General features: G+C 48.1%; 110 protein-coding genes (2 of these 110 cut by a window edge). 51 read left to right on the top strand and 59 right to left on the bottom strand.

Annotated features, from left to right (window positions below; genetic code table 11):
• A protein-coding gene (locus M2387_RS17085) for a hypothetical protein (protein WP_259051102.1) crosses the window boundary here: on the top strand, window positions 1-3,688 show its 3' portion. Its footprint begins 629 nt before the window's first position; 3,688 of the gene's 4,317 nt are visible here — the last part of the coding sequence; the start codon falls outside the window, past its left edge; it ends in the stop codon at window positions 3,686-3,688.
• A gap of 109 nt (window positions 3,689-3,797) precedes the next feature.
• Here the strand turns inward: M2387_RS17085 and trpS are convergent, their stop codons facing one another.
• The 12 genes from trpS to M2387_RS17025 all read right to left on the bottom strand — a co-directional run bounded on the left by trpS (window position 3,798) and on the right by M2387_RS17025 (window position 13,752).
• The gene (gene trpS, locus M2387_RS17080) at window positions 3,798-4,805 is read right to left on the bottom strand and encodes a tryptophan--tRNA ligase (protein WP_259051100.1); all 1,008 of its coding nucleotides are present in this window, start codon (window positions 4,803-4,805) and stop codon (window positions 3,798-3,800) included.
• Window positions 4,798-5,511 (bottom strand): phosphoglycolate phosphatase, encoded by a 714-nt coding sequence (locus M2387_RS17075; protein WP_259051098.1) that lies wholly within the window; start codon window positions 5,509-5,511, stop codon window positions 4,798-4,800. The genes trpS and M2387_RS17075 overlap by 8 nt, the downstream gene beginning before the upstream one ends.
• Window positions 5,504-6,181, bottom strand: a complete 678-nt coding sequence (rpe, locus tag M2387_RS17070) for a ribulose-phosphate 3-epimerase (RefSeq protein ID WP_259051097.1) — start codon at window positions 6,179-6,181, stop codon at window positions 5,504-5,506. Before rpe ends, M2387_RS17075 begins: the two co-directional genes overlap by 8 nt.
• Window positions 6,182-6,226: 45 nt before the next feature.
• Window positions 6,227-7,051, bottom strand: coding sequence for an adenine-specific DNA-methyltransferase (gene dam / locus M2387_RS17065; protein ID WP_259051096.1), 825 nt, complete (start codon window positions 7,049-7,051; stop codon window positions 6,227-6,229).
• A gap of 62 nt (window positions 7,052-7,113) precedes the next feature.
• The gene (damX, locus tag M2387_RS17060; RefSeq protein ID WP_259051095.1) at window positions 7,114-8,334 is read right to left on the bottom strand and encodes a cell division protein DamX; all 1,221 of its coding nucleotides are present in this window, start codon (window positions 8,332-8,334) and stop codon (window positions 7,114-7,116) included.
• A 72-nt stretch (window positions 8,335-8,406) separates the two neighbouring features.
• A complete protein-coding gene (gene aroB / locus M2387_RS17055) occupies window positions 8,407-9,495 on the bottom strand; it encodes a 3-dehydroquinate synthase (RefSeq protein WP_259051094.1) in 1,089 nt (362 codons plus the stop codon).
• Window positions 9,496-9,552: 57 nt separating this feature from the next.
• Window positions 9,553-10,074: a shikimate kinase AroK gene (gene aroK, locus M2387_RS17050; RefSeq protein ID WP_259051093.1), complete on the bottom strand. Its 522-nt coding sequence runs from the start codon at window positions 10,072-10,074 to the stop codon at window positions 9,553-9,555.
• Window positions 10,075-10,384: 310 nt separating this feature from the next.
• Entirely contained in the window at window positions 10,385-11,623 is a 1,239-nt protein-coding gene (pilQ, locus tag M2387_RS17045; RefSeq protein ID WP_259051092.1) for a type IV pilus secretin PilQ, read from the bottom strand.
• Complete coding sequence (locus M2387_RS17040) at window positions 11,538-11,954, bottom strand: DUF2531 family protein (RefSeq protein ID WP_259051091.1); 417 nt, start codon at window positions 11,952-11,954, stop codon at window positions 11,538-11,540. Before M2387_RS17040 ends, pilQ begins: the two co-directional genes overlap by 86 nt.
• Window positions 11,941-12,414, bottom strand: coding sequence for a HofO family protein (locus tag M2387_RS17035; protein WP_259051089.1), 474 nt, complete (start codon window positions 12,412-12,414; stop codon window positions 11,941-11,943). The genes M2387_RS17040 and M2387_RS17035 overlap by 14 nt, the downstream gene beginning before the upstream one ends.
• Window positions 12,401-12,937, bottom strand: a complete 537-nt coding sequence (locus M2387_RS17030; protein WP_259051088.1) for a PilN domain-containing protein — start codon at window positions 12,935-12,937, stop codon at window positions 12,401-12,403. The genes M2387_RS17035 and M2387_RS17030 overlap by 14 nt, the downstream gene beginning before the upstream one ends.
• Window positions 12,934-13,752, bottom strand: a complete 819-nt coding sequence (locus M2387_RS17025) for a type IV pilus biogenesis protein PilM (protein ID WP_259051087.1) — start codon at window positions 13,750-13,752, stop codon at window positions 12,934-12,936. Before M2387_RS17025 ends, M2387_RS17030 begins: the two co-directional genes overlap by 4 nt.
• 435 nt (window positions 13,753-14,187) lie before the next feature.
• Between M2387_RS17025 and mrcA the strand changes: the two genes are divergently transcribed.
• The gene (gene mrcA, locus M2387_RS17020) at window positions 14,188-16,734 is read left to right on the top strand and encodes a peptidoglycan glycosyltransferase/peptidoglycan DD-transpeptidase MrcA (protein WP_259051086.1); all 2,547 of its coding nucleotides are present in this window, start codon (window positions 14,188-14,190) and stop codon (window positions 16,732-16,734) included.
• A gap of 42 nt (window positions 16,735-16,776) precedes the next feature.
• Here the strand turns inward: mrcA and nudE are convergent, their stop codons facing one another.
• Window positions 16,777-17,337 (bottom strand): ADP compounds hydrolase NudE, encoded by a 561-nt coding sequence (gene nudE, locus M2387_RS17015; RefSeq protein WP_259051085.1) that lies wholly within the window; start codon window positions 17,335-17,337, stop codon window positions 16,777-16,779.
• A 346-nt stretch (window positions 17,338-17,683) separates the two neighbouring features.
• On the opposite strand from nudE, the gene M2387_RS17010 reads away from it, so the two are divergent.
• The 5 genes from M2387_RS17010 to pckA all read left to right on the top strand — a co-directional run bounded on the left by M2387_RS17010 (window position 17,684) and on the right by pckA (window position 23,779).
• On the top strand, window positions 17,684-19,819 hold the full coding sequence (locus M2387_RS17010) for an intracellular growth attenuator family protein (RefSeq protein WP_259051157.1): 2,136 nt from the start codon (window positions 17,684-17,686) through the stop codon (window positions 19,817-19,819).
• A gap of 63 nt (window positions 19,820-19,882) precedes the next feature.
• On the top strand, window positions 19,883-20,563 hold the full coding sequence (gene yrfG / locus M2387_RS17005; RefSeq protein ID WP_259051084.1) for a GMP/IMP nucleotidase: 681 nt from the start codon (window positions 19,883-19,885) through the stop codon (window positions 20,561-20,563).
• Complete coding sequence (gene hslR, locus M2387_RS17000; protein ID WP_259051083.1) at window positions 20,563-20,964, top strand: ribosome-associated heat shock protein Hsp15; 402 nt, start codon at window positions 20,563-20,565, stop codon at window positions 20,962-20,964. The genes yrfG and hslR overlap by 1 nt, the downstream gene beginning before the upstream one ends.
• A 26-nt stretch (window positions 20,965-20,990) precedes the next feature.
• On the top strand, window positions 20,991-21,869 hold the full coding sequence (hslO, locus tag M2387_RS16995; RefSeq protein WP_259051156.1) for an Hsp33 family molecular chaperone HslO: 879 nt from the start codon (window positions 20,991-20,993) through the stop codon (window positions 21,867-21,869).
• Window positions 21,870-22,159: 290 nt separating this feature from the next.
• Window positions 22,160-23,779, top strand: coding sequence for a phosphoenolpyruvate carboxykinase (ATP) (gene pckA, locus M2387_RS16990; protein WP_259051082.1), 1,620 nt, complete (start codon window positions 22,160-22,162; stop codon window positions 23,777-23,779).
• 71 nt (window positions 23,780-23,850) lie between these two features.
• On the opposite strand, the gene envZ is transcribed toward pckA, so the two are convergent.
• Window positions 23,851-25,230, bottom strand: coding sequence for a two-component system sensor histidine kinase EnvZ (gene envZ / locus M2387_RS16985; protein WP_259051081.1), 1,380 nt, complete (start codon window positions 25,228-25,230; stop codon window positions 23,851-23,853).
• Window positions 25,227-25,946: an osmolarity response regulator transcription factor OmpR gene (gene ompR, locus M2387_RS16980; RefSeq protein WP_259051079.1), complete on the bottom strand. Its 720-nt coding sequence runs from the start codon at window positions 25,944-25,946 to the stop codon at window positions 25,227-25,229. Before ompR ends, envZ begins: the two co-directional genes overlap by 4 nt.
• A 236-nt stretch (window positions 25,947-26,182) precedes the next feature.
• On the opposite strand from ompR, the gene greB reads away from it, so the two are divergent.
• From greB to hdeB, 7 genes are all read left to right on the top strand, one after another.
• Complete coding sequence (gene greB, locus M2387_RS16975; RefSeq protein WP_259051078.1) at window positions 26,183-26,668, top strand: transcription elongation factor GreB; 486 nt, start codon at window positions 26,183-26,185, stop codon at window positions 26,666-26,668.
• Window positions 26,669-26,760: 92 nt separating this feature from the next.
• Entirely contained in the window at window positions 26,761-29,091 is a 2,331-nt protein-coding gene (locus M2387_RS16970; protein WP_259051076.1) for a Tex family protein, read from the top strand.
• Between the two features lie 502 nt (window positions 29,092-29,593).
• On the top strand, window positions 29,594-29,818 hold the full coding sequence (feoA, locus tag M2387_RS16965) for a ferrous iron transporter A (protein ID WP_259051074.1): 225 nt from the start codon (window positions 29,594-29,596) through the stop codon (window positions 29,816-29,818).
• Between the two features lie 32 nt (window positions 29,819-29,850).
• Window positions 29,851-32,169, top strand: coding sequence for a Fe(2+) transporter permease subunit FeoB (gene feoB, locus M2387_RS16960; protein ID WP_259051073.1), 2,319 nt, complete (start codon window positions 29,851-29,853; stop codon window positions 32,167-32,169).
• An 11-nt stretch (window positions 32,170-32,180) separates the two neighbouring features.
• Window positions 32,181-32,420 carry a [Fe-S]-dependent transcriptional repressor FeoC gene (gene feoC / locus M2387_RS16955; RefSeq protein ID WP_259051072.1) on the top strand — a complete coding sequence of 80 codons (240 nt, stop codon included), beginning with the start codon at window positions 32,181-32,183 and terminating at the stop codon, window positions 32,418-32,420.
• 331 nt (window positions 32,421-32,751) lie between these two features.
• Window positions 32,752-33,066, top strand: a complete 315-nt coding sequence (locus M2387_RS16950) for an HdeA/HdeB family chaperone (protein WP_259051071.1) — start codon at window positions 32,752-32,754, stop codon at window positions 33,064-33,066.
• 14 nt (window positions 33,067-33,080) lie between these two features.
• Window positions 33,081-33,398 (top strand): acid-activated periplasmic chaperone HdeB, encoded by a 318-nt coding sequence (hdeB, locus tag M2387_RS16945; RefSeq protein WP_259051070.1) that lies wholly within the window; start codon window positions 33,081-33,083, stop codon window positions 33,396-33,398.
• Between the two features lie 53 nt (window positions 33,399-33,451).
• Here hdeB and bioH read toward each other — a convergent pair whose 3' ends face one another.
• Window positions 33,452-34,246, bottom strand: a complete 795-nt coding sequence (gene bioH / locus M2387_RS16940) for a pimeloyl-ACP methyl ester esterase BioH (RefSeq protein ID WP_259051155.1) — start codon at window positions 34,244-34,246, stop codon at window positions 33,452-33,454.
• Window positions 34,247-34,283: 37 nt separating this feature from the next.
• On the opposite strand from bioH, the gene gntX reads away from it, so the two are divergent.
• Complete coding sequence (gntX, locus tag M2387_RS16935; RefSeq protein ID WP_259051069.1) at window positions 34,284-34,967, top strand: DNA utilization protein GntX; 684 nt, start codon at window positions 34,284-34,286, stop codon at window positions 34,965-34,967.
• Between the two features lie 58 nt (window positions 34,968-35,025).
• A complete protein-coding gene (gene nfuA, locus M2387_RS16930; RefSeq protein WP_259051068.1) occupies window positions 35,026-35,601 on the top strand; it encodes a Fe-S biogenesis protein NfuA in 576 nt (191 codons plus the stop codon).
• A gap of 61 nt (window positions 35,602-35,662) precedes the next feature.
• On the opposite strand, the gene glpD is transcribed toward nfuA, so the two are convergent.
• Window positions 35,663-37,177, bottom strand: a complete 1,515-nt coding sequence (gene glpD / locus M2387_RS16925) for a glycerol-3-phosphate dehydrogenase (protein ID WP_259051065.1) — start codon at window positions 37,175-37,177, stop codon at window positions 35,663-35,665.
• 279 nt (window positions 37,178-37,456) lie between these two features.
• Between glpD and glpE the strand changes: the two genes are divergently transcribed.
• Genes glpE through M2387_RS16910 form a run of 3 tightly spaced genes read left to right on the top strand, consistent with a single transcriptional unit; the run spans window position 37,457 to window position 39,440 of the window.
• Window positions 37,457-37,783, top strand: a complete 327-nt coding sequence (glpE, locus tag M2387_RS16920; protein ID WP_259051062.1) for a thiosulfate sulfurtransferase GlpE — start codon at window positions 37,457-37,459, stop codon at window positions 37,781-37,783.
• 53 nt (window positions 37,784-37,836) lie between these two features.
• On the top strand, window positions 37,837-38,658 hold the full coding sequence (gene glpG / locus M2387_RS16915) for a rhomboid family intramembrane serine protease GlpG (protein ID WP_259051060.1): 822 nt from the start codon (window positions 37,837-37,839) through the stop codon (window positions 38,656-38,658).
• Between the two features lie 17 nt (window positions 38,659-38,675).
• A complete protein-coding gene (locus M2387_RS16910) occupies window positions 38,676-39,440 on the top strand; it encodes a DeoR/GlpR family transcriptional regulator (protein ID WP_259051058.1) in 765 nt (254 codons plus the stop codon).
• A 38-nt stretch (window positions 39,441-39,478) separates the two neighbouring features.
• Here M2387_RS16910 and glgP read toward each other — a convergent pair whose 3' ends face one another.
• The 6 genes from glgP to asd form a co-directional block, all read right to left on the bottom strand.
• Entirely contained in the window at window positions 39,479-41,926 is a 2,448-nt protein-coding gene (gene glgP, locus M2387_RS16905; protein ID WP_259051057.1) for a glycogen phosphorylase, read from the bottom strand.
• Between the two features lie 26 nt (window positions 41,927-41,952).
• Window positions 41,953-43,386, bottom strand: a complete 1,434-nt coding sequence (gene glgA, locus M2387_RS16900) for a glycogen synthase GlgA (RefSeq protein WP_259051056.1) — start codon at window positions 43,384-43,386, stop codon at window positions 41,953-41,955.
• Window positions 43,387-43,461: 75 nt separating this feature from the next.
• Window positions 43,462-44,745, bottom strand: a complete 1,284-nt coding sequence (gene glgC / locus M2387_RS16895) for a glucose-1-phosphate adenylyltransferase (protein WP_259051055.1) — start codon at window positions 44,743-44,745, stop codon at window positions 43,462-43,464.
• A gap of 14 nt (window positions 44,746-44,759) precedes the next feature.
• The gene (gene glgX, locus M2387_RS16890; protein ID WP_259051054.1) at window positions 44,760-46,742 is read right to left on the bottom strand and encodes a glycogen debranching protein GlgX; all 1,983 of its coding nucleotides are present in this window, start codon (window positions 46,740-46,742) and stop codon (window positions 44,760-44,762) included.
• On the bottom strand, window positions 46,739-48,925 hold the full coding sequence (gene glgB, locus M2387_RS16885) for a 1,4-alpha-glucan branching enzyme (RefSeq protein ID WP_259051053.1): 2,187 nt from the start codon (window positions 48,923-48,925) through the stop codon (window positions 46,739-46,741). Before glgB ends, glgX begins: the two co-directional genes overlap by 4 nt.
• Window positions 48,926-49,412: 487 nt before the next feature.
• Complete coding sequence (gene asd / locus M2387_RS16880; protein WP_259051052.1) at window positions 49,413-50,519, bottom strand: aspartate-semialdehyde dehydrogenase; 1,107 nt, start codon at window positions 50,517-50,519, stop codon at window positions 49,413-49,415.
• Window positions 50,520-50,682: 163 nt separating this feature from the next.
• Here asd and M2387_RS16875 point away from each other — a divergent pair, with 163 nt between their 5' ends.
• The 3 genes from M2387_RS16875 (at window position 50,683) to M2387_RS16865 (ending at window position 51,931) form a co-directional block, all read left to right on the top strand.
• Window positions 50,683-51,276, top strand: coding sequence for a YhgN family NAAT transporter (locus M2387_RS16875; protein ID WP_259051051.1), 594 nt, complete (start codon window positions 50,683-50,685; stop codon window positions 51,274-51,276).
• A gap of 78 nt (window positions 51,277-51,354) precedes the next feature.
• A complete protein-coding gene (locus M2387_RS16870; RefSeq protein WP_259051049.1) occupies window positions 51,355-51,648 on the top strand; it encodes a BrnT family toxin in 294 nt (97 codons plus the stop codon).
• The gene (locus tag M2387_RS16865; protein ID WP_259051048.1) at window positions 51,629-51,931 is read left to right on the top strand and encodes a BrnA antitoxin family protein; all 303 of its coding nucleotides are present in this window, start codon (window positions 51,629-51,631) and stop codon (window positions 51,929-51,931) included. Before M2387_RS16870 ends, M2387_RS16865 begins: the two co-directional genes overlap by 20 nt.
• A 2-nt stretch (window positions 51,932-51,933) precedes the next feature.
• Here the strand turns inward: M2387_RS16865 and M2387_RS16860 are convergent, their stop codons facing one another.
• Window positions 51,934-52,797 (bottom strand): LysR family transcriptional regulator, encoded by an 864-nt coding sequence (locus M2387_RS16860; RefSeq protein ID WP_259051047.1) that lies wholly within the window; start codon window positions 52,795-52,797, stop codon window positions 51,934-51,936.
• Window positions 52,798-52,893: 96 nt separating this feature from the next.
• Here M2387_RS16860 and M2387_RS16855 point away from each other — a divergent pair, with 96 nt between their 5' ends.
• Window positions 52,894-53,907, top strand: coding sequence for a nitrilase family protein (locus tag M2387_RS16855; protein ID WP_259051046.1), 1,014 nt, complete (start codon window positions 52,894-52,896; stop codon window positions 53,905-53,907).
• 102 nt (window positions 53,908-54,009) lie between these two features.
• On the opposite strand, the gene M2387_RS16850 is transcribed toward M2387_RS16855, so the two are convergent.
• From M2387_RS16850 to celB, 5 genes are read right to left on the bottom strand one after another with little or no spacing between them, the layout of a single operon-like run.
• Window positions 54,010-54,324, bottom strand: coding sequence for a PTS lactose/cellobiose transporter subunit IIA (locus tag M2387_RS16850; protein ID WP_259051045.1), 315 nt, complete (start codon window positions 54,322-54,324; stop codon window positions 54,010-54,012).
• Between the two features lies 1 nt (window position 54,325).
• Window positions 54,326-54,637 (bottom strand): PTS sugar transporter subunit IIB, encoded by a 312-nt coding sequence (locus M2387_RS16845; RefSeq protein WP_259051044.1) that lies wholly within the window; start codon window positions 54,635-54,637, stop codon window positions 54,326-54,328.
• A gap of 1 nt (window position 54,638) precedes the next feature.
• On the bottom strand, window positions 54,639-56,111 hold the full coding sequence (locus M2387_RS16840) for a M17 family metallopeptidase (protein ID WP_259051043.1): 1,473 nt from the start codon (window positions 56,109-56,111) through the stop codon (window positions 54,639-54,641).
• The gene (locus M2387_RS16835; protein WP_259051042.1) at window positions 56,104-57,069 is read right to left on the bottom strand and encodes a N(4)-(beta-N-acetylglucosaminyl)-L-asparaginase; all 966 of its coding nucleotides are present in this window, start codon (window positions 57,067-57,069) and stop codon (window positions 56,104-56,106) included. Before M2387_RS16835 ends, M2387_RS16840 begins: the two co-directional genes overlap by 8 nt.
• Before the next feature lie 35 nt (window positions 57,070-57,104).
• Window positions 57,105-58,385 (bottom strand): PTS cellobiose transporter subunit IIC, encoded by a 1,281-nt coding sequence (gene celB, locus M2387_RS16830; protein WP_259051041.1) that lies wholly within the window; start codon window positions 58,383-58,385, stop codon window positions 57,105-57,107.
• Window positions 58,386-58,562: 177 nt separating this feature from the next.
• Here celB and M2387_RS16825 point away from each other — a divergent pair, with 177 nt between their 5' ends.
• Window positions 58,563-59,444: a hypothetical protein gene (locus tag M2387_RS16825; protein WP_259051039.1), complete on the top strand. Its 882-nt coding sequence runs from the start codon at window positions 58,563-58,565 to the stop codon at window positions 59,442-59,444.
• A 37-nt stretch (window positions 59,445-59,481) separates the two neighbouring features.
• Here the strand turns inward: M2387_RS16825 and gntK are convergent, their stop codons facing one another.
• The 4 genes from gntK to M2387_RS16805 all read right to left on the bottom strand — a co-directional run bounded on the left by gntK (window position 59,482) and on the right by M2387_RS16805 (window position 63,080).
• Window positions 59,482-60,012 carry a gluconokinase gene (gene gntK, locus M2387_RS16820; protein ID WP_259051037.1) on the bottom strand — a complete coding sequence of 177 codons (531 nt, stop codon included), beginning with the start codon at window positions 60,010-60,012 and terminating at the stop codon, window positions 59,482-59,484.
• A gap of 129 nt (window positions 60,013-60,141) precedes the next feature.
• Window positions 60,142-61,137, bottom strand: a complete 996-nt coding sequence (gene gntR / locus M2387_RS16815) for a gluconate operon transcriptional repressor GntR (RefSeq protein ID WP_259051036.1) — start codon at window positions 61,135-61,137, stop codon at window positions 60,142-60,144.
• A 93-nt stretch (window positions 61,138-61,230) separates the two neighbouring features.
• On the bottom strand, window positions 61,231-61,926 hold the full coding sequence (locus tag M2387_RS16810) for a pirin family protein (RefSeq protein WP_259051035.1): 696 nt from the start codon (window positions 61,924-61,926) through the stop codon (window positions 61,231-61,233).
• Between the two features lie 116 nt (window positions 61,927-62,042).
• Window positions 62,043-63,080, bottom strand: a complete 1,038-nt coding sequence (locus M2387_RS16805) for an oxidoreductase (protein WP_259051034.1) — start codon at window positions 63,078-63,080, stop codon at window positions 62,043-62,045.
• A gap of 353 nt (window positions 63,081-63,433) precedes the next feature.
• Between M2387_RS16805 and M2387_RS16800 the strand changes: the two genes are divergently transcribed.
• Complete coding sequence (locus M2387_RS16800) at window positions 63,434-63,931, top strand: GNAT family N-acetyltransferase (RefSeq protein ID WP_259051033.1); 498 nt, start codon at window positions 63,434-63,436, stop codon at window positions 63,929-63,931.
• A 40-nt stretch (window positions 63,932-63,971) separates the two neighbouring features.
• Complete coding sequence (locus tag M2387_RS16795; protein WP_259051032.1) at window positions 63,972-64,286, top strand: DUF2756 domain-containing protein; 315 nt, start codon at window positions 63,972-63,974, stop codon at window positions 64,284-64,286.
• Between the two features lie 45 nt (window positions 64,287-64,331).
• On the opposite strand, the gene ugpQ is transcribed toward M2387_RS16795, so the two are convergent.
• The 10 genes from ugpQ to livK all read right to left on the bottom strand — a co-directional run bounded on the left by ugpQ (window position 64,332) and on the right by livK (window position 74,550).
• Window positions 64,332-65,090: a glycerophosphodiester phosphodiesterase gene (gene ugpQ, locus M2387_RS16790; RefSeq protein ID WP_259051031.1), complete on the bottom strand. Its 759-nt coding sequence runs from the start codon at window positions 65,088-65,090 to the stop codon at window positions 64,332-64,334.
• A complete protein-coding gene (locus M2387_RS16785) occupies window positions 65,087-66,157 on the bottom strand; it encodes a sn-glycerol-3-phosphate import ATP-binding protein UgpC (protein WP_259051029.1) in 1,071 nt (356 codons plus the stop codon). Before M2387_RS16785 ends, ugpQ begins: the two co-directional genes overlap by 4 nt.
• Window positions 66,158-66,160: 3 nt before the next feature.
• On the bottom strand, window positions 66,161-67,006 hold the full coding sequence (gene ugpE / locus M2387_RS16780; protein ID WP_259051027.1) for a sn-glycerol-3-phosphate ABC transporter permease UgpE: 846 nt from the start codon (window positions 67,004-67,006) through the stop codon (window positions 66,161-66,163).
• Window positions 67,003-67,890, bottom strand: coding sequence for a sn-glycerol-3-phosphate ABC transporter permease UgpA (gene ugpA / locus M2387_RS16775; RefSeq protein ID WP_259051026.1), 888 nt, complete (start codon window positions 67,888-67,890; stop codon window positions 67,003-67,005). The genes ugpE and ugpA overlap by 4 nt, the downstream gene beginning before the upstream one ends.
• Before the next feature lie 133 nt (window positions 67,891-68,023).
• The gene (gene ugpB / locus M2387_RS16770) at window positions 68,024-69,340 is read right to left on the bottom strand and encodes a sn-glycerol-3-phosphate ABC transporter substrate-binding protein UgpB (RefSeq protein WP_259051025.1); all 1,317 of its coding nucleotides are present in this window, start codon (window positions 69,338-69,340) and stop codon (window positions 68,024-68,026) included.
• A 347-nt stretch (window positions 69,341-69,687) separates the two neighbouring features.
• Window positions 69,688-70,401 (bottom strand): high-affinity branched-chain amino acid ABC transporter ATP-binding protein LivF, encoded by a 714-nt coding sequence (gene livF / locus M2387_RS16765; protein ID WP_259051024.1) that lies wholly within the window; start codon window positions 70,399-70,401, stop codon window positions 69,688-69,690.
• Between the two features lie 14 nt (window positions 70,402-70,415).
• Window positions 70,416-71,183: a high-affinity branched-chain amino acid ABC transporter ATP-binding protein LivG gene (gene livG / locus M2387_RS16760; protein ID WP_259051023.1), complete on the bottom strand. Its 768-nt coding sequence runs from the start codon at window positions 71,181-71,183 to the stop codon at window positions 70,416-70,418.
• Window positions 71,180-72,457 carry a high-affinity branched-chain amino acid ABC transporter permease LivM gene (locus M2387_RS16755; RefSeq protein ID WP_259051022.1) on the bottom strand — a complete coding sequence of 426 codons (1,278 nt, stop codon included), beginning with the start codon at window positions 72,455-72,457 and terminating at the stop codon, window positions 71,180-71,182. Before M2387_RS16755 ends, livG begins: the two co-directional genes overlap by 4 nt.
• Window positions 72,454-73,380: a high-affinity branched-chain amino acid ABC transporter permease LivH gene (gene livH / locus M2387_RS16750; RefSeq protein ID WP_259051021.1), complete on the bottom strand. Its 927-nt coding sequence runs from the start codon at window positions 73,378-73,380 to the stop codon at window positions 72,454-72,456. Before livH ends, M2387_RS16755 begins: the two co-directional genes overlap by 4 nt.
• A 60-nt stretch (window positions 73,381-73,440) precedes the next feature.
• Window positions 73,441-74,550 carry a high-affinity branched-chain amino acid ABC transporter substrate-binding protein LivK gene (gene livK / locus M2387_RS16745; protein ID WP_259051020.1) on the bottom strand — a complete coding sequence of 370 codons (1,110 nt, stop codon included), beginning with the start codon at window positions 74,548-74,550 and terminating at the stop codon, window positions 73,441-73,443.
• Between the two features lie 396 nt (window positions 74,551-74,946).
• Between livK and panM the strand changes: the two genes are divergently transcribed.
• Window positions 74,947-75,327 (top strand): aspartate 1-decarboxylase autocleavage activator PanM, encoded by a 381-nt coding sequence (panM, locus tag M2387_RS16740; RefSeq protein ID WP_259051019.1) that lies wholly within the window; start codon window positions 74,947-74,949, stop codon window positions 75,325-75,327.
• Between the two features lie 63 nt (window positions 75,328-75,390).
• Here the strand turns inward: panM and M2387_RS16735 are convergent, their stop codons facing one another.
• Complete coding sequence (locus tag M2387_RS16735) at window positions 75,391-76,596, bottom strand: MFS transporter (protein ID WP_259051018.1); 1,206 nt, start codon at window positions 76,594-76,596, stop codon at window positions 75,391-75,393.
• Between the two features lie 200 nt (window positions 76,597-76,796).
• Here M2387_RS16735 and M2387_RS16730 point away from each other — a divergent pair, with 200 nt between their 5' ends.
• Complete coding sequence (locus tag M2387_RS16730; protein WP_259051017.1) at window positions 76,797-77,396, top strand: TetR/AcrR family transcriptional regulator; 600 nt, start codon at window positions 76,797-76,799, stop codon at window positions 77,394-77,396.
• A 107-nt stretch (window positions 77,397-77,503) separates the two neighbouring features.
• Here M2387_RS16730 and M2387_RS16725 read toward each other — a convergent pair whose 3' ends face one another.
• The gene (locus M2387_RS16725) at window positions 77,504-78,607 is read right to left on the bottom strand and encodes a branched-chain amino acid ABC transporter substrate-binding protein (RefSeq protein WP_259051016.1); all 1,104 of its coding nucleotides are present in this window, start codon (window positions 78,605-78,607) and stop codon (window positions 77,504-77,506) included.
• Between the two features lie 357 nt (window positions 78,608-78,964).
• Here M2387_RS16725 and M2387_RS16720 point away from each other — a divergent pair, with 357 nt between their 5' ends.
• Window positions 78,965-79,432 (top strand): hypothetical protein, encoded by a 468-nt coding sequence (locus M2387_RS16720; RefSeq protein ID WP_259051015.1) that lies wholly within the window; start codon window positions 78,965-78,967, stop codon window positions 79,430-79,432.
• A 34-nt stretch (window positions 79,433-79,466) separates the two neighbouring features.
• On the opposite strand, the gene M2387_RS16715 is transcribed toward M2387_RS16720, so the two are convergent.
• The 5 genes from M2387_RS16715 to ftsY all read right to left on the bottom strand — a co-directional run bounded on the left by M2387_RS16715 (window position 79,467) and on the right by ftsY (window position 84,906).
• Window positions 79,467-80,270: an MBL fold metallo-hydrolase gene (locus M2387_RS16715; protein WP_259051014.1), complete on the bottom strand. Its 804-nt coding sequence runs from the start codon at window positions 80,268-80,270 to the stop codon at window positions 79,467-79,469.
• Between the two features lie 82 nt (window positions 80,271-80,352).
• The gene (gene rpoH, locus M2387_RS16710; RefSeq protein ID WP_259051013.1) at window positions 80,353-81,207 is read right to left on the bottom strand and encodes an RNA polymerase sigma factor RpoH; all 855 of its coding nucleotides are present in this window, start codon (window positions 81,205-81,207) and stop codon (window positions 80,353-80,355) included.
• Between the two features lie 219 nt (window positions 81,208-81,426).
• Entirely contained in the window at window positions 81,427-82,482 is a 1,056-nt protein-coding gene (gene ftsX, locus M2387_RS16705; RefSeq protein ID WP_259051012.1) for a permease-like cell division protein FtsX, read from the bottom strand.
• The gene (ftsE, locus tag M2387_RS16700) at window positions 82,475-83,140 is read right to left on the bottom strand and encodes a cell division ATP-binding protein FtsE (protein ID WP_259051010.1); all 666 of its coding nucleotides are present in this window, start codon (window positions 83,138-83,140) and stop codon (window positions 82,475-82,477) included. Before ftsE ends, ftsX begins: the two co-directional genes overlap by 8 nt.
• Before the next feature lie 2 nt (window positions 83,141-83,142).
• On the bottom strand, window positions 83,143-84,906 hold the full coding sequence (gene ftsY / locus M2387_RS16695) for a signal recognition particle-docking protein FtsY (protein ID WP_259051008.1): 1,764 nt from the start codon (window positions 84,904-84,906) through the stop codon (window positions 83,143-83,145).
• Window positions 84,907-85,094: 188 nt separating this feature from the next.
• Between ftsY and rsmD the strand changes: the two genes are divergently transcribed.
• The 4 genes from rsmD to zntA all read left to right on the top strand — a co-directional run bounded on the left by rsmD (window position 85,095) and on the right by zntA (window position 89,006).
• Window positions 85,095-85,682 (top strand): 16S rRNA (guanine(966)-N(2))-methyltransferase, encoded by a 588-nt coding sequence (gene rsmD, locus M2387_RS16690; protein ID WP_259051006.1) that lies wholly within the window; start codon window positions 85,095-85,097, stop codon window positions 85,680-85,682.
• The gene (locus M2387_RS16685; RefSeq protein ID WP_259051154.1) at window positions 85,682-85,957 is read left to right on the top strand and encodes a DUF1145 family protein; all 276 of its coding nucleotides are present in this window, start codon (window positions 85,682-85,684) and stop codon (window positions 85,955-85,957) included. The genes rsmD and M2387_RS16685 overlap by 1 nt, the downstream gene beginning before the upstream one ends.
• A gap of 103 nt (window positions 85,958-86,060) precedes the next feature.
• Window positions 86,061-86,687 carry a lysoplasmalogenase gene (locus M2387_RS16680; protein WP_259051004.1) on the top strand — a complete coding sequence of 209 codons (627 nt, stop codon included), beginning with the start codon at window positions 86,061-86,063 and terminating at the stop codon, window positions 86,685-86,687.
• 102 nt (window positions 86,688-86,789) lie between these two features.
• Complete coding sequence (gene zntA / locus M2387_RS16675) at window positions 86,790-89,006, top strand: Zn(II)/Cd(II)/Pb(II) translocating P-type ATPase ZntA (protein ID WP_259051003.1); 2,217 nt, start codon at window positions 86,790-86,792, stop codon at window positions 89,004-89,006.
• Window positions 89,007-89,036: 30 nt separating this feature from the next.
• Here the strand turns inward: zntA and tusA are convergent, their stop codons facing one another.
• Window positions 89,037-89,285: a sulfurtransferase TusA gene (gene tusA / locus M2387_RS16670; protein WP_259051002.1), complete on the bottom strand. Its 249-nt coding sequence runs from the start codon at window positions 89,283-89,285 to the stop codon at window positions 89,037-89,039.
• A 202-nt stretch (window positions 89,286-89,487) separates the two neighbouring features.
• Between tusA and M2387_RS16665 the strand changes: the two genes are divergently transcribed.
• Window positions 89,488-90,153: a 7-cyano-7-deazaguanine/7-aminomethyl-7-deazaguanine transporter gene (locus M2387_RS16665; RefSeq protein ID WP_259051001.1), complete on the top strand. Its 666-nt coding sequence runs from the start codon at window positions 89,488-89,490 to the stop codon at window positions 90,151-90,153.
• Between the two features lie 72 nt (window positions 90,154-90,225).
• Window positions 90,226-90,783, top strand: a complete 558-nt coding sequence (locus M2387_RS16660) for a DcrB family lipoprotein (RefSeq protein ID WP_259051000.1) — start codon at window positions 90,226-90,228, stop codon at window positions 90,781-90,783.
• A 66-nt stretch (window positions 90,784-90,849) separates the two neighbouring features.
• Here M2387_RS16660 and M2387_RS16655 read toward each other — a convergent pair whose 3' ends face one another.
• Window positions 90,850-91,023: a DUF1127 domain-containing protein gene (locus M2387_RS16655; RefSeq protein WP_259050999.1), complete on the bottom strand. Its 174-nt coding sequence runs from the start codon at window positions 91,021-91,023 to the stop codon at window positions 90,850-90,852.
• A gap of 174 nt (window positions 91,024-91,197) precedes the next feature.
• Here M2387_RS16655 and M2387_RS16650 point away from each other — a divergent pair, with 174 nt between their 5' ends.
• The 4 genes from M2387_RS16650 (at window position 91,198) to M2387_RS16635 (ending at window position 95,127) form a co-directional block, all read left to right on the top strand.
• Window positions 91,198-92,616 (top strand): aminotransferase-like domain-containing protein, encoded by a 1,419-nt coding sequence (locus tag M2387_RS16650; protein WP_259050998.1) that lies wholly within the window; start codon window positions 91,198-91,200, stop codon window positions 92,614-92,616.
• Between the two features lie 326 nt (window positions 92,617-92,942).
• A complete protein-coding gene (locus tag M2387_RS16645; RefSeq protein ID WP_259050997.1) occupies window positions 92,943-93,575 on the top strand; it encodes a CDGSH iron-sulfur domain-containing protein in 633 nt (210 codons plus the stop codon).
• A gap of 165 nt (window positions 93,576-93,740) precedes the next feature.
• On the top strand, window positions 93,741-93,950 hold the full coding sequence (locus M2387_RS16640) for a YdgH/BhsA/McbA family protein (protein ID WP_259050996.1): 210 nt from the start codon (window positions 93,741-93,743) through the stop codon (window positions 93,948-93,950).
• Between the two features lie 283 nt (window positions 93,951-94,233).
• Window positions 94,234-95,127 (top strand): Kdo hydroxylase family protein, encoded by an 894-nt coding sequence (locus M2387_RS16635; protein WP_259050995.1) that lies wholly within the window; start codon window positions 94,234-94,236, stop codon window positions 95,125-95,127.
• A gap of 39 nt (window positions 95,128-95,166) precedes the next feature.
• On the opposite strand, the gene M2387_RS16630 is transcribed toward M2387_RS16635, so the two are convergent.
• Window positions 95,167-96,345, bottom strand: a complete 1,179-nt coding sequence (locus tag M2387_RS16630) for an aminotransferase class I/II-fold pyridoxal phosphate-dependent enzyme (protein ID WP_259050993.1) — start codon at window positions 96,343-96,345, stop codon at window positions 95,167-95,169.
• Between the two features lie 268 nt (window positions 96,346-96,613).
• Between M2387_RS16630 and M2387_RS16625 the strand changes: the two genes are divergently transcribed.
• The 7 genes from M2387_RS16625 to M2387_RS16595 all read left to right on the top strand — a co-directional run bounded on the left by M2387_RS16625 (window position 96,614) and on the right by M2387_RS16595 (window position 102,408).
• Window positions 96,614-97,534, top strand: a complete 921-nt coding sequence (locus M2387_RS16625; RefSeq protein ID WP_259051153.1) for an Rpn family recombination-promoting nuclease/putative transposase — start codon at window positions 96,614-96,616, stop codon at window positions 97,532-97,534.
• Window positions 97,535-97,615: 81 nt separating this feature from the next.
• Window positions 97,616-97,897 (top strand): RpnC/YadD family protein, encoded by a 282-nt coding sequence (locus M2387_RS16620; protein ID WP_259050991.1) that lies wholly within the window; start codon window positions 97,616-97,618, stop codon window positions 97,895-97,897.
• Between the two features lie 425 nt (window positions 97,898-98,322).
• A complete protein-coding gene (locus tag M2387_RS16615) occupies window positions 98,323-99,135 on the top strand; it encodes a MetQ/NlpA family ABC transporter substrate-binding protein (RefSeq protein ID WP_259050989.1) in 813 nt (270 codons plus the stop codon).
• 8 nt (window positions 99,136-99,143) lie between these two features.
• Window positions 99,144-100,157 (top strand): methionine ABC transporter ATP-binding protein, encoded by a 1,014-nt coding sequence (locus M2387_RS16610; protein WP_259051152.1) that lies wholly within the window; start codon window positions 99,144-99,146, stop codon window positions 100,155-100,157.
• Window positions 100,150-100,818 carry a methionine ABC transporter permease gene (locus M2387_RS16605; RefSeq protein WP_259050987.1) on the top strand — a complete coding sequence of 223 codons (669 nt, stop codon included), beginning with the start codon at window positions 100,150-100,152 and terminating at the stop codon, window positions 100,816-100,818. Before M2387_RS16610 ends, M2387_RS16605 begins: the two co-directional genes overlap by 8 nt.
• A 15-nt stretch (window positions 100,819-100,833) precedes the next feature.
• Entirely contained in the window at window positions 100,834-101,295 is a 462-nt protein-coding gene (locus M2387_RS16600) for an S-ribosylhomocysteine lyase (protein ID WP_259050985.1), read from the top strand.
• Between the two features lie 27 nt (window positions 101,296-101,322).
• Window positions 101,323-102,408 (top strand): iron-containing alcohol dehydrogenase family protein, encoded by a 1,086-nt coding sequence (locus M2387_RS16595; protein ID WP_259050984.1) that lies wholly within the window; start codon window positions 101,323-101,325, stop codon window positions 102,406-102,408.
• Here M2387_RS16595 and M2387_RS16590 read toward each other — a convergent pair.
• Window positions 102,377-103,288: a LysR family transcriptional regulator gene (locus M2387_RS16590; protein ID WP_259050983.1), complete on the bottom strand. Its 912-nt coding sequence runs from the start codon at window positions 103,286-103,288 to the stop codon at window positions 102,377-102,379. The two genes, M2387_RS16595 and M2387_RS16590, sit on opposite strands and share 32 nt — an antisense overlap.
• Window positions 103,289-103,391: 103 nt before the next feature.
• Between M2387_RS16590 and M2387_RS16585 the strand changes: the two genes are divergently transcribed.
• Both M2387_RS16585 and M2387_RS16580 read left to right on the top strand, forming a co-directional pair.
• Window positions 103,392-104,375 (top strand): aldo/keto reductase, encoded by a 984-nt coding sequence (locus M2387_RS16585; protein WP_259050982.1) that lies wholly within the window; start codon window positions 103,392-103,394, stop codon window positions 104,373-104,375.
• Window positions 104,372-105,574: an MFS transporter gene (locus M2387_RS16580; protein ID WP_259050981.1), complete on the top strand. Its 1,203-nt coding sequence runs from the start codon at window positions 104,372-104,374 to the stop codon at window positions 105,572-105,574. Before M2387_RS16585 ends, M2387_RS16580 begins: the two co-directional genes overlap by 4 nt.
• On the opposite strand, the gene xylR is transcribed toward M2387_RS16580, so the two are convergent.
• The 4 genes from xylR to xylF all read right to left on the bottom strand — a co-directional run bounded on the left by xylR (window position 105,566) and on the right by xylF (window position 110,606).
• Complete coding sequence (xylR, locus tag M2387_RS16575; protein WP_259050980.1) at window positions 105,566-106,744, bottom strand: D-xylose utilization transcriptional activator XylR; 1,179 nt, start codon at window positions 106,742-106,744, stop codon at window positions 105,566-105,568. The two genes, M2387_RS16580 and xylR, sit on opposite strands and share 9 nt — an antisense overlap.
• A 69-nt stretch (window positions 106,745-106,813) precedes the next feature.
• Window positions 106,814-107,983, bottom strand: coding sequence for a xylose ABC transporter permease XylH (xylH, locus tag M2387_RS16570; protein ID WP_259050979.1), 1,170 nt, complete (start codon window positions 107,981-107,983; stop codon window positions 106,814-106,816).
• Entirely contained in the window at window positions 107,970-109,502 is a 1,533-nt protein-coding gene (locus tag M2387_RS16565) for a xylose ABC transporter ATP-binding protein (protein WP_259050978.1), read from the bottom strand. Before M2387_RS16565 ends, xylH begins: the two co-directional genes overlap by 14 nt.
• A 108-nt stretch (window positions 109,503-109,610) precedes the next feature.
• Complete coding sequence (gene xylF, locus M2387_RS16560; RefSeq protein ID WP_259050977.1) at window positions 109,611-110,606, bottom strand: D-xylose ABC transporter substrate-binding protein; 996 nt, start codon at window positions 110,604-110,606, stop codon at window positions 109,611-109,613.
• Window positions 110,607-110,966: 360 nt separating this feature from the next.
• On the opposite strand from xylF, the gene xylA reads away from it, so the two are divergent.
• On the top strand, window positions 110,967-112,289 hold the full coding sequence (gene xylA / locus M2387_RS16555; RefSeq protein WP_259050976.1) for a xylose isomerase: 1,323 nt from the start codon (window positions 110,967-110,969) through the stop codon (window positions 112,287-112,289).
• Window positions 112,290-112,353: 64 nt separating this feature from the next.
• Window positions 112,354-113,808 carry a xylulokinase gene (gene xylB, locus M2387_RS16550; RefSeq protein WP_259050974.1) on the top strand — a complete coding sequence of 485 codons (1,455 nt, stop codon included), beginning with the start codon at window positions 112,354-112,356 and terminating at the stop codon, window positions 113,806-113,808.
• A gap of 36 nt (window positions 113,809-113,844) precedes the next feature.
• Here xylB and mntP read toward each other — a convergent pair whose 3' ends face one another.
• Window positions 113,845-114,417 carry a manganese efflux pump MntP gene (gene mntP, locus M2387_RS16545; RefSeq protein WP_259050972.1) on the bottom strand — a complete coding sequence of 191 codons (573 nt, stop codon included), beginning with the start codon at window positions 114,415-114,417 and terminating at the stop codon, window positions 113,845-113,847.
• A 405-nt stretch (window positions 114,418-114,822) separates the two neighbouring features.
• Here mntP and M2387_RS16540 point away from each other — a divergent pair, with 405 nt between their 5' ends.
• Window positions 114,823-115,343: the 5' end (the start) of an oligosaccharide MFS transporter gene (locus tag M2387_RS16540; protein ID WP_259050970.1), read on the top strand. 712 nt of this gene lie beyond the right edge of the window; only the first 521 of its 1,233 coding nucleotides appear in the window; its start codon is at window positions 114,823-114,825; its stop codon lies beyond the right edge, outside the window.

Here is a 115,343-nt window from a genome sequence, read left to right as displayed (position 1 = left end):
GGAATACTTAAGCATTAAAGAAATATCTAATTCAGAATACAAAAAAGAGTTGGAAATAATAAGTAAGCTCTCTGTTCCTGATTTCGAAAATTTAATTTATGATAAACCCAAAGATCAAAAATCACGGCTAACTCGTGAGCTCAGTACCAGCTATGATTTTATCGACCATATACCAAACTATATTTTAGAAATCATACAAGATAGATATCTCGACTGGCGATTTCGCAACGAGATTGATATTATTTTCAGGATTGCAGAAACGTCTTTCGATGTAAATAAGTCTCGTTCTAAAAATGAAAAAAATATAAATCTCCTGCTGAAATTTATACAACTGACCTATTATTTCCTCGATAAAAACAAAAAAGATCACCTAAACAACAGTTCATATAAATTAGCTAAAATAGTCTTAGAAAGACTATGTACCATAGTCAGCCATATTAATGATAACATCGAAGAAACGAGAAGTTATATTGATGTAAAAAATATATTTCTTTTCATTGAAATGAATCTGTGTAAAAGAAAAAAAGATAAATATCATCATGGTACAAACAAGGTGAACATATCCTCAGCAGAGGGTTTTTCCCCTTTTGTCCACTATATTCGTGATAAGAAAATATACATACCAAAAAAGAAAAATAATAAAATCAATGAAGAACATCATTTTGATGATGTTCAAATAGTACCGATGACTGAATGTTATAAAGAACGGGAAAACTTAAATTCCTCAAGTATTTTAAGAGTTATAAGTAAAGCTTTGATAAATCCTATTACCTGTGTCATTGATGAAGGAATGATTCTTTTTCAGTACAAATATTTAGGAGAGGGATGCAAGGATAATAGCGAGCTTATTAAAACATTAAAAGAAATAGAATTTAAATTAAGTGAGATATCATCATTGCACCCTCAAATTGCTTACGTTACAAATCTAGCTCATTCATATTCAAGTATATTTGATATAATAGCTGACGCTATAGATAATAAAAATATTTCAGCAGACAAAATTGAAAAGCTAACAGATTCATCACTTTCACTTTTGAACATATTAGTCTCATCTGCACTCCAGTCACACAGTGAAATGTCAGAATCTGAAATAAACTCACTGACAAAACCTATTTCATTTAGTAAAAATGAACTTTATATACGCACAAAAAACCCAGATAAACTTATTGAAACCAGACAACAATACAATCACTTTGTTGATGTAAAAAATGGCAATTTTTTATTTTTTGAGAAAACAAAAGGATGGATTGAAAATAAAGACATCCGTTTTAATTACATGGTAAAAAATACCATGAGCCTTGCAAGTAAAAAATGGAAAAACACAAAAAATTTATCTTTTATTATAAATAAATCATCTGATTTTTATCAGGATGCTATTTTAGTCAATGAGGGTAAATCATCTTATGTTCTAATGAATGAAAAATTCAATCCCGTAAAAGAAATCCAATATAACGATCATGATTACAGGTATATGGTAGGCGATCACTTGGGTGAATATACTATTCCAATTATCTATAAAGGAGGTCGATGGTACCCTGAAGATAAGACATCATTAGCTGTTAGCGACAGTGTTATAGATTTAGTTCATGAACCAGCCATAAAAAACAAACTCTCCAGTTCACAGATTAAAAATAGCAATGTCAGTCCATTAACCTTAGGAAGACAAACACAACTCGATATTAATAATAACAAATATTTAAAGATCGATAACGAATACTATTTACTAAAAATGGATGACTCAGCTTCCTATTACATTGAAGGGTCACGAGGTATTCTCCCTTTAACAAAAAAAGAAGGGAAATACACTATAAGAACCAGGGACTCAGATGGCATTATTGGCATGAGTAGAGAAAAGATAGTAAATAACGTGCCCGGTCTCACCGATAAAGAGATTTTTTTTGATGAAACTGTACTTGTTGAACTAAAAAAAAGTAACTTATTAAAAATGAATTTATTAAGAACCGGTCATTATCCAGAAAAAATAAGCAATTTCAATATGATGGGGATTTCTCACTCAAAAAATATTGATGGTGCCCTTTCCCTCAGAGATGTTGATTATTTTAATATTAATGGTTTCCTTATCAAAGTAAAGTCTCATGGTGATGATACCTATACATTACATATTGATGATGAAAATGTTTTTCCACCAGTATTGATCTATAGGAATGTCCAAAGTAATACTTACTATTTAAAAAAAAATGAAGATAGTTATAACCAAGTTTATAAAACCAAGGAAATGGGCTGTTCGGTAAAGAGACAAATATTTCCATTGTGTGGTGCAAAATATTATGAAACTGCAGAGCTGGCCTCCCTACTTAAAACAAATAAAGATCATGGGGTTCACATCAAAGACGCTAAAGAAAAAATGGATAATGTAGAAAATATTGCAGGGTTATACCGGAAAAAAGATACTGGAGAATTTTTCTATTCCTATAATAAAGATATTTTCTTTCACGTAGCTCTGGAGAATAAAATGTTACCAGACATCATTCCAAAATTTTTTTCTATCTATGCTAAAAAAAACACGGGGGGAATTGATCCTTACGCTTTGATTACCCCCGTATGTATCGTAAAAAAATTTGGAACCAAAGAAATAGTCATGAGTACACAAATGGAAGCAAACAGAATTATTCTTGGTGTAAGTACAGAAACGTCGAACAAAATACTCACATGGAATAGAAAAAACTTTCATGGCCGAAAATTAGATAAGGGTTTTTTAGAAAGACTACCATATTTATTATCTCAAAATAAACGAACTCAAGAAATAAATAATATTTTAAAAGGACAAGGAAAAAAAACAGTTACTCCTCTTGCAGTAGTAGATAGCCTTATGAGAAATAAAATAAAATTAATCTCTCCACAGGATGACTGGGTTAAATTATTAAGCCTCGATGAAGTATCAAAAAATGAGCATTTAAAAACAGTCTCTGAAATAGGAAACGAAGCATTTTTAAACGTGCTCACTATGTTAAATAAAGCAAAAGGACAAACAAAGGAATCTATATTTAATTTTTGCATTAAAAAATTAAATATATTAGATGTGAATGCACAGGAGTTATTTTATTCCGGATTAGTAAAACGGATGGATCATATTAGTACTATTCTAAATGAAAATGACACTAGTAATATTATTTTTATTATTCGTGATCCATCCGGAACTAAGCCCTCAGTAGCACCTAAAGCCGATCTTACCCTTCTTGGATTTACTGTACCTGCTGATCCTTTGGACAGAATAGTTATCAACATGCTTATTATACCCGAGAAATATAATTCTGCTTCAGATGCAGGAAATACTGTACCAGGATTTATGCGACGCTCTATGTATGTTAATAATATAGGTGATACTATGCTCCATGAAGCAGTGCATGCTACTGGTGAAACAAAAGAATTAGTCTATATAGATTCAAAAATATCAGGGCATATGCCGCGGATCGCCAAAACCATTGATCATTTAGTCGATGTGATAGGCGCAGATAAAATGATTAAAGGATTTCCGGAACTCAGTAAGTTATATTTTTCAAGCAATTCCGTGTACCATGATGTCAATCTTGAAGATATACTTCTCCCCGATAATCTCCATAAAATTTTTCTCATAGATAATAGTTACAAAGCACTTATACTTCTAAATTCACCTGACCTGTTCACAGCTATAATTAGGGATATATCGGAAATAACCTCTGGTGCATAACATATGCGAGTTTTCAGAGACGAAAAAGTAGCTTAAAGTATGATGGGTATAACACCATAAAAATGCCTGCTGCTATAGTAATAGCAGCAGGCATAATGGTAATGACAGCTTATAAAGGCTTGGCTACAAAACCAATCGCTTCATACACTTTAGCCAGCGTTTCACTGGCACGCTGATGGGCTTTTTCAGCCCCTTCTTTCATCACCTGCTGTAAAAATGCTTCGTCATTACGGTAACGATGGTAGCGTTCCTGAAGTTCAGTCAGCATGCCAGATACGGCTTCAGCGACTTCACCTTTCAGATGACCATACATTTTGCCTTCGAACTCAGTTTCAAGCTGGGCAATCGACTTACCTGTTACCGCAGACAGAATATCCAGCAAATTGGAAACGCCGGCTTTATTAACAACATCGTAGCGCACTACAGGTGGCTCTTCGGAGTCAGTAACCGCACGTTTAATCTTCTTCACTACCGCTTTCGGATCTTCGAGCAATCCGATGACATTGTTGCGGTTATCATCTGATTTAGACATTTTCTTGGTCGGCTCAAGCAACGACATCACGCGTGCACCAGACTTAGGAATAAAAGGCTCAGGGATTTTAAAAACTTCACCGTACAGGGCGTTAAAACGACTGGCGATGTCACGGCTTAGCTCAAGGTGTTGCTTCTGGTCTTCACCGACCGGAACCTGAGTAGTCTGGTACAGTAAGATATCTGCGGCCATCAGTACCGGATAATCAAAAAGTCCGGCATTGATATTCTCAGCATAACGGGAAGATTTATCTTTAAACTGTGTCATACGGCTTAATTCACCAAAATAGGTGTAGCAGTTAAGCGCCCATCCGAGTTGTGCATGCTCGGCTACGTGTGACTGTACAAAGATAGTGCTTTTTTTTGGGTCAATGCCGCATGCCAGATATAAAGCCAGTGTATCCAGCGTCGCTTTGCGCAGCGCTACCGGGTCCTGACGCACGGTGATGGCATGTTGGTCAACAATGCAGTAAATGCAGTGGTAATCATCCTGCATGTTCACCCATTGACGCAGCGCACCCATATAGTTACCAATGGTTAATTCACCTGAAGGCTGTGCGCCACTAAAAACGATGGGCTTACTCATGTTCTGCTTCCTGATTAACTTGATGGGGTAGCCCAAGTAAGGGCAATAAATCACTGAAACTATCAAAGACAACGTCTGGGTTGCTCAGGTCGATAGCTTCACCATAGTTATAACCGTAAGTCAGGCCTACGCTCAAACATCCCGCAGCTTGTGCTGCCTGGATATCATTACGAGAATCGCCGACAAACAGTAATTCGTCTGCGTTTAACTTCATCGCATTCATGGTATTAAACAATGCTTCGGGATGTGGTTTCTTCTGTTTAACATCATCCCCACCAATAATGACCTGGAAGTCATCTGCAATGCCAAAACTTTCAAGCAAAGGCATGACAAAAGGTGTGGGTTTATTGGTCACAACGCCAAGCGTGAGTCCTTTTTCTTTGAGTGCAGACAACGTTGTCAGTACTTCCGGAAATAAAAAACTCCCTTCTTTCACGGTCTCAGCGTAAAAACGATCGAATAACTTCCGCGCCATGGTTAGCTGGCCAAGAGAAGGTTGCTCGTCTTTAAGAGCCCATGTCAGCGCGCGCTGAATGAGAATATCAGCACCATTACCTATCCAGGTGATGACACGTTCTTCACCCGCGGCAGGTAATTCCATGGCATATAACGTCATGTCTATTGCCTGACTCAGCCCCAGGGATGAGTCAACCAGGGTACCGTCTAAATCAAAGGCGATACCACGAATGTTTTTAAACTTACCCATGACCGACCTTAGATAATTCAGCACGCATCTCATCAACCACCGTTTTATAGTCTGGCTGACCAAAAATGGCCGATCCGGCAACGAACATATCCGCGCCTGCTTCAGCAATCGCACGAATATTTTCAGCTTTCACACCGCCATCGACTTCCAGACGGATGTCATAGCCAGATTCATCAATGCGTTTACGCGCCTGACGCAGCTTTTCAAGAGTATGAGGAATAAATGACTGCCCACCGAATCCCGGATTAACAGACATAAGTAAAATGACATCCAGTTTATCCATCACATTATCCAGCCAGGAAAGTGAAGTGGCAGGGTTGATAACCAGGCCTGCTTTACAGCCGTGCTCTTTAATGAGCTGCAGTGTACGGTCAACATGCTCAGAGGCTTCTGGATGAAAAGTGATGTAACTGGCACCCGCAGCAGCAAAATCAGGGATAATTCTGTCTACAGGCTTAACCATCAGGTGAACATCGATAGGAGCCGTAATGCCGTAGTCACGCAGAGCCTTTAATACCATAGGCCCCATGGTGAGGTTCGGAACGTAATGGTTATCCATGACATCATAATGAACAATATCTCCACCCGCAGCCAAGGCTTTAGCCGTATCCTCACCCAAACGGGCGAAGTCGGCAGAGAGGATTGAGGGGGCAATCAAAAACTGTTTCATCCGCTTCTCCAGTGCAATTCATCTTTCAGTGGCGGACGAAACGGTTCAGGCATCTTTAGAACGATAAAGCGCCAGAAGTTCATCCACCTTATTACGGGTACTACCGTTTCTGCTGATATTTCGTCTGACTTGCAGCTTATGAAACTCGGTAGCGTTGTGATACCACTGTCGTGTCAATACAGTATCGTGGTTAGAAATTAAAACAGGTATCTGCTGCTGGTATAACGCTTCTGCCAGTTCGGCTAAGTGTTGCTGTTGTACAGCATTGAAACTGGCGGTGTGATAAGCGGTAAAGTTTGCCGTTGCAGACAGGGGCGCATAGGGAGGATCACAATAGACTACAGACCCTGCTGCCACATTCGCCATGCTGACATCATAAGACTGACAAACAAAGTGGGCTTTTTTTGCATGCTCGGCAAAAAAATAGAGTTCTTCTTCCGGAAAATAGGGTTTTCTGTAACGTCCAAACGGGACATTAAACTCACCGCGTAAATTATAGCGACAGAGACCATTGTAACAATGCCGGTTCAGATACAAAAACAGTACTGCACGACGGAATGGATCAGTGCTCTGATTAAATTCAGTTCTGAAAGCATAATAGGCCGTTTCTTCATTGTTCTGCTGACAAAACATCAAGCGCGTTTCGCGAACATACTCGTCCGCACGCTGCTTAACAATCGTGTAGAGACCAATGAGATCGCTATTGATATCGGCAAGAAGGTAGTGTTGATAATCGGTGTTCAGAAAGACTGAACCTGCACCCGCAAAGGGTTCAATGAGACAATCACCTTCAGGAAGGTGTTTTTTAATATCGTCGAGCAGGGGGTATTTCCCCCCTGCCCATTTAAGAAAAGCGCGATTCTTTTTCATGCTGCCTTACTATTACACCTTCTCCAGCTGTGGAAAGGTTCCGACAGCGACTGCGCTTGTTACTACTTAATCTCTGACTGCACCTGACGAATCGGCTTGGTCCAAGGTTTATTACTCTGAACACCAGCAGGTAAGCTCGATACTGCACGTTCTGCCTCAGCTTTGCTGGCATAGATGCCACTGACCATAACATACCACGGCTGACCATTACGTGAGGTTTGATACACTATATAGTTTTGCAAATTCTCTTTCTTCGCCCAGGCATTCAGATTTGCCGAGTTTGAAGAGGCATTCAGCTGCAGGGTATAACTGCTGCTTGGTGCATTTTTTATCGCCTGGGTGTTGCCCTGAGTGGCTGGCGATGCTGCAGGCTTAGTTTGAGCCTGTGTTGCCGGAGCTTGCGCTACTGGTGCTTTAGCGACTGGGGCTTTGGCCGCAGGAGCTTGAACTACTGGAGCTGGTTGTACTGGCGTTGTTCTCGCCGGAGTCGTAGCCGCTGGCTCTGTACGCCTGGCTGGCGCAGGTTTGCTTTCTGTGCGTGTTGCAGCCTGACGTGTCGGTGCTTTTTGCACTGGCTCAATCACCGCAGTTTTACGCTCAGGACGAGATTCTGTGGTTTTACTTCCCGGAACAGAAGCAACCGTTGCGGGTTCCATCGGTAACGTTGAACGCGTAACGGCATTTTCAATCTGACTTTGTTGCTGGGTCAGAGAATTACCTAAATCACCCTGCAACTCAATACGCTGCTGACCTTCAGGCTGAGGAATATTCTGGGCCTGAGTCGGTGTGGATGAAATTGGCGGAATCGAAAAATCCTGAGACTGAGAAACGACAGCGGGCGCTTCTGACGTCGGGCTGTTGTTTCCATCTGCTCCGGATAAATCGATGCTTTTTTCTGTGCCAGAGGGCTGCCCGGCAGTATCAGTGCTGGTTGATGGTGCTTTCAATGCTGAGCCAATACCAAAAATAAGTAACAGTAAAACTAAAATACCTGTGCCCATCATCAGATACTGACGCGTGACCGGTGTTTTCTGTCTTGCTGCTTTTTTACGTCCACGCGAGGGGCGAGCATCTGCTGCCATTTCCTCATCTGCTGCATACGTGTCTTCATCTTCTTCACGTACACGCTTCGATTTCGATACCCGACGATCGTCCATATCAATATTGATATCATCAACATTAAGCTGCGGTTCGTTATCAAAGGCATCTTGTTTACGGGAACGCCCAGACTGCCGATCGTCAGGATCAGGGATCAGATCGTCTTCTGGTTTAAACTTATCCATTTACCACCCCACTAACAGGCTTATGCCAGAGTTAGCACATCGCCCAAAATTTAATATCGCACAGGTTAGCCACTAACCGTGCTGACAATCAGTAATCGCAGACAGAACAACGTCATGTGGTACACCACCACGGACTTCACTGACGCCAATTGCTAATGGCAGAATCAGACGTAACTCACCCGCCAGAACTTTTTTGTCACGCATCATATGGGGCATATACGCGTCAACTGACATCTCTTTTGGCCCGTTGACTGGCAGACCAGCACGCTGCAACAAGACAATAATACGCTGAACATCTGCTTCGCTAAACTGGCCCAGACGCTGCGCTGTACGCGCTGCCATAACCATACCCGCTGACACAGCCTCGCCATGCAGCCAGTTGCCATAGCCCATTTCAGTTTCTATGGCATGACCAAAAGTATGGCCCAGATTCAGTAAAGCACGTACGCCACCTTCACGCTCATCAGCCGCAACAACCTCAGCTTTAAGCTCACAACAACGGCGAATACAGTAAGCGAGGGTCTCGCTGTCCAGCTTTAACAGGGCGTCGAGATTATCTTCCAGCCACTGGAAGAATTCGCCGTCCAGAATAACGCCATACTTGATGACTTCAGCCAGGCCAGAGGCAAACTCACGTTCAGGTAGTGTGGAAAGACAGTCTATATCCACAATAACTGACGCTGGCTGATAAAAAGCGCCAATCATATTTTTCCCGAGCGGGTGATTGACAGCCGTTTTTCCACCTACCGAAGAGTCTACTTGTGAAAGTAAGGTAGTAGGAACCTGAATAAACCGCACGCCGCGTTGATAACATGCCGCGGCGAAGCCGGTTAAATCTCCAATGACACCACCACCAAGCGCAATCAGTGTCGTGTCACGGCCGTGCGGTTTTTCCAGTAAAGCGGTAAAGACGGTATCCATGACCGCGAGGCTCTTAAACTGTTCGCCATCAGGGAGGATAACAGTGTCAACTTTTACGCCTGCCTGCTCCAGGAGACCGCGTACTTTTTCAAGATACACAGGGGCCAGAGTCTCATTGGTCACAAGCATACTCTGGTCACCAGCTTTCAGCGGCCAAAAGGACGCCGGGTCATTAAATAACCCAGCAGCAATCGTAATAGGGTAACTACGTTCCCCAAGAGTGACTGTCAACCTCTCCATCGTGCGGAGCCTACCTTAATAACATTGCCCGCGGGCATATTGTTTCTCAAGCCAGAACTAGTTGCTTTCCAGCATATGAATAATCTGGTTAGCAACAACTTTGGCGCTTTGATCGTCGGTGCGAATGGTCACATCGGCAATCTCTTCGTACAGTGGATTGCGCTCCTCCGCCAATGCTTCAAGCACTTCGCGAGGCGGTGTAGCAACTTGAAGCAGCGGACGTTTTTTATCGCGCTGAGTACGGGCTAGTTGCTTCTCAATAGTGGTTTCAAGATACACCACTACGCCTCTTGCTGAAAGACGGTTACGGGTTTCACGGGACTTAACAGACCCACCCCCAGTCGCCAGCACGATGCCTTGCTTTTCTGTAAGTTCGTTGATGATTTTTTCTTCGCGATCGCGGAAGCCTTCTTCACCTTCAACGTCGAATACCCAGCCGACATCAGCTCCGGTACGTTTTTCGATTTCTTGATCAGAATCGAAAAATTCCATATTGAGCTGCTGAGCTAACTGACGCCCAATAGTGCTTTTGCCGGCACCCATAGGCCCAACCAGAAAGATATTGCGTTTCTCTGCCATTTTTTTGGTATTACTAAGACTATTCGTTGATGATAAACCCGCCCGGTATTCACCAGGTGCAGCGGGACATGAACTGAAACCTCATAAGCGTGAGTCGAGAATCAGACTAAAAATTATCTCAACACTCAAGGCTGTTTGGCAACTGAATAAATCATTCATTTCCATAAGATGGCAAAACGAACGCTTTTATCAGCTGCAGAATATCATTACCCGGTTTCTTGAAACGGTACACCTTGTAAGCTAATTCCTCTCTTACGTCAAACATCTGGACATCGATTCAGAGAAAAATCCGTAAATCTGAGAGAATATTTTACGGTTTGTGCAGTAATTTAGGTGTAATAAACACCACTAACTCCTGTCGCTGACTTTTCTTATCATCTTGCTGAAATAATCGGCCTAGCAGGGGGATATCACTGAGCAAAGGGACATTTCGGGAGCCAGCACGCTGTTGCTGCTGGAAAATCCCACCTAATGCCAGAGTTTCACCATCCCGTACTTCGACCTGAGTTTCTATTTCTTGCTTATCGATAGCCAGGGCTTCCCCTTCCGCATGCTGGATACTTCTCCCCGGCATATTCTGGGTGATACGTAGCTTTAAGCGGATATTACCATGCGCATTGATAATAGGTGTAACTTCCATCCCTAACACCGCTTCTTTAAATGCAATCGAGCTGGCACTATTTGTCCCGCCGGATACTTGATAGGGAATTTCTGTCCCTTGTTTAATGCTCGCTGGCTGCTGATGAGCCACCAGCAGACGAGGGCTGGCAATAATATGTAGTCGCTGCTGTTGTTCCAGGGCAGAGAGCTCAAGTTCAAGCATCTGACCGCCAATTCGGCCGATATTGAACCCCACGGAGGCGACACTAGCCGCCAGATTACTGGTGACAGAAGAGGGCCGATACACATGGCTGCTATCGCTGTTTTTGGTTGTCCACTTTACGCCAAGCTCACGCAATGCTTCCTGATTGATGGTAACTATGTGCGCCGATAGCTCAATTTGACCCATCGGAATATCCATATCAACCATCCATTGGGCAATTTGCTGCTGTGCCTGCTTGTGGTCTCGTACTACCAGGCGATTAGCGCGCGTATCCACAGTGATATGACCTCGAGGTCCCAGCAGTTTGTCACCATTTTGCTTAAGTGCTGTTGCAAGTTCAGTCACATCGGCATAGCGCGGGGCATAAACTTTTTGTATTAACGGCCGCGCCTCGAGCTGCTGTTTACGGGCGACTTCTTGTTGTTCCTGCTGACGAGCAACACTCTCCTTTCCCTCAACCTGGATTATATTGCCGGTTTTTGAGGAAGAGAGATGAGCCAGTTTCAGTACCAGGGAAAAAGCCTGTTCCCAGGGAACATCGACTAAATGTAGCGACAGCTTGCCCTCGACGCCAGGGGCAATAACGAGATTGTGCTGTTGCTGCTCCGCAATAGCTTGCAAGATTTGAGTAACGGGAGCCTCATCTACTATCAGAGTGACTCGATGATTTGCCTTGGCGATGAGCGGCAGGAATAACAGTAGTACGATGATGACTTTCCTTGTCATTTTTTTCTCCTGGTAAATACCAGTGATAATGCGCTCCGTCGCATATTTCAGTGAGTGAAACACTTATCCTGTACCGGCTGATAGCGATTACCGTTACCCCAGCTATCAAAACAGAGCCCGGAGTCACTCTTAACGGCTGTTGCTGTGGGTTCACCAGTAAGGCAAGGCTACGTGAGGATGAAGTTATCACGCCTTGTAACCGCCAGCCGTCAAGTTGCTGAAGAGCTGCGTCACACCGTGATAATGGCATCATAAAAGGGTTACGAACGCTGGCATGTGAATCCAGTGATAGCATCATTCCCAGAGTGAGGATCCAGCTACTTATTTTCATAGCTGAACTCCAGGGTCAGAGCCACAATCATTGGGTCTTTGGTACCCACGATCGTAAATGATGTCAGGTTCATACCTTGATAGTACGAAATATGCCGGAATAACCAGGGGACTTTTTCCCAGTCAAGCAGGAGTTCAAGTGTCGCCTGCTGCTCGCCCGGTTGCCAGCTAATAAGCCGACCGCCTGATTTCCTGAGGGTTTCAATAACAGAAAATACCGGTGCGACGACCATAGGTGTGAATATTTCCGTGGCAGGTACAGGTAAGACACTGACTCTTTGTTTCAAGGTAACAATATCTTGCTCAAGCTGTAGACTCCGCAGCCGGGCATAATGAGACTGTTGTTGATAGTCTGCCTGTAGCAAATAGCCACAAAATAGCCCGGCCAGCATCAAGCCAGACAGGGTTATGACAAAATACCGGCGACGCGTGTCGGTCAGGAGTTGTTCAAGGTAAGGCAAGTCCCCCTCCCGTATCTTCCATGATAAATATATATCCCAATCCCTGATCGCCCTGATAGCTGACTGGGCCCGCTTTAATATGGAATGCACCTGGCAATTGCTTTAGCAGAGTTTCAATTTTCTCAAGGGAATCTATCTCAGAGGTATTACCTTCCAGCGTCAGCATACTCGACTGCCAGCTAATAGTTCGTAACCAACTGTTTTCTGGTAATTTACGGGCTAAATCAGTCAGTATTTCTTCCCAGCGAGAAACTCGACTCTGCTGTTCACTGCCTCGATATTGCCGTACTTCTTGTAACGGCTCAGTCTGCTGCTGTAAAACCTCCTGTAACTTGTGCCGTTGGTTTTCCAGCTCACTGCCCTGCTTTTGTAATACTTCCACCTGCTGATGAAGTAAGATCCATCCGCCCCAAAAACTACTCATCAGCAGTGCTATCACAGAGACCAAAATACTGATACGACAGCGTCGCTGTCGCTGCCGCTGTGCATGACGCCAGGGTAATAAATTGAGCAATACTGTCATCTGTGAGTTCCTCCTAATGCCAGTCCCAAAGCGATGGTGTAGCGCCCTTTTGTTTGCGGAAGTGGAGGATACAGCCGGGTGAGTAACCGCCAGACATCAAGTGCTTGTACTGCGAGAGACGCATTATTTCCGGGACAGGCAGTGCTAAAAGCGATATTTTCAGGTTCGCTTTTCAGCCATCGACAAAGTGCGGGCAAATCTGAACATTGCTGCTTATCCTGCCGGCCTGAAGCGACAGGATGATTGCAGGATGCCCATAACCAATAATCAGACTCTTCATGAACCCGGTACTGGCAGGTCTGCGGATTACATTTCTCAGGTAGTGCATAAAGAACCTTGTCGCCAGGCGTCACTGTATCCGGATATAACTGCAGTGATGCAAGACTGGTAAGAAGATTATTAAGATCACTCTGCCGGGAAGCTGTAACCTTCAGCACATCACTTTGTTCAAGATAGTCGTAGCAGAGCTGTGAGGCAGGTAGCTGCAATTGCTTAGCTGCGGTATAGGCGACATAGTTCTCACGTACGGCTGCGCTAAGGTTTTTATCCGGGATCGGAATGCTTTGTTGAAAGGTAAGCTCAGTGGGAAAACTCACGCTCAGCCGAAAGCGGCGTGGCAGCTGTTTACGCCAGCCGTCCAGAACCTCGAGTAATACAGCAGGTTGAGATAAAATATTATCGATAAAAACCACTGACGGGAACGGTAAATTCCACCACTGCCGTAGTTGCCAGCCCTGTCGGTGCTTTTGTACGGCAACAGCGCGTACCCCTTCCGTTTGTATATCTAAACCAATTTTCCAGCCAGAAAATATCATGCTTAGACCTCCTTGTTCTGTCACATGTTGATAGGCAATGACCCCAAATCATTCGAGTGCCTGAAATTTGTGAAAGCGACGCCCAGGCAACTTGAAGTATCACGGGTATACCCAAAATAATTCGAGTTGCCTGTAGGCACCGAGTACAGCCCATCGATGAGCATAGATAAACTATGTGATTCGATGGGCTGGATGAAGGTAACGCCCAGGCAACTTGAAGTATGACGGGTATACCCAAAACAATTCGAGTTGCCTGTAGGCGCCGAGTCCAGCCCGTCGATGAGCATAGATAAACTATGTGATTCGATGGGCTGGATGAAGGCAACACCCAGGCAACTTGAAGTGTGACGGGTATATCAAAGCGTCTGGCTTGTCTTTATACTACCGGGCTGGTGTTTATAAACTACCCAATTGAAACCGAATGAGAGTCTTAAGGTGAAGTTCGTAAAGTATTTATTCATCCTTGCAATCTGTTGCATACTTCTTGGTGTGGCCTCGCTATACGGCTTATACAGATATATTGAGCCGCAGTTGCCTGACGTTGCGACATTAAAAGATGTACGCTTGCAGACCCCCATGCAGGTTTACAGTGCTGACGGGGAGCTTATCGCCCAGTATGGCGAGAAACGTCGTATTCCTCTGACACTGGATCAAATTCCTCCGGTGATGATCCATGCTTTCGTTGCGACCGAAGATAGCCGTTTCTACGAACATCATGGGGTTGACCCTATAGGTATTTTCCGTGCAGCAAGCGTTGCCCTGTTCTCCGGCCATGCTTCTCAGGGTGCCAGTACCATTACCCAACAGCTTGCGCGTAACTTTTTCCTGAGTCCGGAAAAAACGCTAATGCGTAAAATCAAAGAGGTCTTCCTCGCGATACGCATTGAGCAGTTGCTGACAAAAGATGAAATTCTTAACCTGTATCTGAATAAGATCTATCTCGGTTATCGCGCCTATGGTGTTGGAGCTGCTGCTCAGGTTTACTTCGGTAAAACCGTTAATGAGCTGACGCTGAACGAAATTGCGATGATCGCAGGGCTGCCTAAAGCGCCTTCTACGTTTAACCCGATTTACTCACTCGAGCGCGCCACTGCACGTCGTAACGTCGTGCTATCACGGATGCTCAGTGAAGGCTATATCACCAACGCACAGTATGATGAAGCGCGTAATCAGCCAATCGAAGCCTATTATCATACGCCGGAAATTGCATTCTCAGCCCCTTACCTCTCAGAGTTAGTCCGTCAGGATATGCTGAATCGCTATGGCGAAAATGCTTACGAGGATGGCTATAAGGTTTACACCACCATCAGTCGCAATATCCAGCTCGGTGCTGAACAGGCTCTGCGCAATAACGTTATTGCCTATGATATGCGTCATGGTTATCGCGGGCCTTCACAGGTGTTATGGAAAGCCGGAGAAAGTGCCTGGGATACACCACAGATCCTCAGTACGCTGAAAAAAATATCGGGTTATGGTCCTTTCCTGCCTGCCGTCGTCACCAGCGCCAGTGCCACTGAGGCAAGTGCTGTGATGGCTAATGGCCAAAGCGTGACCCTCCCGATGGAAGGTATGCGCTGGGCACGTTCTTATCGCTCCGATACCGCACAAGGCCCTACACCGCGCAGCGTCAGCGATGTCGTTAAGGCCGGTCAGCAGATTTGGATACGTCAGGTAAATAACATCTGGTGGTTAGGGCAGCTACCTGACGTCAACTCAGCGTTAGTCTCGCTGAATCCGAAAGACGGTGCGGTCCTGGCGTTAGTGGGTGGGTTTGACTTTAATCTGAGTAAATTCAACCGTGCAACACAAGCGCTACGTCAGTTGGGTTCCAATATTAAGCCATTCCTGTATACCGCAGCGATGGATAAAGGTTTGACCCTGGCCAGTATCCTCAATGATGTTCCTATTTCACGCTGGGATGCTGGCGCAGGTTCTGACTGGCGTCCGAAAAACTCACCTGCTGAGTATTCCGGCCCTATCCGTCTGCGTCAGGGCCTGGGACAGTCGAAAAACGTGGTCATGGTTCGTGCCATGCGCGCCATGGGTGTCGACTATGCTGCCAATTACTTGCAACGGTTCGGTTTCCCGGAAAAGAATATTTCCCGTACCGAATCGCTGGCTCTGGGAGCTGCTGAATTTACACCATTACAGGTAGCACGAGGTTACTCTGTGATGGCGAATGGTGGCTTCCTGGTGACGCCATATTATCTGTCCAAAATTGTTAATGATAATGGCCAGACGGTATTTGAAGTCCAGCCCAAAGTCGCCTGTCCGGAATGTGACCTTCCTGTTATTTATGGCGATATTCCAAAATCAGACATGCTGAATAATCCGAGCGTTGAGGATGTCGCGACATCTCAGACAGCACAAAATATTCCGGTGCCAACACCAGAGCTGCAACAAGCGACCACGGATAAATCAGTCCTTGAATCTGAATATGCCCCGCATGTGGTTAGTACTCCACTGGCATTTCTGATTAAAAGTGCCCTGAACAGTAATGTCTATGGCGAGCCTGGCTGGCAGGGTACCGGCTGGCGTGCGGGCCGTGATTTGAAACGTCGTGATATTGGCGGTAAAACCGGTACCACTAACAGCTCTAAAGATGCCTGGTTCTCAGGTTTTGGTCCCGGCGTTGTCACCTCGGTCTGGATAGGTTTTGACGATCATCGTCGTGACTTGGGTCGTACCAGCGCATCCGGAGTGATTAAAGATCAGATTTCAGGCTATGAAGGTGGCGCGAAAAGTGCTCAGCCTGCCTGGGATGAATTTATGAAACTTGCTCTGGAAGGAGTGCCGGAAGAACCATTGACTCCGCCACCAGGCGTCGTCACAGTCAATATTGACCGCGCTACGGGTCAGTTATCTAACGGTGGAAGTAGTCGGGACGAATACTTTGTTGAAGGCACTCAGCCGACACACAAAGCGATAAGTGAAGCCGGGACGACGATTATGGATAATGGTGAAGAACGCGAATTATTCTGAGTCAGAGACATCAAGGGGCTTAGCCCCTTGATGTTTTATAAACTATAAACGTCCCCGCTCTTTTAACCATTCCCGCAGCAGAAACAGAGCGCTGACATTCCGCGCTTCAGTGAAGTCCTGTTCATTAAGCAACGCCATCAGATTGGCGAGCGGCCAGCGAACTTGTGGAAGCTCTTCAGGTTCATCCCCTTCAAGGGACTCTTCATATAAGCCTTCAGCAATCACAATGTTCATTTTGCTTGAGAAGTAAGAAGGTGCCATACCCAGCCGGGTAATAAAAGTCAGCTCGCTGGCTCCAAAACCCACTTCTTCTTTCAGCTCGCGGTTTGCGGCGTCAATAACAGATTCGCCTTCATCGATAAGCCCCTTAGGAAAACCGAGTTCATAGGACTCAGTGCCAACGGCATACTCACGAATCAGAATAATATGGTCATCAACAATCGGAACAATCAAAACTGCTTCCCGGGAACTCGGCTTCATGCGTTCATAAACCCGACGCACACCATTACTGAACTCCAGATCTACCGTTTCAATAGTAAATAGCCGCGAACGCGCCACAGTTTCTACATGTAAAATTGTCGGTTTTTTTAGTATTTTTGTCATGTGACTGGAGTTAAACAGTGGGACAGTTAAGTGATTGTGCGATATGCCATGCCCTCTGCGCAACGCACATATTTATTATTTACATTCTGAGCGTTAACTCTGAATGCCAGCTCATAGTACAGCAGCATGTGAGTTTCACAATGTCAAGATTGTGATAAGTAAATAGGATTTAACTTATGTTTAATTCGATGTCAGTTTGCTAGCATGATGCTAATTTAGGCGAATTGTCAAAAAGCAATTTAAGAAAAAAGACTCATCCGCCGATAACAACATAATAAAATTCAACATTATAAGAGGTAAAGTTTGCTGACCTTGATGGATAAAACGATCGTTTGATGAGTAAATGATGAGTATCCCATTACTTCTATTACTGGCGATGCTGACATGCTTCCTGATTGCTGGGGGAGTGATATGGCACACCCTGAGAAGACGCGTTTATGTTCAGCGTGATCCTTCGTTTACCGGAGCGAAAACACGCAAGCTCACTCAGGAAGAACTTGCCACAATTGAAAATTATCTTGAGTTATCCTCACGCACTCAAGACATGATAACGCCTTCAGGGGCCAGCGCTCCACCATCACAGCTGAAACTTAGCAGTAAGAGTCATACGGTTATTTCTCTCACCCATGCAATTACACGTTATGGTTTTTCTGTTGACGATACCAATCAGTGGCGCTTTTATCTGGACTCAACAGAAGTGCATCTGCCCCTGCTTTGGGAACAATATATTACCAATGACAATGATGTTGAGCTGATACTCACCGATACCTTGCCATTGGTTATCGCCCTCAATGGTCATACCTTACAAAATTACAGCCAGGAAACATCCCAGGATATCGCGCCGGATCGCTCCAGTCCGCAGGCCTTTATGCTCCGGGAAGAGAGCGAGCCCATTGAGTTGCTCGCCATACGTCAGGAAACCCCTGAAGAACATGCTTTGAATGCCTCCCGGCAAGTACCAGAGGCTATCCTGATTTGTATTGCCTTTTTTATTCTGGTGCTCAGTGTTCTCGGACCATCAATACTTATGCCGTGGCTGGTTGGCAGTGCTCTGCTACTCATCGCAGCCAGTTTGCTGAGTATTTATTCTTCTGCCACAACGCTTCAGTTACGTGAGATACATAGTTTACGTGGCATCCCCAAGCGCTGGGGACTCTTTGGCGAGTCTAATAATGACCAGATAAATAATATTTCATTAGGCATTATCGACCTCGTCTATCCCGCATACTGGCAACCTTATATCACCCAGGACTTGGGACAAAAAACCGATATTGATATCTATCTGGGGGGCCATGTTGTACGCCAGGGAGCCTTCCTTTCGCTTCATGAGGAAGTACGGTTATTCCCACTGCAGCGCTGGCTGCGGCCGCTAATTATCGCTTGTGGTTCACTCATTACGCTATTGATGATGGTGATGTGGGTACCGCTCGAAATGCCGTTAAAAATCAGCACATCCTGGTTTAGTGGTGCTAAAACAGTAGAAGTATCCAGCCTCGGTGAATTAAATAAATATGCGCTTCACGTCGGGGATACTCTAAAAGTCAGTGGTATCGGTGCCTGCCATATTAATACTCCGGACGGATATTCTGCTCATCAGAATCCGTCTTATCTTCCTTTTGACTGTTCAAAAATCAGGTGGAAATCGGCAGATCCTCAACTATTAGTTGATTCAAAGATGACTCAACAAGCGCTGGCACTGACCGAAGTCGTGAAAGCGCAGATTAGCCCATCAAGTACAAAAGAGAATCATAACCGGGTTAATCCACAGCTGGAAGCGGCTATCCAGAAATCAGATATGGTACTTCTGAATAATTTTTCTGGCATTGTCGAAAACACTCAAGCCTTATGCCTGGCTGAGGGGGACTGTCTCCGGCTGAAAAATGCGCTTATCAACCTGGGTAATACGAAAGACTGGAATACTCTGGTGAAACGAGCAGAAGCTGGCAAACTCGTCGGCGTAAATGTGGTATTACGTCCAGTCAGTGCCGAGTCATTAAATAACCTGGTTATCACCTCCACGGCTCCCTTCTTTGTCCGCGATATCATTCGTGCTGCGCAAACACTGAATGCTCCAATTTCAGGAGGTTATGTGATTATCAATGATGATGGAAGGGATCTGACTATTCATGCGCTGCCACAGAACTCTTTGTATGACTACCCAGCCCAGGAGCAATGGGCTGAGTTTATGAGCCTGGCGAAGACTCTGTCGCAAATTCCTTTTGTAGCTAAAGGCGTGATCACCAGTATTCATACCGACACCAATGGCACCCAACACGTTGTTTTACAAAGCATCAGTGATACCAACAGTCACTGGCGTTATATCATTATTTCACTCTTACTGTTGTCGATGCTGATCTGTTATGCAGTGAGTAGTGTTATTGCTATTAACCGCTATCGCCGTGACCGAAGACGTCTGGGCAAGATCCAACGCTACTATGATCGCTGCTTAAAATCTTCGGCGCCATTACGCCTGGGACGCTGATCCCTGTTACTTCGTTAATTTGTGCTACCTTGGTTCTCTCTTTTTTCATCGAGTCACTTATTTATGCTTACTGATATTGCCTGGCAGGAGGTTGATACCCTACTGCTTGATATGGATGGCACTCTGCTGGATTTATCCTTTGACAGCCACTTCTGGCAACATCGAGTTCCTGAAACACTCAGTGCGCAGCGTAATATTTCACTGGCGGATGCCCATCAGCTAATTGAGCGCGAATATCATGATGTACAGCAGACATTGGACTGGTACTGCCTGGATTACTGGGCTGACCGTTTGAAACTGGATATTTATGCCATGATGGATGAACAAGGGCCAAAAGCCGCTCTGCGTGACGACACGCTGCCATTTTTAAAGGCTCTTAAGGCAAAGGGTAAGCGTTGTATTCTGCTGACTAACGCCCATCCTTATAACCTGGCGGTTAAGCTAAAATATACCAACCTGGAACCACACCTTGATTTATTACTTTCAACCCATACATTTGGTTATCCGAAAGAAGACCAACGGTTATGGCAGGCTGTGGTTGAACATACCGGGCTGGATGCCAGCAGAACGCTATTTATTGATGATTCAGAAGCGATTCTTGATGCTGCGAAAACCTTTGGCATCCGTTACTGCCTGGGGGTAAGTAATCCTGATTCTCATCGTGAGGAACAGGTTTTTCAACGGCATCCCGCAGTCAGTGACTATCATGATTTAATTCCTGCACTTAAGAACCAGGAGGCGTAGTGAAAGAAAAAACGGCCGCAGGTATTCGTCTGGATAAATGGCTCTGGGCTGCCCGAATCTATAAAACTCGCGCTCTGGCTCGAGAAATGGTCGAAGGTGGGAAAGTCCATTATAACGGCCAGCATACTAAGCCAGGTAAACTGGTTGAGCTACAGGCCGTATTAACACTACGCCAGGGAAACGATCAGCGAACGATTAAGGTTCTGGCCATAACCGATCAGCGCCGCCCGGCATCAGAGGCGACTCAGCTGTATGAGGAAACGCCAGAAAGCATCGAAAAACGGGAAAAAATAGCGCTTGCGCGCAAAATGAATGCCCTGACAATGCCGCACCCGGATCGCCGTCCCGATAAAAAAGAGCGCCGTGATTTAATGAAATTTAAACACAGTGGCAATACCTAATTCCTCCATCCCTAAGAGAGATGATGATGACTCAACACGACCAATTACATCGCTACCTGTTTGAAAATCACGCTGTTCGCGGCGAACTGGTAACAGTGTCTGATACCTGGCAACGGATTATGGAGAATCACGATTATCCGCAGCCGGTTAAAAATATTCTTGGTGAACTGCTGGTTGCGACCAGCCTGCTCACCGCAACCCTGAAATTTGATGGTGATATTACTGTTCAGTTGCAGGGTGATGGCCCGATGACTCTGGCAGTGATTAATGGCAACAATAAGCAACAAATGCGTGGCGTTGCTCGCGTACAAGGTGATGTCGCTGATGATGCTTCACTAAAAGATCTTATCGGCAATGGTTATCTGGTTATTACCATTTCCCCGCAGGAAGGTGAACGTTATCAAGGCGTCGTTGGTTTAGAAGGCGATACTCTGGCAGCCTGCCTGGAAGATTATTTTATGCGTTCCGAGCAGCTACCTACCCGTCTGTTTATCCGTACCGGATCGGTGGATGGTAAAGCCGCAGCCGGAGGTATGCTATTGCAGGTGTTACCTGCTCAGGATGCTCAGATTGATGACTTTAACCACCTTGCGACATTAACCGACACTATCAAGGCGGAAGAGTTACTGACACTTCCTGCTAACGATGTCCTGTGGCGGCTGTACCATGAAGAAGAAGTGACGCTTTATGATCCGCAAAGTGTCGTCTTCACCTGTAGCTGCTCACGCGAACGCTGCGCTGCCGCTATCAGAACGCTACCAGACGAGGAAATTGATAATATTCTGGCAGAGGATAGCGAGATTGATATGAACTGTGATTACTGTGGTAGTCACTATGTATTTGATGCAATGGATATTACTGCTATTCGCAATAACGCCTCAGCAGCAGACTCGCAGATTCATTAATCCCCTCTTGTTTAACCGCTTGCTACTGTGCAAGCGGTTAAACTGTGTCATGACTCGATCCAGCTCTCAATAAACCACTCAGTGATTACACCGCGTTTCATTCTGTTTACCATGCATTAACCCTGCTAATCATTCTAAATATCAGCATCGAAAACTGATCTAAATCATTTTTACAGTTTTTTTTACTGCATAATTTTTATGACGTCTAAAATCTATGATGATCATCGCGGCTATACCTCACAAGTATCCCTACAATATGAATCAGAATCGATTAGCTAAGGAGAAGGACAATGCGAGCGAACAAGGTAACCCCGCAGGATCTCAAGGCTTACGGCATTAGTGACGTTATCGAAATTCTTTATAATCCCGATTATGAAACACTACACCGTGAAGAACTCAATCCCGAACTACAAGGTTTTGAACGTGGCCGAGAGACCACGTCAGGTGCAATCGCGGTAGATACCGGCATTTTTACCGGACGATCGCCGAAGGATAAATATATTGTCCGCGATGATACAACCCGCGACACCTTATGGTGGGCGGATAAAGGTAAAGGCAAAAACGATAATAAGCCTCTCTCATCAGAAACTTGGGCACATCTGAAAGGCCTGGTCGCTCAGGAGCTATCAGGTAAGCGTTTATTTATTATTGATGCTTTCTGTGGCGCCAATAGCGATACCCGTCTTGCCGTGCGTTTTATTACCGAAGTGGCCTGGCAGGCTCATTTCGTTAAGAACATGTTTATTCGTCCCACAGATGAAGAGCTACTGACCTTTACACCTGATTTTGTGGTGCTAAACGGAGCTAAATGTACTAATCCGGACTGGAAAGAACAGGGACTTAACTCAGAGAACTTCGTTGCCTTTAATCTCACTGAACGGATGCAGCTTATCGGCGGCACCTGGTATGGCGGCGAGATGAAAAAAGGGATGTTCTCTATCATGAACTACCTGTTACCGCTCAAAGGTATCGCAGCAATGCACTGCTCAGCCAACGTCGGTGAACAAGAAGATGTCGCCGTCTTCTTTGGGCTGTCAGGAACCGGTAAAACAACGTTATCGACCGATCCTAAACGTCGTCTGATTGGCGATGATGAACATGGCTGGGACGATGACGGGGTCTTTAATTTTGAAGGCGGATGTTACGCCAAAACCATTCATCTGTGCGAAGAGGCTGAACCGGATATCTACCATGCCATTCGCCGGGATGCTTTGCTGGAAAACGTCGTGGTACGGGATGATGGTTCCGTCGACTTTGATGATGCCTCAAAAACAGAAAATACCCGTGTCTCTTACCCTATCTATCATATCGATAATATCGTTAAACCGATTTCAAAAGCCGGACACGCGACTAAGGTTATCTTCCTGACGGCAGATGCCTTCGGTGTACTTCCGCCGGTTTCCAGGCTGACTCCGGAACAGACCCAGTATCATTTCCTGTCAGGATTTACGGCAAAATTAGCCGGTACTGAACGGGGTATAACTGAACCCACACCGACTTTTTCAGCTTGTTTTGGCGCAGCGTTCCTAACTCTGCACCCAACGCAGTATGCGGATGTTTTGGTTAAGCGAATGCAGGCCGCCGGAGCCGAGGCCTATTTAGTGAATACCGGCTGGAACGGAACAGGAAAACGGATTTCTATTAAGAACACCCGGGCTATTATTGATGCCATTCTTGACGGTTCTCTGGATGAGGCACCAACAAAACAATTGCCAATATTTAATCTCGCGATTCCTGTTGAACTGGCTGGGGTTGATAGCGATATTCTCGATCCGCGCAAAACTTATAGCTCCCCTGAGTTATGGCAGGATAAAGCGGCTCAACTGGCGAGATTATTTATCGAGAATTTTGATAAATATACCGATACTCCGGCAGGCGCGGCGCTGGTAAAAGTGGGCCCGGAAATCTGACTTTCAGATAAACAAGTGCATTAAAGATTAAGGGTTTATGTATAACATAAACCCTTTTTTGAGACTAAATATCAGGAAGGTGTGCGAGATTCGCTTTTAGCACTTCCCCCGGCAGGTGGGGCAAGTGTACTCACAGGTAAAGGCAGATAGGCCCGTATACGCAACCCTCCACGCTCACTTTTCCCCAGCTCCAGCTGGCCATGATGATTGTCGATAATACGCTGTACAATCGCCAGACCCAGCCCGGTACCGCTAGTACTGCGTGCGCTATCGCCACGAACAAAAGGCTGGAACAAATGTTCAAGCTGGTCCGGTTCGATACCCGGGCCATCATCGTCAACCTGTAACCAGGCGCGGTTCAGTTCACAACCACTACTGACCTTAATCCAGCCATTACCATAGCGGGCAGCATTAACCACCATATTGGCTACCGCACGCTTGATAGAGAGCGGGTTGATATTGATACGCAGCTCGCCCGGTTGCAGGCAAGTTTCGATTTCACGCTCATAACCACTTTCAGCCGCCACGACTTCGCCTAACACACTGTTCAGGTCGGTCATTTCCAGTATCGTTTCCTGACCGGTGCGTAAGTAGTCAATAAACTGCTCAATAATGGCGTTACATTCTTCGATATCTTTATTGATTGATTCAGCAAGATAACCGTCTTCCTGACCCATCATTTCCGTCGCCAGACGAATACGGGTCAGTGGTGTGCGCAGGTCATGACTAACCCCCGCCATCAATAATGTTCTGTCATCAGCCAGTTGTTTTACCCCTGCCGCCATATGGTTAAAAGCCCGGGTGACCGAGCGCACCTCGGAGGCGCCATATTCACGTAATGGAGGAGGAATAATACCTTTACCGACTTTCAATGCAGCATGTTCAAGATCGACCAAGGGTCGGTTCTGAATACGAATAAAGAGCCAGGCCCCGCCGATAGCCAGTAGCATAATTGCCAGCGTATAGCGGAACAGGGGAGAGAAATCACCCTGATGAATCTCCGTCAGGGGAACACGAACCCAGATATTGGGTGACAACCAGGTTTTCAGCCAGACGACGGGAGAGCTCTTGTTGACCTCCACCCGAACTTCCGTCGGCCCACCCAGCTGCTGAGCCATTTGCTGGCTCAGAAACTCATAATGCTGCGCCCAACGCAGGCCAGCGTCTTCCGCCGCCTCGTTGGAATAAAGCGAAATACCGAGTTCACGATAAATCTCACGACGAAATGCCGGGGGCACAACCAGCTGTGTCCCATCCTCAAGCTGTAGCTTGTCAGTCATGAGCATACGTACTTCGTAAGCCAGCACTTTATTGAACTGTTGAAGGCTCGGCAAAATAGCAAAGTTCAACACCACAAGATAAGTGGTCACCAGGCTGACAAACAGCAGAGTGACAATCAGCAGCAAAGTACGAGCAAATGAGCTTCGTGGCGAGAAGCGAACTCTTATCATGCTTTAGCGCCGTCCGGCACAAAGACGTAACCCAGACCCCAGACGGTCTGAATGTAACGTGGATGGGCAGGATCCTCTTCTACCATGCGACGCAGGCGAGAAATTTGCACATCGATAGAACGTTCCATTGCAGAATACTCACGTCCACGTGCCAGATTCATCAGTTTATCTCTGGAGAGTGGCTCACGTGGGTGGGTGACGAGTGCTTTTAAAACGGCAAACTCACCGCTGGTCAGTGGCATAGGCTCATCTTCACGAAACATTTCGCGGGTACCAAGATTCAGCTTAAATTTACCGAAGGAGATAACGGCTTCTTCTTGCGAAGGCGCACCCGGTAATTCGTTCGCCTGACGGCGCAATACTGCGCGGATACGGGCTAACAGCTCACGTGGGTTAAAAGGTTTAGGAATATAATCATCCGCACCGATTTCCAGGCCCACGATACGGTCAACCTCTTCCCCTTTCGCCGTCACCATAATGATAGGCATTGGATTACTCTGACTGCGCAAACGGCGGCAGATGGACAAGCCATCTTCGCCAGGCAACATCAGATCCAGTACCATCAAGTGGAATGACTCGCGAGTCAACAAACGATCCATCTGCTCTGCGTTCGCAACGCTGCGAACCTGGAAGCCTTGCTCCGTGAGATAACGTTCCAGCAGGGCACGCAGTCGCATGTCGTCATCCACAACCAGAATTTTATAATTCTCTTGCATCTTAATACTCCCAAAGGCTAGAACTGTTGAGTGCGTATTCTTAAAAAACTACGTTCATACGACCAGTCAAATCTGGTATATATTCTAGTCGAAATTGTTACAAAGCATATTTAACAATCATTTATCCGTGTGATAGTGCGCAATTTTGACACTTAATTGTCTCTCCCTGTCATTGCATTCCCTTAGCTGTATCGGTTTAAATCACCATATAGGTTTCTTCATTGCAAGGCGAAAAGATGAAAACGCCCCTTATTACCCGTGAAGGTTACGATAAGCTCAAACAAGAGCTGGACTATTTGTGGCGTATTGACCGCCCTGAAGTCACAAAAAAAGTGACTTGGGCAGCAAGCCTTGGCGATCGTAGCGAAAATGCTGATTATCAATACAATAAAAAGCGCCTGCGGGAAATAGACCGCCGAGTGCGTTACCTCACTAAATGCCTTGAACAACTCAAAATCGTTGATTACTCCCCTCAGCAGGAAGGCAAAATCTTCTTTGGCGCCTGGGTCGAAATTGAAAACGACGACGGTAATACGCTGAGTTTTCGCATTGTCGGCTACGATGAGATATTTGGGCGCAGAGACTACATTTCAATAGATTCTCCCATGGCACGTGCACTATTGAAAAAAGAGTGTGGTGACGTGGCGACCGTTCAGACCCCTGCCGGTGAGGCCACCTGGTACGTGAATGACATCCGCTACCTAAAATCAGACGTAGTCTGAATCTTGATACAACAGGGAGAGTTGCTGGAAATTATTGCTATCAGTCCGTATAACTGTCCCTGAATTTTCCGCCCAGGAGTAGATTAAATACCATGATGAATGATTCACTTTGCCGCATTATTGCGGATGAGCTGCGGGCCAGAAACGAACAGGTAGAAGCTGCAGTTCGTTTGCTGGATGAAGGAAATACCGTACCTTTTATCGCTCGCTATCGTAAAGAAGTCACCGGTGGACTGGATGACACCCAATTGCGTCAACTGGAAACCCGTCTGGGCTACTTACGGGAACTGGAAGACCGGCGTAAAGTGATTCTTAAGTCGATTGATGAGCAAGGGAAACTCAGTGAATCACTGGCAAACGCTATCAACAGCACCTTGAGCAAAACGGAACTCGAAGACCTTTACCTGCCCTTCAAACCAAAGCGTCGTACACGCGGACAAATAGCGATTGAAGCCGGGCTGGAACCCTTAGCAGACCTGCTCTGGAATGATGCCTCGCGTTCCCCGGAACAAGAAGCAGCCCAGTATGTGGATGCTGATAAAGGTATTGCTGATACCAAAGCCGCACTGGATGGCGCACGCTATATTCTGATGGAGCGTTTTGCTGAAGATGCTGCCTTGCTGGCAAAAGTACGTGATTATTTATGGAAACAAGCTCACTTCGTCTCCGTAGTCGTCTCAGGCAAAGAAGAGGAAGGCGCAAAGTTCCGTGACTACTTTAATCACCATGAGCCGGTCTCAACCGTTCCCTCCCACCGCGCACTCGCTATGTTTCGTGGCCGTAACGAAAATATACTCCAGCTGTCACTCAATGCCGACCCGCAGTTTGATGAACCACCTCGTGAGAGCTATTGCGAACAACTGATTATCGACCACCTCAAATTACGCTTAAATAACGCCCCGGCAGATAGCTGGCGTCGTGCCGTAGTGAGCTGGACCTGGCGCATTAAAATCCTGATGCATCTTGAAACCGAGTTAATGGGTACGGTGCGCGAACGCGCTGAAGAAGAAGCGATTAACGTTTTCGCACGTAACCTCAGTGATTTACTGATGGCCGCCCCCGCTGGTCTGCGTGCAACTATGGGACTCGATCCTGGCCTGCGTACCGGGGTCAAAGTTGCCGTGGTCGATGCCACAGGTAAACTGGTCGCCACCGATACTATCTATCCTCATACCGGTCAGACGGCTAAAGCGGCGGCGGCCGTTGCCGCATTATGTGAAAAGCACCGTGTAGAATTAGTGGCGATTGGTAACGGAACCGCATCAAGGGAAACAGAGCGTTTCTTCATTGAAGTACAACAGCAGTATCCTGCCATTAGCGGCGCTCAGAAAGTTATCGTCAGTGAAGCGGGTGCATCGGTCTATTCAGCATCAGAACTGGCTGCGCTGGAGTTTCCGGACCTGGACGTTTCGATACGTGGCGCCGTGTCGATTGCCCGTCGTCTGCAAGACCCCCTGGCTGAGCTGGTGAAAATCGATCCGAAATCTATTGGTGTCGGCCAGTATCAGCATGACGTCAGCCAGAGTCAGCTTGCTAAAAAACTCGACGCGGTAGTGGAAGACTGCGTAAACGCCGTCGGCGTTGATCTCAACACCGCTTCAGTTCCTCTGCTGACCCGTGTTGCCGGTCTGACCCGTATGATGGCGCAGAATATTGTGACCTGGCGTGATGAAAATGGTCAGTTCCGTAACCGTCAGCAACTGCTAAAGGTCAGCCGCCTGGGGCCTAAGGCTTTTGAACAGTGTGCGGGCTTCCTGCGTATCAATCACGGAGATAACGCTCTGGATGCGTCAACCGTTCACCCGGAAGCCTATCCGATTGTCGAGCGTATCCTGGCCGCGACTAACCAGGCATTACAGGACTTGATGGGCAATGGCAGTGCGCTGCGGGATTTAAAAGCCAGTCAATTCACCGATGAGCGATTTGGCTTACCAACAGTGACTGATATTATCAAAGAGCTGGAAAAACCGGGTCGCGATCCACGTCCGGAATTTAAAACTGCTCAGTTCGCCGAAGGAATAGAAACCCTCAACGATCTGTTACCGGGAATGGTTCTCGAGGGTGCTGTCACCAACGTCACCAACTTTGGTGCCTTTGTTGATATTGGCGTGCATCAGGACGGACTGGTACATATCTCTTCACTGGCAGACAAGTTTGTCGACGATCCACATAAAGTAGTCAAAGCAGGAGATATCGTTAAAGTCAAAGTGATGGAGGTTGACTTACAACGGAAACGTATCGCTTTGACTATGCGCCTTGATGAGCAGCCAGGTGAGAGTAACAGCCGCCGCTCTTCAGGCCCGAGTGGTCGTGAGCAGAAAAAACCGGCAGCAGCGCCAAGGGGACGCAGTAATACCTCTTCCTCTGCTGGCAACAGTGCTATGGGCGATGCTCTGAGCGCTGCTTTCGGTAAAAAACGCTAAAGTATCCCGCTCCGTCGGCCATCAGGCTGACGGAGCTCCATTCGTAACAACCGCCCTATTTAGTCTCCCTATTATTTCTACCCGCCAGAACCTTTTCTGATAAAAAAACTATTTTTAATACTTCGCGTAGCAGTTATTTTATTTTTGTCACTTCAAAAGTGAAAATAATTAACAGTCAGAAAACAACTTTTTTCATAGCATCAACAACTCGAAATAAAAAAACCATTTTTATATCGGAGTAGCGTAATTTGATATTCATCAAAAAATAATAAGAGTATGAAAAACATCTAAAATTAAAGGTGTAAACGTGAGACAACAAATAAATAAGTAATATTTAACGGACTATTAAAAAAAATATTGCTGATACGAACTATAATAATTATCATTATTAAAGTTGCTTCTCCTTTCCTTCTGACAGATGAATACGCTTTCACGGCGCGATAGAATTCGTCCCTGAATAGGGTTTCTTCACTAAAGAGCATGGCTCTAAGTAGGTCCTCCTATGAAACTGTTACCCAATAGTGCATGGAAAATTACTGGTTTTTCGCGTGAAATTAGCCCGGCCTACCGACAAAAATTATTGTCTCTTGGCATGCTGCCAGGATCGTCTTTTCAGGTAGTACGCGTCGCGCCTTTAGGTGACCCGATACATATCGAAACTCGCCGTATCAGCCTGGTATTACGCCAAAAAGATCTCGCCTTATTGAATCTTGAAGCGCTCTGCTAAAAACCTATTTTTTGATTTGTATCGCAGGTCACATGAATACATTAACTGTTGGTTTAATTGGTAACCCGAACTCGGGTAAAACTACGCTGTTTAACCAGCTCACGGGCTCACGCCAGCGAGTCGGTAACTGGGCAGGAGTCACCGTTGAGCGCAAAGAAGGGCATTTTTCAACGGCTGAGCACCTGGTCACACTGGTCGACTTACCCGGAACCTACTCGCTGACCACCATTTCAGCACAAACCTCGCTCGATGAACAAATTGCCTGCCACTATATCCTCGGCGGTGAAGCTGATGTGTTTATCAACGTTGTCGATGCCTCAAACCTTGAGCGTAACCTCTACCTGACATTACAGCTGCTTGAGCTCGGTCTGCCCTGCGTCGTTGCGCTGAACATGCTTGATATTGCTGAAAAACAAGCGATTACGATCGATATTGAAGCGCTATCTGCCCGTCTTGGTTGCCCGGTTATTCCAATGGTTTCAACCAAAGGCAGCGGAATCGATGCCCTGAAACAGGCGATTGATAAAAAGCTACCGAATCAACAGCCCCATCATGTTCATTACCCTGAAGTACTGTTAACCGAAGCGAGTCTGCTTGCTGGCAGCATGTCTGGTGATATCCCAGAGCACCGTCGTCGCTGGCTGGCCTTACAAATGCTGGAAGGAGATATCTATAGCCACTCTTATGCCGGTAATAGTGAGCAGCAGCTGGCTGAGTCACACCAGCGTGTGAGCGAGACGCTTGATGACCCGGCGCTGATTATTGCCGATGCTCGCTACCAGGCGATTGCCACGCTCTGTGAAGCCGTCAGTAATACTCTTACCGCCAAGCCTAATCATCTGACAGTGATGATGGATAAGATCGTACTTAACCGTTACCTGGGTCTGCCAATATTTTTATTGGTGATGTACTTAATGTTCATCCTGGCTATTAATATCGGTGGTGCTTTACAGCCAATTTTTGATGCAGGTTCAGTTGCCATTTTTATCAATGGTATTCAATGGATTGGCTATACTCTTGGATTCCCGGAATGGTTAACAGTGTTCCTGGCTCAAGGTCTGGGCGGTGGGATCAACACCATACTGCCACTGGTGCCACAAATCGGCATGATGTACCTGTTTCTCTCTTTCCTTGAGGACTCAGGCTATATGGCGCGCGCTGCCTTCGTAATGGATCGCCTGATGCAAGCGCTGGGGCTGCCGGGTAAATCCTTTGTGCCACTGATTGTCGGTTTTGGCTGTAATGTGCCTTCAGTGATGGGTGCCCGTACACTCGATGCACCGCGTGAACGTATCATGACTATCATGATGGCACCCTTTATGTCCTGTGGTGCTCGTCTGGCTATCTTTGCCGTGTTCTCTGCCGCTTTCTTTGGTCAGAAAGGTGCGCTGGTGGTCTTTTCACTCTATATTCTGGGTATTGTGATGGCCATTCTTACCGGTCTGTTACTCAAATATACGATTATGCGTGGGGAAGCCTCACCCTTTGTGATGGAGCTACCGGTCTATCATGTTCCGCATTTAAAAAGTCTGTTATTACAAACCTGGCAGCGTCTGAAAGGTTTTATCTTACGTGCAGGGAAAATCATCATCCTGGTCAGTATCTTTATTGGCGCACTCAATAGCTTTTCGTTTAATGGCCAGGCGGTGGATAATATCAACCAGTCTGCTCTCGCTTCAGTCAGTAAGACCTTAACCCCACTGCTCAATCCGATTGGCGTCAAAGATGATAACTGGCAGGCGACCGTTGGTCTGTTTACCGGCGCAATGGCGAAAGAGGTTGTTGTCGGAACGCTGAATACGCTCTATACCGCTGAAAATATCCAGAACGATGATTTCGACCCTGAGGCCTTCAATTTACTGGATGAGCTGGAAGGTGCAGTCGCTGAAACCTGGGATAGTCTGAAAGATACCTTCAGTCTGAGTGTATTCGCGAACCCTATCGAAGCCAGTAAAGGTGACGGTGAGATGGCAGGTGGAGCAATGGGTACCATGAGCACCAAGTTTGGCAGCGATGCCGCCGCCTACAGTTACCTGATCTTTGTCCTGCTCTATATCCCTTGCATCTCCGTGATGGGAGCCATTGCGCGTGAGTCGAGCCGGGGCTGGATGATGTTCTCTGCCCTCTGGGGACTGAACCTCGCCTACTCTTTGTCTACGCTTTACTATCAGGCCGCCACGTTCAGCGAACACCCACGTTACAGCCTTATCTGCATTCTGGCCGTAGTCCTGTTTAACATTGTGCTGATCTATGGTCTGCGTCGTGCTCGTAGCCGCGTTGATATTTCACTACAACCAACAGGTAAGCTGCCCGAATCATGCTGCGCTAAACGTTCTGGTGATTGTCATTAAGGAGAAAACGGATGGCAACTTTAGTCGATATTCGTAATACCCTGGCACTGCAAGGCCGCCTTGAAGCCAGCCAGCTCAGTCACCAACTTACCATGCCACTGCCGATGGTGATGGCGATGCTGATGCGTCTGGAAGATATGGGCAAAGCAAAGCGTATTACCGAAGATGCTAATAGCTGTCTGAGCGGTAGCTGCAAGGGTTGCCCTGAGGGGCAAAATTGCAGTAAAGAGTTATGGACCCTGCGCCAGTAATAGATGAAAAAGCTGAGTTTAACGTCCGTTAAACTCAGCTAATCCATATGACATAAGATATAAAACCCGCAAATTAATAACCCACCTAATCATTATTAATCTTGAGTAAAACCTCACTCCACAAAGATGCAGAGCCCCTCTTTTGAAGGGCATCAAAATAACGCTCTGCCGACCAGAGTTAATAAATTTAAACGGTTCATCACTTCCCGGGCATTTAATTATGCTGTCAAACCGGGATATTTTTTAGCAGCTCGGTTTAAACCAGCTAAAATAGGAATATTCGCGTATTTTACGAAAGTAGCACCCTGGCATCACGGAAATGGAGATCATAATGAAGATAATATTTGGGGCGATGATGGCGGCAATCCTGCTAAGCTCCCCACTGGTTCAAGCAGAACCTGCCAATAAAGTTATCGGCGGCTGGACCTGTGAAGACTTTGTTGCGCTTCAAGAGTCTTCCCGCCCGGTCGCGGTCGGTTACGCTAGCGCACTTACATCTAAAGATAAGTCTGGTCAGACTGTACTAAATGTTAAAGATATCGAAACGCTGACACCCGAAATCTACCAGGCCTGCTCAAAAAAACCTCAGCATAGCTTCATCGAGGTCGTTTCGCAGGAATGGGACAAATTTAAACAACATCTTTAAACGGGATATATACGATGAAAAAACTTTCAGGTAGCAAAATTTCAGCCTTGCTGGGTGGACTAACTTTCCTGGCGCTGTCCAACTCAAGTGCGGCATTTGCAGCAGATAAAGTGACTCCAGAAGATATGACTTGTCTGGAGTTTATCAACTTGGATCCTCAGGCAATGCTGCCGGTCGCCTTCTGGATGCAGCATCAAGAAACGATTTATAAGGGCGGCGATACCGTTTCTCTGACAGAAACCGATACCACCAGCATTCCTCAGTTACTTGAACTCTGTAAGAAAAACCCGCAAGAGAAGCTCTACAGCTTTAAAGGTAAATTAGCTAAATAGATCTGACTTGCGGTGTGATGAGGTCGCGACGGTATATCGCGGCCTCAATACTGTTATTTTTCGTATGCGACCTGAAGACTCTCACCCAAACTCACCAGTAGCTGACAAAAAATTTCCGTATGCGAGATAAAAGGTGCATGAGCCGCTTTCGGTACAATATGCGAGACACTATCTGGCCACTGCTCATCCAGTAATTCGACAATTTTACGCGGCACCAGACCATCCAGTTGCCCGTAAATCCGCCAGTGTGGCATTTCCAGAGTGGCTAATGGATCCCGTAAGTCGGTAGTTTTCAGGATCTGCAGCCCGCCATTCAGCACTTCAATACTTGGTATCGGCTGCTCCAGTACCACTGACCTCAGTAAACGTGCATCCTGCCGGGCATGTTCTGTCCCTAAGGTTTGCAGCGCGAGGAACCGCTCTACTGTTTTCTGAAAATCAACGCTGAGCATATGCTGAAACCCGGAAAGGACATCGGGTTTAATACCCGGCCAGGTTTCTTTTGCAGTAAAGCAAGGTGAAGATGACACGCTAACTAAGGCCTGTACTCGCTCAGGGTGCGTCAAGGCTATCTGCCCTGCCACTAACCCACCCAGACTCCAGCCCAGCCAGATAGCGTGCTCAGGAGCCTCAGGGGCAGCAAGAACTTGCTCTGCCATCTGTTCCAGACTGAGCTCACCAAACCCATGGCTGCGACCATAACCCGGCAGATCAACTCTATGGAGGCGAAAGTGCGTACTGAGTTCCGGGATAATGTTATGCCAGACTTCAGCATTCAGGCCCCAGCCGTGTAACAGCACAAGATCAATCTTTCCTTCACCTTCAGTCTGCCACCACAGCGTACTCATCATTTATTGTCTCAGTTTGATTATCATGGAAGATATTATGCTAACAATCCCGGGCCGCTGCTGGCTATGTCATTTATTCCTTGCCAGCCCTTCATGGGGGTTTTGTTCGCGCTGTAGCGCCATATTCCCTCCTCCATTGTCTGTCTGCCCCCAGTGCGGGCTACCGGCATTAAGTGAGCGTTTATCTTGTGGACGTTGCCTGTTACAACCTCCCGACTGGGACAGGTTAATTTATGTGGCGGATTATCAGCCACCGTTACGCGGTTTGATTCACGATTTAAAATTTAACGCCACCCCCGCTCTGGCACCGGCCCTGGCCCGTCTGCTCCTACTGAGTATTTTACATGCCAGGCGTGAACATCAGCTCAGGCTACCCGACATAGTACTGAGCGTTCCGCTACATCATCGTCGCATACTCTGGAGGGGCTATAACCAAAGCGCACTTATTGCTACATCCCTCTCCCGCTGGTTGGGCTGTCGCTACGAACACCAGGCTGTACGCCGTATACAGGCCCGATCTGCACAGCATCAGTTGAGCGCAAAACAACGTCAATCGAATCTGAAAGGCGCGTTCAGAGTTGAAATCCCCGTCACGGGTCTCCATATCGCTTTAGTGGATGATGTCGTGACGACGGGTAACACTGTTGCAGAGATAGCCCGCTTACTCAAAAAGCAGGGCGCGGCGACTGTCCAGGTATGGTGCCTGTGTCGAACCTTGTAGACCCTCGATGATGGGCGTATTATGACCGACTGTAATAGTCAACTATTGAGCAATCGCTATGATCCGTATTTCCGATGCTGCACAATCCCACTTTGCCAAATTACTGGCAAATCAGGAAGAAGGTACGCAAATTCGCGTATTTGTCATTAATCCTGGCACCCCGAGCGCGGAGTGTGGTGTGTCTTATTGCCCGCCGGATGCGGTTGAAGCGAGCGACACTGCATTACCGTTTGAACAATTAACCGCTTACGTGGATGAACTGAGCGCACCTTATCTTGATGATGCTGAAATTGATTTTGTGACCGACCAGCTGGGTTCACAACTGACGCTGAAAGCGCCCAATGCCAAGATGCGTAAAGTGGCTGACGATGCCTCGCTGATAGAGCGCGTCGAATATACTCTTCAGGCAACCATCAACCCACAGCTGGCAGGTCACGGTGGTAAAGTGACTTTGATGGAAATCACTGATGACGGCCTTGCTATTTTACAATTTGGTGGCGGCTGTAACGGCTGTTCAATGGTCGATGTGACCCTGAAAGAAGGGATCGAAAAGCAGCTGCTGAATGAGTTCCCTGAACTGAAAGGCGTACGTGACTTAACAGAGCACCAGCGCGGCGAGCACTCCTACTACTAGGTTGTGCTGATATATTGAGGGAGCGAACGGATGTTCGCTCCTTGTATTTTACTTATCTGAACTATTTAATACCCTGGCCCCATACTGCTTTCTGAGTCAGGTATTGATTTATCCACTGCTCGATGCGGATCTGCTGTTGTTTGTGTAACCGCATGCCCAGTTTAGTCCTGCGCCAGATAGCATCTTCCGCACAACGAACCCATTCGTGGTCAACTAAATAACGCAATTCTGCTTCGTACAATCCACGACCAAAATATTCGCCCAGTCTGGCCGCATGGTTAGCATTTCCCAGTATCTGCTCGCTTTTGGTTCCGTAAGTGTGTGCCAGACGGTAAGCCAGAGACTCGCTGATCCAGTCATAGCGGCGACGCAGAACCGTGACGTAGTCATCACAGGAACAACCCATATCCCCACCTGGTAAACGACTCGTTTTCGTCCAGGCTGCACCGCTTTCAGGATAATATTGATGCAGTTTATCCAGCGCATGTTCTGCCAGTTTACGATAGGTAGTCAGCTTACCGCCAAACACCGACAGTAAAGGAGCCTTGCCATTATCATCCTGAATATCCAGGGTGTAATCGCGCGTCACGTTCTGCAGTGAGTCTGACTCATCGTCACACAGAGGACGTACCCCTGAATAAGTCCAGACGATATTCTTTTCACTCAGCTGCTTTTTAAAATTAGCATTGTAAACCTGGAGTAAATAGTCAATTTCAGACTGATCAATAGTGACGACCTGCGGATCACCGTGGTATTCCACATCAGTGGTACCAATAATGGAAAAATCATTCAGCCACGGAATGACAAATACGATTCGTTTATCTTCGTTCTGCAGAATATAGGCCTGCTTCTGCCGATGAACACGCGGAACAACAATGTGGCTGCCTTTAGTCAGGCGAATGTTGTAAGGCGATTTCAGACCTAAGCCTTCATCGAAAAAGCTTTTTACCCAAGGGCCGGCAGCATTGACCAGCCCTTTTGCGTGCCAGCGGAACTGTTCGCCGCTATCAACATCTTCCGCTTCAACCACCCAGTGTCCGTCTTCACGCCAGGCTTTGGTCACACGAGTACGGGTTTTTACTTCTCCGCCTTTTTGTATCACCATTTGCGCATTCGCCAGTACCAGGCGAGCATCATCAACCCAGCAATCCGAATATTCGAAACCGCGTGTTATTTCAGGTATCAAAACTGAATCCTGACCAAAGCGCACATCTTTAGAACCAGCAAGACTCTGGCGTTTACCTAAATTATCGTAGAGATAAAGACCAATACGAATCATCCACGCCGGGCGAAGGTGTGGCCGATGGGGCAGGCGGAAGCGCATCGGGAAAGCAAGATGGGGGGCCATGTTTAACAGCACTTCACGCTCAGCAAGTGCTTCTTTTACCAGACGAAACTTATAATGCTCCAGGTAGCGTAAACCACCATGAATCAGCTTAGAACTAGCAGATGAAGTGGCACAAGCTAAATCATTTTTTTCCAGCATTAACACGGAGAGCCCACGACCAGCAGCATCTGCTGCTATCCCTGCACCGTTAATCCCCCCGCCAATGACAATAAGATCTTTTATTTCCATGCCGCCCCCAAATCTTTCGATAAGAACCATAAACACTCAATATCGCTCATAATAGCAATACTGAACGAACTTAGATAATGAAAAATATTCTGTGTGAGATCGATGGCACAATGACGATAATACCAGCATGTAAAAGCGTTATGCCTTAATATAGCCGTCATAGGTCAGGCTACAGGAGACTGGATTTTCCCAGTCACTGACGAGAGTCGGATCCCGGGTTCCTGCAACTGGAAATGTTGGGACTAAGCCTGTTATTCACTTTTTATTTATGAGCTTACTATGGATCAATTTGAATGTATTAGTCTGGAAAACGCGCACCAGAAGTTGCAGCACAAACAGGCTGTATTAGTCGATATTCGTGACCCACAAAGCTTTGCGCTCGGCCATACTCCCGGGGCATATCACCTTACCAATGACACCCTGGTTGAGTTTATGCAGCAGAACGAATTTGATGTACCGGTGATGGTGATGTGTTACCACGGTAATAGCAGCAAAGGTGCTGCCCAGTATTTGCTGCAACAAGGCTATGAACAAGTGTATAGCATTGATGGTGGGTTTGATGGCTGGCATCGTCAATTTCCGGCAGAAGTCGACAGCCATGTTTAATACTCCCGGCTATAGCGTCTAATCGTTATGCTGCCTACTCAGGCTACACACTCATGATAATGATCACCTCATTCGCTAATCCGCGTATCGCGCAGGCTTTTGTCGACTATATAGCAACTCAAGGTATTACACTGACTATTCAGCAGCATACACAAACCGATATCTGGCTGGCTGACGTGAGTAAAGAGCTACAAGTCCGTGAACAATTAAAACAGTTTCTGGCTAATCCAGCCGACCCGCGCTATCAGGCTGCAAGCTGGAGTACCGGGCAAAGTAACGTAGGTTTTAGCTATAAGCGTTATCCTTTTTTCGCCACTCTGATTTCACGAGCAGGCCCGTTCACCCTGCTAGTTATGGCGGCTTGTGCAATACTGTTTGTCGTTATCAGTCTTACCGGCTACCAGTCGCTGCTATATGCACTCGGCTGGCCGATTACCCCTGAACAGCATTATCAAGTCTGGCGTTATTTCAGCCATTCTTTACTTCAGTTCTCCGCACTACAACTGGTATTTAACTTGTTATGGTGGTGGTACCTGGGCGGCGCTCTGGAGAAATGTCTGGGGACCGGGAAACTCATTACCCTGACGCTTATCGCTTCCCTGCTCAGTGGCTTTATGCAAACCGCCTTTGCCGGCCCACTGTTTGGTGGTCTGTCGGGTACAGTATTTGCACTGATGGGCTATGTCTGGTTACGCGGGCAAAGAGAACCTGAGGGCGGTCTGCAAATGCAGCGCGGGTTACTGATATTCGCGGTTATTTGGTTAGTGATAGAATATTTTACTCAGTCCGTTGTATTACCAGCACACCTGACCGGTTTCCTGGTCGGACTGGCAATGGCACTGGGTGACACCCTGAATTTGCGAAAACGAAAATAACAACGACGGAGTTGATTGTGAAGCAAACACAACGTCATGACGCGATTATTGAACGGGTGAAACAGCAAGGTTATGTCAGTACCGAAGAACTGGTAGAACAATTTGCCGTTAGCCCACAAACCATTCGCCGTGACCTGAATGATTTAGCCAATCAGAATATGATTTTGCGCCATCATGGTGGCGCAGCCCTGGCTTTGCCTTCGAGTTCAGTTAATACGCCCTGGCATGACAGAAAAGCCACACAAACAGCTGAGAAGGCGCGCATTGCTCAGTGTGTCGCCAGTCATATTCCCGATGGCGCTACCTTATTTATTGATATAGGTACCACGCCAGAAGCGGTTGCCCATGCTCTGCTGGGCCACAATAACCTGCGCATTGTTACCAACAATATGAATGTGGCGACAACCCTGATGGTCAAGGAGGATTTCCGAATCATTCTTGCTGGAGGGGAATTACGGAGTCGTGACGGCGGGATTATTGGCGAAGCGACGCTCGACTTTATCTCTCAGTTTCGCCTCGATTTCGGCATTCTGGGGATCAGCGGTATCGACAGCGACGGCTCACTGCTCGAGTTCGATTATCATGAGGTTCGTACTAAGCGCGCTATTATTGAAAATTCACGCAGTGTTCTTCTGGTGGTGGATCACTCGAAGTTTGGTCGTAATGCGATGGTGAATCTTGGCAGTATCAATCTGGTTGATGCCATTTACACTGATGCAATGCCACCCGCGGATATTATGCAGGTCATCAAAGATAATAATATTCAGCTGGAACTGTGCTGATGGTTCACCCTCCCGTTACCGGGAGGGTGAACAAGTGACTATAATTTCACAGGTTTGATATGCCAGATATCATCGGCATATTCCTGAATCGTTCTGTCCGATGAGAAATAGCCCATATTAGCAATATTGTTCAAGGCACGCGTCGTCCAGACCTCAGGCTGTTTATAAAGCTTATCAACTTCCTCCTGACATTCAATATAGCTCCGGTAATCCGCCAGAACCTGATAGTGATCGCCGAAGTTAATCAGTGAGTCCACCAGATCACGATAGCGTCCTGGTTCATCAGGGCTAAAGGTTCCGGTCGCGATTTGCGTAAGTACCTGACGCAATTCTTCATCCTGTTCGTAGTATTCACGCGGGTTATACCCTTGACGGCGCAGCTCATCAACTTCATCGGAAGTGTGACCAAAGATAAAGATATTCTCTTCCCCAACATGTTCACGGATCTCGATATTTGCCCCATCCAGGGTCCCGATAGTCAGGGCACCGTTTACAGCAAATTTCATATTACTGGTGCCCGATGCTTCGGTACCCGCCAGTGAGATCTGTTCAGACAGGTCAGCGGCTGGAATGATAAGCTGCGCCAGACTCACACTGTAGTTAGGAATAAAGACCACTTTCAACTTATCTTTGACCTGCGGATCGTTATTCACGATAGTCGCCACATCATTGATTAAATGAATGATATGTTTCGCCATATAGTAGGCAGAGGCGGCTTTACCGGCAAAAATATTGACGCGTGGAGTCCAGTCCGCACCTGGGTCGGCCTTAATGCGGTTATAGCGAGTGATGATATGCAACACATTCATCAGCTGCCGCTTGTACTCATGAATACGCTTGATTTGAACATCAAACATCGCTTTTGGATTCACGATGACATCCAGGTTTTGAGCAATGTAAATTGCAAGCCGCTTTTTATTCTCTAACTTGGCTTTTCTGACATCCTCATGTAATTGCGGGAAGTCGATATACTCCTTCAGTCCACTGAGTAAGTTGAGATCGGTCCGCCAGTTATGACCGATAGTTTTATCCAGTACTGAGGAAAGTGAAGGGTTAGCTAATGCCAGCCAGCGACGAGGCGTAATACCATTGGTCTTATTGCAAAAACGGTTCGGGAAAATTTTGTGGAAATCCGCAAATAATGACTGAACCATCAGGTTCGAGTGGAGTGCCGAGACACCATTCACTTTATGGCTGGCCACTACCGCTAACCATGCCATACGCACCCGACGCTCACTACCTTCCTCGATAATAGAGGTACGGCGCAGTAGCTCATTGTCCTCAGGGAACTGGCTCTGTACATTTTTCAGGAAGTAATCGTTAATTTCGAAGATTATCTGCAAGTGACGCGGGAGAATTCTGCCCAGCATATCAACAGGCCAGGTTTCCAGCGCTTCAGCCATCAATGTATGGTTGGTATAGGAGAAGACCTGACAGACTGTCTCAAACGCATCCTGCCACTTAAACTTATGCTCATCGATAAGCAGTCGCATCAGTTCAGGAATCGATAACACCGGATGGGTATCGTTAAGGTGGATAGCGATTTTATCTGCCAGATTATCAAAGGTTTTATGTAGAGCATAATGACGGGATAAAATATCCTGAACCGTCGCAGAGACCAGGAAGTATTCCTGACGTAACCGTAGCTCACGCCCGGAGTGGGTTGAGTCATCGGGATAAAGTACCCGGGAGACGTTTTCGGAGTGGTTTTTGTCTTCAACTGCCGCAAAGTAATCGCCCTGGTTAAATTTGCCCAGATTAATCTCTTTACTAGCCTGGGCACTCCACAGACGAAGCGTATTGGTGGCATCAGTGTCATAACCCGGAACGATTTGGTCGTAGGCAACAGCCAGGATCTCTTCTGTTTCCAGCCATTTTACACGCGCGCCTTCCAATTGCAGGCGGCCGCCAAAACGAACAGCATAGCGTGTACTGTATCGCTTGAACTCCCAGGGAGCACCATACTCCAGCCAGTAGTCCGGAGACTCTTTCTGACGACCATCAACAATGCTTTGTTTAAACATGCCGTAGTCATAGCGAATACCGTAGCCTCGTGCTGGCAGTCCAAGGGTCGCCAGTGAATCCAGGAAACACGCCGCCAGGCGGCCCAGACCACCATTGCCTAAACCGGGATCGTTTTCTTCGTCGATAAGCTCTTCAAGCGAAAGTCCCATCTCTTCGAGGGCACTATTCACTTCGTCATAAATCCCTAGCGATAACAGGGCATTTGATAGTGAACGACCAATCAGGAACTCCATCGACAGGTAGTAAACCTGACGTACTTCTTGTGACAGTTCAGCTCGGGTCGATTTCAGTAAACGTTCAACCAGTCGGTCACGTACTGCATATAAGGTTGCATTCAGCCATTCATGTTTGTTGGCAATAGCCGGATCTTTTCCCAGCATGAACATCAATTTATAGGCAATTGAATGCTTCAATGCCTCACTGTTTGAGGCCGGTGGAGAAAAAGTTAAGCGAGGATTCATTATGACGATTCCTGTTAGGTGTACACCTACATTAGACGTTGATAAAGGCCGCGATAAGACCGCGCTGCAACTTGCCAGCTAAAATCCATGCTCATGGCCTGGCGCTGGACAAAACGCCATAGCGCCGGGCGAGACCACAGAACGAAAGCACGTCGAATTGCACACATTAAAGAGTTCACATCGCTGTCCGGGAAGACAAACCCGGTGGCAGTCCCTTCTGAAAGATTTTCCAGCGAAGTATCAAAAACAGTATCAGCCAGCCCGCCAGTATGACGAACCAGCGGTAAGGTGCCGTATTTCAGGCCATAGAGTTGAGTGAGCCCGCAAGGCTCAAAACGGCTGGGCACCAGAATCACATCAGCACCAGCAATAAGACGGTGGGAAAATGCTTCATGGTAGCCAATCTGCACTCCAACCTGTTGTGGGTATTGCGCAGCCGCGGCCAGGAACCCTTCCTGTAACACGGCATCACCCGCTCCCAGTAGTGCCAGTTGCCCGCCTTTTGCGAGTATATCTGGCAAAGCCTCCAGCAGTAAATCCAGCCCTTTTTGTGGCGTTAAACGGCTGACAACAGTAAACAATAACGCTTTAGGATTAACCGTCAGTCCCATAGAAATCTGAAGCTGTCGTTTGTTTTCTGCTTTCCCAGCTAATTTTTCATGGTCATAGCTGGCAGGCAGTAATTCATCAGCAGCGGGATTCCATATTTTATCATCGACCCCATTGAGAATACCGGATAGCCGCCCCTCGGCCTGACGCTGACGTAACAGCCCTTCCATACCATAAGCAAAATTAGGATCGGTGATTTCACGCGCATAAGTCGGACTAACAGCGGTGATATGCGAGGCGTAATAGAGCCCGGCTTTTAAGAAGGATATCTGGCCATAGAATTCCAGCCCATTAATATCAAAAAAGGATGCAGGCAGCTCAATATCACGCATATGGTGTGCATAATAAAGCCCCTGGTACGCCAGGTTATGTACCGTAAACACCGACTTCGCTGGGCGTCCACGCACTTCCAGATAGGCAGGCGTTAATCCTGCATGCCAGTCATGAGAATGGACGACCTCAGGTCGCCAGTAAGGATCGAGCCCGCAAGCCATTTCCGCACCGACCCAGCCCAATAGCGCAAAACGTATTACGTTGTCGGAATAAGCGTACTGATTCTCGTCATGATAGGGACTGCCCGGACGCGAATAAAGATGCGGGGCGTCTATCAGGTAAACACCTATCCCATTGAAATATCCGTAAAGCAAACGGATATGACCCGCAAAGGTGTCTCGCTGGGCAACAACTTGCTTGTCACGCACTCCAGCAAGAATATCCGGAAAAGCAGGCAGTAATATGCGGACATCACAACCATCGGCGATTTGTGCTGCTGGCAATGCACCCAGTACATCTGCCAGCCCCCCTGTTTTGAGCAGTGGGTACATTTCGGAACTAACATGTAAGACCTGCATTCTCACTCCAGTATTCATCGCTATGTTGTTGGCTTCCCTGCCATCTGACAAAAACGGCATCTCGCTGATAGCGTGTTAATCCTTAAGCCGTCTCAGCATCTCACGAGTAATCAGTACAATGCCCTCTTCTGAACGATAGAAACGCTGGGCATCCTCGACCGCATTTTCTCCGACCACCATTCCCTCAGGAATAACACAGGCCCGGTCGATAATGCAGCGACGCAAACGGCAAGAACGGCCGATCACCACATCAGGTAATAAAATTGAGCTATCAATATTACAAAATGAGTTCACGCGAACACGCGAGAACAGTATTGACTGTGCAACCACTGAGCCAGAGATAATACAGCCCCCTGCTACCAGGGAGTTCAGCGTCATGCCGTGACTGCCTGAACGGTCCTGAACAAATTTAGCCGGTGGCAAAGATTCACTGTAGGTGCGGATCGGCCACTCCTGGTCATACATATCCAGCTCTGGCGTCACCGAGGCGAGGTCAAGATTGGCTTTCCAGTAAGCTTCAAGCGTTCCGACATCACGCCAGTAAGGTTCCGCATTTTGATCTGACTGAACGCAAGAGAGAGTAAAGGAATGCGCGTAGGCCTCACCAGACTGGGTTACTTTAGGGATAATATCTTTACCGAAATCATGGCTGGAGTTTTCATCGAGGTCATCCTCTTCAAGGAGCTTAAAGAGGTAATCGGCATCGAAGACATAAATCCCCATACTGGCGAGCGACTTGGTCTCATCACCAGGCATCGTCGGTGGATGTTCAGGTTTTTCAACAAAATCGATAATTTTCGAGGTTTCATCGACGGCCATAACCCCAAGCGCTGAGGCTTCTTCAACCGGCACCGGAATACAAGCAACCGAGCAGCGCGCACCTTTTTCGACATGGTCAAGCAGCATGCGGGAGTAATCTTGTTTGTAGACATGATCGCCTGCCAGAATGACAATATACTTTGCCGAATAGCGACGAATGACGTCCAGATTCTGAGTCACCGCATCTGCGGTGCCGCGATACCAGTTTTCACCGCCTACACGCTGCTGCGCAGGCAGCAAGTCGACAAACTCATTCATCTCTTCACTAAAGAAGGACCAGGCGCGCTGGATATGTTTAACCAGGGTGTGGGACTGATACTGGGTAATGACCCCAATACGTCGGATACCCGAGTTAAGGCAGTTGGAGAGTGCAAAATCGATAATACGGAACTTGCCGCCAAAGTGGACGGCGGGTTTAGCGCGCGTGGTAGTCAGGTCTTTAAGCCTGGTTCCTCGGCCACCAGCCAGAATTAATGCAACAGACTGAATTGGCAGCTGGCGCGCCAACATTAACGGGTCCTTTTTCTCAAATCTTACCATGATCTTTTCTCCTTTCATGACCGTTGCAATACACATACGCCCTGTGCAGGACACTGCCATGAAGTCATTACAGCCCGATTATCTTTTCCAGCAAATGGAGAGACGGCATACCACTCCCCCTCAGCCAGGGTCATATCCGCAACATCATCCGTCGCGTTAATAAGCAAAAGCCACCGAGACGATAACTGGATTTGTAAACAACGCATCCCGCTATTCCACTCATCAATGGCTAAAGGTTGTCCTGCGTGATTAAGCCAGCGCACTTGCCCGTCACCTTCATCCCACCACTGGTTATCAGCAAGTGCCGCCACCTCTTTGCGAAGATGAATCAGTGCCGCAGTAAAATCTGTTAATCCACCGTCGTCTGCCGTCCAGTCCAGCCAGGTCAGTTCATTATTCTGGCAATAAGCATTGTTATTACCTTGCTGGCTATGGCCTCGTTCATCACCGGCTAATAGCATGGGTGTGCCCTGAGACAGTAACAGGGTGGTCAGTAATGCCTGGATACTACGCAGACGTCTGTCATCAATGGTTTTGTCGGCATCCAGACCTTCTGTACCGTGGTTATAACTATAGTTGTTGCCGCTTCCATCACGGTTATTCTCACCGTTAGCGTGATTATGTTTTTGGTCGAAGCTCACACAATCACGTAAAGTGAACCCATCATGTGCAGTAATGAGATTGATTGTGTTGGAAGGGTGTTTATCGCCACGCCGATAGAGATCGCTTGAGCCAGCAAAACGACGAGCGAACTCACCGCAAGAAAGATTATGCTGTAACCAAAAGCGTCTCATTTCGTCACGATAATGGTCATTCCACTCAGCGAAATGAGACGGGAAATTACCTACCTGATAACCACCAGGTCCGATATCCCAAGGCTCAGCAATACATTTGATTGCTGCCAGGCAAGGGTCGTTTTTAATCGCTTCAAATAGCGGGGCATCGGGGCGAAATTCGGGCGTCCGTCCTAATACCGTCGCAAGGTCAAAACGAAAACCATCGACATGAAAACTCTCAACCCAGTAACGCAAGCAGTCGATGACCTGGGCCATAACAGCCGGATGACTTAAATTGAGCGTATTGCCACAGCCCGTCCAATTCTGGTAATCGCCATTGTCCATTAACCAGTAGTAGCTGCGGTTATCAATGCCACGGAATGACAGGGTCGGGCCTTCGTGGTCCAGCTCAGCACTGTGGTTAAACACCACGTCGAGGAGCACTTCAATACCCGCTTTATGTAAGGCTTTAATCGCTCCACGCAGTTCATTCGCAGCGAGATCAGAATTACCCCCGACAGAATAGGAAGCCGAGGCGGCATAAAAAGCACGTGGATTGTAGCCCCAGTAGTTTTGCAGCCCCAGGGTTGCCAGACGAGGCTCAGTGACAAAATCAGCCACGGGCATCAACTCGATAGCCGTAATACCCAGACGTTTAAAATAGGCAATCATTACCGGGTGGCCGAGCGCGGCATAAGTTCCACGTAAGGCTTCAGGAATATCAGGATGAAGGTTAGTCAGTCCTCGAACATGGGCTTCATAGATAACCGTCTTACCCCATGGGGTCGCAGGATGTTTATCATCCTGCCAGTCAAAATTCTCTTCAACCACAACTGACTTGGCCATCCAGAGCGCACTATCCTGCGGATCAGGACTTTCACCGTCGTCATGGAAAGAAGGATGATTTTCAACACCCCCCACCACCTGACGAGTGCAAGGATCCAGCAGCAACTTGGCAGGATTAAAGCGTTCACCACGGGCTAATGACCAAGGGCCATATACGCGATAGCCGTAGCGCTGACCTGGTGTGATATCTGGCAAATAACCATGCCAGATATCACCGCTACGTGCGGTCAAACAATAGCGCTGCTCATTGCCTTCGCTGTCAAATAAACATAACTCAACCTTTTCAGCCCCGGCAGAAAACAAGGTAAAGTTCACCCCCTTGCCATCATAAGAGGAGCCGTAAGGTGCGGAGTTACCGTCTGAAAGCACTGTCATTGCGCCTCCCGAACCAGCCAGATAGTAGACAGCGGCGGTAAGGTCAGACTTAAAGAGTGATTGCGAGAGTGGCTGGCTATTTCGTCACTTTCAATAATGCCTTGATTGCCGCTATTACTGCCCTGGTAATACATCGAGTCAGTGTTCAGTATTTCGCGCCAGCGTCCCGGTAGGTTGATCCCAAAACGATATTGATTACGAGGAACTGGAGTAAAATTACTGGCAACAATGACTTCATTACCTTTTGAATCGCGACGTACAAAAATAAACACTGAGTTCGCGAAATCATCCACGACCAGCCACTCAAAACCGGCCTCGTTGAAATCCAGCTCATACATCGGAGCATGGTCGCGATAGCAATGATTAAGGTCACGTACCAGACGCTGAACCCCGTTATGCCAGTTATCATCGCCTTCAAGTAAGTGCCAGTCCAGGCTAGCGTCGTGGTTCCATTCGCGCCCCTGGGCAAACTCATTACCCATAAACAGTAATTTTTTTCCGGGAAATGCCCACATCCAGCCATAGTAAGCACGTAAATTGGCAAATTTCTGCCAGGCATCACCCGGCATACGATCGAGAATCGATTTTTTACCGTGCACCACTTCATCATGTGACAGAGGCAGGACAAAATTTTCGGTGCCGTTATACAGCATGCCGAAAGTCATGTTGTTGTGATGATGCTGGCGATAAATCGGATCCAGTTTCATATAGTCAAGGGTGTCGTGCATCCAGCCCAGGTTCCATTTAAACCAGAAACCGAGACCGCCTGTGCTCGGTGGTCGGGAGACACCAGGGAAATCAGTCGACTCTTCCGCCATCGTTACGGCACCCGGCGCTTGCTCGCCAATCACCCGGTTGGTGGTACGTAAAAACTCAATCGCTTCGAGATTTTCGCGGCCACCAAACTCATTAGGCACCCACTCACCTTCTTTACGGCTGTAGTCGCGATAAATCATCGAAGCGACGGCATCAACGCGTAAGCCATCAATACCAAAACGCTCAATCCAGTACAGTGCATTACCGGCCAGATAGTTACTGACTTCATGACGCCCGTAGTTATAAATCAGCGTATCCCAGTCCTGATGACGCCCTTCACGCGGATCGCTGTACTCATAGAGAGCGGTTCCGTCAAACAGTGCCAGCCCTGTTTCGTCAGTCGGGAAATGACCCGGAACCCAGTCCAGTAAGACATTCAGCCCTGCGGCATGCGCTGCATTAACAAAATAGAGGAAATCATCGCGAGTGCCAAAACGCCGGGTTGGCGCATAGATACCCTGCGGCTGATAGCCCCAGCTACCATCAAAGGGATGTTCGTTAATAGGGAGTAGTTCAAGATGGGTAAAGCCCATCTCTTTAACATAAGGGATCAGTTGGTCTGCCAGCTCGCGATAGCTCAGCCAGAAATTATTATCGGTATGACGACGCCAGGAACCCAGATGCACTTCATAGATAGAAATAGGCTGGTCGAAATTATTGGCTTGCTGACGCTCCGGGCTTAATACGGTTTTTTCCGGGAGACCGCAAATAACTGATGCGGTTTCAGGCCGCATTTGCGATTCAAGAGCGTAGGGATCAGCTTTGACACGTAGCTGCCCGTGAATATCAAGCAACTCAAATTTATATAAATGCCCATGCTCTACGCCGGGAATAAATAGCTCCCAGATGCCGCTCTCTTTACGTAAACGCATGGGATTTCGACGACCATCCCAGAAATTAAACTCACCGACTACGGATACCCTTTGTGCATTAGGTGCCCATACTGAGAACCGCGTACCAGAAACATCATCCATCGTCAGGGGATGAGCACCTAAACTTTCATAGGGACGTAAGTGGGTACCTTCAGATAACAGCCAGCTATCCAGCTCTTGGATCAGGGTGCCAAAACGGTAAGGATCATCAATTTGCACCTCCTGACCAAACCAGGTCACCGTGAGCTGATAACGAAAAAGATTTTTACGTCTGGGGATCACGCCGCAGAAGAAACCGCGGGTATCAATACACTCCAGTTTGGCGACTTTTCGCCCGGTTTTAGTATCCGTCACCCAAACATCGGTGGCATCAGGTAATAGAGCGCGAACCTCAATCCCTGCTACTGTTTTATGCATGCCCAGCAAAGAAAATGGGTCTGCAAAATGTCCTATAATCAGCGCATCAATCACGTCTTTCTCTGGCAAAACTGACATTGCACATCTCCCTGTTAATTTGCATCGTGTAAACAGCCATGTTCATTGTGCATATCGACATGACACTGATATTGACGGTGGCGAAAAATCGGCATCCGTTCTCAGAATTTGCTTACACTATTATTTAAGGATAGCTAATGGATTTCACTTAGAGGGTGAATTTGATCAATGAATATTGTTTTTGTATGACAAAAAAAAATAAATAGACTCGGAGGAACCTTTATTTCGCTATAAATAAATTAAGTTTCTTATCTGTTAAAACAGAAAAATGAAAATTATAGTTATTTAAAATCAATTGGTTGATTAATACAAAATACAGGTAAACACTTAAAAATCGCTGTTCATGCATTATTTGTCATGTAACGTAAATATTTGACTATTTGTCTGTTCAGAAAGTGTAGTTATATGGAAAGATAATTTTATGCGACCTGAGTACCCGAAGATAATATCCCCACAACATGAAAGATGTGGGGATAAAGACGGGGTATTACGCCAGGGAACGCAGCATACGGCGTAACGGCTCTGCCGCACCCCATAACAACTGATCGCCTACGGTAAAGGCTGAGATATATTCAGGCCCCATATTCAGCTTACGCAGACGTCCAACTGGCGTCGACAGAGTCCCGGTAACTGCCGCAGGAGTCAGTTCACGCACCGTAATATCACGATCGTTAGGAACAACTTTAGCCCACGGATTGTGTGCTGCCAGTAATTCCTCAACAGTCGGAATAGAGACATCTTTTTTCAGTTTGATGGTGAAAGCCTGGCTATGGCAGCGCAGCGCGCCAATACGGACACATAAACCATCAACAGGAATAGCAGTAGAGGTGGCGAGGATTTTATTGGTCTCTGCCTGTCCTTTCCACTCTTCACGGCTCTGGCCGTTATCCAGCTGTTTGTCGATCCATGGGATCAGGCTACCTGCCAGCGGGACACCAAAGTTATCAACTGGCAGTCGGTCGCTACGACCCAGCGCCGTGACTTTACGTTCGATATCCAGAATAGCGGAGGCCGGTGAAGCCAGTTCACTGGCAACTTCCTGATGCAGGTGCCCCATCTGGTTCAGCAATTCACGCATATGACGTGCACCGCCACCAGAAGCTGCCTGATAAGTTGCCACAGAAACCCAGTCAACGAGGTTATTAGCAAACAGACCACCCAATGACATCAGCATCAGGCTAACGGTACAGTTACCACCGACAAAAGTCTTGATCCCTTTGTTCAGACCGTCGTCGATAACATGCTGGTTCACCGGGTCGAGGATAATAATCGCATCATCTTTCATACGCAGTGAAGACGCGGCGTCAATCCAGTAACCCTGCCAGCCACTCTCACGCAGCTTTGGATAGATTTCATTGGTATAATCACCCCCCTGGCAGGAGACGATAATATCCAGGGCCTTCAACGCTTCCAGGTCACTGGCATTCTGTAACGTACCGCCATTAACGCCAGCAAAAGCTGGAGCGGGCTCACCGGCCTGGGAAGTGGAGAAGAAAACTGGACGGATAGCGTCAAAGTCACGTTCTTCTACCATGCGTTGCATGAGTACAGAACCGACCATTCCACGCCAGCCAACAAAACCTACATTTTTCATAAAAATTAACCCTGCTGAGATGATTGCGTATAAAAGTGAGTGATATTTATATACCCACATTACAAAATGCTGCAAAAGTCGCAAGTGAAATTAATCAATGATTTCTGTTATATCAGAAACAAAGCTTATTATGGTGAATTAACAAGGACCTTTGAGAAAAGAAATGAATGAAATAATAACGGCTACCGTCCTGCTCTTTTTGATTATGGACCCGCTGGGTAACCTGCCTATCTTTATGTCAGTGCTCAAGCACACCGAGCCGAAACGACGCCGGGCTATCATGATCCGCGAACTGCTCATCGCGCTGACAGTGATGCTGATTTTTTTATTTGCCGGGGAAAAAATTCTCTCTTTCTTAAACCTGCGCGCAGAAACGGTCTCTATTTCCGGGGGCATTATTCTGTTTCTCATCGCCATTAAGATGATTTTCCCGGGTAATGAAGGCAATGCCAGTGGGCTTCCGGCTGGCGAAGAACCTTTTATCGTCCCGCTGGCGATTCCACTGGTTGCCGGCCCTTCTTTACTGGCAACCCTGATGTTGCTGTCACATCAGTACCCCAATCAGATGGGACATCTGGTGATAGCCCTGATGCTGGCCTGGGGCGGAACAGTGATTATTTTGCTCCAGTCATCGCTATTTCTGCGTCTGCTGGGTGAAAAAGGTGTTAATGCCCTGGAGCGGTTAATGGGCCTGGTGCTGGTAATGATTGCGACACAGATGTTCCTGGATGGGATCCGGGCGTGGATGCAGGGATAAAAAACCGAATTCTGATAGAAACACTGCCAGTGTATGCACTATTTTGTATATACAAATTAAACATTCAATGGCAGACTCATGGAAATGGACTTTGAGTGGGATTTAGCCAAAGCTGAATCAAATTTACGCAAGCACGGAATTCGTTTTGAAACAGCTGTCCTGATTTTTGAGGATCCTTTTCATCTTTCTATACAGGAACGTATTGAAAATGCTGAGTATCGCTGGCAAACCATCGGAGCTATCAAAGGATGTGTGGTCATTCTTGTCGCTCATACCATGCGCTTCGAAAGCGGTACTGAAATTATCCGCATAATCAGCGCCCGCAAGGCTAATCGGAAAGAGAGGAAAATTTATGAGCACAGTGAGATATAAACGTAGCGAACTTCCCCCCCTGACTGAACAGCAGGAAGCCGAGCTGAAAACACTCGCGGCACAACCTGAAAGCAAAATTGATTACAGTGATATTAGCGAGCCCGCTCAGGCTGTGTGGGAAAACGCTGTACGCGGGCAGTTTTATCGTCCGGTTAAGAAGCATGCTTCAGTCAGAATTGATGCCGATATTCTGGCATGGTTGAAAGAACCCGGAAAAGGTTATCAGACCAGGCTTAACGCCATCTTGCGAGAAGCGATGATACGTAGTCAGCAGATAAAATAACGCTACTGGACTGCCATAACAGTTAAAAAGTTATCCCTCACAGGGTCTTTTATCCCGGCATTCCAGGCAATACCTGTTTGCCAGGCCGTATGTTTACCTTCAAGTGGCACCAGCATTATCCCGGCGGGTAGAATATGAATAACGCTCTCTGGCAGTAATGCTACACCACCACCACCGGCCACCAAAGCCAGTAAGGTCTGAATATCATCCGCGGCTGAAACCCTCTGTGGGGTGAGATTATTTTCGGCGAGAAAACAGGATGCCTGGGCTGAAAGCCCTTCACCGCGTTTGGGGGAAATCTGTAGCAGCTGATTCTTTTCAATCAGCTTTCGCATATCCGATGAATCACTATAGCTGTCCGCGGCCACGGCAAGAACCAGCCTTTCTTCTGCCAGTATCCTGCTTTCCAGCTGCTCTGGAGCGGGTAGTCTGACAAATCCGACCTGAAGCTGACCTTCGGCTAACTGCTGAAACTGTACTGCGGAGGGCATATCGTTCAGCGATACCTGCACGTCAGGGTGCTGGCTGCGAAAAGCAGCGACCCGTTCGGGAGCCAGACGGAATGACGAAATACCAAAGCCCAGCACCAGTTTACCTGCATTTCCTTTCCTGATACCTGTCACCTCAGACCAGAAAAGGTCATAACGCGCCAGTACCTCAGATGCTCCCGGAAGAAGTAGTTCTCCTGCCACTGTCAGTTTCGCACCATGACGACCACGCTGAAAGAGCGTCGCCCCGGTGAGATTCTCCAGGGTCTGGATCTGTTTCGTGAGTGCGGGTTGCGTGACACAAAGTATTTCCGCCGCCGGGTGATACCACCCCAGTCGTGCGAGAGTCACGAATGCTCGTAATAACTTTATATCCATTCCAGTTCGTTATCGAATGGGGAGAAATCGTGATTATACACCTTTGTCTGTTCTCTGATGAAATGCTCTTCGAAGCTTTCTATGAGGAGAAATATAATGGAAAAAAGCATTCGTGTTGCCACCGTACAATTTTGTCATCGTGCCAGTGATAAGCAGTACAATTTGTCCGTTATGGAAAAACTGATTTCCCAGGCCTCCCGGCAGGAAGTAAAGATTCTGGCATTTCCTGAAATGTGTATTACCGGATACTGGCACGTTCCTGGCCTCAATCGTCAGGAGCTGGATACACTGGCAGAACGAGCAGAGGATAGCCCATCGTTATCCCGTATAGCCGTTCTGGCGGAAAAATATCAGATGGCTATCGGCGCAGGATTTATAGAACAGGGAGTCGATGGGAAACTCTATAACGCTTATGCCGTCTGTATGCCGGGTGGTGAGCGCCATGTACACCGAAAACTGCATGCTTTTGAACATCCAGAGATTGCCCAGGGAAACAATTACACGGTCTTTGATACTCCCTGGGGCGTTCGCGTGGGTGTGCTTATTTGCTGGGATAATAATCTGGTCGAAAATGCGCGTATCACAGCACTTCTCGGCGCAGATATTCTTATTGCACCACATCAAACTGGCGGAACCCACTCACGTAGCCCTTATGGCATGAAACCCGTTCCGGTCACTCTCTGGGAAAACAGACATAATAATCCACAGGCACTTGAAGAGGCTTTCCAGGGTGACAGTGGCCGAGGCTGGCTAATGCGATGGCTGCCCTCGCGCGCGCATGATAATGGCTTTTTCATTCTGTTCAGTAATGGTGTGGGGCTGGATAACGGAGAAGTACGTACCGGTAACGCCATGATTATTGACCCTTACGGCAGGATAGTCAGCGAAACCGGCTCCTATGAGGATACGATGGTCTGCGCCAACTTGGATCTCGACTTACTGGCCCTGTCCACAGGGCGGCGCTGGATACACGGGCGTCGACCAGAGCTATACGGCATGCTGAGTGAACCTCAGGGATATGAACGTGACGCACGGACAGCCAGGTTTTCCGATGCTATCCCTTCCTTTAGCCGTAATACTGAAACAAAAAATAAAGATACGTTCGAATAACACACTCAAAACAGCCCACATAGGTTCCACTATGTGGGCTGACAGGATTTTATGCCCGTCCGGCATTCCTGCATACCATTACAATAGCACTTTCACTTGTTGTTAAAGATGTGCAACCTTTTGATGTAAAGCGATAATCTCGCGTCCCAGCTCCATCAGCATAATGGCGTTCATCAGGTGATCCTGGGCATGAACCATCACCAGATGCACAGGGATTTTTCCTTCACCTTCGTCCATTTCAATTAGCTTAGTTTGTACATGGTGCGCGGAAGATAAGGCGTCCTGGGCTTGTTGCATATAGGTTTCTGACTGTTCAAAATCCCCCTCTTCACGGGCACAGCGAATGGCCTGAAATACCAGGCTACGGGCATAACCAGAGTTTGCGATCAGTTCCATGACTTCGTTTTCAAGGGTCATCTTAAGCTCCTTCAATCAGTGCCAGCGCTTGCTCTAAGACTTTGTCGCCTTTCATGGTGCCGTAGGCCATCATGTCGATGCAGGCGATAGGTTTGCCATGCTCTTTGGCAATTTTTTCGCATTCAGGTAATTTATAGCGGATCTGAGGGCCCAGTAGCGCAACGTCAAATTCAGCGACACAGGTTTTATAATCACGTACCGATTTGGCGCAGATCTCAACCTCAATACCCTGGTTTTTCGCGGCTTCCTGCATTTTCTTGACCATCAGACTGGTCGACATGCCTAAGTCACATACCAACAGAATTTTTTTCATGTTATTTCTCCAAATCGTTCAGCAAGTGCTGCATTAAAAGGGGGATCGGTCGTCCGGAAGAAACGCTGCGCCCTTGCTCACGCCACAATGCTGTACCACTGATATCAAGGTGTGCCCAGGGAATATCGTCCGGGCAGAAACAGCGCAGAAAATAAGCGGCGGAAGTACTGATGGCGGCATTGTTTGTTGGGGTATTACACAGGTCTGCAATCGCACTTTCAACCTGAGGCGCAAAGCGCGCATCGAGCGGTAACGACCAGACTTCATCCCGACTTTCCAGCCCGGCTTGAGTCAGTTGCTGGCTCAATTTAGCGTCCTGACTCCATAAACCGGTCAAGTCATAACCTAAGGCTTTGACTACCGCCCCGGTGAGCGTTGCCATATCGATAATGTACTGGGGTTTCTGATTATCCAGCGTCAGTTGACTGGCCCAGGAAATCGCATCCGCTAATACCAGACGGCCTTCGGCATCGGTATTATTGATCTCAACACTCAGGCCTGAGTGACTCATAGCAACATCACCGGGACGCATCACATCCGGGCCAATCATATTTTCGGCCAGAGCCAGCACACCCACCAGACGTACCGGCAATTTCAGCTCGGCAGCGGCAATAAGCAGACCAAAGACGTTAGCAGCCCCGCACATGTCATATTTCATGGTGTACATGCCGGCCCCTTCTTTCAGCCACATGCCACCGGTATCGAAGGTAATGCCTTTACCAACATAAGCCTTGAAAGGCCCCTGACTCTGTCCTTCATAACGCAGGATAAGCAGCCTGGGCGGGTTACTGGCTCCTTTACCCACCGCATCAAGCAGCCCTAAGCCCTGCTGTTTTATCTGGTTTTCATCGAGAACTTCACATTTCAGAGCAGGATAAGCAGTAATCTGCTTTTCTATTTCACTCACCACAAATTCAGGCGTGCAGCTTGAACTGGGAAAATCGGCAATACGACGTGCGGCAATCATGCCTCGTGCAGTGGCTTCTGCCTGGCGTAGCAATTTTTCAAGCCCGGCCTGCTGCTGTGGCTGGCACCATAAAGTCAGCTGATTAATCCGCACAGCCTGTGATGCTGTCGTTTTTAAGCCTAAATCACTCAACTGGTAGTCCAGATTCAGCAAAAAGATCAGCAGAGCAGAAAGTTGGGCACGGTGGGCGATATTATCAGTATCCCACAGACTGCAATCGACAATCAGCGCCGGGCAATGTGTTTTTCGTAACAGAGGCCGCAGCGCCGCTTGCAGCTGACAGGTAACGCTATCCAGCCAGTGGTTGTCAGGCAGCAGGGTGATACGAGCAAAAGGATCGCAACCGTAGGCACAGTCAGCCACAGAAGTTGCTGCGTCTTTCCGTAACCCACTAAGCAGTTCGGGATTGACTGCCGCCTCTACAAGCAATTGACTGTTCGCAAAAGATATCAGATAGCTATCAATGCCATCCGTTAACGGATTACTGGTAACCTGAGAGTTAATCATATTGAGGTTCTCCGATAGGGGCCCGGATACGCGCGGCATAATCCGCCATCCATTGCTCATCTGCAGGAATGTAGTGAGTGCGATCGGCGCGGCGTTCAGCTAAATAAACCGTGGCAGGTAAGTCATGTGTTGCAACAACGAAGGAGAATGTCTGAATATTAGTGGCAGCACCAAATTCACCCTGGCGATTCATGCAAACCACGGATAAATCCCCGACGCGGCCAAATCGTGCCATCAGCTTGTCTTCTAATTCACAGACCACCGAGTCAGCGGCATCTTGTGGCGTCATTCCGCCTTCCATACGTCGCACAATTTCATAGCTGGTACAGCCTTTCATCAGATCCTCACCGACGCCGGTCGCGGTGGCAGCGCCAATCTCACTGTCACAATAGAACCCGGAACCAATCACCGGTGAGTCTCCCAGACGCCCACGACGTTTCATAAACAGCCCGCTCGTCGAGGTACCGACACTCATTGAGCCATGATTATCAAGGCCAATGACACCAACAGTATCATGGCCATCGTAGGGGCTCAGACCGCGGTCAATGGTTTCATGACAACGCTTACGATAGTGCTGCATCGCACGTTCGGTAAGCATGGCTTTCTCAGTAAAACCTTGACTTAACGCCCATTCACGCGCACCGGTACCTACCAGAAAACTGTTAAAACGTTCACGACTCAGGGCATGAGCGACTTGTATCGGGTTAGCGATATCGACAAGGTTGCCCACTGCGCCAAAGGCCAGGGTATCGCCATCCATAAAGGCAGCATCAAGCTCAACTTCACCATTCTCACTGGGTAAACCGCCATAACCCACAGATTTATAGAAAGGAAAATCCTCTACTTCAGCCACCGCATTAACCACAGCCTTAGCGGACTTCCCTCCCTTCTTTAGTGTTTCACTCGCCTGTGTGATGCCTTCGAGCGCCATGCGCCATGTTGCGATCATTCCCCACATGTTTTGCTCCTAATTCTTTGTTTAACAGGCACTAATCAGGCTTTTTCAGCCGCACAATATTGTTTATCCAGAATACGTAAGAAGGGCAGATACAACATCGCACCAATCAACAGGTTAACAATTTGCATCAGGCTGCCGCTGATATCGCCGGTGACGATAAAACCACTGATGACAGGAGGTAAGGTCCAGGGAATAAAGACCCCGGTAGTAACGGCGACCATGCCGATTTTCATGGCGATATATTGCGTGGTGACCAGTACTAAAGGCACCAGATTGAAAGGGATCAGCATGATAGGGTTCATGATGACAGGTAAGCCAAACAGGATAGGTTCATTGATATTAAATACCGATGCGCCCGCACCTAAACGCCCGACTTCACGGATGCTTTTGCTACGCGCAAAGAAGAGTATGGCGATAACCAGAGACAGTGTGGCACCCGCTCCACCCATCCAGACCATATCGAAAAACTGTTCAGTAATAATATGTGGCGGCGTAACACCGGCCTGAATTGCAGCAATATTGTCGGTCTGATTTTCCATCCACAGCGGACGAATAATTCCGTTAACCATTGAACCGGAGTTAATGCCTACCGACCACAAAATGGTAATCGAGAATACCGTCAGCAGCGCACCACCGTAAGAGGTGCCAAAGTGACGCATCGGTGTCGCCACCGCCTGATAGATAAACTGATGGATAGTTTCATAGCTGGTGTGCTCGAAAGCAATACGAATGGCGAGAACCAGCACAATAACGATTAACGCAGGAATTAAAGCAGCAAAAGACTCTTGTACCGCCGGAGGGACCCCTTCCGGCATTTTAATCACTAACTTTTTACGCTTCAAAAAGCAGAATAATTCGGTCCAGAGCAGTGAACCAATCATCGCAACAAACAGACCTTTGCTACCGATCCATTCGGTCGGTACCACGGTAATATTGCCAAGCGCCTCAACTTTAATAAAAGGCGTCAGGATCAGAAAAGAGACCAGCGCCAGAATGCCACAGGAGACCCGGTCTTCGTCATAATGCTCGGCCAGCCGATAGGCCACCAGGAAACTAATAAACAGCGACATGGTGGAGAAGACCGCGTTGAACGGGATCTCAACGATATTGCTCCAGGTCGCACCAAACATCCCACTCATAAACTGCTGATAGCTCTGGCTTGGGAACGAAGAAATAATCAGTAGTATCGAACCCACGATAATAAATGGCATAAACGAAACATAGGCACCCCGTATTGCGCACAGATGGCGCTGTTGTGCGGCTTTCGCTGCCAGCGGCATCAGTTTTGCCTCAAGAAATCCTAAAACGTTGCTCATAATGAACTCCGAAAATTGATTTTTATGATGAAGTTATGGGACGAACAGGCTCTTAATGCGGCGATTATCTGTGAATGGCGTAATTATAAAGTTGCGGTAGCTCACAATATGGCGGAATCAGCAAGCAAGTCTCAACAAATTAGATATCATTGATACAGCGCTTAAAAGGGGAGATGTATGGAAATAAAACTACACGCAAATGCCACCACAACACCGCGTATTCGCCGCTATATTCAGAACTCTGAGAAGAGTGACCGCGCACTGGCAAAAGAGCTGGGTATCTCTGTTGCCACGGTGCGCCGCTGGCGTCAGAGAGAGGACGTAGCCGATCAGTACACAGCCCCAAAAATCGTACATAAATCACTGAGACCGGAACAAAGTGTGATTATCAATGCTGTGAGACAAAAACTCATGGTGCCGCTTGATGAGCTGTTAGTCATAGTGAACTCAGGCATGCAGCAAAGCATTTCCCGGGCAGGATTAGATCGCTATCTTCGCAGTGCTGAACTGGCACATATGAATGTGTTAGAGGCAAGGGAATTGCGTGGCAAGAAAGCGCTGAAAGCAGGTATCAAACCGGGAAAGTTACGGATTTTTTATCAACGAATTAACCTGCTCACAGAAGACGGGGGTGAACATCATATTCTCTGGGCACAAGAGGAAGTCAGTGGCTGGATAGCCTCCCGGGCATTCGCTGGCGCTTCACCTGTGCTGGTCGTCCATTGGTTAGAATCCCTTATGGCAGTAGCACCGGCTGCTATACAATGCATTGAGACTGAAAATAAAAAGCTATTCGGGAACGAATTATCACCCGACCATCCATTACAGAAATGGTGTGCAGACCAGAATTTACCTCTAGTATTACGCGGTGAAGAGACAGCGGATATCGCCATGAGAGTAGAGAGCTCACTCAGCGCCCTTATTCCTGCGCTAACATCGATGAGCCTGGATGATTATCTGCAACAGATTAGCGAGCAATATAATTGCCAGTGGTCGCAGAAGAAATTAGGCGATATGACGCCAGAGAGATTCTGGGCGATGCATGGCGAGGAGCGATAGCGAGCGAATTTCGCGTCGCTATCGGTGCCGATAAAAATTAGCGATTATTTTCTTCTATCCGGCTTATCACACTGGCAATCACACCGTCCAGCGGCTGACTGATATCGACTACCTGCACATCAGCTTCATCGGCCTGTGGCTCTTCAAGTGCCGCAAACTGAGTCTTGAGCATATCCGTCTTGAAGAAATGGCCCTTGCGCGCTTTAAGACGTGATTCGATAACCTCGAAGTCCCCTTTTAAATAAATAAAAGAGAGGTTTGGATTACCATCTCGTAGCTGGTTCCGATAGATTTTCTTCAGTGAGGAACAGACTATCAGTGACACTTTATTGGTACGTTGCATAGCAAATGCGGCATCATTCAGCGCCTGTAACCAAGGGATACGGTCTTCATCATTCAACGCTTCGCCCGAAGCCATTTTCATAATATTGCGTCGCGGATGAAGAAAATCACCGTCAAGAAATACGGCGTGAAGCTGGTGAGCCACTTCACTGGCAACCACAGACTTACCGCTGCCTGAGACGCCCATCAGGACATAGATATGGTTATCATGGTTTGTTATGTTCATGCATTGCTCCGGCCGGCAATAAATTTTCGCAGATGAATGTTATCGGTAACATTTATCAGATATAGAGGGCCAAAAGCAATAACATCCTTGCTGGAGCAAGCATAAATGTGAGTTTGGTCAATAAAATACTTAGATTGAACCACCCGTTGATAAGGTGAATCCTAAATCAAGTATTTTGGGTGAAACCTCTTCGCCGCGGATACGGGCCAGCAGTCGTTCAGCCCCCAGCCGCCCCATCTCTTCCCTGGGGGTAAGTACACTGGCCAGACGCGGTTCCATCACTTGACCAATGTCATGACCATGGAAACCGGCGATAGCAATATCCTGCGGAATGCGTAGCCCCTGACGCTGACATTCAAATGCCGCACCAATAGCTAAGTCATCGTTGGTACAGAAAATGCTGTCGAGTTCAGGGTATTCAAGACGAGCCTGGCGCAATAACTGAACGCCGGTTGAATATGACGAAGCATTCAGTATCATCACACTACGTGGCTTAAGGCCTGCATCATGCATTGCCTGCTCATAACCTTTTTGTTTGATAATGGTTCGCTCATCAAGGCGTGCGCCCAGATAAGCTACATGACGATAGCCTCGGGCAATCAAAGCGGCAGTCATCTGGCGGGCCGCTTCAAAGTTATCAAACCCGACGGCGATATCCAGGCAAGGGGAAACGCTATCCATCAGTTCCACCACTGGAATACCCGCGACTTCAATCATTTTTAGCGTTTTGGGGGTATGCGTACGTTCGGTCAGAATCAACCCGTCAATGTTCCAGGAGAGCATCGATTCCAGCCGCTCTTCTTCCCGGTCAGGTTTATAACCAAAGTGCGCCAGCATGGTCTGATAGCCATTGGCATCGACTATCTGTTCGATACCACGCAGCACTTCAGCAAAGACTTGGTTGGTCAGAGAGGGAAGCAAGACACCGATAGCCCGGCTGGTTGAATTAGAAAGCATATCCGGAGCGCGATTCGGAATATAACCGAGTTCGTCTAATGCAGCGGCAATTTTAACCCCTACAGCGGCAGAAACCATGTCAGGGGTACGCAAAAATCGGCTGACGGTCATTTTTGTGACGCCAACACGATCGGCAACATCTTGAAGTACGGGTCTTTTCTTTTTCATGCATTCGGCTGGATTTCGGATTATCGATACGCCAGTTTAGCATGCTGCAAGACGAACCTTCCCCTTTTCAGGGGAAGGTGTGAGCCAGAACCCTTAAACAGCCGGCAAATCGAATAACAGAATTTCGCTTTCGTCATTCGCTTCGATGGCAATAACCTGCTCGTCCCAGACCGCAACGGCGTCGCTGGTTTTAGCCTGGGTACCATTCACCACCACATCGCCCTTCACTACCTGAATCCAGATTTTACGACCCGGAGCGATGGAATAGACCGCCTGCTCATTTTTTTCCAGTGGCCAACGGGAAAGCTCCATATCCTGATAAACCTTAAGCGAGCCTTCTCTGGCATCTGGCGAGAGCACCAGCTGACGTCCGGTTGCTGCATCAAAACGGCGCTGTTCATAACGCGGCGTGATGCCATTGGTTTCTGGAATGATCCAAATCTGATACAGGTGCAAAGGTTCTGTCTGGCTGGCGTTATATTCAGAGTGCTTAACACCGGTTCCGGCGCTCATTATCTGAAATTCGCCAGCAGGAATTTGCTCCTTGTTGCCCATGCTATCCTTATGCTCAACGGTCCCCTTAAGCACATAGGTCAGGATTTCCATATCTTTATGGGGATGGGTTCCAAACCCCTGCCCGGCATCAATCACATCTTCATTAATCACGCGCAGTGCTGAGAAGCCCATAAAATTAGCATCATGGTAGCTTGCGAATGAAAAGGTATGCCAGCTATCCAGCCAACCGTGGTTTGCATGTCCGCGTTCTTGAGCCTGTCGTAAGTAAATCATGTTGTGAACTCCTGAAATCTCTTTGATGGCTTAAGTGTGGACTGGTTTAACTGACAATCATAGAGGGGGAAAACTGACGCCTATAGTCAAAAAAACTGAACAGCAATGCTCTGCTATTAACTCAGGGTAACGACCGATGGGGAGCTATGCTCAAAGCCCCGTTCCAGTAGTTCCATATTGGTGAGAACATCAGTTTCACTGACGTAATTGGCTGCTCCGTGCAATAAGGTCTGATACAAGGCGTCATAGACTCGGCCATAATCGCCTGACTCTGCTTGCCAGGTTTCACGTACGCTTTCACCGGCATCATTGATATATTCAAGCTGAGCCACACTGTCATCGGCAGCAAAACCCGGCTCCCCAGGCATAATCCAGGCCTTCAGGCTGGTTTCTTGCTGATCGATACCGTATTTCACAAACGAGCCTCTGGTGCCGTGAACGATAAACTTCGGGTAGGCTATTTTGACTAAGCAGCTGGTTTTCACTACCGCTTTCATATCGCCATAAAACAGCTGAGCTTCAAAGGTATCGTCGGGATTCAGCGGATTACGTACCGAGCGAATATCGTAGGCCACACAATCTGGGCGACCAAGCAGGGAAATCATCTGATCCAGGGTATGGACACCTAAGCCATAAAACGCCCCATCAACAGAGGTACCCGGCTGGGTCAGCGCGTCAGGTCGGTACATATCAAAATGGCTCTCAATCTCAACCACTCTGCCAAGCTTGCCGCTAGTGATGGCTTTTTTCATAGTCAGGAAGCAGGAGTCAAAACGCCGGTTCTGATAAGGGGTAACGATAAGTCCTTTCTGTTTCGCTAACGCAAACAGCTCACGGGCTTGTGCCAGAGTGGGCGTGAAGGGTTTTTCTACCAGTACATTTTTACCGGCTTCCAGCGCTTTTTTAGCATACTCAAAATGGCTATCAACATGGGTACAGACCACTACCAGCTTAACCTGCGGATCGTCGAAAATATCGTCCAGCTGGCTGGTGAAGTGAATATGCGCATACTGGGGCTGCTGCTCAAGCTCCGGCTTTTCATGGCGGCGAAAAATATGGGCAACGTGCAGTTTATCTTTACGCACCAGGACAAAGGGCAGATGGTAACGCGTCGTGCTTTTACCAAAACCAATAAAGGCGACCTGTAGGGTCATGGGATTCTCCTTGTAAAGAGGGCTCCCTTCACCTTACTGTATTTCTTCATCGGTTTTTAGTGCTAAGAATAGCTTCTGTGAAGCTAAAGTCAGGTGGGATAAAAATGGATGATTTGCTGAATAACAGGCAAAAAAAAAGCCAGCACCCGGCTGGCTAAAGTAATACTGGAAGCAATGTGAGCAATGTCGTGCTTTCAGGTTGTCTCCGTAGGGGTCTCCCCTGAACGCATGGCAATAATAATCATTATCATTCGCACTTGTAAAGCACTATTTGAAAAATAATGTCCATTGCTTTTGTGTTTAAAGTCACTGATGTTAAAACGGTTTTTTGTAACTCATTGAGGTAAAAAGGAATGAAACAGGTTGTGGTACGTCACGCTGAAAATTACGATGCTGAAGCTTTACATGAGATTTATTCTCAACCCGCACTTTATCGTGACACACTCCAGCTACCTCACCCCACACTAAAAAAGTGGCAGACACGAACAACTGACTTACCCGCGGGCCATTACTCTCTGGTGGCCTGTATCGAAGATAAAGTCGTGGGTCAGCTAACGCTGATGGTCGAACCTTCACCGAGACGAAGTCATGTCGCTACCTTTGGTATGGGAGTCAGTGAAAACCATCAAGGCCAAGGGGTGGCTTCGGCATTAATGCAAGAGATGGTCAACCTTTGTGATAACTGGCTGCGAGTCGAGCGTATTGAACTGACAGTCTTTACCGACAATGCTGCCGCTCTGGCACTGTACCGTAAATTTGGTTTTGAGGTGGAAGGTACCGGAAAGCGCTTTGCCTTTCGCGACGGCCAGTATGTTGATGCCTATTTTATGGCGCGTTTCAGAGCCGAATAATCGCGTATACTGTCAGAACCTCTGCCATAAGGAGCTAGCGATGAAAAAATTACTGTTACTGGTACTGCTGCTGCCCTTAGGTAGTCAGGCTCAGGCACCTAATACACTCAATAATCCTAACTTGCCGGGTTATCAGAACCCATCTCAGCAGCGGCTACAGACCCAGATGCAAGCTCAGCAGCAGCAACAGCAAAAGACCCTGAATCAACAGATTCAGAGTCAAAGTTTGCAGCAGCAACAGCAGCTCAATAACAGCCTCAATACGCAGAGACAGCGCGTTCTGGAATCACAGCCGGGTATCAGAAAAGCGCCGCCGAAGAACAACGAGCGCGAGAAACTGGGGAGTCAGCCTTAAAACTTAACGCCAGTCTCGGAAGTGAGCTGGCGTTAAAACATCAGCTTAAACTAACAGCGCATCGGTGGCAGAAAAGTTCGGGCCAATCTGGTCGATACGATCCGTACAAATCGCATCAACGCCCCACAGCAACAACTGTGCCGCACGTGCAGGTGAATTAACGGTATACACCAGAATATGCAAGCCAGCGGCCTTCAGCATCGCCACACGCGTTTCATCGAGCAATTTGTGGTTCAGGTGAATGGAAACACAGCCAAGCCTTGTGGTGAGTTCCAGCCAGTCTTCACGCCAGCTGTCCAGTAACAGCCCTCTCGGGAGTTCCGGAGCCGCCTGCTGAGCGGCCTCAAGGGCCTCGATAGCAAAAGAGGACAGTAGCGGTGCAGTTTGCCCATGCCACAATTCACGCGCGGCCAAAGCCACGGCGGTACCGGTTTCACTTTCCAGTCCGGTAGTGGGTTTTATTTCGATATTGGCCATCATCCCATGCTGCCGACAACGCCCGGCAACCTGCGATAACAGCGGTAAAGGCTCACCCGTAAACTCACCGCTAAACCAGCTACCAGCATCGACATTGACTAACTGATCCCAGCGTAAATCACCGGCGACACCCCAGCCATTGCTGGTACGTTCGAGGGTATCGTCATGCAGCAGGAAAATTTGCCCGTCCTGAGAAAGTTTGGCATCAAACTCAATCATGGTGTGGCCGTAATGCGCGCCGATATCTATGGCTGCTAAGGTATTTTCAGGTGCCAGTTTGCCGCCGCCACGATGGGCGACTATTTTCGGATAAGGCCAGTGACTCATAGACGGTGTCCGGTTTTAGCATCAAAGAAGTGCAGATGTTCTTCTGGGATATGCAGCCATAACTTGCTGCCCGGCTCAGGACGCAGTTTGTGATCCAGGCGAACTATCACTTTCTGCTGACCAAAGCGTCCATGTACCAGATTATCTGCGCCAAGGATCTCCAGCGTTTCCGTAACCAGTGGAACACCGCCTTCGGCCTCAGAGCTTAACTCAATATGCTCAGGGCGAATACCCAGGGTAATCGTTTTTCCTGCCAGCGCTAAATGGGTGCTGCCCAGCGGGATAGCACCGCCGCCTTCCGGCTCGAAACACTGACCATCAACGCTCACCTTGCCTTCCAGCAGGTTCATCGCTGGCGAGCCGATAAAGCTGGCAACAAAACGGGTTGCCGGACGCTCATAGACTTCCACTGGCGTGCCAATCTGCTCGGCAATGCCTTTGTTCATCACCATTACGCGCTGCGCCAGCGTCATCGCTTCAACCTGGTCATGCGTAACATAGAGGCTGGTGGTTTTCAGACGACGGTGCAGCTGCTGTAGTTCCAGACGCATCTGTACGCGTAATTTGGCATCAAGGTTTGACAGTGGCTCATCAAATAAAAACAGTTCCGGAGAGCGTACAATCGCCCTTCCCATTGCCACACGCTGACGCTGGCCGCCTGAAAGCTCACGGGGACGACGGGTGAGAAAATTATCCAGCTCCAGAATACGTGCGGCTTCCAGTACCTTCTGGCGAATTTGCTCTTTCCCCATGCCACGAATTTTCAGGCCCCAGGCCATATTCTCTTCAACTGTCATATGCGGATATAACGCATAGTTCTGGAATACCATGGCGATACCACGCTCTTTGGGTTCCATTTCGGTCACACGCTTATTATCAATCCAGATATCGCCGCTGGTCACTCGCTCCAGCCCGGCAACCATCCGTAATAAGGTGGATTTTCCACAGCCTGATGGCCCTACCATGACAATAAACTCACCGTCAGCAACATCAACGGTTAAGGGCTGAATAACCTGCGTTTTGCCATCCCAGCTTTTTGTGACTGCCTGTAGCTTTAATCCTGCCATCTGTTATTTCTCACTCTCAACTAGTCCGCGTACAAACGCACGCTGCATCACTAAAACAACCAATACGGGCGGAATAAGGGTAAGTAGCATTGCGGCCATAACCTGATTCCACTGGGTTGAACCTTCGCCGCTGGATATCATGCCTTTGATACCCGCAACCGCAGTGCCAAGAGAGGCATCGCTAATAATCAACAACGGCCAGAGATACTGATTCCAGCCGTAGATAAAAGTGATAACAAACAGCGCTGCGAGGTTGGTTTTTGATAATGGCAGCACAATGTCGACAAAAAAGCGCATAGGTGAAGCGCCATCAATACGCGCAGCTTCGATAAGCTCGTCAGGTAACGTCATAAAGAACTGACGAAACAGGAAGGTTGCGGTGGCCGATGCCATCAGTGGCAGAGTTAAACCGGCATAGCTATCAATCATATTCAGATTGGCTACCACATCGACGGTCGGGAAAATACGCACTTCTACCGGCAGCATCAGAGTGATGAAAATCATCCAGAAAAATAGCGTACGAAACGGGAAACGGAACCAGACAATGGCAAAGGCGGAAAGAATCGAAACGGTGATTTTGCCAAAGGTAATCGCCAGCGCCATAAAGGCACTGTTAAACAGCATCAGGCCAAAGGGTGCACTGTTACTCGACACACCCTGATTCCAGATAAGGCTGATATTTTCCCACAGGTGAGAGCCGGGGATAAGCGTCATCGGCGTCTGGTAAATGGCTTCGTTATCCAGCGTTGCCGCGACAAATGCAACATATAACGGAAATAAAATCACGATGACAGCCAGTGCCAGCATGGAATGGCTGAACCATGTCAGACCACGGTTATTCTCAATCATTGGTAGCGTACCTTGCGTTCCACGAAGCGAAATTGAACCACTGTCAGGATAATGACCAGGAACATCAGCACGACGGATTGTGCTGCCGATGAAGACAGGTCGAGCCCGGCAAAACCTTCGCGGTAAATTTTATAAATCAGCGTCGTGGTTGCCTGCATTGGCCCACCCCCTGTCGCGGCGTCAATGACCGGGAAGGTATCGAAGAAGGCATACACCAGGTTCACCACCAGCAGGAAGAAACTCACTGGCGCAATCAGCGGTAGTGAAATCTTGAAGAATCGGCGTACAGGCCCGGCACCGTCAATCGCCGCAGCTTCAACCAGTGAGCGAGGAATCGATTGCAATGCGGCGAAGAAAAACAGGAAGTTATAGCTGATTTGCTTCCACACCGAAGCAAATACCACCAGGAACATCGCCTGGCCACTGTTACGGGCGTGGTTCCACTCGTAACCAAAATAATCCAGCGCGTGAGTGATTAAGCCCCGTCCGGGACTGAATAAAAACATCCAGAGTACCGCAGCTATTGCCGGGGCAATCGCGTAGGGCAGTAACAGCAGAGTTTGATAGAAGCGACTGCCGCGTATCACATAGTCAACCAGAGCGGCTAAAAACAGCGAGATCAGCATACCGCAGCCCGCCACCAGGCTACTGAAAACTATCGTGGTGTAAAAGGAGTCCAGATAGTAGCTATTACTGAACAGCTGTCTGAAGTTTTCCAGGCCGACAAAAGTACTCGAAATCCCGAAGGGATCGGTGCTTTGCAGTGAGTACCATAGCGCTTCGCCAGCAGGCCAGATAAAGAAGATGACGGTAATGGCCAGTTGTGGGAGAACCAAAGCATAGGGCAGCCAGCTGGAGCGAAATACCGGACGAGATGATGACATAGCGTTACTCTTTTGCACGTATTCGGGGAATGATGCTGATATCCATTCGCCTGATGACTGAGTCACTCTGCGGTAAAAACAGAGAGGATAAACGGCTGTTACGCCGTTTATCCTGGGGGAGACTCTTTATTTTTTATGACTTAGTTGACTGCTCAAAGCGGCGCAGCAGTTGGTTACCACGTTCTACGCTGGTGTCCAGTGCTTGCTGTGGCGTCTTTTTACCACTCCAGACAGATTCCAGCTCTTCGTCGACCACGGTACGGATTTGTGGCATGTTGCCCAAACGCAAGCCTTTAGTGTAAGCCAAAGGCGGTTTATTCAGCATCTGACGGGTAGCAATATCAGCGCCAGGGTTCTTGTCATAGAAGCCCTCTTTTTTGGTCAGGTCATAAGCAGCGGTGGTGATCGGCAGGTAACCGGTTTTCTGGTGCCATTCAGCAGCATTTTCAGGCTCAGCCAGGAACTCGAGGAATTCAGCAACGCCCTTGTAAGTACCCGGATCTTTACCGTCCATCACCCACAGGCTGGCACCGCCGATAATGGCATTCTGTGGCGCATTTTTATTGTCGGCATCGTAAGGCAGCATACCTACGCCATAATTAAACTTCGCATACTGGCGAATGTCGGCCAGTGAACCGGAAGAAGCGGTCGTGATAGCACAGTCACCGCTGTAGAATTTTTCAGTAGACTCATCTTTACGGCCGAAGTAGCTGAAATCGCCCTTCTTGTTCATATCTTGCAACAGCTGAATATGTTTGACCTGCTCTGGGGCATTGAACACCAGAACTGCATCAGTACCATCGAAACCGTTATTTTTAGTCGCGACCGGCAGGCCATTCCATGCGCTAAAGTTTTCCAGCTGAATCCAACCCTGCCAGCCGCTGGCGTAACCGCACTTCATACCTGATGCGCGTAATTTCGCACTGTAGTCAGCCAATTCCTGCCAGGTTTTTGGTGGTTTTTCAGGATCGAGACCCGCTTTTTTAAACGCATCTTTGTTGTAGTACAGCACCGGGGTTGAGCTGTTAAACGGCTGGGACAGTAAGTGCCCGGTTTTGGAATCGGTGTAGTAGCCTGATACGGTCGGAACAAACTGTGACTCATCAAAAACAATGCCTGCGTCTTTGAACACTTCATACACTGGCTTGATAGCTTTCGATGCCATCATCGTTGCGGTTCCGACTTCATAAACTTGCAGCAGCGCAGGTGCATTACCGGTACGGTACGCTGCAATTCCTGCTGCCAGGTTCTGCTCGTAGTTACCTTTGTAAACCGGCACGATTTTGTAGTCTGGATGGGTTTCGTTAAAACGCGTCGCCAGAGCATCGACTTCCTTGCCCAGTTGCCCGTCCATAGAATGCCAAAAAGGAATAGATGTAACTGCCATCGCCTGGCTGGTCAGTGCCAGACCCAGCGTCAGCCCTAAAGCGGTGTGTCGTAACAGTGTCATTCAGATTCACTCTCTTAAATTGTGCCGGATGCGCGAAATCACGCGTTTTATGCTCGAGAGTTAACATGACATAGTTGAATGACAGAAATATGCCGTTTACATCACGGAAATATTGCAGCTATGTTGCGATAACATTTCAATGTGTATCTAAACAATATTTAACACCTAATAATTGAATTATATCAAGATAATATAGCGAGAAAGGTAACAACACAGGATAACGGCGCGGGATAACGGTATTGTGAGAGGTTTATTCCGTAAAAAAATATCAATAATGACAGTTTATAGATAAGGCAGGCATACCTGATACAAAATATCATGCTGCCTGCCTGGAGAATCAGCAGGAATTATCCTCCGAGATAAGCACTACGAACAGCTTCGTTAGCGAGCAGAGCATCACCCGTGTCTTCGAGCACTACGTGACCATTTTCCAGCACGTAACCACGATCGGCCAGTTTCAGGGCCTGATTGGCGTTTTGCTCAACCAGGAAGATTGTCATCCCTTCGCTGCGTAACTGTTCAATGGTATCGAAGATTTGCTGAATAATAATCGGTGCCAGTCCCAGAGAAGGCTCGTCAAGCAGCAGCAAGCGCGGCTGGCTCATCAATGCCCGGCCAATCGCCAGCATTTGCTGTTCTCCGCCAGACATGGTTCCGGCGCGCTGAATACGGCGTTCATGCAAACGAGGAAACAGCTTGTAGATACCCTCAACGCGCTCATGAAACAGGTCACGTTCCACGAAGAAGCCACCCATTGCCAGGTTCTCTTCCACTGTCATACGCGAAAATACACGACGCCCTTCCGGAACAATCGCCACCGCTTCACGCATAATACGTGCGGTTTGCCAGTCAGTAATGTCTTTACCATCAAACGTAATACGACCGCTTGAAGCTCGTGGGTCGCCGCAGAGCGAGCCCAGCAGAGTGGTTTTACCCGCTCCGTTAGCGCCGATCAAGGTAACGATTTCACCTTGTTTAATATGCAGGCTGACGTCGTGCAGTGCCTGGATCTTTCCATAGTGGGTACTTACCTTGTCAAACGACAAAATTACATTTTCCATCTCAGGCCTCACCCCTATGCTTCACCCAAATAGGCACGGATAACATCAGGGTTATTGCGGATTTGCTCCGGCGTGCCGTTAGCTAACGGCGTTCCCTGATTCACTACGTAGATACGGTCAGATATTCCCATAACCAGTTTCATATCATGCTCAATCAGCAACACCGAGGTATTGTGATGATTACGCAGTTCCATGATTAACTCGTCGAGTTCTTTGGTTTCTTTCGGGTTCAGACCAGCAGCAGGTTCATCCAGCATCAGAATTTCTGGCTGAGTGACCATGCAACGGGCGATTTCCAGACGACGCTGGTCACCATAGGCAAGGTTACTGGCCTGACGGTTAGCCTGATCTAACAGGCCAATACGATCCAGCCAGTCAGCAGCACGTTCCAGCGCTTCTGACTGAGCACGACGAAAACCCGGGGTTTGCAACAGACCGGCGAAAAGCCCGGTTTTCAGCTGCATATGCTGGGCTACCAGCAAGTTTTCAATCACCGTCATTTCACGGAATAAACGAACATGCTGGAAAGTTCTGACGACGCCGAGACGAGCAATTTCCTGACCAGGCAAACCTTCAAGATGTTTATCACGCAGTAAAATCTGACCACCGGTCGGTTTATAAAAACCCGTCAGGCAGTTAAAGACCGTGGTTTTACCGGCACCATTCGGGCCAATAAGAGAAACGATTTCACCGGCATTAAGCTCAAGCGACACATTGTTAACGGCAAGAAGGCCGCCAAAACGCATCATCAATCCGCTGACGGATAACAATGGCTGACTCATGCCTGCTCTCCTTTCACATCGCTGGTTTTAAGCTTCAGGTGCGGACGATTCATCGGTAACAGTCCCTGTGGACGCCAAATCATCATCAGTACCATCAATCCACCCAGTACCAGCATGCTGTATTCATTCAAGTCACGCATCATTTCACGCGATACCACCAGCAAGACAGCGGCCAGAATAACCGCAAACTGTGATCCCATGCCGCCTAATACCACAATCGCCAGTACAAAAGCGGACTCGGCAAAGGTAAAGGATTCCGGGCTGACAAAGCCCTGACGCGCAGCAAACAAGGTGCCAGCAAAACCGGCAAAGGCCGCACTAATAGTAAAGGCGGTCAGTTTAATACGACGCGGACTTAAACCGAGAGAACGACAGGCAATTTCATCTTCACGCAGCGCTTCCCAGGCACGGCCCAGAGGCATACGCAGCAGACGGTTGATAACAAACAGCGTAATAACCACCAGCAACAGGGCCACTAAGTAGAGGAATACCACTCTATGACTTGGGTCATAACTGATATTGAAGAAATTACTGAAGGTATCCCAGCCCCCTTCACGTGGGGTACGACTGAACTCCAGACCAAACAGAGTCGGTTTCGGGATCTGGCTGATACCGTTAGGTCCGCCGGTCAGCGCGGTATTATTAAGCAGCAGAATACGGACAATTTCCCCAAAGCCTAAGGTGACAATCGCCAGATAGTCCCCTCGCAGACGCAGTACCGGGAAGCCCAGTAAGAAACCCGCTGCGGCCGCCATCAAACCGGCAATCGGCAGACAGGTCCAGAAGCCCAGGCCATAATACTGGTTAAGCATGGCAAAGGTATAAGCGCCGATAGCATAGAAGCCACCGTATCCCAGAACCAGTAAGCCAGACAGACCGACAACCACATTCAGACCCAGTCCGAGAATAATGTAGATCATGGTCATGGTGGCAATATCAATCGATCCGCGCGAAGCCATAAACGGCCAGACAACCGCAATCACCAGCAGTGCCAGCAGGAAGATTTTTTGCTTGGGCGTTGAGCCATCCATTGCCGGTAAGACAAACTTCGGCCCGGTGACTTTTTTCATACCCTTGGTAAATAACGGACGCAGTAACTGGAACACAAAGACGACTGCAGTACCGATCATCACCCATTCCCAGCGCACGCTACTGGCACTGTTCACCACCAGTTTGGTTCCCGAGAGGCTTAACTGCACCCCCATAAATACCGAGGCCAGGATGAAAAACATCACCGCAGAGAGTAGCGAGAAAACAATATGCATCGGTTTCATACTTTCTCAACCTCCGGACGGCCCAGGATACCGGTAGGCATCACCAGCAATACCCCGATAAGCAGCGCAAAGGAAACCACATCTTTGTATTCAGTGCTCAGGTAAGCAGAAGTAAGGGCTTCAGCAATCCCCAGAATCAGACCACCGATCATCGCGCCAGGAATACTACCAATGCCGCCCAATACCGCAGCGGTGAACGCTTTCATACCGGCCATAAAGCCAATATACGGGCTGATAACGCCGTAGAACTGACCCAACAGAACCCCGGCAACTGCAGCCATAGCGGCACCGATAACAAAGGTCAGGGAGATAACGCGGTCAGTATTGATACCCAGCAGGCTCGCCATTTTTAAATCTTCAGCACAGGCACGGCAAGCGCGGCCCATACGGGAGTAGCGAATAAACAGGGTCAAGGCCAGCATGGCGAGGAAAGTGACGACCCAGATAACCAGCTGCATGGTAGTGATAGTGGCGGTGAAGTTTTCACTGGCACCGACAATCCACTGACCATCAAACAAGTTTGGCAGGGCGATATCACGTGAGCCTTCAGTCAGGCTGACGTAGTTTTGTAAGAAGATAGACATCCCGATGGCAGAGATCAGCGCAATCAGACGCTTGGAACTACGAACCGGGCGATAGGCTACCCGTTCTATACTCCAGCCATAGGCACTGGCAATAACGATGGCACCAATAAAGCCTGCCCCGACCAGCATCCAGCCGACATCAATGCCAAGCATCATAAGCGCGGCGATGATCATAAAGGAGACGTAGCTCCCTATCATATACACTTCGCCGTGGGCAAAGTTAATCATACCTATAATGCCGTACACCATCGTATAACCGATGGCTATCAACGCATAGGTACTGCCCAGCGTGACGCCATTAAACATCTGCTGAAGGAAGTAGAGAAACTGCTCGGACATAACATAACCTTTTAATGCCTTCCGGGCAGACCCGGAAGGGAGGGTAACAGGGGATTATTATTATTTTGCCGGGGTAGAAGAACCGTCGGCATGCCACTGGAAGACGCCAAATTCAAATCCCTTCAGATCGCCTTTTTCATCCCAGTTCAGCGGCCCTATTACGGTGTTTGCACCTTTTTCTTTTAAATCTTTCGCGAGATCAACGGGCTCAGTGCTGTCACTACGCTCAAGCGCTTGCGCCAGTGACTGTACCGCGGCATAAGTGATCCAGACATAAGGTCCGCTCGCATCTTTCTTCTCGGCAACGAGCTCATCAACAATAGCTTTATTTGCCGGATCCTGGTCATAGCGTTTTGGCATTGTTACCAGCATGCCTTCACCCGCATCACCGGCAATATTCGACAGAGACGCATTGCCGACCCCTTCTGGCCCCATAAACTGGGTTTTCAGGCCAACGGAACGTGCCTGACGCAGGATCTGCCCCATTTCCGGGTAATAGCCGCCGTAGTAAACAAAATCGACATTTTCTTTTTGCAGGCGGGCTACCAGGGTGGAGAAATCTTTATCACCGGCGGTGATACCGTCAAAAAAGACGATATTGGCATTATTTTTTTTCAGCTCATCACGTACCGAGCGTGCCAGACCTTCGCCGTATTGCTGCTTATCGTGAATAATCCCGATACGCTGCGGCTTAACCTGCTCAAGAATAAATTTTGCCGCCGTTGGTCCCTGAGAGGAGTCCAGGCCGGCAGTACGCATAATGGTCTCATAACCACGTAGCGTCAGTTCCGGGTTGGTCGCGCCTGGCGAGATCATCAGAATGCCTTCATCTTCGTAGATATCCGAAGCGGGCTGGGTTGAAGAGGAACACAGGTGACCAATGACGTACTTCACACCATCGTTAACAATTTTGTTGGCGACAGCAACCGCTTGCTTAGGGTCGCAAGCATCATCATATTCAAGCGCAACCAGTTTGTTCCCTTTGATACCGCCTTTAGCATTAATGTCTTTGATAGCCTGGCGGGCACCATTAAATTCCATGTCGCCCCATTGTGCTACCGGGCCTGACATCGCCCCGACAACAGCCACTTTAATGTCTTCAGCGGTTGCCGCGTGAGACACCGCCAGAGCAATGAATCCGGCCAGTAATGTCTTCGCGTTCATCTTCATTTTTTCTTCCTTCTGGTGCGATTAAAAAACAAACAGCAATATTGTAACCAACACCTGTTTTTATGAATGACATGAAGGAGTTAGCGTAATATTTAACAATATTATCGGCTAAACTCTCTATATTTCATGCGATTAACTGGAGATATTATGCTGTATTCAATCAGAGATAAACAAAAAAAAGCATGTTTTGCAGCATAAAATAGCGATACAAAGCGCCGAACAATCCACTACAGATTGGTAGGTTGTTCTGATATTCAGGCAATACATGATGTTTATCTCTGGATTATGAAGTGAACATAAATTAAACCGCCTCTCCTGGCGTCAGAAAAGATAAAGCGTCTGGGGCGAATAAATTGGGTACACTCGCTATTTACCCTCTTTTCGGTTTGTCCATTTATGAAACTCACTATCATTCGTCTGTTAGCACCCGATGCCCAGGATAAGATTGATCTTGGAAAAATATGGTCTGAAAATGCCGTAACACAGTTAGATCTCAGTGAAAATCAACGTCTCTACGCCGCTAAATTTAATGAACGTCTGTTAGGTGCGGTACAGGTAACCCTGAACAGTACTCAAGGCATATTTACCGCGCTCAGCGTCAGAGAAATAACGCGTCGTCGCGGTGTCGGGCAGTATTTAATCGAAGAAGTTCTGCGTGATAACCCAGAGATAACGCACTGGAAAATAAGTGCTAATGGTATAGAAGACCGCGATGTCATGCAGGCATTTGCAGTGGCTCTCGGCTTTCAGTCACAAGGCCATGACTGGGAAAAATAGCCCTGAGAGGGATTCAGGCCTGTCGCTTAATCGCTCGAGGCCTGAATTATAAGAATATGAAACTCAGTTGCGAACGGGAGTACCCGCAGCTTTGTGACGATAAGCCACATTAGATATCAGTAACAAGGCGCAAGCCGCGCAGCCACTGGCAAACCAGAGATTACTGAGCAGCCCGAAGCTATCAAATAGCTGACCACCCGCCCAGGAACCCAGCCCAATCGAGATATTGAAAACGCCAACATATAATGCGGTGGCTATCTCCAGCATGCGAGATTCTGCTTTCATTACCCAGGTCATAAGCCCCACCGATATCCCGCCGTAGGACAGACCCCATAACAGTAAGACCGCAGCCCCACCAGTTGGGAAGTTTCCGACTGTCAGAAAGAGAACCGGAGTCAATAGCAACCCCAGCGCAATGGTCGCGAGTGTCAATGTGGTTCGCCGCATAGCGACCATACCGGTCAGGAAATTACCGGTCATACCGGCAATGCCATAGCCAAATAACAATACGCCCAGCCACTGCACATCAAATCCGGAGACTGACACCAGTAGGGGACGCACAAAGGTGAAGGCAGCAAAGTGGCCGGATACCAGCAATAGGGTTAACAGCATAGCGATTTGTAATTTACGATTAGCGAGCTGTTCAACGAAATGACGTACTCTGGCGGAACCCTTAACCGGAAGTGAAGGGATAAATAGCAGATGCATTACCAGCACTGCAGCACTGAACAGCGCCATACAGCCGAAGGCCCAGCGCCAGCCAATAAGATCGCCGATTAATGCTCCAAGGGGAACGCCAAGTACTGAGGCAGCTGCAACCCCTCCAAAAATAATTGAGGTAGCTAAACCCACGGCGGCCGGCCGAACCAGTCTGACAGCCAGGCTACTGGCAATTGCCCATATCCCACCGATACAAAAGCCCACCAGTATGCGGGCAACCAACATCCAGCCCCAGCTTGGCGCCAGAGCGGATGCCAGATTAGCCGCCACCAGCAGCCCCAGTAAGGCGCATAAAATACGGCGTCGATCGGTTCCCCCCGATAGCAGTACAACCAGAGGTGAAAAGAATGCGGCCAGTAATGCAGGAAAAGAGACCATCAGGCCCGCAGTTCCTGAAGTAATATTCAGTTCTTCAGCAATCGGAGTTAACAAACCGACAGGAAGCAGTTCCGTCGTGACAACGGAAAAGATAGCCAGCCCGACAGCACTCACCGCCAGCCAGGAATGCCGCACCACCGTTTCTGTCGCCGCGGATGGGGATGTACTCATGGATTAGACCCTTGCAATGAAAAATATGTTAAAAAGAGCAATACCCTGGCCAGGTTCTGGGTTGAACACCCTCATACCCTGGCTAACCGATGTTTATCAGACCCAACAGGGTCAAATACATACATCTCGTATCAATAAAATCATAGTATAGATACACTGTGTATGTAAACCGTTTATCTGTCTGTAAAAGGAGAAAAGAGATGGTCCGTCGTACCCGAGCCGAGATGGAAGAAACCCGCGCGATATTACTGGCCACTGCTCGTACGTTTTTCAGTGAACGGGGCTACGCTGACACCTCAATGGACGACCTTACTGCACAAGCCGGTTTAACCAGGGGCGCACTCTACCACCATTTTGGTGACAAAAAGGGTCTGTTAGTAGCAGTCGTCGAACAGATCGATGCCGAAACAGATGAGCGGCTACAGGCGGCTTTTGACAGTGCGGAAAATCCCTGGGATGGTTTTCGTCATCGCTGCCATGCCTACCTGGAAATGGCACTGGAGCCGGAGATTCAGCGTATTATTCTGCGTGATGCCCGGGCTGTGCTCGGGGGTACCCTGCCAGAGTCCTATCGTTACTGTATGGAGTCGATGCAACAGCGGGTCAGCCATCTTATCCAGCAGGGGGTGATGGTCGATACCAGCCCGCAGGCTCTGGCAGCCTTGATTTACGGCAGTCTGGCAGAGGCGGCATTCTGGATAGCAAACGGTGAAGACGGGAATGAGCGTCTGGCCCAGGCAAAAGATGCGCTGGAGTTACTGCTGCATGGGCTATTGAGAAAGCCTGTTATTGCGGCATAAAAAACTGCACCTGACTCAGCGAATGACTCCGCTTTTGGGGTGCAGTTTTGATTAATTCCGATACGGGAGGAGCCCCGCTTCAGGCGTTGCTCCTCCAGATTCCGCTATTATTTTGCGTCAGAAGAAGTGCCGTCAGCATTCCAGGTAAAGACACCGAACTCAAAGCCTTTCAGGTCGCCTTTGTCATCCCAGGAAAGTGGGCCCATCACGGTTTCAACGGTTGCACCTTTCAGGTAGTTTGCCATTTCAGCCGGGTCAGACGTCTTGTTCAGACCATCAGCCAGAGCCTGTACCGCAGCATAGGTAGTCCAGACGAATGCGCCGCTTGGATCTTGTTTCTTCGCTTTGATAGCTTCTACAATCGGCTGGTTAGCAGGGATCTGGTCATAGTTCTTTGGTTTAGTCACCAGTAAACCTTCCGCAGACTCACCGGCAATGTTAGACAGGGAAACGTTAGCTACCCCTTCAGGTCCCATAAACTGGGTTTTCAGGCCTGCAGCACGAGCCTGGCGCAGAATTTGTCCCATTTCCGGGTGATAGCCACCGTAGTACACGAAATCGATATTATCTTTCTTCAGACGAGCAACCAGAGTGGAGAAGTCTTTCTCACCCGCAGTTACGCCATCAAAGAACACGATATTGCCGCCGCCCGCTTTCAGACCATCCTGAACCGCACGCGCCAGGCCTTCACCGTATTGCTGCTTATCGTGAATAATCGCGATGCGCTGTGGCTTCACTTTATCAAGAATATATTTAGCCGCCGTTGGCCCCTGGTCTGAATCCAGGCCAGTGGTACGTAATACCAGCTTATAACCACGCGCCGTCAGCTCTGGCGCAGTTGCCGCAGGCGTTATCATAATAATGCCTTCGTCTTCATAGATATCAGACGCTGGCTGAGTAGAAGAAGAGCACAGGTGGCCGATAACGTACTTAACGCCGTCGTTAACCACTTTGTTTGCTACCGCTACCGCTTGTTTCGGGTCACAGGCATCATCGTACTTAGTGATAACCAGCTTATCGCCTTTGATACCACCTTTAGCATTAATATCCGCTACCGCCTGCTCTGCACCGGTAAACTCCTGGTCGCCATACTGGGCAACCGGGCCAGACATCGCCCCAACCACTGCCACTTTAATATCTTTCGCTAATGCGACGTTGCTCATGGCCAGTGCAATACAACCTGCCAGTAAGGCTTTGCCCGTCATCTTCATCCTGAGAGTCCCCATGTTGTTGTGAGTCATATTTTTATGTTGTGTGTTCAGCACGTTTTTTAATCAATCTTATTAGGTAGAATGGCACATGTGCTGTTGCAGCATTCTCTGCTAAAAAACATACCTGATTTTGCGATTTATGGAATAACAATTTTGTCACACGGCAAAGTTTGTCCGGAAAAAATACTAAAAAGCGGCTATAGCGCAAGGTGAATGGCGACATAAGTCACAGGAAAAAGATTTTTGATAGAAATAGCGATATGAAACGTTAAGTTTTCACTCTGACGAAGTGAAACGCCGGGCAGTTTTCTTCCTATTATCCAGATTATGCCGTCATATCAAGAAGAGACTTTAGCTATGCGAGTTCATCACACTAGCAGCACGCCAAAGCTGTATCGCAGCGTTAATACCACGACACGGCATCATTCGAATCATCCGGGTGCTGAGTATCGCTGGGAGCGCAATAGTAAGAAGCTCCCGTGTGAGCTACTTCCACAGCGTGAATCAATGCATGGAAAACAGAATCGTGGTCGGGATTACACGCCGCTGTTTCACTTTCTGCTCAGGAAAATTGGTCAACTCTGGGATAAAGTATTCAGTGAAGCCAGTGCCCGTCTTGATACTACTGAACCGGTATTCTGGCTGGTCGCGTTGCATGAACACCAGCGTGCAAAGTTAGTCCGTGTTGATGAAAGTAGCTTTTACCCTGGCCTGTTTGTTGATGAAAATAGAATTCTTCGACAGGTCGATCCTGAGATTACAGGGAAAGATGTTGAAGTCACTTGCCGCTGCTGTACACACACCTTCATTGGAATTCCTGTGTAACAAGGTCATAGACCGTTCTGTTTTTTCAGGTTAGCTACCCCAGCGTATAAACATCCCCTGTTACCGGGGTCACTACTGGCGCGGGTAGCCACGCGGCCCCCCATTTACCTGTACAATGACAAGCCATTATTTTATCTGGCTTTTGAGCGATCAGAAATTGTCTTACCTTCCAAAGTTTGTAGGGCGAAGCACAACGCAGATGAAAGCCGCCGACCAGAGCGTGAATATGATTTACCCCGGTGATTTTCTGGCAATAACGCACGATATCGATAAGCCCGCGATGTCCGCAGCCGATAAAGATAACCAGCCCACGGTCAGATTTGTAGATGAGGACACCTTCATCTTTTACATAGTCCACTCCCGCATCTTTCCCACTAATGACACCGTATGATCTGGGTCTGGCTACCGGGATCTCTCCTGACCATATAAATCGCTCCCCGATCTGCAGAGGAGTACTGCTGTACTCCATACGGTGACGCGAGTAATCAATTTCCAGAGATAATTTTTTTATTTTGGCGGTATAACCAGGAAGCCTCACGGCTGAGTGGCGTTCACTGGCTATCTGAGGATGGCATACAATTCGGCTATTATCAGGTAACCACGGAACACCGCCACAGTGGTCATAATGGCCATGTGAGAGTACGGTAGCAGTCAAGCCAGCCAGGTTGATTCCCATCAGTGCAGCGTTGGATAAAAAACTCTCATCGGGCCCCGTATCAAATAAAATGGAATCGTTTTCATCCTGAATGAACAGGCTGAGTCCGGCTTTAGCTAACAGAGAATGATTTGAATGGGAGTCAGACTGGTTTTCCAGCAGAACACTGATAGTTAAAGGCATATTTGCTCTTATACGGGCAAAAAAAATGACCCAAACCCGGCATAGTACCGAACTCAGGTCATCTTTCAGCTGATTGAAGAAATTAGGCTTCGATAGCCAGGCGAAGTTTTTTCATCGCATTTTTTTCAAGCTGACGTACACGTTCTGCCGACACACCATAGCGGTCAGCCAGTTCCTGTAACGTGCTTTTGTTATCTTCATCAAGCCAGCGGGCACGGATGATTTGCTGGCTACGCTCATCAAGCCCCATCATGGCATCAGTCAGTTTATCTGCTGCATGGGAGTCCCAGTTATCATCTTCGATGCCATCGGCAAAGTTAGATGATTTGTCCTGGAGGAACAGCACTGGCGCCATCGGCTGGCTATCTGACTCGTCGTCATTGGACATGTCAAAAGTCATATCCTGCGCCGCCATCCGCGATTCCATTTCACGTACGTCTTTACTGCTTACGCCGAGTTCACTGGCTACCAGTTCAACTTCTTCCTGGTTAAACCAGCCCAGACGTTGCTTATTTTTACGCAGGTTAAAGAACAGCTTACGCTGTGCTTTGGTGGTTGCGACTTTCACGATACGCCAGTTACGCAGGACATATTCGTGAATTTCAGCTTTGATCCAGTGCACTGCAAAGGACACCAGGCGAACACCGACCTCAGGATTAAAGCGACGTACCGCTTTCATCAGCCCGATATTCCCTTCCTGAATCAAATCTGCCTGTGGCAAACCATAACCAGAATAATTACGAGCAATATGAACAACAAAGCGGAGATGTGAAAGGATCAGCCGCTTAGCTGCTTCCAGACTACCCTCGTAATGCAGCTTTTCAGCCAGCTCCTTCTCCTCATCCGCCGTTAACATCGGCCATGAGTTTGCTGCCCGGATATAAGACTCCAGGTTACCAACAGGGGCTAAAGCTAAACTTTGCATTTCTTTGGTCATTCAAACCCTCTCTTAAAGACTTAAACAGATTGCCATGAAAACCGACACCGGATTAAAACGCTCACAACTGCCGAGCAATCAACTTCATGCTATCTCAGACAATCACGTTATCCACAAGTTCAAAATAATTTTGTGGATAAGTTACTCACACTGATTTACCAACTCTCTGCTCAGTTTACGCACTGACAGTGGCAGAGAAACAGTATATCAAAAGATAATTTACTGTGGTGTAAAATGCCGTAAATGTTGAACCGTTGCAAGCCATGCGGCCAGCCAGCCAATCATCGATGACACCAGTAATAACAATAAACACTCATCAAATCCCAGGCCTCGCAAAGAGAACTGAGTGCCGAAGACTTGTGCAACCTGTGTCACGGCAGAAGAGAGCCGCATCACCAGAATTTCCGACAGAATTAGCGATAAAAATGCCCCGCTAAAGCCCAGTAATGCGCCACCGTATAAAAAAGGCCGTAGAATAAAACCATCGGTTGCACCAATCAATTTTTGCACATTAATGGTATCACGACGCGCAAAAATGCTCAGTCTCACCGAGTTACCGATAACCAGGAAGACAGCAGCCACCATCAGAATACCTATCATAGCAGCGACTCGTCCCACCAGCCCTGTCAATGCAGCCAGACGTGCAAACCAGCTGTCATCCATACGGACTTCATCAACACCCTGCACCTGCGTCAGTCTGTCACGTAAAGTGTTCAGATGTTCGGTGGTCTGGAAATCAAGCAGTGGATTGACTATCGCTACCGCTGGCAGAGGATTTTCCTCCAGCATATCGAGCGCGCCGCCAAAGCCAGACCAGTTACGGAACTCACCTAATGCTTCATCCCGGGAGAGGTAGTTAACCTTTTCGACTCCTTCCTCTGCCTCCAGAATACCAAGAACTTGCTGCGCCGCATCGTCATCCAGTGCTTTATCGAGATAAACGGTGATTTGCGGAGAAGGATAGTACTGGGATGCCGCCTGATTGACGTTTTTATAAACGATAAAACAGACGCTGGGTAAGGTCAGAGAGATGGCAATCACCATCACCGTCAAAAATGTCGCTAACGGTTTGCTCTTCAGATCCTGTAGTGCACCTTCCCAGGCATAACGGAACTGCTCGTTAATTCCGCCTTTTAACGACTTCTTCTTCGACTGAGGTGATTTATTTCGCTTTTTCCCACCACGACCACCATCACTCTGCCGATGAGACTGATTAAAATCGTTAATTTTATGACTGAAGCGCTTAACAATGTTTAACACCGCTCGTTTATTCACCCGCACCTCCATGTAAATGACCATTGCTTAGCGTCAGCATACGATAGGAACGCCGCGCGATAAGCCCCATATCATGGGTCGCCATTAACACTGTGACACCGACACGGTTGAATTCTTCAAACAGACGTAAAATACCCTCAGAAAGGGCATCATCAAGGTTGCCTGTTGGTTCATCAGCCAATAATAGTGCGGGCTTGTTAACTACTGCTCGCGCGATACCAACACGTTGCTGTTCACCACCAGAAAGCTGAATCGGTAAGTTTTTCGCTTTATCAAGCAAACCTACCTTATCGAGCGCCGCTGAAACACGGCGACGAATATCTTCGCCGCTGGCACCTGCAATGATCAGCGGGATCGCAACGTTATCGTAAACGGTCCTGTCCATTAGCAGATGATGATCCTGAAAGATCATGCCTATCTGGCGACGCAAAAAGGGCACCTCGCGGCTTTTTAAGCGGCTGATATCATGGCCACCAAAAAAGATATGACCCGCGCTCGGCCGCTCAATGCCACAGATGAGCTTCAGTAACGTACTTTTTCCTGCTCCGGAATGGCCGGTCAGAAACGCCATCTCGCCTGGTTGCATATGGAATGTGACTCCCTGCAACGCTTGTCTCCCGCCGAGATAGGCTTTACTGACGTGTTCAAAACGAACCATTATTAATCCTCTCGGGCAAAAAGTGCCTCTATAAAATCTTCTGAATTAAACGGTCGTAAATCAGCAAGTTGTTCACCTACACCAATGTAACGAATAGGGATACTAAACTGATCCGCGATAGAGAAGATAACGCCTCCCTTGGCGGTACCGTCTAACTTCGTCAGTGTGATTCCCGTCAGCCCCACAGCCTCATGGAACAGTTTAGCCTGACTTATCGCATTCTGACCGGTACTGGCATCCAAGGTGAGCATAATCTCATGCGGAGCTTCTTCGTCCAGCTTTTTCATTACCCGGACAATTTTTTTCAGCTCTTCCATCAGATGCGATTTATTTTGCAAACGCCCTGCAGTATCTGCAATTAAGACATCAATATTACGTGCTTTAGCAGCTTGTATCGCATCAAAGATAACCGATGCCGAGTCAGCTCCAGTATGCTGAGCAATCACCGGAATATTATTACGGTCACCCCAGACCTGGAGCTGCTCAACCGCCGCAGCACGGAAAGTATCGCCCGCAGCCAGCATCACTGACTTGCCTTCAAGTTCAAACTGACGCGCGAGCTTACCAATAGTCGTGGTTTTACCCACGCCATTAACTCCGACCATCAGAATAACAAAAGGTTTTTTACCTTCAACCTTGAGTGGCGCATCAACCTTCGCGAGGATCTCGCTCATCTCTTCTTTCAATAATGCATACAGCGCTTCAGCATCACGTAACTGCTTACGACTCGCGGTTTCGGTCAGTTTTTCAATAATTTTTCGCGTAGTTTCGACGCCGACATCAGCAATTAATAACTGCTCTTCCAGCTCTTCAAATAAGTCGTCATCGATTTTTTTACCGCGGAACAGCGCCATAAAACCGGAGCCGAGGTTCTGTTTCGTTTTGACCAGGCTGCGTTTCAGACGTGCGAAGAAACCTTCCTTCGTCGGTTTTTCTTGCTCTACAATCGGGGCGACTACCGGCTCCTCAGGAGCATTTTCCGGAGAGGTCTCCAGTGGGCTTTCAGCCACTAATGGGGCAATCACTGGTTCAATAACTTCAGCTACGGGCTCTTCAACCGGGCTGTCATCGGTTGGGCTTTCAGCCACCAATGGGGCAACCACTTCTGTTACAGGTTCTTCAGGCTGAATTTCAGCAACCGGAGCGACAATCGGCTCAACGACTTCTGCCACAGGCTCTTCAGGCTGGATTTCAGCAATCGGAGCGACAACCGGCTCAATCACCTCTGCCTGACTGGTCGCCTCAGCATGCGGAAGCATCGATTCAATCGCAGCGACTTCTTCAGTAACAATTCTTTCCTGCACAGCAGCTGCGTGAGTTACCGTTTCTACAGGTTCTTCTACCGGAGTTACCTCAGGCGTTTCTTGAATCCCTGCGTGTGAAATAATTGATTCTATCGCCGTGACTTCTTCTGTCACGATTCGCTCTTGGTGAGCCTGGAAAACTTCCTGCTCAGCAGACTCTGATACCACATTCTGAGCTAACTCAGGTTCAGTAATCGAAGGTTCAGCGGTATCTGCTGCTTTCGCGTCTGCCACTGGCTCAGTGGTGTCATCCAGTAAAACACGCGCATCCTCTGCCTGTTCTGCCAGGACAGGCTCTGTCTGTTCTACCGGTGTTGGTGTCTGTGGGGCTATATCCGCCGCTTCAACCTCAGGTTCTGCCTGCTCTACAGCTTCTTGTGTTTCAACCTTTGGTTCTTCCGGCTGCTCTTTCTGACCAAAGCCCAGCCAGGAAAAAAAGCCACGTTTTTTATCTTTCGCCATGTGCGACTACATCCTTTGCTGTTTATTTATGGCACAGACCTAATCTGGCTTGCCACAGGCATTAAAAAAATAGTGCATGAGTCTACCACTTTCCCGCCTCAGCATCACGCTACAGGAATAAGGTTTCCAGGCTTGAGCCTGGGACGTTAGAATAGAAATCAGAGATCCACTTGCATGCAGTGAGTACCATGAAAAAACCTCAATCCGCCGGTTCAGGCCAAATTCGCATTATTGGCGGTCAATGGCGTGGCCGAAAACTTCCCGTTCCCGACGTTGTCGGATTACGTCCTACCACCGACAGAGTCAGAGAAACCTTGTTTAACTGGCTGGCCCCTTACATCGTTGAGGCGCATTGCCTTGACTGTTTTGCCGGGAGCGGTGCTTTAGGCCTGGAAGCCTTATCACGCTATGCATCAGCAGCCACGCTGATTGAAATGGACAAAAACGTTGCCCGGCAATTACAAAAAAATCTCGCCACCTTACAGGCAAGCCAGGGCAATGTGCTGAATGCGAATACTTTGAATGTGCTGGCACAACCAGGTACGCCCCACCATATTGTGTTTGTAGATCCCCCCTTCCGTAAAGGATTACTCGACGAGACCCTCAGCTTACTGGAAAAAAATGGCTGGCTTGCGGATAACGCCCTGATTTACGTTGAAAGTGAAGTGGAAAATGGTATGCCGCTGGTTCCCGCATCCTGGGCATTACACCGGGAAAAAGTCGCAGGACAAGTTGCCTATCGTCTGTTTATACGTGAAATACAAGGAGCCACATGATGTCTGTTTTGATTAATCTGGGTCGCCTGTTGATGCTGTGTATCTGGGCATTTTTAGTGCTCAATTTAGTTCAGCCTTTCCCACGTCCGCTGAATATTTTTGTCAATGTCGCCTTCATCTTTATGATTATTATGCACGGCCTGCAACTGGGTTTAATGAAAGCCACTCAGCCTAAAGAGGGTCCGCCGCTCAGCAGTGCAGCCCAGATAAAAATATTTCTTTTTGGTGTCTTCGAGCTGCTGATCTGGCAAAAAAAGCTTCGTCAGGGAAAATAGCAGCTCCAGAATACGGCCCAACAGGCAGAATAATTAAGCATCGCTTTTTCATTTCCTGCCAGTAAACTGGAATAACGCCCGACTACTAAAATAAGGATATGCCATGCTTTGGTCATTTATCGCTGTCTTTTTTTCCGGTTGGTTATACGTTGATTCTTGTTATCGTGGGCCTGCCTGGCAAAAATGGGTATTTAAACCCGTCACTCTGCTGCTGCTACTGTTGCTTGCCTTACAGGCACCACTCCCGGACCCGACCGGCTATTTAATTATTGCCGGCTTACTGGCAAGCCTCGCCGGAGATGCCCTCACTTTACTGCCGCGCCAGCGCCTGCTTTATGCCTTTGGCGCTTATTTTCTCTCCCATGTGTTGTATAGCCTCTATTTTACCAGGCATGCCAGCTTCGACTTATACTGGCCGCTCCCGCTGGGTTTAATCATCGTCGGTGCACTGTTGATTGCCACCATCTGGAGCCGTCTGGAAGAGCTGCGTATGCCGGTGCTGGCTTTCATAGGCATCACACTGGTCATGGTTTGGTTAGCTGGCGCTAACTACTTCTCACGCAATACGGCTGCCAGCCTGTCGGAATACCTGGGCGCAGGATTATTACTGCTGGGTAATGTGGTCTGGCTGGTCAGCAAATATCGCCGTCGGTTCCGGGCAGATAGCGCCATTGTGGCGGCCTGCTACTTTGGCGGTCACTTCTTAATTGTCCGTTCGCTGTTTATCTGACCGGTTAAAAATACTCACCTCCGATAAATAACCCTTGACTCTGGAGTAAGCTCCAGAGTTTAGGATGGGTCATGAGATAATTATCATTACCCGGAGAGTGCTATGCACAATACATCTCAAAACCCTCAAAAAACGCCACAGTTTTCGCATAGCAAATTCAGTCCGCTGAAAGTGGAAGAAGAGCACGCCTGCTGCACGGGAAGCGACTCCCGTACTTCTCCCGAAGAAAATACAGTGCTCGACAGTAGCGATCGTTACAGCTGGCACGTGGAAGGAATGGACTGTGCGGCCTGTGCAAGAAAAGTTGAAAATGCCGTTAAAACTATCCCTGATGTCCAGCAAGTACAGGTGCTGTTTGCAACCGAAAAACTGCTCGTTAAATCCACCCGGGATATTCGTTCCGAGGTAGAACGGGCAGTGACCTCCGCTGGCTACAAACTCGGCGACAGTGCAGCCCCAAAAGCTGCGCCCACTTCTTTCTGGCAGGAAAATAGGACAATTATCGTCCTGATTGTCCTGATGGCGGCTAGCTGGGGCTTGGAACAGGCGAATCATCCATTTGGTAATCTGGCCTTTATTATCACCACCCTGGTAGGCCTGGGGCCTATTGCCCGCCAGGCGCTGCGTCTTATTCGCAGTGGCAGCTGGTTTGCTATCGAAACCCTGATGAGTGTTGCCGCGATAGGCGCACTGTTTATCGGAGCGACCGCAGAAGCAGCGATGGTGCTGGTATTATTTCTGATTGGAGAACGTCTGGAGTCCTATGCTGCCAGCCGTGCCCGCCGCGGTGTCAGTGCATTAATGGCACTTAAACCCGATACCGCTATTCGTGTTCGTGACGGGCAACGTGAAACTGTCGCACAAAAAGATTTACGCCCGGGTGATATTATTGAAGTCGCCGCTGGCGGGCGTTTACCTGCCGATGGTCGTCTGTTAAATGCGTTTGCCAGTTTTGATGAAAGTGCCCTGACCGGTGAGTCAATTCCGGTTGAGCATCAAAAAGGGGAGAATGTCTCCGCAGGCTGTACCAGCATCGATCGACTGGTGCAAATGGAAGTGGTCTCTGAACCCGGCGACAGTGCGATTGACCGTGTACTTCGTCTGATTGAAGAGGCAGAAGAACGTCGCGCCCCTATCGAGCGCTTTATTGACCGTTTCAGCCGGGTCTATACCCCATTGATTATGGCGCTGGCTCTCTTGACGGTAATTATCCCCCCTCTGATGTTTGGTCAGCTCTGGGAGCCCTGGATATATAAAGGCCTGACACTCTTACTGATTGGCTGCCCTTGCGCTCTGGTTATCTCAACACCTGCGGCTATTACCTCAGGGCTCGCTGCGGCGGCACGTTACGGCGCACTGATTAAAGGTGGAGCAGCTCTGGAGCGCCTGAGCCAGATACAGCAGATAGCTTTTGATAAAACCGGGACACTGACCGCGGGTAAACCTCAGGTTACCACTCTGACTACCGCAGAAGGTATTGATGAAAATCAACTCCTGGTTTTAGCCGCTGCGGTTGAACAAGGATCCACCCATCCGCTGGCCGTGGCGATCATCAGCGCCGCTCAGCAAAGAGCGCTCAGCTTGCCTGTGACAGAACAGCACCAGGTTCTGCCCGGAGTAGGTATCGAAGCGATGATTGACGGGCAGATGATTCGCCTGAGCTCACCAACTAAACTACCTGCCGGAAGCCTGAATACCGAATGGCAGCAACGCATTACTCAGCAAGAAGATGAAGGGCAGACGGTCATTGTGGTTCTGCGTGAAGGAAAATTACTCGGCGCCATAGCCATGCGTGACCAGCTACGCAGTGACGCGCGGGTTGCTGTTAGCGCGCTTAATGCTTTAGGCGTGAAAGGGGTCATGCTGACTGGGGATAATCCTCGTGCCGCTGCGGCTATTGCATCTGAGCTGGGGATTGATTACCGCGCCAGTTTACTGCCCGCTGACAAGGTTCGTATCGTTAATGAGTTAGGCCAGTCTGCGCCGCTGGCAATGGTCGGTGATGGTATCAATGATGCTCCGGCGATGAAAGCGGCGACTATGGGAATAGCGATGGGAAGCGGAACTGACGTCGCCCTGGAAACAGCCGATGCAGCCATTACCCATAACCGCCTGACAGAGCTATCACGGATGATAACTATCGCCAGAGCAACACATACCACAATTCGCCAGAATATCTCGATTGCACTGGGATTAAAGCTGGTGTTTCTTGTCACCACCTTGCTGGGTATGACAGGATTATGGATTGCGGTATTAGCCGACTCAGGAGCAACCGCATTAGTGACCGCTAATGCATTAAGATTACTGCGCCGGAAATAGCATTTATCGGAGGGTACAGACTCCCTCCGGTTAAGCGTGGCTTTTACGTAATAAATAGCGGTAAGGCTTACTTACCGCTTCTGATGCAACCAGCTCATGTTCCATAAAGCGGCAGAAACCGGGAATATCACGGGTAGTGGCAGGGTCATCCGCTATCACCAGCAGAGTTTCACCTGGCGCCATCTTGCGTACGGTTTTACGTACCATCATTACTGGCTCCGGACAACGCAGTCCTGTGGTATCAAGATTATGGTCAGGAGTTGCAAATAAATCGGTCATAACTGCCTCTGTCGAGAAAAAACTGCGCTAGTTTACGCCGGGAAGAATTCGATGCAAGCGACGTGAACGATTGCGTTAAAATTAACCATTGCAAAGGGGAGTGAAAGCAGTATCATCCCCCGGCTTTATGATGAATCAGCAGAATAACATCTGTTGTGTTTGATATTGGGTTCCCTCACCCCACCACTAAAAAGGCTACAATATGCTGCAGTTAAACTCACGCCAGCGCGTCAATGCGTTGCTATGGCTATCGCTATTCCATTTGTTAGTTATTACTTCCAGTAACTACCTGGTTCAGCTCCCGATCTCTATTTTTGGACTCCATACCACCTGGGGTGCATTCAGCTTCCCGTTTATCTTTCTGGCAACTGACCTGACTGTGCGTATTTTTGGCGCCCCGCTGGCCCGACGGATTATTTTCGTCGTGATGATCCCAGCCCTGGTTATCTCTTACGGCGTATCGGCGCTGTTTTATATGGGAAGCTGGCAAGGTCTGGAGGCATTAGGCCAATTCAATCTGTTTGTTGCCCGTATCGCTGTCGCCAGTTTTATGGCCTATGCCCTGGGGCAAATTCTCGATATTCAGGTCTTTAACCGCCTGAGGAAAAGCCACTATTGGTGGCTGGCCCCCTCGGTTGCCATGATATTTGGTAATATGAGCGATACCGCAGCATTCTTCTCAATTGCTTTCTGGCGCAGTACCGATCCCTTTATGGCTGAGCATTGGGTTGAAATTGCCATGGTTGATTACGGCTTTAAGATCCTCATCTGTATGGCCTTCTTCTTACCTGCCTATGGCGTATTCCTGAATTATCTGCTGAAACATTTTGCCGATAAATCTGAAAATTCGGCATGGCAACCTGGGTAAAAGAATACTCGCTATCTTGTGATAAAATGCCGGCATTAGCCTGGTGGCTTACTAACGGAAAGGAAGAGTGCAATGCATAAACTGGTAAAATATGTCGGTGTCAGCCTGTTAGTTATGGGTCTTGCTGCTTGCGACAATAAAGACAGCACGACTGAAGCTGTAGATAGCTCTGCTGCAAGCACTACTGCGGCGCAGACTGTTACCTTACTGGACGGGAAAGTGAGTTTTTCTCTTCCGGCTGACATCAGCGATCAAAGCGGTAAAGTTGGCACTCAGTCGAACAATATGCATGTCTACTCTGATACCTCAGGCCAGAAAGCCGTGATTGTCATTATCAGTGAAGCCGGTACCGATACGCTTGCGGCTCTGGCTGGAAGACTGGAAGAACAACAACGTGCACGCGACCCGCAGTTACAGGTAGTCTCAAATAAGCCGATTGAAATCAAAGGCCATGCTTTACAGCAACTGGATACCATTATCTCAGCCCAGGGTCAGACCACTTACTCTTCTATCGTGTTAGGTAAAGTCGCTGACCAGCTATTAACTATGCAGATTTCTTTACCGGCAGATAATCAGGCTCAAGCTCAGGCAAGCGCTGAAAATATTTTAAATACACTGACACTGCAGTAATCATCTCTTTCAGCCTGCGGCTTCTGTCGCAGGCTTTTTTCTGCCCAACCTCAGCCATCTCCACCCTTAATCCCAGTATGATAAATCATGCTTACTCAGCCCAATGTCTCTCAGCTGTTCCGGGCTTAGTTCTCGTAATATGCGTACAGTTTTGCGATTCAGTGATTTTCGGCGAAAGTAACGATAAATCGATCTCAGGCTAAAAACAGGTCTGCGTGCTTGGTTTTCATTAAATTCCATCGTCTGCTCCTTCATATGGCTCTGGACATATCATGCTATGCCGGGCAGTAAGCAGACAGATGCAAAAAACGATTCTTTTTAACATACAGATGGAGTAAAACATTAACTGAATGGCATAATTTGCGGCCATCTGTACTGGTTTTTGGTTCTGTATGGTTCTAAGAGGAATACAGCTTGACTCGCTATCAACATCTCGCCACTTTGCTGACTGAACGCATTGCACAAGGCTTATATCAGAGTGGAGATCGTCTGCCTTCGGTACGAGCCCTGAGCCAGGAACATGGTGTCAGTATCAGCACGGTTCAACAGGCCTATCATATTCTTGAAGACCAGCAACTCATTACGCCGCAACCGCGTTCTGGTTATTTTGTTGCACCACGCAAGGCGGCTCACCCTGTTCCACCGCTAACCCGTCCAGCCCAGAGACCGATAGAAATTACTCAGTGGAATGCGGTTTTGGAGTTAATTAACTCCCGCAGTAACCAGAACATGATCTCTTTCGGTAGCGGTATACCCGACCTGACACAACCGACCCTAAAACCACTGTGGCGTGAGATGGCTAAGCTTGCCCAGTGTCAGTCAAACGCCCTACTCAGCTACGACAGTATTTATGGCTTACCCGCCTTACGGGAACAAATTGCCCGCCTGATGCTGGACAGCCAGTGTCTGGTCACGCCGGACGATATCGTGGTGACCAATGGTTGTGTAGAGGCACTATCGATTGCGATTCGCGCGGTGTGTGAAGCAGGCGATATTGTTGCCGTTGAATCACCTTCATTTCACGGCACCATGCAGATGCTACGCGGCTTCGGCATCAAAGTTATCGAAATTCCTACCGATTCCGTGACGGGGATTAGCATCGAAGCGCTTGAACTGGCACTCGAACAATGGCCGATAAAAGCCGTTTTTCTGGTACCAAACTGCAATAATCCCTTGGGTTTTATCATGCCGGTTGAGCGCAAAAAAGCCATTCTGCAGCTGGCACAGCGCTTTGATATTGCGATTATCGAAGATGATGTCTATGGCGAGCTGGCCTATGATTATCCCCGGCCAGTCACCATCAAATCGATGGATGTCGATGGGCGAGTTTTGCTGTGTAGTTCATTTTCAAAAACGCTATCCCCAGGGTTAAGGATTGGCTGGATTGTGCCAGGCCGCTACTGGGAACGCGCCTTGCATATGAAATACATTGGTACCGGCAGTACTACTACAGTGACTCAGCAACTGGTGGCCAATTTTATTCAGTCTGGCCATTATCATCGCCACCTCAGACGAATCCGTCAGCACTACAAACGCAATCTGGTTATCTTTACCTGTTGGGTCCGTCACTATTTTCCTTGTGGTATTTGCGTCAGTCGCCCACAGGGAAGTTTTTTGATGTGGATAGAATTACCTGAAAATGTCGATACCGTACGCCTGAATGAAGCTTTATGCCGTCATAATATTTATATCGCGGTGGGTTCGCTGTTTTCTGCTTCAGGAAAGTATCGTAACTGCCTGCGACTGAATTATGCTTTACCTTTTAATCCTGAGACCGAAGGCGCGCTAAAAATCCTTGGTGAAGCATTACAGTACGCTATGGAAAACTGTTAAAAACGGCTGTCATATTGTCGGGTGTAATACTGCCCGACAACGCTGATTTGATACGTCCCGGTATATATTCATAAGCAGGTTATTTTCATCTCCTTTAACAAAGAAAGTCGGTCACAATTAATATATTAATAGCGATAACAAGATAAATAAAAAAATTAACTCACTAAATTAACATGGGTATAACCATTTAGTGATAAAGATAATGAGAATAATATGTATTTATAACTACATAGTAAATAACTTTAAATATGATAAGAAAAATATAACCCTGCTTGTATTATATTATTAATGAGAAGCATAGCCATTAATAATAAGAGAAAATAACCATGAGCGAAGAAATCGTTAAAGGACGCGATGTTACCATTTTATTTGATGGTGAAAAATGCGTGCATTCGCGTAATTGTGTATTAGACCGCCCGGATGTTTTTGTCCCCGCTATAGACGGCGAGTGGATTTACCCTGACCGTGCGAGCGTTGCGGAAATAGCCATGCTTGCCAAAAACTGCCCGTCAGGTGCTATTCGTTATCAAATGAATGACAAAACCAAGGGAGAAAAAGCACCGCTGGTCAATATTATACGTATTCGTGAGAATGGGCCTCTGGCCCTGAATGCAGAAATAGCAACAGACGAAGGTTCATTAGGTTATCGCGCCACCTTATGTCGCTGCGGCCATTCATCCCGTAAACCGTTCTGTGACGGAAGCCATACGGCTGCTGAATTTACCGCTACCGGTGAAGTCGCTATTCAGGAATTTACGGCTCTGGAACGTCGCGATGGTGTATTACTGGTTACGCCCCTCAAAAATGGTCCTCTGCAAGTCAAAGGTAATCATGAGTTAGTCACCGGGACTGGCAAAACCACCAATAAACTCGAAGACAGCTATTTATGCCGCTGCGGTCAGTCGGCTAATAAACCTTATTGCGATGGTTCACATGCTCGAGTTGGATTTACCTCCTGAGCCCTGGCAATAAAATTCATGATCATTGACTAATTTATTTTCATTCTATTTTTTTGAATAAGATCCGCAAATTGTTTCGATTTCAATGAATGAGTGTAAGCTTTATTATTTATCACATCAGGCAAAACTGCCAACTAATATATAATTAACATCAGGAATATGACCATGAAAACCATCAAAACTTTTGTTGCAATAGCTGCTATCTCAATGATGTCTTTCGGTGCTTTTGCCCAGAGTATCACCGCAACAGGATCTACTCTTGATAGCGCTGAAGCGAAAATTGCCGCCAAGGCCTCTGAGCAAGGTTCTGGTTACACAATTACCAGCGCAATTGTAAATGACCGAGTACATATGACGGCTCGTCTGGATAAATAATCCATTAATAATAATAAAAAATCCTCTTTGTGGGGATTTTTTATTATTTAACTAACTGAATTTAAAGTCACTAAAGTATTATCAATACCCTGCCAATTCTTCCCTTCATTGCCTCAGATAAATTCAGCAATACAATCTCTGCCTCACTTTTAGGATATTGTGCTGTTTTTATGCTATTTATTTTTTGTTTAACTTGTGTTTATGGTTTGTTTAACTTTTGTTTATTGACATCACTATAATCGTAACAATTCGTTAATGCGCAGTTGTTAGCAAGGATTTAGTTATGTCGGAAATAATAAACTCTTTTAATCATGCGGTGACTTCAATTTCGCGGTCTGAATGGGACGCAGGTAAGCAAAACTCAGTGGTAAAAGACCTTGAACAAGGCAAAGTTATTTTCTTACCCCAGCTGGCATTTACTCTCAGTGAACAAGAACAGCAGTTACTTAATCCGGTTTGGGTAGATCCTAAGCGGAAGAATATCAGTTATCAGCCACAGCAAGATAAACTGACAGGTGTCGCTGATAGCGCACAAGAGCCCGCTATCCGTGAATTACTGAAAAGACATTATCATTCCTGCCGCCAACTGGTCGCCGGGATATTGCCAGAATATCAGGCCGCATTGCATACCCCAACCAATAGCCTGCGCCTGCACCCCGTAACAGGCTGGACGAAGAATACTTCATGGCGTAAAGATGACAGCCGTTTGCATGTTGATGCCTTCCCTTCACGCCCTAATTATGGCGAACGTATTCTGCGTATTTTTACCAATATCAATCCGCATGGTGAAAATCGTAGCTGGCGTGTGGGTGAGCCTTTCCCTGCTCTCGCCCAACGTTTCTTACCGCGTCTGAAAAACTATTCTTCATTCAGTAGCTGGTTACAAAATAACGTCGGTATCACCAAAAGTTACCGCAGCCACTACGACCATCTGATGCTACAGATGCATGACGCGATGAAAGCTGATACCGATTACCAGAAAAATGGGCCTCAGGTTGCGGTTGAGTTTCCGCAAGGCAGTAGCTGGATCTGTTTTTCCGATCAGACACCTCATGCCGCTATGGGCGGGCAATTTATGCTGGAACAGACCTTTTTATTACCGGTTAATAAAATGCATAACCCGCAACAGTCTCCTCTTAAGGTGCTGGAGTCTCTGACCAATAAGGTGTTGATTTAGCCTTTAGCCGCGTACTTCTACGCGACTAAAAAGAGTCCGTCAGTCAAAGAGTTTCAGGGCTGCTATCCGTTTCAAACCTTCGGATAACGCCCCATCATCAGCAGTAAGACTGAGACGGATAAAACCTTCTCCTCCAGCGCCAAAGCCTTGCCCCGGAGCGACCAGTACATGCGCCTCCAGCAACAAACGTTCGGTCAGTTGCGAAGAGGTGTAGCCTGGTGGAACCGGCAACCACAGAAAGAAGGTTCCCTGACCTGGGTCAACGGGCCAGTTCATCTGTTGCAGTGCCTCAATCACCCATGCCCTGCGGTGGTGATAAAGGGCCGCAAACTCTTGTATTCTCGCTGATGGCAAATTCAGGGCATGAATAGCTGCATCCTGAACGGCACCAAATACGGTGCTGTAACTGTGGGTATGGAGTTTTTTAAATGCTTTAATAATAGAAGCATTTCCCACCGCAAATCCAAAACGCCAGCCCGCCATCAGGAAGGTTTTCGACAGCGTATAGATCTCTACCCCCCACTCTTTTCCACCAGGCTGGGCCAACAGACTCGGGGGAACTTCCTGAGCGTTGCTGCCAATCGCAGCATAGGCAAAGTCATGTATCAGTGGCATCTGATAACGCTGAACAAACGTCAGTGCCTCGGAAAATAGTTCAGGTGTCGCAACGGCTCCGGTCGGGTTATGAGGATAGTTAAGCATTAATAGCCCTCCCTGATGGGCAACCTCTTCGGGTACCTGACTGAAATCGGGTAAAAACTGATTTTCGGCCTCTAAAGCAATACCATAAAATTGCGCCTGAGCCTGAGCCGCTGCTGAACGGTACATGGGATAACAGGGGTCAGTCGAAATAAGATATTGCCCCGGACTAAGCAGGGCTCGCGGTAAGCCGGTGACCCCAATATGGGCTCCCTGAAAAATCGCGATTTCACTGTCAGGATCCAGCTCAACGCCATACTGCCGCAGGTAGAAGTCAGCAATAGCCTGGCGCACCGCTGATTTGCCCCAGAAAGAGGGGTAGTCATGATTTTCAGGCTGAGCCGCCGCCGCTTGCAAGGCAGCAACGACGGTTGCCGCAGTAGGCTGACGCGGGCTACCAGAAGAGAGATCAATCAGTGGATAATCTGTGGTATCAACCTGTGCGAGCATTTTTTCCAGCGAACTAAATAGATTCTCTTCTAATTGCTCTACCAATGGCGAAGCTGAAAATAACGGCATATTTCTCTCGATAAAATTTAATTATATGACTGACTATCGCATAGCTTACTTTTCCTGAAAATTAAATAATCGAATATCTAATGCACAAAATTAACTATCTATAGTCAATAATTACAGTTGCTTGTTACTTAAAGGAGTAAATCATTATTTTATCGGCACCTACGTATTATCTTAAAAAATAGAGCCAGTACCTTACCAGTAGAGTTTATTGATATTTTTATTAGCCGCTCTCCCTATCCTGTCCGAATTAATTTCAGAGCCAGGACTTATCAAGTTGAAGAGAAATACATCCACTCCTCACGATGCCACCTTCCGGCAATTTTTAAAGCAACCCGATATTGCACGGGACTTTATGGAGATCCACCTGCCTCCAGAGTTACGTGCTATATGTGACTTTACTACGTTAAAACGGGAAAATGGCTCTTTTGTTGAGGAAAATTTACGGCAATATTTCAGCGATATACTTTACAGTTTAAAAATGGCCGGTGATAACACAGGATATATTCATGTTTTAATTGAGCATCAGTCCAGCCCCGACAAGCATATGGCATTTCGTATGATCCGTTATGCGGTTGCCGCCATGCAGAGCCACCTCGACGCAGGCCATGAAAAGTTGCCGCTGGTAATACCCGTTCTCTTTTATACCGGCAAGCGAACCCCTTACCCTTACTCAACTAACTGGTTAGAGGAATTTTCCTGTCCGATTGAGGCCAAACATCTTTATAGCAATAACTTCCCTCTGGTCGACATCACCGTGATCCCTGACGAGGAGATCATGGAGCACCGCAGTATGGCGGCCCTGACATTACTACAAAAACATATCTATCAGCGTAATTTGACAGAATTGATGGATCAAGTAGTGGCATTATTACTCAATGAGTATCTGGCCTCACCCCAAGTGAAGGCGCTGATTCACTATATTATTCAGGCTGGTAACACCGCAGATGCTGAAATCTTTGTCCGGGAACTGGCCTTGCGGGTACCGAAACATGAGGATGAACTGATGACAATTGCACAGCAACTTAAACAGAAAGGTAGAGAAGAAGGCAGAGAAGAAGGCATTCAGCTTGGTGAGGAGTCATGCATCCGCAAGGTTGCCCGTAACATGTTACAGCATGAAATTGATTACAATATGATAATGACATTAACGGGCCTGAGCACGGAAGAACTGGCACTTCTCAGCAACTAAGTACCCTCTAATAACACAACAGATCCTGAAGCCTTTATCCATGAACTGGCTTTTCGGGTACCGAAACACAGGAGTAAATTGATGACTATTGCACAGCAACTTGAGGGGAAAGGTTTCGAAAAAGGATTTCAACTAGGAAAACTGGAAGGAATACAAGAAGGAAGGCTGGAAGGAATACAGGAAAGAATACATAGAGATATGAAACAAACAATACAGCAATGCATGCAGCGCTGTGAAGAAGAGGGGATTTTGTTAGATGTTCAGGCCGTTGCCCATCTCATTTTACAGGAGGGTATGGATTACAATACGGTAAAGCAAATAACAGGCTTGGAAGGGGAAGAACTGACACCACTCAGCGACTAAATACTTTGAACAGGGTGTATCTTTCTGCCTGTCTGAATAAAAAATCGCCTTGTTATCCGTATCCAAAAACACAAAACCTTATATATCAATATGATAGATATATATGCATTAATATTCTTTCCATGAAATATAACAAGGCTGCCACTGAGTAATCCATAAATTAAACGAATATACCCTGAGTAATTTAACTTGATTATCATCGCTGATTCTTACTCGCGATAAATCCGGATGCGCTATCTGATTAGGCCGTTTTTTTACAGCAACACCTAAGAAACTTGAAGTATGACGGGTATAATTGTAATAACAAAATTCAGATATACTTAGCACAAAAAAACATAGCCCACTATTGAGTTTAACTTTTCCCACTAAAGGAAACTGTGATTTAATCGTTTTATTGTCATCACCTTGTCAGGGATATTTAATTTATGCGCAAGTCACTTACCGGTGGATTAATTTTCACTTTACTCTCTTCTGCTATTATTTTTTCCACAGCACAGGCTGATGACAAAAAAATTCGCGTTGGATTTAACCCGGGCCCCTATAAAGAACAATTTCAAAAAGGTATTGAACCTTATTTAAATAAGCAGGGTTACAGCGTTGAGTATAAAGATTTTAGTGATGGCGTACAGGTCAATGATGCAGTAAGTCGCGGTAATATCGAAGCGAATATTATGCAGCATCCGGTCTATTTAAAATCAGTCAATGAGCGCCTGGGTATTGATAATATCGGTATTGTACAAGTTCCTACCCCGCCAATGGGCCTGTACTCTGAAAAGATTAAAACTCTGGAAACACCAAAAGCAGGTACGGTGATTTCTATTCCTAATCAGGCACCTAATGCCTACCGTGCCGCACTGGTGTTGCAAGGTCTTGGTTGGGTAAAAATCCGTCCTGACAGCGACCCGGCGACCTTTTCACAGCGATTTATTAGCGAAAATCCTTACAAAATCGTCCTCAAAGAAATGGATAACGCCCAACAGGTACGCGCCTTACCAGACGTCGATTTTGGGCTGATCCAGGGTAACTTTGCCGTATCCAGTGGCATGAAATTAGCTTCCGCCCTGGAACTGGAAAAACCCACCAGCCAGTTTGTTAACGTTGTCACTATCGCTGGCAAAAATAAAGATGCTGACTTTGCTAAAGCATTAGTTGCTGCTTATCAGTCAGATGACTTTAAAAATTATATTCGCACTAATCCACAATATGCCGGCTATATGTTGCCTGACTATTTCCAATGAGCCAGCCGATAATCAGTTTTCAGAATGTCAGTAAGACCTTTTCACGTAATGGGGAAAACTTCCTGGCACTCGATAACGTTAATCTGGATATCAATAAAGGCGATATTTTTGGGGTTATTGGTGCCAGTGGTGCAGGGAAAAGCACCTTACTGCGGTTAATTAACCACCTGGAATCACCCAGTCAGGGCGATATGCTGATTAATGGCATATCACTGCAAAAGACGGACAAGAAACAGCTTAACCTGGTGAAGAAAGATATCGGCATGATCTTTCAGCACTTCAATTTATTAAATTCACGTACCGTATTTCACAATGTGGCTATTCCCCTGATTCTGCAAGGACGGGATAAAACCTTTATTCATGACAGAGTGAATGAGCTACTGGCGTTTGTGAATTTGAGCGAGAAAGCACAGAGCTACCCGGACGAATTATCCGGCGGGCAAAAACAGCGGGTCGGGATCGCACGGGCATTAGCCTCTAACCCTTCCATTCTGTTATGTGATGAGGCCACCTCCGCGCTGGATCCGCATACCACAGTACAGATCCTGTTATTGCTACAGGAGATCAATAAGCGCTACGGCATCACCATTGTGCTGATCACCCATGAAATGTCAGTGGTACAAAAAATCTGCCATAAGGTGGCGGTTATGGCCCAGGGGCGGGTGATAGAGCAAGGTAATGTGCTGGCGTTATTTGGGCAGCCGCAAAATGAAATCACCGCCAGCTTTGTCCAGTCGGTGATTCATGACCGTTTACCCGAACAAACCCTGGCTCGTATTAAGCAGCAGACTGACAGCCGGGCACTCCGCCTGGAGTTTATTGGTCAGACGGCACAGCAACCCATTATTAATCAGCTGATCCGTGAATATCCCGTCGAGGTCAATATTCTGTTTGCCAGCATGTCCGAAGTCCAGAGCACCATTCTTGGGTTCATGATTGTGCAGTTACGGGGTGAAACGGGCCAGATTGAGTCAGCCATTCACTACCTCCATACCGCAGGGGTGAAAATTAGCGATGTTTGAATATTTTGATTCCGCCGTCACCGGTGAACAGTTCATCCTGGCGCTCTATGACACCTTGGTGATGGTCAGTATTTCGCTCGGATTTGGGTCATTACTGGGCATTCCATTGGGGATTGTGCTAGTGACCTGTCGTCCTGGCGGTGTGTTACCCAATCCTGTTCTGCATCAGATATTAAACCCGGTGGTGAATATCCTGCGTTCCCTGCCTTTTATTATCCTGCTGATCACTATTTTGCCTGTGACACGCTGGCTGGTGGGCACCACTATCGGCACCCCGGGAGCAATAGTGCCTTTAGTGGTCTTTATCGCGCCTTATATCGCCCGTCTGGTCGAAAGTTCATTGCTCGAAGTCGATGAAGGAATACTCGAGTCGGCCAATGCCATGGGTGCGACCACTTTCCAAACTATCTGGCACTTTATGTTGCCTGAGGCCGCATCCTCACTGGTTCTGGCGCTGACCACTGCCACTATCGGCCTGCTGGGTGCCACCGCCATGGCCGGAACCGTAGGTGCCGGGGGAATTGGCGACCTTGCTATTACCTATGGTTATCAGCGGTTTGATACTTTTGCCACCCTATCCACCGCCCTGGTTCTGATAGTCATTGTCCAGCTGCTACAAACCTTCGGAACCCAGCTGGCACGCCGTATTCGTCGCGAATAATCTGAGAGAGAAATCATGCCTATTGTTGAAAGCTTTACCCTGGACCATAACAAAGTCATCGCCCCTTATGTCCGTGTTGCCGGAACTGAACGACATGCGCAAGGTGCCGTCGTACAGAAATACGACCTGCGCTTTTTACAGCCTAACGTATCCTCTATTCCGACTGCGGCTCTGCATACCCTCGAGCATCTGCTGGCTTTTGGTATTCGTGAAGAACTCAACGGGGTTATCGATATTTCCCCGATGGGCTGCCGTACCGGTTTCTATTTGATTTTGTGGGATGAGCATAGTCCGAAAGAAGTTGCAGCCGCCCTGACTCGTGTACTGGAACGAGTAGTTGATGCCACTGATGTCCCGGCTGTCAGTGCTCTCGAGTGCGGAAACTACCGCGATCACTCCCTGTTTTCAGCCAAAGAATATGCCCGTCAGGTACTGGCCGAAGGTATCAGTACTGATGCGTTTTCACGTCAGCTGTAAGGTGAATCTATAGATAAGGAACAGCCTATGTTTTCAGTAAAATCACCGGGGAATTATATTCAGCAGGCCGGGCTTCGCCATCAGGTAGGAGAGCATATTCGCCCCCATGTCGGTCATGTGCGAATTCTGACTTCGCCTTCGGCCTGGCAAGCCGTTAGCCCCGTCCTGAGTGATAGCCTGGACAAAGCAGGTATTCGCTGGCAGCTCGAGTACCTGGCAGGCGAATGTACTGATGACGCTATAGCGCTGTTTCAAAATAACCTGCTCGAACAAGGGGCAGAAGGGATCCTGGCAATTGGCGGTGGGCGGGTACTGGACACCGCAAAAGCAGTCAATAACGCGCTTGGAGACAAGATCCTTTTTACTCTGCCCACCCAGGCTGCAACCTGTGCCGCCTGGTCCCCCCTGGCAATTATTTATAATGCTGCCGGGGGACATGTTAAAAGCATCGCCCTGGATACGATGCCGGCATTGATTCTGGTCGACAGTGAAGTTATCGCCCACAGCGATGTGCGTTATCTGCGGGCCGGTATTATTGATGCCCTGGCGAAGTGGGTGGAATTTGAACCCTATCAGCGTCATAACCCAAACCTGCTGGCGCTGGATGTCAAAGTGTCCGCAGCGCGTCAGGCGACAGAGATTTTTCTGCTCTGGGGTGAAGCGGCAATTAAGGCGAATCAGCAGCAGCAAGTGACTCAGGCGCTGGAAAAAGTGATTGAAGCCAATATTGTGCTGGCAGGGCTCGCCAATAGTATTCGCGGCCCCCTGGATACCCCAGGACTTGCCCATGTGATTCACGATACCCTTACCCACCAGCCAGAGTTACATGACTGGCTGCACGGGGAAAAGGTCGGTTATAGCCTGTTAATTCAGTCGCTGGTTGATAATGCTGACGGACAACCTGATGGTGAACTACTGAAGTTACTACGTCGTTTCCATAGTCCGTTACGTTTACCGACTTTGTCAGGCGACCGAACGGAACGTCTGCAACAGATAACCAGTAATATCGCTTTTCCCGTCAAGAGTCGCAACAGCCTGCCGTTTGAGATAACGAATCAGACACTATTCCAGGCCTTCCAGACTACCGAGAGTCGCGATTTCCAGTCGGATTAAGCTCTGACTGATGATCTTCGAATAACTGTAGCAAGTGATCTGCCACCGCCCGAACACGGCGGGAATGCGCAAGATCGGTATGCAGTACCAGCCAGATAGGCTGGTCGGCATTCACCTCAGGTAACAGGCAGATCAAATCGGTCTGTCTGGCAAGATAATGGGGAAGCACTGCCAGCCCCACACCCGCGAGAGCCGCCGACATCTGGGCTGATAACGTGTTGGTTTCTAACCTGCATGGCTGAGCGCGAGAGAGACGAGAAATCCATTTAGCGGCAGGCAGGTGGCTATAAGCTTCCGTCCAGCCAATCAAAATATCCTCATCAAATACCACCGCCTTCGGTCCTGCACGACGAGTTTCGAGATAGCTTCTGGCACCATAAAGACCAAAACCTAATGTCCCAAGCCGTTTGATAGTGACGTGACCACTCTCAGGTTTACTCATTCGTATCGCTAAGTCGGCATCACGTCGATGAAGGTTAAGGGTCTGTACGCCACTGACTAGTTCCACGCGTAGTTCCGGATGGCGGCTAAAAAGCTGCGGGAGCGAAGGAACGATCAGCGGATTAGCGAGATTTTCCGCCGTTGCCAGACGTACGCAGCCTGCGACTCGCTCCTGCTGCTGCGCGGCTTCACCAAAAGCATTCCCGGCATATTCCAGAGCCTCTGCACGTTCCAGCAATGCTTCACCATCATCCGTCAGCCGATAGCCACTCTGATGACGGCTGAATAATGGCACGCCTAACGCCAGCTCCAGACGATCGAGCCGCCTGGACACCGTAGCAATCCCCATTTCCAGAGTCACTGATGCCCCACTTAAGGTACCGCTACGGGCAATAGCCAGGAAAACGCGCGCGTCATCCCAGAGCAAAGAAGTGTTCATATCATTTTCCATATCAGGAAAACTGAGTTCCAGTTTTGGCTATATTTTCCACTATATCGGAAGATTATACTGCCCGCACTCAGTACTGTTAAGGGGAAGTATCATGCAACAGCGTAAACCTGGAATCGACTTAGCTCTCTCACCTCTCGGTCTCGGATGCATGGGGATGAGCGAATTTTATGGCCCACGAGATGATAAACAGTCTCTGCAAACACTGGAACAAGCTGTAGAGATGGGCATCAATTTCTTTGATACCGCCGATATGTATGGCCCGTACCATAACGAAGAGCTACTGGGTCATTTCCTGAAAACACATAGCCATGATGTTCATATTGCTACCAAATTTGGCATCGTCCGCAAACCGGGGGAATACCAGCGCACTCTGGATAATAGCCCGCGTTATGCCCGACAGAGCTGCGAGGCATCACTGCGTCGTCTGGGGATTGAACAGATCGATCTCTACTACGTCCATCGCCTCGATCCTCATCAGCCTGTTGAAGAGACGATGACTGGCCTTATCCCGCTGGTACAGGAAGGAAAGATCGCCCGTATCGGCCTGTGTGAAGTGAGCGCCGCCACACTGCGCCGCGCTCATGCAGTACATCCGGTTGCTGCGGTGCAAACCGAATACTCATTGTGGACCCGCGATGTTGAAGTCGAGGTACTCCCGGCCTGCCGTGAACTGGGTATCAGTCTGGTCGCTTACTCCCCGCTGGGGCGTGGTTTTCTCACCGGTCGATTCCAGAATAATGCCACCTTTGAGGAAGGCGACTTCCGTGGCAGTCTGCCACGCTTTCAGCCTGACAATATCGATGCTAACCGTGCTCTGGTTAATGTCGTCACCGATCTTGCAGCAACTAAAGGCTGCTCGCCGGCACAAATTGCTCTGGCGTGGTTACTGGCACAAGGCGATGACATTATCCCTATTCCGGGAACCAAACGTCTTACCCATCTTCAGGACAACCTCGGAGCACTTTCAGTGCATCTGGAACCACTCGAGATGGCTCGACTGTATCAGGCTCTTGATGCCTTGCCTGTGGTCGGGGAACGCTATACCTCAGAAGGGATGAAAGGAGTTAATACATGAATACGGGGGCATCAGAAATAATCCCCACAGAGGAAACAACATCGTGGCGTAGCTGGCTCGCTGTCGTGGTTCTGGGCATCAGCTCTTTCGCGATTGTTACCACAGAGCTGGCACCTATTGGCTTACTTTCACCGCTTGCAAACGAATTCGGACAAACAGAGGGGACCGCTGGGTTAATCGTGACGGCCTATGCCTGGGTTGCAGCGCTCTCAGCGCTGCTATCGGCCATATTTCTTGGACAGTTACCCCGTAAACCTTTACTGGTCAGTCTGATGTTGATTCTGACGGTATCCAGTACGATTGCAGGCATCAGTAGTGAATTTTCAACACTGCTGGTTGCTCGCATGGTGGGAGCTTTAGCTCATGGCGCATTTTGGGCCATGATTGGCTCGATTGGTGCTCAGCTGGTACCCGCCAAAAAAATAGGTCTCGCGACATCGATTATCTTTGGCGGCGTCTCCATTGCCAGTGTACTGGGTGTTCCTCTGGCAAATTTATTGACCCAACTCGATGGCTGGCGGACGGCATTTAAGGTTATCTCGGTGCTCTCCCTGGTTACGACCTTCGCTATTGCCTGGACGGTTCCTCGCCTTGCTCCTTCAGCACCTATCCACACCGATACCCTGAAGAAGATCCTGAGGAATCGCATTTTTCAGCGGATTTATCTGGCCACTGCTTGCGCGATTATGGCGCATTTTGCTGCCTTTACCTTTATCGAACCGCTGCTATCACACAGCCTGCATATCCGTATCACGCTTATCAGTACTCTGCTGCTGGTATTTGGTGTCGCAGGTGTCGTGGGTAACTTTATTTCCGGCAAGTATATTGACCGTTATCTTAAGCCTCTGATTCTGCTGTCATTGGGTCTCATGGCGCTATCAGTACTGGCGGTCGGTAGTTTGCCCGCAGGAAGTCCGGCATGGCTGGTCGCTGTTCTGCTATCCGCTTGGGGGGCATCGGTGGCGATTATCTTCGTCGGTTTTCAGTCGTGGATATTGAGGGAGGCAGGTCAGGCAGCTCTGCCAGCATCGGCTATTTACGTTTCTATCTTCAATGCCGCGATTGGGGCCGGAGCCCTGGCAGGGGCTATCCTGTTGTCTGTCACCAGTATCAATGGCTTGATGGTAATTGCTGCCATCGCGATAGCCGGAAGTCTGATCCCGGTGATACTGATCAAGGCACCCGCACGATTAAATTAAAATCTCACTGTGCCGTTCACGGTACTCTTTCGGCGTCGCGTCATAGGCTTTTTTAAATACAGAATAGAAATATTGTAATGAGGGATAGCCGCACATCTGGGAAATTTCATTAATGGATAATGAGGTTGATACGAGCAGAGTGCGTGCTTTCTCTAATTTTTCTGCATGAATAACCGCGTGAATAGTCTCGCCGACCTCTTCTTTAAAGCGCTTTTCAAGATTAGAGCGTGATATCCCGACTGCATCCAGTACTTGCTCAACCTTAATCCCTTTACAGGCATGATTGCAGATATAGTGCATCGCCTGAATCACCGCCGGATCGCGCAGAGCGCGGAAGTCCGTGGAACGTCGCTCAACGACCCGAATAGGCGGAACGAGCACTCGCTGCAAAGGCAGGGTTTCATTATTCAGCAGACGGTGTAATAACTTGGCAGCCTGATACCCCATCTGGCGAGTCCCTTGGGCGACTGATGAAAGCGCAACCCGGGATAAATAGCGGGTAAGTTCTTCATTATCAATACCAATCACACAGAGTTTCTCTGGTACCGGGATCTGCAGGTGCTCACAGACCTGCAATAAATGACGCGCTCTGGAGTCGGTTACCGCAATAATACCGGTTTGTGCTGGCAGGGTTTGAACCCAGTCAGCCAGGCGGTTCTGGGCATGCTGCCAGTTTTCTGGGGCAGTCTCCATGCCCTGATAAACCACCTCACGGTACTTTTCCTTCGCCATCAACTGCCGAAACGCATACTCACGTTCAACCGCCCAGCGCTTATTACTGGAACCTGGCAAACCATAGAAAGCAAAGTCTTGCACTCCCTTCTCTTTAAGGTGCAGAAAAGCACTTTCCACCAGCGCATAGTTGTCTGTTGCAATGTAATGCACGGGGGGATAATGCTCGGTCTGATGATAAGAACCGCCCACTCCGACAATCGGTACACCGGCTTTATCCAGTAAGACTTCTATTTCAGCATCGTCAAAATCAGCAATAACACCATCGCCCAACCACTCTTTAATATTATCGATACGGGCGCGAAAATCCTCTTCAATAAAAATATCCCACTTCGATTGCGACGCCTGCAAATACTCACCCACGCCTTCGACCACCTGACGATCGTAAGCCTTATTGGCGTTGAATAATAAGGTGATGCGATGGCGCTTCTCAAACATGTTAGCAATCCCAAAATAAACAGAAAAGCCGGGGCTTATTACCCCGGCATAACAATTAATAACATAATATTAAGCCCGACGCTTAGTCGCTGAGTCCATCCAGACCGCTAACAGTAAAATAGAGCCCTTGACGATATACTGCCAGAAGGTCGGGACATCCATCATACTCATACCGTTATCCAGAGAGGCCATGATAAATGCCCCCATCACTGCCCCCGCAACCGTACCAATACCACCCGCCAGGCTGGTACCGCCGATAACACAGGCGGCGATGGCATCAAGCTCAGCAATATTCCCGGCAGAAGGTGAACCCGCTCCGAGACGCGAGCTAAGAATCAATCCGGCAACAGCCACCATCAGGCCATTAATCGCAAACACCGCCATCTTAGTACGCGCAACGTTAATCCCGGAAAGTCTGGCGGCTTCAATGTTGCCACCAATCGCGTAGATACGGCGACCAAATGCAGTGCGGGTCGCCATAAACATACCGACCAGCATTAACAGCACCAGAATCAAAACCGGCGTTGGCACCCCACGATAGTCATTCAGTAACCAGATGGCGCCCAGTACAATGACCGCGGTCAGCGCCTGACGACCTATAGTGCTACTTGATGCCTTGGTTGCCAGGCCTAAGGCTTCACGACGCGCACGCAATCGCCATTGCCAGGCGACAAAGATCATTAAACCCAATGCGCCAATACCAAAACCAAGGCCATCAGATAAATAACTCTGACCTATCTGCGACATCGCCTCAGTCGTCGGCGAAACCGTAGTGCCGCTGGTGATACCAATCAAGATACCGCGGAAGGCCAGCATACCCGCCAAAGTGACAATAAACGACGGGACTTTGCGATAAGCCACCCACCAGCCATTCCAGGCTCCCAGTACCAGACCAAGCGCCAGCGTGACGATAATGGTCAGAGGTAATGGCCAGCCAAACCAGACATCGAAAATCGCCGCAACGCCCCCCAACAGTCCCATCATTGAGCCTACCGACAGATCAATCTCGGCCGAGATAATGACAAACACCATACCCACAGCGAGAATGCCGGTGATCGCCGTCTGACGCAGTAAATTCGAGATATTACGAGCACTGAGATAAGAGCCGTCGGTCATCCAGGTAAAGAACAGCATGATCACCACAATCGCGGCTATCATAACAAATACCTGTAGGTTCAGTTTTTTCAGGCTACCCAGTGGACTGGCTAGCTTTATTTCAGAGGGGTTACCTTTCGACATGGGAGTCACTCCTTAGTGCAGCTTCCATAACCTGCTCTTGGGTCAGGTTGTTATTAACCAGGTTGGCTTTGATACGCCCTTCATGCATCACCAGCACTCTGTCACTTAAGCCCAGCACTTCCGGTAATTCTGAGGAGATAACAATCACGGCAATGCCCTGCTGAACCAGCTGATTGATAAGTTTGTAGATTTCATATTTCGCACCGATATCAATACCGCGCGTCGGCTCATCAAGAATCAGGATCCGTGGGTTAAGTAACAGACAGCGAGCCAGAATCGCTTTTTGCTGATTTCCGCCACTCAAACGGCCAATTGCTAGCTCAGGGGATGAGGTTTTGACTTTAAGCCGCTGGATAGACTGCAAAATGCAATCCTGTTCAGCCGCATCGTCGAGGCTGGTTGCCAGCCCGGTAAATTGGTCAAGCGAGGCCAGCGTGATATTTTGCCCGACCGCCATCACCGGAACGATGCCATCGCGCTTACGATCCTCTGGTACCATGGCAATGCCTAAGCTAATCGCCTTTTGACAGTTATTAATACTCACCGGCTGATTATCGATAAAAATCTCGCCCTGTGACTTACCCGGCCAGACGCCAAACAGACACTGCACCGCTTCGGTACGCCCGGCTCCCACCAGACCGGCGATACCGAGGATCTCGCCTTTATGCAATGAAAACGAAATATCGTTAACGCGCTTCATATGCCGGTTGACCGGATGCCAGGCAGTAAGATGCTCAACCCGCAGGATTTCTTCCCCTATCTGATGCGGTTCATTCGGATAGAGCGCGGTTAGCTCACGCCCGACCATCATGGTGATGATGTCATCTTCATCCATCGTCGCCGCGTCACGCATCCCGATAGGTTTGCCGTCGCGGATAACGCAGATAGTGTCGGAAATGGCTTTCACTTCGTTGAGCTTATGAGAGATATAAATGCAGGCGATACCGTGTGCCTGTAAATCGCGAATAATCCCCAGCAGTATTGCCGTCTCTTGTTCGGTGAGCGAGGCGGTGGGTTCATCGAGAATTAATAACCGCACCTGCTTATTCAGTGCCTTGGCTATTTCTACCAGCTGTTGCTGGCCTAGCCCTAAGTCCCCTACCCGGGTATCAGGGGAAAGGTTCAGGCTCACCTGAGCCAGCAGTTTTTCTGCCCTGAGCGTCATGCTCTCGTAATCCAGCAGACCATAACGGGTCATCTCAGAACCGAGAAAGATATTTTCCAGGATGGTCAGATGTTTAACTAACGCCAGCTCCTGGTGAATAATGGCAATCCCTTTACGTTCGGTATCGCGAATATGGCTGGCTTGTAGTTGCTCACCGGCAAACCAGATTTCACCGTCATAACTACCATGAGGATAAATACCACACAGCACCTTCATCAGGGTCGACTTTCCCGAACCATTCTCACCGCACAGGGACATCACTTCCCCGGCATTCAGCGACAAACTGACGCTGTCCACCGCCTTCACGACCCCGAAAGCCTTGGTGATATTTTTCATTTCCAGCAAGTACGGCATACCTTTTCCCCGCCTGGCCTGAATTTTCCCACCCGGTGATATCACGGGCGGGAGGGGCTCAATATCCGTCATACTTCAAGTGGTTTGGAGCCACATGAATTATTCAGATTAGAGATCGCTCTTTTTGTGGAAACCATCGGCGACAACAGTGCTGTCGACATTGGTTTTATCCACTTCAATAGGAGTCAGTAAGCGGGAAGGAACATCTTTGAGGCCGTTATTCAGGACGCTATCAACGGCTGGCTTTTGATCATTACCCAGTTCGACAGCAATTTCGGCAGCCGTATTGGCGAGCGTGGTGATAGGTTTATATACCGTCATGGTTTGGGTACCCGCCAGAATACGTTTAATACCGGCGAGGTCGGCATCCTGCCCGGAAATAGCCACTTTTCCTGCCAGACCCTGGGCGCTTAATGCCTGAATTGCGCCTCCTGCGGTAGCATCATTTGAAGCAACAACAGCATCAATTTTGTTATTGTTTGCCGTCAAAGCATTTTCCATAATCTTCAGGGCATTTTCTGGCAGCCACGCGTCAACCCACTGATCGCCGACGACTTTGATTTTTCCGCTATCAATATAAGGTTTTAACACCTTCATTTGTCCTTCACGGAATAATTTGGCATTGTTATCGACAGGTGACCCACCCATTAAGAAATAATTACCTGATGGGACGCGGTCGATAATACTTTGCGCCTGAAGCTCCCCGACTTTTTCATTATCGAATGAGACATAATAATCAATATCAGCATTATTAATCATGCGGTCATAAGCTAATACTTTTATCCCTTCACGTTTTGCTTCTGCAATAACATTACTTAATACCTGGCCGTTATAAGGAATAATAACCAGGACATCAACACCACGGTTAATCATGTTCTCGATTTGTGCAATCTGTGTTTCTTCACTGCCGTTAGCTGATTGTACGAAGACTTTTGCGCCCTTTTCTTCTGCTTTTGCAACGAAGATGTCGCGGTCTTTTTGCCATCTCTCAAGCCGTAAATCATCGATAGCCATACCTATTTTTACTTCTTTAGCCATACCACCGAAGCTGGTCAGCACCAGTGAAGCACATAACGACGTCAGTAACAGTTTCTTAATATTCATTTTATTTTTACCTGTAGGGTTATCGGAATAAAAAGGTGTGTACATCTGCAGACGAATTGGATTGTTGTCTCTGGGGATTAAAGAAGCAATTACTGATTTTTATCTTTCCATTACGATATTTGGTTTAATGTCGAAATTATGATGGCGATCTGATTTTAAATTAACCAACATACTGTCAGGCGTATTTTCGTTTAGTTTTCAACAAGCAAAAAATTGTTTTTACCGTATTTTGAGAACTGGCGCACGTTTGAGTATTCTCTGAAGCTGAATGTGAAATAACGTAATTGTACATCCGCGCAGTAAATCCCAGGATTAATACCTATTCCCCTGGCAGACCTTTTTCTGAATACGGAGTCAATTATGCAAGCCTATTTCGATAAACTTGATCGCGTACGTTTTGAAGGCCCTAAAAGTACTAATCCACTGGCATTCCATCACTATAATCCCGATGAGCTAGTGCTGGGCAAACGTATGGAAGATCATCTGCGCTTCGCAGCCTGTTACTGGCATACCTTCTGCTGGGCAGGTACCGATATGTTTGGTGTCGGAGCCTTTGACAGACCGTGGCAGAAACCAGGGGATGCTATGACGCTGGCGAAATACAAAGCCGATGTCGCTTTTGAATTTTTCCACAAGTTAAATGTTCCGTATTACTGTTTCCACGATATCGACGTTTCCCCTGAAGGCAGCTCGCTGAAAGAGTATAAAAATAACTTTGCGATAATGACCGACTTGCTGGCGCAAAAACAGCAAGAAACCGGCGTGAAACTGCTTTGGGGAACCGCAAACTGCTTCACTAACCCACGCTATGGCGCCGGTGCTGCCACTAACCCGGATCCTGAAGTGTTCTCCTGGGCGGCCTCTCAGGTGGTTGCAGCGATGGATGCGACCCATAAACTGGGTGGCGAAAACTATGTACTGTGGGGCGGACGTGAAGGGTATGAAACCTTACTCAATACCGACCTGCGCCAGGAACGCGAACAAATCGGCCGCTTTATGCATATGGTGGTTGAGCATAAACACAAAACCGGCTTCCGTGGCACGCTGCTGATTGAGCCAAAACCACAGGAACCGACTAAGCACCAGTACGACTACGATGTGGCAACCGTCTACGGCTTCCTGAAACAGTTTGGTCTGGAAAAAGAGATCAAAGTGAATATTGAAGCTAACCATGCCACTCTGGCAGGCCACTCTTTCCACCATGAAATTGCCAGCGCTATCGCCATGGGTATCTTTGGCTCGGTTGACGCCAACCGCGGTGATTTACAGTTAGGCTGGGATACTGACCAGTTCCCTAACAGCGTTGAAGAGAACTCTCTGGTGATGTACGAAATTCTCAAAGCGGGTGGATTCACCACCGGCGGGATGAACTTCGATGCCAAAGTCCGTCGTCAGAGTACCGATAAATATGACCTCTTCTACGGCCATATTGGCGCTATGGATGTGATGGCGCTGTCGCTGAAAATCGCCGCCCGTATGATTGAAGACGGCGAATTAGATAAACGTGTTGCCAAACGTTATGCTGGCTGGAACGGCGAGTTTGGCCAGCAAATTCTGCAAGGCCAACTGTCACTGGCGCAAGTTGCTCAGTATGCCGATCAGCATAATCTGGATCCGCGCCATCAGAGTGGTCAGCAGGAATTACTGGAAAACCTGGTCAACCATTACCTCTTCGACAGATAAGGTTCACTCTCCCTTTTCTCTTGCGCGCCACCCTCAGGTGGCGCGGTCATAAGGAACAAGTCCTATGTATATCGGCATCGATCTTGGCACCTCGGGAGTAAAAGTCATTTTACTCGGGGAACAGGGTGAAGTCCTGGCTTCAAAAACAGAACCACTAACCGTTTCTCGCCCGCACCCATTATGGTCAGAACAAGACCCAGAACACTGGTGGCAGGCAACAGACAGGGCTATGAAAGCCCTGAGTGAACATCACTCTCTGAGCCAGGTAAAAGCGCTCGGAATCACAGGGCAGATGCATGGTGCAACTTTGCTCGATAGTCAGCAACAGGTGCTACGCCCGGCTATTTTATGGAACGATGGCCGCAGCGGGGCAGAATGTGCCTTACTGGAAGCAGCCGTTGACGATTCGCGTCAGATTACTGGCAACCTGATGATGCCCGGTTTTACCGCACCCAAACTGCTGTGGGTTGAGCGCAATGAACCCGAAATCTTCGCTAAAATTGATAAAGTCCTGCTGCCGAAAGATTACCTGCGCTTACGTATGACGGGCGAGTTCGCCAGCGATATGTCTGATGCCGCTGGCACCATGTGGCTGGATGTTGAGAAACGTGACTGGAGTGACGTACTGCTCGACGCCTGTCACTTAAGCCGTGAGCAGATGCCCGCCTTGTTTGAAGGCAGCGAAATTACCGGTAACCTGAAAACGGAAGTGGCCGAGGCCTGGAATATGCCCGCGGTTCCCGTGGTGGCAGGTGGCGGTGATAACGCCGCTGGCGCTATTGGTGTCGGGATTGTCGAGGCTAATCAGGCCATGCTGTCGCTGGGTACTTCCGGGGTCTACTTTGCGGTCAGCGAAGGCTTTCTCAGTAAACCAGAAAGTGCGGTGCATAGCTTCTGCCATGCCTTGCCTAATCGCTGGCACCTGATGTCGGTGATGCTGAGTGCCGCCTCCTGCCTTGACTGGGCGGCAAGACTGACCGGTCTGGATAATGTCCCAGCCCTGATTGCCGCCGCCGAACAGGCGAATGAGGAGGCGGATACAGTGTGGTTTCTCCCCTACTTGTCTGGAGAACGCACGCCGCATAATAATCCCCAGGCCAAAGGCGTATTCTTTGGCCTGACCCACCAGCATGGCCCGGCGGAACTTGCCCGTGCAGTGCTTGAGGGCGTGGGTTATGCATTAGCGGAAGGGATGGATGTGGTGCATTCCTGTGGTATCACACCGAAAAGTGTCACTCTGATTGGCGGCGGTGCTCGTAGCCCGTACTGGCGACAAATGCTGGCCGATATTAGCGGTCAGACGCTGGATTATCGCACTGGCGGTGACGTCGGACCCGCGCTCGGTGCCGCTCGCCTGGCTCAGATAGCCTTATCGCCTGGAAAACCTCTGGCCTCACTGCTCCCACAATTACCCCTGGAACAACAGCACCAGCCTGATAGCGCACGACATCAACTTTATGCGGAACGTCGTAAGGTCTTTAAACAGATTTATCAGCAATTAGAGCCGCTGATGTCGTGACTATATTGAGCCGACCCAATATGCGTCGGCTCCTTATTAGTTAAACAACCCCAAATGCTCAACCAGAATCGAGCTACCAATACCGATAAGTACGACGCCACCGAAGATCTCAGCCCATTTGCCAATTTTAGCGCCAAGCAACCGGCCAAGCAGCATGCCCGTTGTGGCCATCACGGTTGTTGCCGCACCAATCGCCAGAGCCGTTACGATAATATTGACCTGCAAAAATGCCAGCCCGACCCCGACCGCCATAGCATCGAGACTGGTTGCAATCGCCGTTGTGACCAATATCCAGAAACCATGACGGCTCGGAGCAGCTTCTGGCTCAGCCGATTCTTTACGGAAACCTTCGATTATCATGCGCGCACCCAGTATGAATAGCAGAGTGAACGCAACCCAGTGATCCCAGCTCATAATGAACTGGCTGGCGGCCAGCCCGATACCCCAGCCAATAAGGGGCGTAATCGCTTCGATAACACCGAAAATCAGGCCTGTACGCAGTGCTTCTTTAAAAGGTGGGCGGTGAAGTGAGGCACCTTTACCAATAGCGGCGGCAAAGGCATCCATCGACATGCCAAAGGCCAGAATGATCACAGCATAGAAACTCATAGCGCATTACCGGGTGGGCTCTCAAAAGGGAGGAGAGAGCATTAAATTTTTAACCTGACGCTATCTTGCCATAAAGGAAAAAATAAAAAAACTTATAATTCAATTGGTTATAGCCAATGCTAAGTTTAATAGCCGATGCTATAAATAGCGATAATTTGACCTGATTGCCCGGTATTAAAACGTTCAGTTTATTGATGGCCTTACGAATTTTGCAGTTCACCGGTTCGGTTGCATGAGTCTATTGGTGACCTTAATATCACAAATGTGAAGCGGCTCACGCCTCATCAGTAATAGCAGATTATTACTGCTCGACAGCGAAACTTTCATGACTCCCCATTATGTAAAGAGGTAACTTTACTCGCGTCTACACAATGATATTCCTGCACAAAGGAAATGAGGCTTACCATGTTCAAATTAAATAAAAACTACTCTACAAGCTGTCTTTTTTTCCTGTTCTTTTATATTACCTGGGGATGTTGCTTTCCCTATTTATCATTATGGCTAACGGAAACCGTTGGTATTGATTATACCGATGTTGGCTTGGTTTATTCTTTCACGGCAATTATTGCGGTTTGCTTCCAGCCACTCTTTGGATTTATCTCTGATAAATTAGTTTATCGTAAAAACCTGATGTGGATGTTAGGGATAATTATTACCTTATTCGCCCCCTACTTTATTTATGTTTTTGCCCCGTTATTAAAAGTCAATATTTTCCTCGGAACATTGGCCGGTGGTGTCTATCTTGGTATGGCTTACGGCGTAGGCTGTGGTATTTGTGAAGCCTATATTGATAAAGTCAGCCGTATTTCCGGGTTTGAATTTGGCCGTGCCAGAATGTTTGGTGGTATTGGTGCCGCGATCGGCGTCTTTTTTGCCGGGCGGCTTTACGGTATCGACGCAAATCTGATGTTCTGGCTTGCCAGTTT

Source organism: Klebsiella sp. BIGb0407 (assembly GCF_024807845.1).
Taxonomy (GTDB): Bacteria; Pseudomonadota; Gammaproteobacteria; order Enterobacterales; family Enterobacteriaceae; genus JGM124.
The sequence above is the reverse complement of the archived record's forward strand: the minus strand, read 5'-3'. Positions and strand labels throughout refer to the sequence as shown.

What these genes read in the sequence shown, in the direction of transcription:
- M2387_RS16585 (WP_259050982.1), top strand. Translation starts at nt 103,392, where the DNA reads ATGCAACAGCGTAAACCTGGAATCGACTTAGCTCTCTCACCTCTCGGT.
- glpD (WP_259051065.1), bottom strand. Translation starts at nt 37,177, where the DNA reads ATGGAAATAAAAGATCTTATTGTCATTGGCGGGGGGATTAACGGTGCA.
- M2387_RS16660 (WP_259051000.1), top strand. Translation starts at nt 90,226, where the DNA reads ATGCATAAACTGGTAAAATATGTCGGTGTCAGCCTGTTAGTTATGGGT.
- gntR (WP_259051036.1), bottom strand. Translation starts at nt 61,137, where the DNA reads ATGAAAAAGAAAAGACCCGTACTTCAAGATGTTGCCGATCGTGTTGGC.
- ftsY (WP_259051008.1), bottom strand. Translation starts at nt 84,906, where the DNA reads ATGGCGAAAGATAAAAAACGTGGCTTTTTTTCCTGGCTGGGCTTTGGT.
- M2387_RS16665 (WP_259051001.1), top strand. Translation starts at nt 89,488, where the DNA reads ATGCTGCAGTTAAACTCACGCCAGCGCGTCAATGCGTTGCTATGGCTA.
- M2387_RS16595 (WP_259050984.1), top strand. Translation starts at nt 101,323, where the DNA reads ATGTTTTCAGTAAAATCACCGGGGAATTATATTCAGCAGGCCGGGCTT.
- ugpE (WP_259051027.1), bottom strand. Translation starts at nt 67,006, where the DNA reads ATGATTGAGAATAACCGTGGTCTGACATGGTTCAGCCATTCCATGCTG.
- M2387_RS16715 (WP_259051014.1), bottom strand. Translation starts at nt 80,270, where the DNA reads ATGCCTTTAACTATCAGTGTTCTGCTGGAAAACCAGTCTGACTCCCAT.
- M2387_RS16600 (WP_259050985.1), top strand. Translation starts at nt 100,834, where the DNA reads ATGCCTATTGTTGAAAGCTTTACCCTGGACCATAACAAAGTCATCGCC.
- damX (WP_259051095.1), bottom strand. Translation starts at nt 8,334, where the DNA reads ATGGATAAGTTTAAACCAGAAGACGATCTGATCCCTGATCCTGACGAT.
- M2387_RS16565 (WP_259050978.1), bottom strand. Translation starts at nt 109,502, where the DNA reads ATGCCGTACTTGCTGGAAATGAAAAATATCACCAAGGCTTTCGGGGTC.
- M2387_RS16805 (WP_259051034.1), bottom strand. Translation starts at nt 63,080, where the DNA reads ATGACCCTACAGGTCGCCTTTATTGGTTTTGGTAAAAGCACGACGCGT.
- M2387_RS16645 (WP_259050997.1), top strand. Translation starts at nt 92,943, where the DNA reads ATGAGCGAAGAAATCGTTAAAGGACGCGATGTTACCATTTTATTTGAT.
- M2387_RS16605 (WP_259050987.1), top strand. Translation starts at nt 100,150, where the DNA reads ATGTTTGAATATTTTGATTCCGCCGTCACCGGTGAACAGTTCATCCTG.
- M2387_RS16865 (WP_259051048.1), top strand. Translation starts at nt 51,629, where the DNA reads ATGAGCACAGTGAGATATAAACGTAGCGAACTTCCCCCCCTGACTGAA.
- bioH (WP_259051155.1), bottom strand. Translation starts at nt 34,246, where the DNA reads ATGAGTACGCTGTGGTGGCAGACTGAAGGTGAAGGAAAGATTGATCTT.
- hslO (WP_259051156.1), top strand. Translation starts at nt 20,991, where the DNA reads ATGACTCAACACGACCAATTACATCGCTACCTGTTTGAAAATCACGCT.
- glgC (WP_259051055.1), bottom strand. Translation starts at nt 44,745, where the DNA reads ATGGTAAGATTTGAGAAAAAGGACCCGTTAATGTTGGCGCGCCAGCTG.
- dam (WP_259051096.1), bottom strand. Translation starts at nt 7,051, where the DNA reads ATGAAAAAGAATCGCGCTTTTCTTAAATGGGCAGGGGGGAAATACCCC.
- M2387_RS16860 (WP_259051047.1), bottom strand. Translation starts at nt 52,797, where the DNA reads ATGGATATAAAGTTATTACGAGCATTCGTGACTCTCGCACGACTGGGG.
- ugpB (WP_259051025.1), bottom strand. Translation starts at nt 69,340, where the DNA reads ATGACACTGTTACGACACACCGCTTTAGGGCTGACGCTGGGTCTGGCA.
- M2387_RS16615 (WP_259050989.1), top strand. Translation starts at nt 98,323, where the DNA reads ATGCGCAAGTCACTTACCGGTGGATTAATTTTCACTTTACTCTCTTCT.
- M2387_RS16810 (WP_259051035.1), bottom strand. Translation starts at nt 61,926, where the DNA reads ATGATTTACTTACGACAGGCTCAAGAACGCGGACATGCAAACCACGGT.
- nfuA (WP_259051068.1), top strand. Translation starts at nt 35,026, where the DNA reads ATGATCCGTATTTCCGATGCTGCACAATCCCACTTTGCCAAATTACTG.
- M2387_RS16635 (WP_259050995.1), top strand. Translation starts at nt 94,234, where the DNA reads ATGTCGGAAATAATAAACTCTTTTAATCATGCGGTGACTTCAATTTCG.
- M2387_RS16755 (WP_259051022.1), bottom strand. Translation starts at nt 72,457, where the DNA reads ATGAAACCGATGCATATTGTTTTCTCGCTACTCTCTGCGGTGATGTTT.
- ugpA (WP_259051026.1), bottom strand. Translation starts at nt 67,890, where the DNA reads ATGTCATCATCTCGTCCGGTATTTCGCTCCAGCTGGCTGCCCTATGCT.
- trpS (WP_259051100.1), bottom strand. Translation starts at nt 4,805, where the DNA reads ATGAGTAAGCCCATCGTTTTTAGTGGCGCACAGCCTTCAGGTGAATTA.
- M2387_RS16835 (WP_259051042.1), bottom strand. Translation starts at nt 57,069, where the DNA reads ATGTGGGGAATGATCGCAACATGGCGCATGGCGCTCGAAGGCATCACA.
- zntA (WP_259051003.1), top strand. Translation starts at nt 86,790, where the DNA reads ATGCACAATACATCTCAAAACCCTCAAAAAACGCCACAGTTTTCGCAT.
- rpe (WP_259051097.1), bottom strand. Translation starts at nt 6,181, where the DNA reads ATGAAACAGTTTTTGATTGCCCCCTCAATCCTCTCTGCCGACTTCGCC.
- pckA (WP_259051082.1), top strand. Translation starts at nt 22,160, where the DNA reads ATGCGAGCGAACAAGGTAACCCCGCAGGATCTCAAGGCTTACGGCATT.
- ftsE (WP_259051010.1), bottom strand. Translation starts at nt 83,140, where the DNA reads ATGGTTCGTTTTGAACACGTCAGTAAAGCCTATCTCGGCGGGAGACAA.
- ugpQ (WP_259051031.1), bottom strand. Translation starts at nt 65,090, where the DNA reads ATGAGTCACTGGCCTTATCCGAAAATAGTCGCCCATCGTGGCGGCGGC.
- M2387_RS16630 (WP_259050993.1), bottom strand. Translation starts at nt 96,345, where the DNA reads ATGCCGTTATTTTCAGCTTCGCCATTGGTAGAGCAATTAGAAGAGAAT.
- M2387_RS17075 (WP_259051098.1), bottom strand. Translation starts at nt 5,511, where the DNA reads ATGGGTAAGTTTAAAAACATTCGTGGTATCGCCTTTGATTTAGACGGT.
- mntP (WP_259050972.1), bottom strand. Translation starts at nt 114,417, where the DNA reads ATGAGTTTCTATGCTGTGATCATTCTGGCCTTTGGCATGTCGATGGAT.
- pilQ (WP_259051092.1), bottom strand. Translation starts at nt 11,623, where the DNA reads ATGACAAGGAAAGTCATCATCGTACTACTGTTATTCCTGCCGCTCATC.
- xylH (WP_259050979.1), bottom strand. Translation starts at nt 107,983, where the DNA reads ATGTCGAAAGGTAACCCCTCTGAAATAAAGCTAGCCAGTCCACTGGGT.
- feoB (WP_259051073.1), top strand. Translation starts at nt 29,851, where the DNA reads ATGAATACATTAACTGTTGGTTTAATTGGTAACCCGAACTCGGGTAAA.
- xylF (WP_259050977.1), bottom strand. Translation starts at nt 110,606, where the DNA reads ATGAATATTAAGAAACTGTTACTGACGTCGTTATGTGCTTCACTGGTG.
- M2387_RS16685 (WP_259051154.1), top strand. Translation starts at nt 85,682, where the DNA reads ATGTCTGTTTTGATTAATCTGGGTCGCCTGTTGATGCTGTGTATCTGG.
- glpE (WP_259051062.1), top strand. Translation starts at nt 37,457, where the DNA reads ATGGATCAATTTGAATGTATTAGTCTGGAAAACGCGCACCAGAAGTTG.
- envZ (WP_259051081.1), bottom strand. Translation starts at nt 25,230, where the DNA reads ATGATAAGAGTTCGCTTCTCGCCACGAAGCTCATTTGCTCGTACTTTG.
- glgB (WP_259051053.1), bottom strand. Translation starts at nt 48,925, where the DNA reads ATGTCAGTTTTGCCAGAGAAAGACGTGATTGATGCGCTGATTATAGGA.
- tusA (WP_259051002.1), bottom strand. Translation starts at nt 89,285, where the DNA reads ATGACCGATTTATTTGCAACTCCTGACCATAATCTTGATACCACAGGA.
- livK (WP_259051020.1), bottom strand. Translation starts at nt 74,550, where the DNA reads ATGAAGATGAACGCGAAGACATTACTGGCCGGATTCATTGCTCTGGCG.
- feoA (WP_259051074.1), top strand. Translation starts at nt 29,594, where the DNA reads ATGAAACTGTTACCCAATAGTGCATGGAAAATTACTGGTTTTTCGCGT.
- M2387_RS16580 (WP_259050981.1), top strand. Translation starts at nt 104,372, where the DNA reads ATGAATACGGGGGCATCAGAAATAATCCCCACAGAGGAAACAACATCG.
- aroK (WP_259051093.1), bottom strand. Translation starts at nt 10,074, where the DNA reads ATGGCAGAGAAACGCAATATCTTTCTGGTTGGGCCTATGGGTGCCGGC.
- M2387_RS16825 (WP_259051039.1), top strand. Translation starts at nt 58,563, where the DNA reads ATGGAAATAAAACTACACGCAAATGCCACCACAACACCGCGTATTCGC.
- aroB (WP_259051094.1), bottom strand. Translation starts at nt 9,495, where the DNA reads ATGGAGAGGTTGACAGTCACTCTTGGGGAACGTAGTTACCCTATTACG.
- xylB (WP_259050974.1), top strand. Translation starts at nt 112,354, where the DNA reads ATGTATATCGGCATCGATCTTGGCACCTCGGGAGTAAAAGTCATTTTA.
- hdeB (WP_259051070.1), top strand. Translation starts at nt 33,081, where the DNA reads ATGAAAAAACTTTCAGGTAGCAAAATTTCAGCCTTGCTGGGTGGACTA.
- M2387_RS16795 (WP_259051032.1), top strand. Translation starts at nt 63,972, where the DNA reads ATGAAAAAATTACTGTTACTGGTACTGCTGCTGCCCTTAGGTAGTCAG.
- M2387_RS17030 (WP_259051088.1), bottom strand. Translation starts at nt 12,937, where the DNA reads ATGACAGTATTGCTCAATTTATTACCCTGGCGTCATGCACAGCGGCAG.
- glgX (WP_259051054.1), bottom strand. Translation starts at nt 46,742, where the DNA reads ATGACAGTGCTTTCAGACGGTAACTCCGCACCTTACGGCTCCTCTTAT.
- M2387_RS16840 (WP_259051043.1), bottom strand. Translation starts at nt 56,111, where the DNA reads ATGATTAACTCTCAGGTTACCAGTAATCCGTTAACGGATGGCATTGAT.
- M2387_RS16680 (WP_259051004.1), top strand. Translation starts at nt 86,061, where the DNA reads ATGCTTTGGTCATTTATCGCTGTCTTTTTTTCCGGTTGGTTATACGTT.
- xylR (WP_259050980.1), bottom strand. Translation starts at nt 106,744, where the DNA reads ATGTTTGAGAAGCGCCATCGCATCACCTTATTATTCAACGCCAATAAG.
- M2387_RS16800 (WP_259051033.1), top strand. Translation starts at nt 63,434, where the DNA reads ATGAAACAGGTTGTGGTACGTCACGCTGAAAATTACGATGCTGAAGCT.
- M2387_RS16785 (WP_259051029.1), bottom strand. Translation starts at nt 66,157, where the DNA reads ATGGCAGGATTAAAGCTACAGGCAGTCACAAAAAGCTGGGATGGCAAA.
- xylA (WP_259050976.1), top strand. Translation starts at nt 110,967, where the DNA reads ATGCAAGCCTATTTCGATAAACTTGATCGCGTACGTTTTGAAGGCCCT.
- ompR (WP_259051079.1), bottom strand. Translation starts at nt 25,946, where the DNA reads ATGCAAGAGAATTATAAAATTCTGGTTGTGGATGACGACATGCGACTG.
- asd (WP_259051052.1), bottom strand. Translation starts at nt 50,519, where the DNA reads ATGAAAAATGTAGGTTTTGTTGGCTGGCGTGGAATGGTCGGTTCTGTA.
- M2387_RS17025 (WP_259051087.1), bottom strand. Translation starts at nt 13,752, where the DNA reads ATGATATTTTCTGGCTGGAAAATTGGTTTAGATATACAAACGGAAGGG.
- livH (WP_259051021.1), bottom strand. Translation starts at nt 73,380, where the DNA reads ATGTCCGAGCAGTTTCTCTACTTCCTTCAGCAGATGTTTAATGGCGTC.
- M2387_RS16850 (WP_259051045.1), bottom strand. Translation starts at nt 54,324, where the DNA reads ATGACCCTTGAAAACGAAGTCATGGAACTGATCGCAAACTCTGGTTAT.
- livG (WP_259051023.1), bottom strand. Translation starts at nt 71,183, where the DNA reads ATGAGTCAGCCATTGTTATCCGTCAGCGGATTGATGATGCGTTTTGGC.
- greB (WP_259051078.1), top strand. Translation starts at nt 26,183, where the DNA reads ATGAAAACGCCCCTTATTACCCGTGAAGGTTACGATAAGCTCAAACAA.
- gntX (WP_259051069.1), top strand. Translation starts at nt 34,284, where the DNA reads ATGCTAACAATCCCGGGCCGCTGCTGGCTATGTCATTTATTCCTTGCC.
- M2387_RS16720 (WP_259051015.1), top strand. Translation starts at nt 78,965, where the DNA reads ATGCGAGTTCATCACACTAGCAGCACGCCAAAGCTGTATCGCAGCGTT.
- yrfG (WP_259051084.1), top strand. Translation starts at nt 19,883, where the DNA reads ATGCTTACTGATATTGCCTGGCAGGAGGTTGATACCCTACTGCTTGAT.
- M2387_RS16855 (WP_259051046.1), top strand. Translation starts at nt 52,894, where the DNA reads ATGGAAAAAAGCATTCGTGTTGCCACCGTACAATTTTGTCATCGTGCC.
- rpoH (WP_259051013.1), bottom strand. Translation starts at nt 81,207, where the DNA reads ATGACCAAAGAAATGCAAAGTTTAGCTTTAGCCCCTGTTGGTAACCTG.
- livF (WP_259051024.1), bottom strand. Translation starts at nt 70,401, where the DNA reads ATGGAAAATGTAATTTTGTCGTTTGACAAGGTAAGTACCCACTATGGA.
- M2387_RS16655 (WP_259050999.1), bottom strand. Translation starts at nt 91,023, where the DNA reads ATGGAATTTAATGAAAACCAAGCACGCAGACCTGTTTTTAGCCTGAGA.
- M2387_RS16725 (WP_259051016.1), bottom strand. Translation starts at nt 78,607, where the DNA reads ATGAAGATGACGGGCAAAGCCTTACTGGCAGGTTGTATTGCACTGGCC.
- M2387_RS16735 (WP_259051018.1), bottom strand. Translation starts at nt 76,596, where the DNA reads ATGAGTACATCCCCATCCGCGGCGACAGAAACGGTGGTGCGGCATTCC.
- celB (WP_259051041.1), bottom strand. Translation starts at nt 58,385, where the DNA reads ATGAGCAACGTTTTAGGATTTCTTGAGGCAAAACTGATGCCGCTGGCA.
- M2387_RS16870 (WP_259051049.1), top strand. Translation starts at nt 51,355, where the DNA reads ATGGAAATGGACTTTGAGTGGGATTTAGCCAAAGCTGAATCAAATTTA.
- feoC (WP_259051072.1), top strand. Translation starts at nt 32,181, where the DNA reads ATGGCAACTTTAGTCGATATTCGTAATACCCTGGCACTGCAAGGCCGC.
- M2387_RS16950 (WP_259051071.1), top strand. Translation starts at nt 32,752, where the DNA reads ATGAAGATAATATTTGGGGCGATGATGGCGGCAATCCTGCTAAGCTCC.
- M2387_RS16730 (WP_259051017.1), top strand. Translation starts at nt 76,797, where the DNA reads ATGGTCCGTCGTACCCGAGCCGAGATGGAAGAAACCCGCGCGATATTA.
- M2387_RS16620 (WP_259050991.1), top strand. Translation starts at nt 97,616, where the DNA reads ATGACTATTGCACAGCAACTTGAGGGGAAAGGTTTCGAAAAAGGATTT.
- M2387_RS17010 (WP_259051157.1), top strand. Translation starts at nt 17,684, where the DNA reads ATGAGTATCCCATTACTTCTATTACTGGCGATGCTGACATGCTTCCTG.
- M2387_RS16875 (WP_259051051.1), top strand. Translation starts at nt 50,683, where the DNA reads ATGAATGAAATAATAACGGCTACCGTCCTGCTCTTTTTGATTATGGAC.
- M2387_RS16640 (WP_259050996.1), top strand. Translation starts at nt 93,741, where the DNA reads ATGAAAACCATCAAAACTTTTGTTGCAATAGCTGCTATCTCAATGATG.
- nudE (WP_259051085.1), bottom strand. Translation starts at nt 17,337, where the DNA reads ATGACAAAAATACTAAAAAAACCGACAATTTTACATGTAGAAACTGTG.
- M2387_RS16590 (WP_259050983.1), bottom strand. Translation starts at nt 103,288, where the DNA reads ATGAACACTTCTTTGCTCTGGGATGACGCGCGCGTTTTCCTGGCTATT.
- M2387_RS17040 (WP_259051091.1), bottom strand. Translation starts at nt 11,954, where the DNA reads ATGAAAATAAGTAGCTGGATCCTCACTCTGGGAATGATGCTATCACTG.
- glpG (WP_259051060.1), top strand. Translation starts at nt 37,837, where the DNA reads ATGATAATGATCACCTCATTCGCTAATCCGCGTATCGCGCAGGCTTTT.
- M2387_RS16845 (WP_259051044.1), bottom strand. Translation starts at nt 54,637, where the DNA reads ATGAAAAAAATTCTGTTGGTATGTGACTTAGGCATGTCGACCAGTCTG.
- glgA (WP_259051056.1), bottom strand. Translation starts at nt 43,386, where the DNA reads ATGCAGGTCTTACATGTTAGTTCCGAAATGTACCCACTGCTCAAAACA.
- rsmD (WP_259051006.1), top strand. Translation starts at nt 85,095, where the DNA reads ATGAAAAAACCTCAATCCGCCGGTTCAGGCCAAATTCGCATTATTGGC.
- panM (WP_259051019.1), top strand. Translation starts at nt 74,947, where the DNA reads ATGAAACTCACTATCATTCGTCTGTTAGCACCCGATGCCCAGGATAAG.
- gntK (WP_259051037.1), bottom strand. Translation starts at nt 60,012, where the DNA reads ATGAACATAACAAACCATGATAACCATATCTATGTCCTGATGGGCGTC.
- glgP (WP_259051057.1), bottom strand. Translation starts at nt 41,926, where the DNA reads ATGAATCCTCGCTTAACTTTTTCTCCACCGGCCTCAAACAGTGAGGCA.
- M2387_RS16970 (WP_259051076.1), top strand. Translation starts at nt 26,761, where the DNA reads ATGATGAATGATTCACTTTGCCGCATTATTGCGGATGAGCTGCGGGCC.